This is a genomic window from Fulvimarina manganoxydans (genome assembly GCF_900176465.1).
GTDB classification, from domain to species: domain Bacteria; phylum Pseudomonadota; class Alphaproteobacteria; order Rhizobiales; family Rhizobiaceae; genus Fulvimarina; species Fulvimarina manganoxydans.
Map to the genome: position 1 here is coordinate 1 of NZ_FWXR01000011.1, position 111,044 is coordinate 111,044.

Here is a 111,044-nt window from a genome sequence, read left to right on the forward strand (position 1 = left end):
TCCGGCGTCCGCGTCGCCCGCGAACTGGATCGGCTGATAGTCGAGCATGGGAAGCCCAAGATGATCGTCAGCGACAACGGAAGCGAGTTTACCTCGAACGCCATCCTGGGTTGGGCCGACCGGGCCAGGGTCGAGTGGCATTACATCGCACCGGGCAAGCCCATGCAGAACGGTTTCATCGAGAGCTTCAACGGTCGTCTGCGCGATGAGCTTCTCAACGAGACACTGTTCTCGTCTCTCACCCATGCACGGGCAGCACTGGCGCTCTGGCGCGCCGACTACAACACGGCGCGTCCACACTCGCAGCTCGGCTGGAGCACTCCGGCAGAGTTCGCCGCAACCCTCAAACCGCGACGGGCTCTGGCGCTGCGCTCAGCCGACTGCTCCGCGCCGCCGCCCGTCGCTCACCCCGCCCAGCCAAGCAACCCAACCGCCGGAAACGAACTTTCGGCTGGATAAAACTTGGGGGCAACGTCAAAATCGACGGCGCGCGTCCCGCGCGGCGTGGACGCTGTGCGGCAAGTTCGCCCGGGGAACAAGCGCCGACCTGCGCTGACACGCGTTTCCGAGAAGCAATCCTCATTTCTCCCCAGACCAATTGCCTCATTTTCAGTCCTGCGCTGAAATGCGCCATGACACGCGTCGGCTGTTAAGCTTTCATTAACGGTCCGGGCGCAGCATCGTGAGATCGGCTCGTGAGGCCGCGACAAACGAAGACGCCGGGAGCGCCATCGAAGTCATTGGTATTGATGTGGAATTGCTGGAAGAGGATGAAAGCGATGCAGAAGACCCATGCCGATCCGTCCTTCATCAAGATGCTTCAAGGCTACAGCCTGACATCCGCCGAAGTGCTTTATCGCATGCCCGATCATCCGGCGCTTTTGCAGACCTTCTTCTGGCAATTTGAGGACATGGCGCCGGATTATCCGCGCCTTCGGCGTTTCCTGGAGCATTGGGAGCGGGAGATCGAGGCGATCATTCATTCGGTGCGCGTCATGCATCGCGGGCTTGTTGCGCCCCAGGAGGTTCGCCTCGTGCGCGATGGCGGCCAGTTGCACTGATCAAACCGTCAGGGGGAGCAGCTTCGTCGCGCCTGCCGAGCTTATCCAACGCGCCGGCCTTTGTGGCCGACAATGACGGCCTCACCCCGGCGCAAGCTTGATCGTTCAGAACCGTTAACAGGGCGTTAATCGCCCGGAATGTGCCGGGCGAATTCGCCCCGACATCCACGAACGGACTGGACGATCGAGGCAGCTTATGGCGACCGACATCATGAAGAGCGCGCCGGTCGGCGCGATCGGCAAGGACGCGAAATCCAAAGGCGGGCGCGAGATCGGCTTTGCCGTCGGCGTCATCTTCGTCCTCACCGTTCTTTTCGTGCCGATCCCGCCGACGCTGATCGATATGGGCCTTGCTTTGTCGGTGGCCTTATCGGTGCTCATCCTCATGGTCGCGCTCTGGATCGAGAAGCCGCTCGAATTTTCCGCCTTTCCGACCGTGCTCCTGCTTGCCACCATGCTGCGCCTGTCGCTGAACATCGCAACAACGCGTGTTATCCTGTCCAATGGTCATGAAGGCGTGAACGCCGCCGGTCACGTCATTGGCGGCTTCTCCCAATTCGTCATGGGCGGCGACTTCTTCATCGGTATCGTGGTCTTCGCGATCCTGATCATCGTCAACTTCATGGTCATCACGAAGGGCGCGACGCGTATCGCGGAAGTCGGTGCGCGCTTCACCCTGGATGCCATTCCCGGCAAGCAAATGGCGATCGACGCCGATCTCTCGGCCGGTCTCATCAACGACAAAGAGGCCCAGGCCCGCCGCAAGGAGCTGGAAGAGGAATCCTCCTTCTTCGGCGCCATGGACGGTGCCTCGAAATTCGTGCGCGGCGACGCGATCGCCGGCCTCATCATCACGGCGGTCAACATCTTCGGCGGCATGGTGATCGGCATCATGCGCTATGACATGGATCCGGGCAGCGCGGCCGACGTCTTCACCAAGCTCTCGGTCGGCGATGGTCTCGTCTCCCAGATCCCGGCGCTGATCGTCTCGCTCGCCGCCGGCCTGCTCGTCTCCAAGGGCGGGACGCGCGGCGCCGCTCAGCTCGCTGTCTTCGGCCAGCTCGGCCATTATCCCCGCGCGCTGTCGGTTTCGGCCGGTCTGATGCTGGTCCTGGCGCTCCTGCCGGGCCTTCCCTTCATGCCCTTCACGGCGCTCGCCGGCGTTCTCGCCTTCATCGGCTGGGCGATCCCCAGGCGCCGGCAGGAGGAGGAGCAGAAGGCCGCCGCCGTCCTCGCCGACGAACAGAAGAAGGTCGTCGACAGCGAGAAGAATTCGGTCAAGGAGAGCCTGAAGATCGTCGAGATCGAGCTCGTTCTCGGCAAGCAGATGGCTGCCCAACTGATGATGCAGCGCGACGAGCTCGCCCATCGCGTCCAGAAGATGCGCCGGCGCTTTGCCTCGCGCTACGGCTTCGTCGTTCCCGAGATCAAGCTGTCCGACGATCTGGCGGTCGGCTCGAAATCCTACGAGATCAAGATCCACGGCACGACGGTCGCGACCCAGGAGCTCCGCCTCGGCGAAATGCTGGTCGTGCTTGGCGAAATGCCGGCCCCGGAAGTGCCCCACGACATCACACGCGAGCCGGCTTTCGGCATGCGCGCGGCCTGGATCTCGGAGAGCTTTGCGACGGAAGTGCGCCGCCAGGGCCACGAGCCGATCGACACGCTCACAATCATCCTCACCCATATGTCGGAAATGCTGCGCAACAACCTCGCCCAGCTTCTCTCCTATAAGGACATGCGGGCGCTGCTCGACCGGCTGGAGCCTGAATATAAGCGGCTCATCGAGGAGATCATCCCGACCCACATGTCCTATTCGGGCCTGCAGGCGGTGTTGAAGCTGCTTCTCGCCGAGCGTGTCTCGGTCCGCAATCTCAACCTCATCCTGGAGGCGATCGCCGAGATCGCGCCCCATGTGCGCCGCTCGGAGCAGATCGTGGAACATGTGCGCATGCGCATGTCCCAGCAGATCTGCGGCGACCTTCTCCACAATGGCAAGCTCTCGGTTCTGCGCCTCGGCAATCAGTGGGACCTCGCCTTTCATCAAGCGCTCAAGCGCGATGCCAAGGGCGACGTGGTCGAATTCGACATCGATCCGCGCATCGTCGAACAATTCGCGACCGAGGCAACCAAGGTCATCCGCGAGAAGATGGATACGGGCGAGGTCTTCGTTCTCGTCGCAGCCCCTGATGCGCGCCCCTATGTGCGCATGATGATCGAGCGGATCTTCGTCAATCTGCCGGTGCTCAGCCATGTGGAGATCGCGAGAGGCGTCGAGATCAAGCCGATCGGTTCGATCTCGTGAGCGAGGCCGCCTCCGCCCTCGTCTTCGCGCTGTTCCTGATCTTTTGCCGGATCGGGACCTGCATGATGCTGATGCCGGGCTTTTCCTCGAGCCGGATCCCGGCGCAGGTGCGGCTGTTTTTATCCTTCGCCATCACCCTGGCGCTCTCGCCGATCATCCTGCCCCAGCTTGAGCCGCTCTTGAGCGGGGCGAGCGACGCGGACCGGCTGCACCTCATCGCCTCGGAGCTTCTCAACGGCTTCTTCATCGGGCTCTTGGGCCGCGTCTTCCTGATCGCTCTGTCTTTTGCCGGCCATGTCATCGCCAATGCGATCGGCATGGGCCAGGCGATGGGCCCGGTCTTCGAGGATGGGCCCGATCCGACGATCTCGACCCTCGTCACTTTCACCGCGACGACCCTGATCTTCGTTCTCAATCTCCATGCCGAGATCGCTCGGGCGCTCGTCGCCTCCTATTCGGCGATGCCGGCGGCAAACGGCTTTTCGGTCCAGGCGAGCCTCATCAACATCGCCGACAATCTCGACGAAGCCTTCATGCTGTGCCTGCGCATATCGAGCCCCTTCGTGCTCTATGCCGTGATCGTCAATTTCGCGATCGGCCTTGCCAACAAATTGACGCCGACCATCCCGATCTACTTCATCTCGCTGCCCTTCGTTCTGGCCGGCGGGCTCGTCCTGTTCGGCTATGTGATCGGCGATTTTCTCATCCTCTTCATGCAGGAATTCCAGCAATGGGTGCTCAACGGGTGAGGGAACGGCCATGAACGACGCCGACAAACGCGCCAAGCGCATGGAGCGGGTTCTGAAAGTTCAGGTGCAGAAGCGCCAGATCGAGGAATGGACGCTGACCCATCTGAAGCAGAGACATGCCGAGATCGATCAGGCGGATCGCGAGATTCTGCAGAGCCTCGATCCGTCGTCGGAGCTTCATGGCCTGTTCGTGGATGCCAAGGTGAAGTCGCTTCGACGCAACGATCTCGCCCGCCGCGACAATTTGAAGGCGCAGGCCGAGACGGAAGGGCGCCTGCGCGAGGCGCGCCGGGGCGAAAAGGGCGTCGAAAAGCGCCGGGACGAGGCCCGCCGCGAAGCCGGCAGCGCCAGCGAGGCCAAGACGCTGGCCAGCAATGTGGACGCGTTTCTGGCGCGGGTGCCGGCGCCCGGGGGCCGGCGTTGAAGGGGCAGTCGACTTGGCCAGGGCGGGCGTTGATCGCGCCTCGCTCAAGGATTTGAACGAATTCGCCGTATCAGACGACCGGACCGACCCGCGCCCTGGTCGCGCTGCGCAATTGCAGCGGCACCACCTCGAAGACGTCATGGGGCGTTCCGGCTGCGGCCCAGACGGTCGAGAAGCGGAACAGGCTTTCGTCCATGAAGACCTCGATCTCGCCGGTCGAGCCGAGGGGCGAGACGCCGCCAATGGCAAAGCCCGTCGCCTGGCGCACGAAGTCGGCATCTGGACGACGCAACGCTTCGCCGAAGGCCTCCGCCATCTTCGCTTCGTCGACGCGGTTATCGCCCGCGACGAGAAGGAGATAGGCCTTGTCCGTCTCGGCGCCGGCAAAGACCAGCGACTTGACGATCTCGCCGACCGAGACCGACAAGGCTTCGGCCGCCTCCTTCGCCGAACGGGCGGTCTTCTCGGTATGGACGATACGGATCTTGATGCCCTTGGCCTCGGCGTCGGCGACGACGCGGGCAACGGCCGGATGCAATGTCTCGCTCACGGGTTTTCGCGGCTCTCTTCTGACATAGTGTTAGAACGGCCATAACACGGATTGGTCGCAGCGCCAGGTCGGGAGCACGGAAGAATGGCTTCCTCACTTCATGGCGTAATCCGAAGGCCTTCATAAGGTTGGACCCGTCGCTGGCGCGGACCTTTGCCAAGACGTGCGTCGGCAAGAGCTGTGCTTTGGAGCGAAGGGCGGCGCGATCTCGTCGCCGTCTTGACCGTTGGGCCGGGGAGGGGATAGCCGTTCGGCCAGTCCGCGCGACCGGGGATCGCGCTTGGTCCGTATAGCCGATCGACCCATCGGCGATAGTCTTGAAACGAGTGATGCCATGCGCCTTGGAGGCCGGCTGTCCGCAGCCATCGAGATTCTGGCCGATATCGAGGCGCGTCGACGGCCCGTCGCTGATGCTTTGAAGGATTGGGGCCTGTCCCATCGCTTCGCCGGCTCGAAGGACCGGGCGGCGATCGGCAATCTCGTCTATGACGCCCTGCGGCGCAAACGCTCCTATGGTGCGCGCATGGAAGAGGAGACCCCACGGGCCTTAGTCTCGGCGGCCGCGCTGGAGACGCTGGTCTCCGGCCCTCAGGCGCTGTATGCGGCTCTCGAGGGCGATCGCTTCGCACCCGAGCTTCCCGGAGCCGAGGCCCTCTCGCGCTTTCTGGACGATGATGCTCATCAGGCCCCGGCAGCGGTGAAGGCCGATATTCCCGACTGGCTGGCGCCTCATTTCGAGGCGGCCTTCGGCGAGGACTGGGTGGCGGAAGCGGCCGCGCTCAGCGACCGGCCACCTCTCGATCTGCGCGTCAACACGCTGAAATCCGATCGCGAGACCGTGCTCGCGGCCCTCAAACCCTTTTCGCCGGAGCCTTGTGCTCTCTCGCCGGTCGGTGTGCGCATCGCTCCGATCGAGGGCGACGGACGCCATCCGAATGTCCAGGTGGAGGCCGGCTTCCAGAAGGGCTGGTTCGAAATCCAGGACGAGGGATCGCAGCTCGCCGCGCTCCTCTCGGGCGCGATGCCGGGCGGGCAGGTGCTCGACTTCTGCGCCGGTGCCGGCGGCAAGACCCTGGCCCTCTCCGGGGCCATGGAGAATTCGGGCCAGATCCACGCCCATGACGCCGACCGCCAGCGCCTGGCGCCGATCTATGATCGGTTGAAGCGGGCCGGGGTCCGCAATGCCCAGGTCCATGACCCGCGCGACGATCTCTCAAGCCTTGAAGGGGCGATGGATATCGTCCTCATCGACGCGCCCTGCACCGGCACGGGCACCTGGCGCCGTCGGCCGGACGCCAAATGGCGCTTGAGCGAGGCGGCGCTCGCCAAGCGCACGGCCGAACAGGATGCGGTGCTCGCGGCGGCAAGCGCCTTCGTCAAGCCGGGCGGCACTCTCGTCTATGTCACCTGTTCGGTGCTCGGCGTCGAGAATGCGGACCGTGTCGAAGCGTTCCTGGACCGCAATGCGGGGGGCTTCTTGCCGATCGACATGGCGGCGCGCTGGGCCGAGATACTGCCCGATGTGTCGCCGGCCTATCGAGCGGTGCCGATCGCCGGGGTGGCGGCCGGAGGGCTGATGCTCTCGCCGCGCATCAGCGGGACCGACGGCTTCTTCATCGCAGCGCTTCAGGCCGCATCGTGAGCCCGCGTTTCGCGCTCTTCGCCTTCGTTCTTTTGAGTCTCGGCGGCGGCGGGCTGATCGGCCTCCTCGTCGAGACCGGCGATTGGTATCAAAGCCTTGCCAAACCGGCCTTCAATCCGCCGGGCTTCGTCTTCGGACCGGTCTGGACCGTCCTTTATATCCTGATCGGCTTTGCCGGCTTCCGGGTCTGGCGGGCGGGTCTCAGGCGGCTTCAGCAGCTCTGGTGGGCCCAGCTTGCGCTGAATTTCGCATGGCCGGTCCTCTTCTTTTCCGCCCATGCCCTGACGGGTGCGCTCGCCGTCATCGCGCTTCTCGTCCTCGTCATCCTCGCCTTCGTCGCGATCGCCTGGACAAGGGAGCGCTTGTCGGCGCTTCTCTTTCTGCCCTACGCTCTCTGGACCCTGTTTGCCGCCCTTCTCAACGCCTCGATCGTCTGGATGAATTGATGAGCTTTTCGCCTGATGTTTCGCTGACGGATCTCGCCGGACGCCGTGTCCTCTTCGTCATGGCGGCCCATGCGGAATATGGGCCGGCGCTCAAGGCGCGCATCCGGCCGCTGATGACCGGCGTCGGGCCGATCGAATCGGCGCTGGCAATGGGAATGGCCCTTCAGTCCCTTGCGGCGGAAACGAGGCTGCCCGATCTCGTCGTCTCGCTCGGCTCGGCCGGCTCGCGACGTCTCGAACAAGGTGCGATCTATCAGGTCGCTTCGGTCTCCTGGCGCGATATCGACGCCTCGCCGCTCGGCTTCACCAAAGGGGTCACGCCCTTTCTCGACCATCCCGTCGAAACGGCGCTGCCGACCCCGATCGAAGCCCTTCCGACGGCGCGGCTTTCCACCGGCTCCGACATCGTCACGGGCGCGGCCTATGACGGGATCGACGCCGATATGGTTGATATGGAGACCTTCGCGGCCTTACGTGCCTGCCAGCGCTTTTCCCTGCCGCTGATCGGCCTCCGCGGCATTTCGGACGGCGCCGCCGATCTCCATCATTACGACGACTGGACAGAGCTTCTCCACGTCATCGACGAGAAGCTCGCCGAGGCGGTGGACGGGCTGGAGACGGCGATCGAGGCCGGCAAGCTTTAGAGCGAAATGCGATCAATCGGGATCGCCATTTCGCTCTAAGCATTTGTTTTGCCGCATGATGTGATCGGAAAAGTCATGCAACTTCTCCGCATCATGCTGTAGGCGCGGGCCTCGATCGCCGACGTCAATAGACGGTCGAGCTGATTCCACCCGGCGGCGTCGGGCCGCCGGAGAAGACGCCCGGCGCCTGCTGACCGGCCGGACCGTTGCCGTATTCAGACGCCATGTTGGACAACGGCGCGATCCCGTCCCCTTGGCCGTATGCGCCTTGCGGCGCCATGGGCGCAAAGCTCGACGCCTCGCAGGTGATGATCGCGCTCCACTTCTCGACGCGCTCGTTCAGATAGACGTCGTGGCCGTATTGCTGTTGGAATTGCGGCTGGGTGCCGGGCTGGCAGACCCGCTCATTGGCGACCTCGACGACCACCGCCCGCGCGACCGCCTCGTGCTGCGGGCTGCCGATGCGAATCTTCGGCGCTGAGACGCGGACATAGGAGCGCGGCGCTCCGCCACCCGTCGAAGGCTGACTCCAAATGTCGACCGTGAACGGATTATAGGTGATCTGGCTTGGCGAGGTGTAGGTGAATTGCTGCGGAGCGCCCATGGGCTGAACGGACAGCACATCCTCGACGGGCTTCTCGCCGCTTCCCCCGCTCTGGCAGGCGGTCAGCGTCGACAGGACGAGGGCCAGGGGCCATAGGGCGCGAAACGTCAAGGCGATGGGTCCTTCCGCAAAATTCAAGTTCCCGATATCGGGCGTCCGACCGCCTTAGCAACTGCGGCGGCAAAAGGCATCAATCCGGATGCTCGGCTCCTCGGGATTTCTCGTCCCACACACTGCAACTGCGGCATCGGCATGGCGGCAGGCGTCACGAGTGCTAAAAGCTATGCGGTTCCATGTTGCGCGGCAACAGGAGTTTGACTAAGGCATCGCCATGACAGCGCACCCTGAATCCGTTCTCATCGTCGATTTCGGCTCCCAGGTCACCCAGCTGATCGCGCGCCGTGTGCGCGAGGCGGGCGTCTATTCCGAAATCGTGCCCTTCCAGTCTGCCGAAGACGGCTTTCATCGTCTGAAGCCGAAAGCCGTGATCCTGTCCGGGTCGCCCGCCTCCGTCACTGACGAGAACGCGCCGAGTATCCCCTCCGTGATCCTTAAGGCGGGTCTACCCGTCTTCGGCATCTGCTATGGTCAGCAGACCATGTGCGAACAGCTGGGGGGCAAGATCGAAGGCGGGCTCCATCGTGAGTTCGGCCGCTCCTTCCTCGAGGTCAGGAAGGCCTCGCCGCTCTTCGAGGGCATTTGGGCGGAAGGCACGCGCCACCAGGTCTGGATGAGCCACGGGGACCGGGTCACCGCGCTGCCCGACGGCTTCGAGGTGATCGCGACTTCGCCCGGCGCGCCTTTCGCCGCGATCGCCGACGAGGGCCGGCGCCTCTACGGCGTCCAGTTCCATCCCGAGGTGGTCCACACGCCGGATGGCGCCAAGCTCCTGTCCAATTTCGTCCACAAGATCGCCGGCCTCAAGGGCGACTGGACCATGGCCGCCTTCCGCGATCAGGCGATCGAGGAGATTCGCAAGAAGGTCGGCGACGGCCGGGTGATCTGCGGCCTGTCGGGCGGCGTCGACTCCTCTGTCGCGGCGGTCCTCATCCATGAGGCGATCGGCGACCAGCTGACTTGCATCTTCGTCGACCATGGCCTCATGCGGATGAACGAGGCCGAGGAAGTGGTCTCCATGTTCCGCGACCACTACAATATCCCGCTCGTCCATGTTCAGGCCCAGGACCTTTTCCTCGACGCGCTCGAAGGCGAGATGGACCCGGAGGTCAAACGCAAGACCATCGGCCGCCTCTTCATCGAGACCTTCGAGGATGAAGCCAAGAAGCTCGGCGGCGCCGATTTCCTCGCGCAAGGGACGCTCTATCCCGATGTGATCGAAAGCGTCTCCTTCACCGGCGGCCCCTCGGTGACCATCAAGTCCCATCACAATGTCGGCGGCCTGCCCGAGCGCATGAATATGAAGCTCGTCGAGCCCTTGCGGGAACTCTTCAAGGACGAGGTGCGGCTCTTGGGGCGCGAACTCGGCCTTCCCGAGCGTTTCGTCGGCCGCCAGCCCTTTCCGGGGCCGGGCCTCGCCATTCGCTGCCCCGGCGGCGTCACCCGCGACAAGCTCGACATTCTGCGCCAGGCCGACGCGATCTATCTCGACGAGATCCGCAAGGCCGGCCTCTATGACGCGATCTGGCAGGCCTTCGCCGTGCTCCTGCCCGTCCAGACCGTGGGTGTCATGGGCGACGGACGCACCTATGAATTCGTCTGCGCGCTCCGCGCCGTCACCTCCGTCGACGGCATGACCGCCGATTTCTACCCCTTCGACATGGACTTCCTCGGCAACGCCGCGACCCGCATCATCAACGAGGTCCGAGGCATCAACCGCGTCGTCTACGACGTCACCTCGAAGCCGCCGGGCACGATCGAGTGGGAGTGAGCGTCAGAGGCGCCTGACGCCGTTGATTCAGCGATCCGTCCAGGAGTTCGGGAGCGCCTTTGCATGGCGCGACCCGGATCAATGGGCGGAAGGCGCTTGGGCGCTTGGCCCATTCGATCTTGCACGACATCCGTTCGATCGCTTCGCGATACGGATTTTTAAGGCCGGTCAAGCGCCGCGCGGGCTTTGATGCACAGGCCGGCTGAATCATCCGGACGCCGTATCAGCAGCCGATGATCGGGCGCGAATCGCGTCCGGCCCAGGACAGGCCGGCTGAGGCAAGGGGGCCTTGCTGGTCGGCTTCGTCGATCATCGCCGTCAGGATCCCCAAGAGAAGTTTCTGGTCGCGAAGCGAAAGCTCGTCGACCCGGCGCTTGATCTCTTCTGCGACCGAGACGCTTTCCCAGTCATCATCACTCGTGGCCAAAAAATGGGACGGGGTGCGGCGATAGAGCCGGGCGAAAGCCGATAAATCGGCGAGGTGGATCGAAACGGTGCCGGCTTCGATGGCTTGGATTGTTTTAGGCGGAAGACCGATCTGCGTCGAAACTGCTTCGACGCTCAGCCCCACCATTCGTCGAGCCGCCTGAAGGCGGACACCTACATCCTGCGCTAAACTCTGAGAGGCCTGGTCGCACATAAGCAGTACCTTGAACGGATGAAACTCTTGGGCATGTCAGACACTGTTCTTACACGAAAGTCTTATGTCCGAAGTGAGCTCGGCCGAAAGTCGGTTTGCGGATTCGCGACAGTCTGATTCGCGAAAACCACCCACTTGCACGTTAGGAGAGTTATTTTTGCTGCCAGAAATCGACCTAAGATGGAATAATTGAGGAAATCACGCTCTAAGACGTAAGTCAGATGAAGCCAATTGCGCCTAGAAATGGGCTCTCTTTTTCAGCGCTTCAGGCTGCTAAAGCGCGAGTAAGAACTGGTCGTCTCAAAACCAACAGCTCGGAAACCGGCAACGTATGCTATTGTCGAAAAGTATTAAAATTTTACTGAAATGTATCACCCGTTCTCGGAACGGCACCCGAGGAATAAAATATTTTATGTTACCATTCACTCCACCAGAATTAGAATAGCACTAAGGCCTTATGGGTCTATTATTTTCGGAATATTTTTGATATCCGTAGACTTGGTGAGCCAGACAGCAGATGGTCGGCCAAGCCGATCTCGAACAGGAGATGTTCGGGGCCGAAATGGTGGCTCGCTTAAAAAGCGAGCGCGCGACGCGCTCTGTCACGGGCATGGATTGATATGGCGATCGCGAAAAAGGAGGCGATTTATTCGGGCCCCTATGCCGAGCGGCCTTATTATCGTCATTGGCTGAATGGGATGGCGGATGCCGAGGCCTTCAACGCCTCACTCCTGACGCCGCTCGTTTATCGAAATCGGGCAGGATCTGACCTCGACATGACATTCGAGGGTGGACGAGGCAGTGATCTCAATCTTTGGAAGACCACTTCACCGACTGGATTTCGGACATCGACAATCTACGAGGTGGATGTCGTCACGGTCCGCTTCGTGTTGCAGGGGCAGATCTTTCGTCACGATCCTCGTGGAGAGATCGTAGCAAAAGCCGGTTTCGGGATGCTTCTGCCCTTCGCCAGCCAGCGTCTGGAAGAGGCCTCAGCACGCTTCGAAGCGATCGCCGCCGTCATTGATCGCAGCACGATTATCTCGCATCTCTACGCGCTCGAGGGTTGCGAGCGGGTGACCCTGCCGGATTTCGCCCTGATGGCCGATACGCGCAAGCCTGGAATGATGGCGCTTCTCTACAGCCTTGTCGGCACACAGCAGCGTATCGCAAACGGCGTGCCGGCGAGCAATATCATCACGCCCCTGTTGCAGGAGGTGTTGATCTACCAATTTCTCGGTGCATGGCCGCGACTGAACGGCCAGCCACCAAGCCCTGAGACCTACGCCCAGCCGCGCAAGCTGAGAACGGCGATGGAGTATATTGAGGGCAATCTCAGCTCAAAACTGCGCGTGTCGGACGTGGCTGCGGCCTGCGGCATGAGCGTTCGAAATCTGCAGCTCCTGTTCAAGCGCGAGACTGGCAAGTCGATCGTCCAGACGATCAGCGACCTTAGGCTCGACCGGGTTAAACGCGATCTTCGCACCGATCCGACCCTGTTGATCAGCCAAGTCGCCTATCGCTGGGGCTTTCACCATATGGGCGATTTCAGCCAGCGCTATCGCGAGCGCTTCGGTCGTCTCCCGTCTGAGACACGGGCAGGCCGAATCAGTGAGGTGAACAGCGTCGACAGCACGCTTCTGCGCATTGATCATATGGCCTAGACCCACACCGTCGGGCAATCGACCGGCTTTGCGCGTCGTTGTCGTTCGTCGATCACGACTTGGTCCGCACATAGCTTCCCGGCGCATCCTCGATCGGGGCGAGCTTGCCGCCGCCGGGCTCGCGCGCCGGCACGCGCTCATCCCTGTTGTGGCTTTCCGTCCAGGCCTGCCAATGGGGCCACCAGGAGCCGGGTGTCTCTTCGGCTGACAAGAGCCAGTCCTCGAAGGTCGAGGATCCCTCCGGCTGCGGCCCCGTCCAATATTGATACTTCTTCTTCTCCGGCGGATTGACGACGCCGGCGATATGGCCCGAGCCCGACATCACATAGGTGACCTCGCCGCCAAAGGCCTTGGAGCCGACATAGACGCTGCGCGCTGGGGCGATATGGTCTTCCTTAGTGGCGAGATTGTAGATCGGCATCGTGACGTCCGACAGGTTCAGCCGGATCCCGCCGATCTCCATCTGGCCGCGCGAGAGGCGGTTTTCGAGATAGCAATTGCGCAAGTAAAACATGTGGTTCGCCTTCGGCATGCGCGTCGCGTCGGCGTTCCAGTAGAGAAGGTCGAAGGGCAGGGGCTCCTTTCCCTTCAGATAGTTGTTGACGAAATAGGGCCAGATCAGATCGGAGGAGCGCAGCATGTTGAAGGCGGTCGCCATTTGCGATCCGTCGAGATAGCCCTTCGCGCCCATGGTCTTTTCTAAAAGGGCGAGCTGGCGCTCGTCGACGAAGACCTTCAGGTCCCCGGCATGTTTGAAATCGACCTGGGTGGTCAGGAAGGTGGCGGACGCGATCCGGTCGTCCCCCTTGGCCTTCAGATAGGCCAAGCCCGCCGCGAGCAGCGTGCCGCCGACGCAATAGCCGATGACATTGACCGATCGCTCGCCCGTCGCCTGTTCGACCGTGTCGAGGCCATAGACGACGCCCTCCTCGATGTAGTCCTGCCAGGTCTTTTCCGCGTGGCGCGCATCGGGATTGACCCAGGAGATGACGAAGACCGTATGGCCCTGGTCGACCAGCCAGCCGATGAAGGATTTCTGCGGGTTGAGGTCGAGAATGTAGAATTTGTTGATCCAGGGCGGCGAGATGAGGATCGGGCGCTTCCAGACCGTCTCGGTGCGCGGCGCATATTGGATGATCTGGCAGATCTCGTTCTGGGCAATCACCTTGCCGGGTGTCACCGCCATGTCCCGCCCAACTTCGAAGGCGTTGTAGTCGGCCTGGCGAAGGCGCAGATTGCCACGGCCCGCCGCCATGTCCTCGGCGAACATTTTCATGCCTTTGACGAGATTCTCGCCATTGGAGGCGATGGTCTCGCGATAGAGTTCGGGATTGGTTGCCACGAAATTGGTGGGCGACAGGGCGTTCGAGACCTGACGCATATAGAAGGCGGCCTTGTGCTTGGTGTGCTCGTCTAGCCCGTCGGCGCGGTCGACGAGGTCGTCGGCCCAGCGCGTCGTCATGATATAGGCCTGTTTCAGGAAGTCGAAGAAGAAGTTCTTCTGCCAGTCCTCGTCGGAAAAGCGCTTGTCGCCCTTTTGGGGGGTGATCGCCGAACCGTTGAGATCTTCGCCCGCCAGACGGCGGATCGAGTTGTTCCACACCGTCATATAGCCGGCGAAAAGGCTCGTCTGAGCCTCGATGGCGCGCATCGGGTCGGTCATCCAATATTCGCCGACCTTCGACAGGGTTTCGACGACCTCCGACATGGAGACCGGACCGGTCTCGATCGTCTCGCCCTTTTCGCGCGGCTCGACCCAGGCGCTCGCAGCCTTGCCGATATGTTCGAGCATCCGCGCCATGTTCATCGCGAACTGTTCGGGGTCCTGCACGGCGAACTCGCTCGGGGGCATGGTGCTCTCTGTCTCTGCCCGTCGATCGTTTGTGCCCGGCCTTTGTGCCGCCATGATCTTCGCCTCCCGTAAGACCCGTTCGGTTATGAGCGGCCACCTGTGGGCGGCGCCCATTCCGTCCAGTGTGTTTATCGCGCACCTGTCGATACATCCGATCGCGGCGCCTGCTTTGTAAAAGCTTCGTATGTAGGATATGACACGACCGCCGATTTCAAAAAGGCTTTTCGTTATGCGTGCCAGAGCTGGGCTTGCAACCTTCGGGCTGATCGCCGCCGCTTCGTCTCTTTCCGCCTGTCAGGCTTTTGGCCCGGAGGAGGAGACGTCGGTCGGCGCCTTGCGCCTGAGCGCCGCCCAGCCGGTCGCCTCCAGCCAGCGCCTCGACGAGGATGGCTATCCGCTCCTCGGCGCCTATCCGGGCGCGGCCGCGCCGCAGCTGTCGGCCGCCGAGGTCGCTTCGGCCGACAGCCGTCTCAACCAGGTCGCCGCCTCGCGCACCGGCACGGGCGGCGCCACCGGCTATGATGCCAAGATCGCCAGTCTGAAGGCCATTCGCGACCGCCGCGTCTCCGAGGCCGAAGCCGCACTCGCCACACAGCCCCGCCCCTCGCGGACGACGGGGCGTGGGCCGCGACCGGAAGACGTCCTGCGCGAGATCGAAAGCTCCCAATAAGCGCGGCAACCACCGGCAACGGGCTTCGATCGACAATTGGTGAAGAGATCGCGGCCCCTTTTTGCGCCGCAAGGACCCAAGCTTATGGAAGAATATTACAAGATTCGCCGCCTGCCGCCTTACGTCTTCGAAGAGGTGAACCGGCTGAAGGCCAGCGCCCGGGCGCGCGGCGCCGACATCATCGATCTCGGCATGGGCAATCCCGACCTGCCGACGCCGAGCTTCATCGTCGACAAATTGTGCGAGGTCGTGCGCGATCCGCGCTCCCATCGCTATTCGGCCTCGCGCGGCATTAACGGTCTGCGCAAGGCGCAAGCGGCCTTCTACGAGCGCCGTTTCGGGGTCAAGCTGGATCCGAACAGCGAGGTTGTGGCGACGCTCGGCTCGAAGGAGGGCTTCGCCAATATGGCCCAGGCGATCACCGCGCCGGGCGACGTGGTGCTCTGCCCCAACCCGACCTATCCGATCCACGCCTTCGGCTTCATCATGTCGGGCGGAACGATCCGCTCGATCCCGGCCAAGCCCGACGAGGAGTATCTGCGGGCGATCGAGCGGGCCGTGGTCCATTCGATCCCCAAGCCCATTGCCGTGATTCTCAACTTCCCCGGCAATCCGACCGCCTATACGGCCGATCTCGACTTCTACCGGGACGTCGTCGCCTTCGCCAAGAAGCACGAAATCATCGTCCTGTCGGATCTCGCTTATTCCGAAATCTATTTCGACGACGTGCCGCCGCCTTCCATCCTTCAGGTCGAAGGGGCACGGGACGTTGCGGTCGAATTCACCTCCATGTCGAAATCCTATTCGATGCCGGGTTGGCGCATCGGCTTTGCGGTCGGCAACAAGCGGCTTTGCGCGGCGCTCGGCCGGGTGAAGTCCTATCTCGACTATGGCGCCTTCACGCCGGTCCAGGTGGCGGCCGCGACCGCCATCAATCAGGGCGACGAGGCGGTCGCCGAGATTCGCCAGACCTATAAGAAACGCCGCGATGTGCTCGTCGACGCCTTCGGCCGCGCGGGCTGGGACGTGCCGGCGCCGTCCTCGACCATGTTCGCCTGGGTTCCTCTGCCCGAGGCCTATCGCAAGATGGGCTCCTTGGAATTCTCCAAGCTCTTGGTCGAAAAGGCGGATGTCGCCGTCGCGCCGGGCGTCGGATTTGGCGAGCATGGCGACGATCATGTGCGCATCGCGCTGGTCGAGAACGAGCATCGCATCCGGCAGGCCGCCCGCAATATTCGCCGCTTCCTTGCAACCGAGGACGAAGAGCGTCAAAAGGTCGTGCCGATGAGGGCGCGGGCCTGACGGTCCAGCCCTCGAAGGCATGACATATTGACGCCGGCTCGTGCGGGAGACCTTCCGCGCGGGCCTTGTTCCACGGACCTTGCGCCTGGGACCGGTCGCCATCGATTTCCCGGTGCCGCGACGGGCCTCGGGCCCATCGAATGACGACTGACTGGACCCCATGACCAAGCCCCTGCGCATCGGCATTGCCGGCCTCGGAACCGTTGGCGCGAGCCTCGCTCGCCTTCTCATTACCAAATCCGAGACCATCACCCGTCGCGCAGGTCGGCCGATCGAGATCGGCGCGGTTTCCGCGAGAGACAAGACGCGCGATCGCGGCGTCGACTTGAGCGCGCTCGCCTGGTTCGACGATCCGGTCAAGCTCGCTCAGGACGGCGAGATTGACGCGCTGGTCGAACTGATCGGCGGGTCGGAAGGCGCTGCACTCGATTGTGTCCGGGCGGCGCTGTCGCGGGGCCTGCCGGTGGTCACGGCCAACAAGGCGCTGCTCGCCCATCACGGCGTCGCGCTCGCGCGGCTCGCGGCCGAGAACGGCACCGAACTTCTCTACGAGGCGGCGGTCGCCGGCGGCATCCCGATCATCAAGGCGATGCGCGAGAGCCTGTCGGGCAACGAGGTCAGCCGCGTGACCGGTATCCTCAACGGCACCTGCAACTACATGCTAACGCGCATGGAGCGCGAGAACCTCTCCTTCGAGGCCTGTCTGAGGGATGCCCAGGCGCTCGGCTATGCCGAGGCCGATCCGACCTTCGACATTGGAGGCTTCGACGCCGCCCACAAGCTCGCCATTCTCACCTCGCTCGCCTTTGGCACCGAGATCGACATCGATTCGGTCTATGTGGAAGGCATTCAATCGATCACCGCCGAGGACATCGCGGCGGCGACCGAGCTCGGCTATACGATCAAGCTTCTCGCCGTCGCCCAGAAGACCGATACCGGCATCGAGCAGCGCGTTCATCCGACCATGATCCCGGCGGAAGCGGCGATGGCGCAGATTTCCGGCGTCACCAACGCCGTCACCGTCGACACCGATCTTCTCGGCTCGATCATGCTGGCCGGCCCCGGCGCCGGCGGCAATGCGACCGCCTCGGCGGTGCTCTCCGACGTCATGGATCTTGCGACCGGCGTCGTGCCGCCGACCTTCGCGGTGCCGCCGGATCGTCTCGTGCCTTACGAGCGCGCTCGGATGCGGACCCATGAGGGCGGCTACTATATCCGCCTGTCGGTCCGCGACCGGGTCGGGGCCTTCGCCTCGATCGCGACGCGCATGGCGGAAAACGGCATTTCGCTGGAATCCATCGTCCAGCGCAAGGCGGCGGGCGTCGCCGATGTGGCGAGCGCCATGGTCGTGCTCGTCACCCATGAGACGACCGAGGAGGCGATCCGCTTGGCGCTCAAGGCGATCTCGGAGGATGGCCATCTCTCGGGCGATCCCCAGATGATCCGGATCGAACATCTCTGATCGAGAGCTCAGGCGCAAAGGTGCGGTGCCGGCCGGCGACGTTTGGCCCGAAGGACCGACATCGGGCTTTCATGCATTGCGCCCATAGAGCATGATGGCGGGACGTTGCATGGCTCCTGCGATGGTATCATGCGGCAGAACAAAGACTTATAGCGCCGGACGAATGACTTGACCCGTCGGGTCGATCCGCGTCCGGTGCAAGGCTGGAAACGCCGCCAGTTAAGGCAGCGCCATCGAACGATCCGGATCGTTACATGGCGCATGAGGGCGATCACTTGTGCTCGCAAGGGAGGGGAAAGACGATGGGCAAGGAAGCGCGAGCGCTGGATCGCACCTTCACGCTTGAGCTGGCGCGCGTGACCGAACATGCGGCGATCGCGGCGGCCAGGCTGCGCGGGCGCGGCGACGAAAAGGCCGCCGATCAGGCTGCGGTCGATGCCATGCGCCGCGAACTCGACACGCTTTCGATCGACGGCACCATCGTCATCGGCGAGGGCGAGAAAGGTGAGGCACCGGCGCTCTTCATCGGCGAAAGCGTCGGATCGGCCGAGGGGCCAGCGGTCGATGTCGCGCTCGACCCGCTCGAGGGCAAGACGGTCTGCGCCAAGAATCTGCCGAACTCCATCGCGGTGCTCGCCATGGCGCCGAAAGGCAGCCTCCTGAAGGTGCCGGATGTCTATATGGAAAAGCTCGCCATCGGGCCGGGCTATCCGGCCGGCATCGTCTCCTTGACGAGAAGCGCGGAGGAGAACCTCACCGCGCTCGCCAAGGCCAAGGGCGTCGACGTCACGGAGATCACCGCCTGCATTCTCGATCGCCCCCGCCATGGCCGGCTCATCGAGGAGGTGCGCGCAGTGGGCGCCGCAATCCGCCTGATCGGCGATGGTGACGTGGCCGGCGTAATCCATGCCGCCAATCCGGCCGAGACCGGCATCGACATCTATATGGGAATCGGCGGCGCGCCCGAGGGCGTCCTGGCTGCGGCCGCGCTTCGCTGCACCGGCGGGCAGATGGAAGGCCGGCTGCAACTGACGACGCCGGAAAAGCGCGCCCGCGCCGATGCGCTCGGCATCACCGAGCCGAACCGCATCTATTCGGTGGAGGAAATGGCCTCCGGTGACGTGGTCTTCGCCGCGACCGGCGTCACGGACGGCAATCTTCTCGACGGCGTGCGCTTCCAGCGCGACCGCATCACGACCCATACGCTGATGATGCGCTCGGCCACCCGCACGATCCGGGAAATGCACGCCCAGCACTATATCTGAGCTGGGAGTCGGCCGGACGCCATCTCCTCGCGACGCAAGGGTCTCGTCGCGGCCGGGCCGCGCGAACCAAACGGTCAGCGGATTGGTTCGTGAACCGTCACCAGCTTGGTGCCGTCCGGAAAGGTCGCTTCGACCTGGACGTCGTGGATCATTGCGGCAATGCCCTCCATCACCTGATCGCGCGTAATGACCTTGGCGCCGGCTTCCATCAGATCGGCGACGGAGCGTCCGTCGCGGGCGCCTTCGACCACGAAATCGGTGATCAGCGCGATCGCCTCCGGGTGGTTGAGCTTCACCCCACGGGCGAGGCGCTTGCGCGCGACCTCCGCCGCCATGGCGATGAGCAGCTTGTCCTTTTCGCGCGGCGTGAGTTGCATGCGTCTTTTTCCCTCGTCGGCTCATGCCCTCGATGATTGGGCGATTTCATAGCGACCATATCCGCGGCAAGGGCGCGATGGCCAGTCGGTTCAAAAGTGGGACCAGCGTCTTTCTGAGAGCGAAGCCGCCCTCGGCGACGAGCCGGATCACAAGACAGCCTTCGACGAGGCTCGCCCCGCCGCGATCGCTGATGATCTCGCGGACCTCGCCGATCAGCGCCTCTGCGCGCGGTGAGACGAGAAGGAGGCTTGCAAAGGCTCTTGCCCCGCCAAGCCCGGCCGCCGCAGCGGTGATGCGCGCGATGTCGGGCCCGAGCCGCAGGGCGTCGGCATAGACGAGACGCCCCGCGATCCGCACCCGCCAGCGATCGGCGAGAAAAGCCTTGCAAAGCGTCTCGCCCATCGCCTCACGGCCAAGAATCACCGGCTCGCATAAAAGCGCTTCGGCGCCTTCGGCAAGATCGACATCAAGGCGGCGGGAGAGGACGCCGCCTTCGAAGAGGATCGTCTCCTGGGGCAGATAGGCCAGATGCGCGCCGCTCTCGGCCGACAGCCGTGTCGCAACTTCAGCCTGTCCGCCGCTTGCGCGATAGACCCGCTCGCAGGCCTGGGTGGTGACGGTGAGGGCCGCGCCGGCGTCGAGGTGAAAGACCTGGGTCAGACGGTCGCCGCCTGTCAGCCCGCCTGACGTGTTGATGAGGACCGCCTCGATCGAGGGCTGGGGAAGCCGGGGAAAGCGCAGCTTGAGGCAGCCTTCCTGGCGCAGATCGGCAAGTTTCGTCCGCTCACCGAGACGGCGGACCCTCGCCTCTGCTGATCCCCGTGCCCGCTGAAGCGCGGCGGTCTCAGCGCCGTCGTCGCAGCGGGCGAGAAGGGAAGGGGGCATCGGTCTGCCTTAAGGTTCAAAGGGTCGGAATGGGGTTCACACCGTCAGATGCCGGCGAACTTCCTCCCTGTCCAGGCTTTCGGCCGGGCCTTCGTGAACGATCTCGCCGCGATCCATGATATAGACCTTGTCGGCGAGCTCCCGGCAGAAGTCGAGATATTGTTCGACCAGGAGGACCGCGAGGCCGGCCTCTTCTTTCAGGAAACGGATCGCCCGGCCGATATCCTTAATGATCGAAGGCTGGATGCCTTCGGTGGGCTCGTCGAGGACGAGGAGCTTCGGCCGCGTCACCAGCGCCCGGCCGATGGCGAGCTGCTGCTGCTGGCCGCCCGAGAGATCGCCGCCGCGCCGACCGAGCATGTCTTTGAGCACCGGAAACAGCTCATAGACGTGGTCGGGGATCGTCTTGTCGGATTTCAGCGGCGCAAAGCCTGTCTGAAGATTTTCCTTCACCGTCAGAAGCGGAAAGATCTCGCGGCCCTGGGGCACGAAGCCGATGCCCTTTCGCGCCCTCGCATAGGGTGCCGAGCGGCCGAGGGCTTCGTCGCCGAGGCGGATTTCGCCCTTGCGGATCGCCTGCTGACCGACGATGGCGCGCAGGAGCGAGGTCTTGCCGACACCGTTGCGGCCAAGGACGCAGGTGATCTCGCCCTGTTTCGCGTCGAGCGAGACATTCTTCAGCGCCTGGGCGGCGCCGTAATAGAGATCGACATTGGAGACTGTCAGCATTGTCTGTTTCCCATCAGGGCCTGTCGCGACGCTTCGCTCATCGCCCAAGATACACCTCGATTACCCGTGGATCGCTCGACACATGGTCGAGCGTGCCTTCCGAGAGCACCGTTCCCTCGTGAAGGCAGGTGACCTTGACGCCGAGAGCGCGGACGAAATGCATGTCGTGTTCGACGACGACGACGGAATGCTTCTCGGCGATCTCGCGCAGGAGCCGCGCCGTCTCTTCCGTTTCGGCGTCGGTCATGCCGGCCACCGGTTCGTCGACGAGGAGGAGTTCGGGGTCCTGGGCGAGCAGCATGCCGATCTCCAGCCATTGCTTCTGGCCGTGGGAGAGGTCGGCGGCGAGGCGGTGGCGCTTGTCCACCATGCGGGTGGTGTGAAGGATCTCCTCCACCCGGTCGTTCTCTTCGCCCGAACGCTTGTGAAGCAGTGCCTCGAAGACCGAGCGCGAGCCGGCGAGCGAGAGGCGGAGATTCTTTTCCACCGTCAGCCCTTCGAAGACCGTCGGCTTCTGAAACTTGCGACCGATCCCCATAGAGGCAATCGACGCCTCGTCATGCTTGGTGAGATCGACGTCGCCGGCAAAGAAGACGTCGCCGGAATCGGGCCGGGTCTTGCCGGTGATGATATCCATCATCGTCGTCTTGCCGGCCCCGTTCGGGCCGATGATGGCGCGCATTTCGCCGCGCTGGACGACGAGGGAGAGATTGTTGATGGCCTTGAAGCCGTCGAAGGTCTTGTTGACCCCGTCGAGATAGAGAAGCGTCTCGCGGCGGGCGCCAAGCCGGGCTTCCTTCTTCGCCTGTTCGACGGCGCGTTCGGTCGCGTAAGGATGCGGCGAGACGCGGGGGACCGTGATTGGCTCCGATGCCGGTTCGGGCGCGGGCTTTGGCGCGGCGGCGTGCGATGGCGCCAGGCCGTCTGCCGGCGCCGTCTCCGCTCCTTGCGGCTCTTGAAGAATGCGCGCCTGTTCGGCCGCCTCGTCCCTTCCATCGCCGGCGGGAAGAGGATCGCGGGTCGTGTTCATCTCGTCCATCCTCGTCATTCCGCCGGGCTCGCGGCAAGGTTGGGATCGTTGCCGGTGCCTTCCGACTCGCCTTTTTCGCGGTTTTTCGCGCGGCGCCGGGCTTTCAGCGCGTCCCAGCCATGATCGATCGTGCCGACGATGCCGCGCGGCAGGAAGATCGTGACGACGACGAAGAGGCCGCCGAGGACGAAGAGCCAGTATTCCGGCGCGAGCCCCGTGAAGACGCTCTTGCCGTAATTGACCAGAAGCGCGCCGATGACCGGGCCGAGCAGGGTGCCGCGTCCGCCGACGGCAGCCCAGACGACGATCTCGATCGAATTGACCGGGGCGAACTCGCCCGGATTGATGATCCCGACCTGGGGCACGTAAAGCGCGCCGGCGATGCCGGCCATGACGGCGGAGAGGGTGAAGGCGAAGAGCTTCACATATTCCGGCCGCCAGCCGATGAAGCGCGTGCGGCTTTCGGCGTCACGGACGGCGATCATCAGATCGCCGAGCTTGGAGCGAATGATCGCGCCGACGCAGAGGACGGCGAGGGCGAGCGCGATGCAGCTGGCGGCAAAGAGCGCGGCGCGGGTCGTATCGGCCTGGATCGGATAGCCGAGAATGTCCTTGAAGTCGGTGAGGCCATTATTGCCACCAAAGCCCATATCGTTTCGGAAGAAGGCAAGCAGCAGCGCATAGGTCATCGCCTGGGTGATGATCGAGAGATAGACCCCGGTCACGCGGCTTCGGAAGGCGAAATAACCGAAGACGAAGCCGAGCAGGCCGGGCACGACCATGACCATCAGCGCGGCGAACCAGAACTGATCGAAGCCATACCAATACCAGGGCAGCTCCTGCCAGTTGAGGAAGACCATGAAGTCGGGAAGCTCGGGATTGCCATAGACCCCGCGCGCCCCGATCTGGCGCATCAGATACATGCCCATCGCATAGCCGCCGAGGGCGAAGAAGGCGCCGTGACCGAGCGACAGGATGCCGAGATGGCCCCAGACGAGATCGAGGGCGAGCGCCAGCATCGCATAGCAGACATATTTGCCGATCAGCGGAACCAGATAGGACGGCACGTGCAGCGGATGGTTCGCCGGCAAAGCGAGATTGGCGAGGGGCACGAGAATGGCGGCGGCGACAAGCGCCGCGACGAGGATCCAGACCCGGGCGCCGAGATATCGGATGATCATGCGTCGACGAAGCGTCCCTTCTGGGCGAAGAGGCCCCGCGGCCGCTTCTGGATGAACAGGATGATGAGGACGAGGACGACGATCTTGCCGAGGACCGCGCCGGCGAAGGGTTCGAGGAACTTGTTGACGACGCCGAGCGTCATGGCGCCGACGAGGGTTCCCCACAGATTGCCGACGCCGCCGAAGACGACGACCATGAAGCTGTCGATGATGTAGCCCTGGCCGAGATTGGGCGAGACATTGTCGATCTGGCTGAGGGCGACGCCGGCGATCCCTGCAATGCCAGAGCCGAGCGCGAAGGTCATGGCGTCGACCCAGGGGGTGCGGATGCCCATGGCCGAGGCCATGCGCCGGTTCTGGGTCACGGCCCGCATCTGGAGGCCGAGCGAGGTCTTGTTGAGGACGGCCAGCAGCGCGACGAAGACGATGATCGCGAAGACGATGATCCAGAGGCGGTTCCAGGTGACCTGCATCAAGCCGACTTCGAAGGCCCCCGACATCCAGTCGGGATTGCCGACCTCGCGGTTGGTGGGCCCGAAAATGGTGCGCACGGCCTGTTGCAGGATCAGCGAGACGCCGAAGGTGGCGAGCAGGGTCTCCAACGGCCGTCCATAAAGGAAGCGGATCAGCCCGCGCTCCATGACGAGGCCGACGAGACCCGAGACCAGAAAGGCGAGCGGCAGGGCGATGGCGAGCGACCACTCGAACAGGCCCGGCACATTGGTGCGGATGAACTCCTGAACCACGAAGGTCGTGTAGGCGCCGAGCATGACCATCTCGCCATGGGCCATGTTGATCACCCCCATGACGCCAAAGGTGATGGCAAGGCCGATCGCGGCGAGCAAGAGAACCGAGCCGAGCGAGAGCCCGTACCACACATTCTGGGCCTGGTTCCAAAAGGCGATGTTGTTCTCCACCTGGGCGATCGCCGAAAGCGCGGCGGAGCGGGCCTCCGGCGTCTGCGCGCTGTCGGCGAAGCGGGAGAGCATGGCGAGGGCTTCGCGGTCGCCGCGCGCGGCGAGGATGCGCGCTTCCTCCGCCTTTTCCGCTTCCGGCGCATCGGAGGCGAGAATGGCGCTGGCGCGCGCCTCTGCCATCGCGGTCTTGACGGCCGGGTCCTCCTCGGCGGCGATCGCTTCGGTGAGGGGGGCGATCATCTCGGGATCGGCTTCGGAAAAGAGGGTCTGGGCGGCCCGCAGGCGCTGGGCCGGATTGTCCGAGCGCAAGGTGAGGGAGCCGAGGGCCAGCGTCACCGCATTGCGGATGGAATTCTTGACGCGGACCTTTTCCATCTCGCCGCGGGGCGCGGTGCCGGCCGTTTCGCCGGTCATGGGGTCGAGAAGATCGTATTCGTCGCCGTCGCGCGTTGCGATGAAGACCGCCTGATCGCCTTCGCGCCAGTAAAGATCGCCGTCTCTGAGGGCACGCAAGGGCCGAGCGACCGCCGGATCGCCGGTTCCGGCGAGTTCGGAAATGACCGCCTCGGTCTCGTCATAGCTCTGCTTGCCGCCGAACTTCTGGACGATGGCCGCCGGATCGCCGCTCGCGGTCGTGGCAGGTTCCTGGGCCGTGGCAGGCGCTGAGAGGAGCGAGCCGAAGAGAAGGGCGAGGAGGGCAAGAAGCCAAGGCATCGGACGGATCATGAAGGCAAGGCCCCGGTCGGTCGGTTTGTCCGGCGGTCCCGCGAGGGATGTCGGGCGTTTGAAAAGGGCGGAGCGGCCGATCACCAGCCGCTCCGCCGGCACCCCTTGGGAGGACAGGGTGCGGGAGACGCAAAGACGGAAGCCTTACTGGGCTGCGGCGGTCTCACCCAGGCACTTGCCGGCCTCGGTGTCGTAATTGCCGCATTTCAGCTCGACCCAGTCGGCCTTCAGCTTCTTAGATTCCGGCAGGAAGTCCGACCAGGCATCGCCCGGCACGAGGTCGTCGGTCTCGGAGACGACGTCGAACTGGCCTTCGTCGTTGATCTCGCCAATGAGGACCGGCTTGGTGATGTGGTGGTTCGGCAGCATGACCGAGGTGCCGCCGGTCAGATTCGCCTGCTCAATGCCCGGCAAGGCGTCGATGACGGCGTCTGCGTCGGTGGTGCCAGCCTTCTCGACCGCCTTCACCCACATGTTGAAGCCGATATAGTGGGCTTCCATGGGGTCGTTGGTGACGCGCTCGTCATTGCCCGTGAACTCATGCCACTTGGCGATGAAGTCCTCGTTCTCGGGCGTGTCGACGGACTGGAAGTAGTTCCAGGCAGCAAGATGGCCGACCAGCGGTCCGGTGTCGATGCCGGCCAGCTCTTCCTCGCCCACAGAGAAGGCGACGACCGGGATGTCGGTCGCTTCGATGCCCTGATTGGCGAGTTCCTTATAAAAGGGAACGTTCGCGTCGCCATTGATGGTCGAGACGACGGCGGTCTTCTTGCCGGTCGAGCCGAATTCCTTGATCTTGGCGACTTCCGTCTGCCAGTCGGAGAAGCCGAAGGGCGTGTAGTTGACGATGATGTCCTCGGCGGCGACGCCCTTGTCCTTCAGATACTGCTCGAGAATCTTGTTGGTCGTGCGCGGATAGACATAGTCGGTGCCTTCCAGCACCCAGCGCTCGACGCCCTCGTCCATCAGATAGTCGACGGCAGGTATCGCCTGCTGGTTCGGCGCGGCACCCGTATAGAAGACGTTGCGCTCTGATTCCTCGCCCTCATACTGGACGGGATAGAACAGGATCGAATTCAGCTCCTTGAAGACCGGCAGGACGGACTTGCGGGAGACCGACGTCCAACAGCCGAAGACCGCCGCGACCTCGTCCTGGCTGATCAGTTCGCGCGCCTTTTCGGCAAAGAGCGGCCAGTCGGATGCGGGATCGACGACCACTGCCTCAAGGGGTCGGCCAAGAACGCCGCCCTTCTTGTTCTGCTCTTCGATGAGCATCAGCATGGCGTCTTTGAGGGTCGTCTCCGAGATCGCCATGGTGCCCGATAGCGAATGGAGAATACCGACCTTGATCGGCTCGCCGCTCGGCGTCTGGGCCATGGCGCTTGTGGCCATGGTGGACCCGATCGTTGCCGCCGCGGCGAGATTGCGCAGCCATGTCAGGGATGACGTCATCCAGCTCTCCTGTCGTTCCGTCCCGCCTTTTTGTCGGCGGGCTCCCGGACGGAGATTGCAAAGGCCGTGCCAATCACTCGAATCGGGGCAGGTTTTGGCATGGAAGCCTTAGGCTACTGCCTTTGAGGAAAGCAGCGCCAGGGCGCTTGTCGAGAGGCCATTGATCAAGAGCTGAGGTCGATATGCTCCTTCATTAAGCACAAATCTCCCAGGGCGCACAAAAAATAATCAGCCTATTCTTCGTGCATCGGCGGTGCATACCCCGCCTTAGCAGTTCACCCGTCACAGCAGATCGAAAGGCCGAGAAGTTGCAGAGATGAAGACGCTCAGACGCCGCGCTCGGCGCTTTCATGGGCGGTCATGATTGCCTGCAAAGTCGCCTCAATCGCGGCGAGGAGCGGATCGGGGCCTTCCTCGGCTGCATGAGCGAGGTAATCGAGCACTTCGATGTCGGAGAGGGCTGCGCGCAGGGCGGGGGCGACCAGCGGGTCCCCCATGCGACCGCTGGCCTCAAGGCGAGTTTCGGCGACCCGAAGGGCGCCGAGGACAGGGCGCAATTCGGCGAGAGCTCGTTCCGTCTCGGTCCTGTTCGCGCTTGCCGGCGAAGCGAGAAAGCCGCGAGCTTCGGCTCGACCGAGAAGGGCTGCGATGGCGGTCAGGCGCTCGCCTTCGGATGCAAGGGCGACGACGTCACGGGACTTCGGCGGCAGATCGGGGTCGATAGCGGGCCCATAGGGAGCCTTGGCGAGGCCCTGGGTCGTCATCGGATCGAGACCGTCGCGGCGCTCTCCGACCGTGAGGCTCGGGCGAAGATCGAGCGCGATCGGCACGCTTTGGACATCGGCGGGACGAACGGAAGGCGCGAAATGCGGCAGCGGCACGGGGCGCATGGCGGCATAGGCCTCGGCAAGGCTGCGGCGGGTGCGCGTCGTCTGCGCATCGGTAAGGGCTGTGAGCGTCTCGGACGAACCGGAGCCGATGCGATCGAGATAGCTGCGCATGGTCGATACGTAGTTTTCGGTGCCGGCGCAGAGATAAGGTGCCGGCGCCTGGCCGAGAAAGTCGGAGAGGTCTGTCACGATCCGATCGGCGATCCAGCGGCTGTCGGAATCACCGGCCCAGCTCGCTCGTCCCCGGGCGCGCGCAAGACCCGTAGCGATCCGCAGGGATTTTGCCTCCTCGCCGCTCCGCCGGCCCGAGGCGGGCGTGAGGACAAGGCGGCCGGGAAGGCGTTCGTCGCCGCGTCGGGCGAGGGCCCTGGCCTCCGCGATTTTTGCGAAAGGGCCCGATCGGACATCGGCTAGCTTCTCATGGAAGCGTGCCGCACATTCGCTCGCCGATCGGCTGCCGGCGAGCGCGGGTGGGACCAGCGCAAAAGCAAAGCACAGAAAGACGAGCGGGAAGCGCGGCATGGCAGAGATCCGGTGGCTGTCGCCGGCAGCGATCGCCGAACCGCCGGCGGAAGCTCGATAGAGTGAAACGCGACCGAGTTGGGTCGCATGCTCGCTCTAAAGCCTTGTCTTTCGTAAGCCGTTATCCAAAAAGTCGATCAACTTTTGGGCGTCTTACTCGAGGCATCCCGGCGGACCGATGACATGCTGCGCGGCCCATTCGCCCGCCATGCTCGCATGGAGCCCTTTCTCTCAGGTGAACGAACCATTTCCTAAGCGAGGGGATGGACTGGGAACCGATGAAGTGAAGGCGCCGGTCGCGACGGATCAGAGGCTGGACAACACTTCGTCGGTAGAGCCCTGGGCCCTGTCCTTCAGTGCCCGGAACTCTTCCTGGAAGGTCTCGTCACGACCCTCGGATTGGGCCATAGGCCTTCCAGGCTAAAATTCACCGGTTGCGAGGCGGTGAATTCCTCGGGCGTTCCGGCCGAGGCCGTCAGAGAAAATTCCTCATAGCTACCCAAGAGTTGGAGCCAACGATCCGTGAGGGATACCCGGCCATGAGCCGTTAGGACGCCGCTTTGATCTTTGATTTCCAACGCATCCACCGCCACCCGTGGACCGTGGCCGGACAACTCGACTTCCATCCGCGTAAAGGGCATGGAGCCTTCCACGAGGCCGGCCATGAGGGGCTGCGTTCCCGCTTTCGAAAACACTTTGGGGTCGAAGCCGGACACGATGCCGTTGTGAACGGTGAGATCGGCTTTCAGCTCGGCGCTGGACAGGATGGTCTCCCAATCCCGCGCGTCGGCGGTGAGCTCTGCATCGAACTGGCCCTGGCCGGTCAGCTGCACATTGGTGTCGCCAAGCCGGGATACCAGACGTCCCATGTCGATGCCCGAGCCTGTCCAGTGGCCGGCAAGCCCCGGCACCTTGCCATTGATCAGCGCGATGCGGCCATAGGTGCGCCCGCCGAACAGGGATGCGTCGCCCACATCCAGCGTCGCCTTGCCGTCCGAGACGCCGATGACCGCCGCCACGTCCTGCAATGGCAGCGAGCCGATTAACGCCTCGCCCGCCGACAGGCGGATATTGAGATCGATCGCGTCGGAGAAAGCGACGTCGATCGGCCGGCGCAGATTGAAGGGGCCGGTCGGCGGCGGCACGACCGCCCGGGCGATCGGGCCGAAATCGAAACTCGGATAGGCGAGGGTGCCGCTCAGCCGGCGACGATCGAGATCGAATTCCATCGCCCCCTGGCCGGTCGAGCCGGCGATGGAAAGCGCCGCATTGCCGAAAGCGAGGGTCGAGCCGGCCAGCGCCATGTCGCCATTGAGCGCGACAGAGCCAAGTTCGGGAACCATCATCTGCGGCGAGGCGAGCCATCCGACCATGCGAGAGAAGGAATCGCCCGCGATGGAAAACCGGCCGTCCAGGCGCCGCAGCGAGCCGAAATCGAGCGTGCCGTCGAAATTGGCCGAAAGCGGAGGTGTCGCCAGGCTGAAGGACACCGCACTGGCGCCGGCCTCTTCGAGATTGGCGGTCGAGGCGATCGACATGTCGAGATCGGCCGGCTGGCCGTTCCAGATGAAGCTGCCATCGACGCGAACGGCGCTGCGATCGGAAGTGCGCGCCACCGTGAAATTGGCGTTGCTGAAGCCGTTGGGGCTGATCCCGGTCTGTGTCGGACGCCAGACCCCATCGCGGACTTCGAGCACCTGAAGCTTGTCGAGGCGGGTGATGGCGGCGCGGGTGAGACGCTCGAATTCGTTGAAGGCCTCGATCGAAGGCGAGACCGGACCGGCAGGCCTTAGGCCCGTCTCGATCGGGTTAGATGCGTCTCTCTGGGCCTCGGCGGGCCGATATTCCGGCCGGATCAGCACGATCCGCGCAATGGTCGCCTTGCCGAACAAGGCATCGACGGGATCGAGATCGGCGACGATCCGATCGACGGAAAAGCCGATCGCCGGTCCGATCTCCACATGGTCGGCGATGAGGCGCGTGCGCGGCATCACCGAGAAGCGAACCGGCCCGCCGATCGCGACCTCCGCACCTGTCAGGGCGCGAATGCGCTGGGCAAGTTCCCGCTCCGCATCGCCGGACGCCAGGACAAAGCGCGGCGCGAGCATCGCCACCGCCACGATGACGGCTGCGAAAAGCCCGATCCCCAGCCACCGGCCTTTGCGGCGCTTCGACAGCATCCCCTACTCCAGTTCTGCGGGGGCAGCCGACCATCGGCCATCCTCCCGCACGGTGGATCTGACGCTCCCATCGTCCTTCGCGATGTCCGCTCGAACGAAGGCCAAATCCAAAACCGTTTCATTCGCGCGCTCCTGCCAAGAGCTCTCGGACCCCGGACAGGACATCGTCGCACCGAACATGGACCTTGCGGTCCTCCGGCGAGCCCACGCCAATTCCATGACGGTGAGCAAAAGGATCCAATCTCCGAATCGGGCCCTTATTTCCAAACGGCCCCTTCCAAAGCGGTGGAGATGGTCCGTCCGATCCCGAGGCGATTGGACGCCTTCGTCATTCCACCTCTTCAACCCGAAACCGATTGCGCACTGCAATAGGCTTCAATCCCATGTCGGGTTTGGAGACGGGACTGGCAAGATGGCCACGCTGTTGCAATGCGAAACTTCGTACCAGATAGCCGCATAGTCCACGCATCCTAGGTCATGGCTCCTGCCCCAAACCTGTGGCATCAACATGACCGCGATGTCAGAAAGAGGTTTGGAATGACCGGGAAGCTGCTCTGGACCCCGTCTCAAGAGACCATCGACAACCATCCGATGTCGGCCTTTGCCAGAAAGGCGGAAGAGGAAACAGGCCAAGCCTTTGGCGACTATTGGGCTCTGCATGGCTGGTCCATCGAGGATCGTGGAGCCTTCTGGGATCTCGTCTGGCGCTTTTCCAAGATCAAGGGGGACAAGTGCGGGACGGCGCTCGCGGCCGGCGCGACGATGCGCGAGGATCTCTTCTTTCCCGAGGCGCGGCTGAATTTTGCCGAGAACCTTCTCGCCAAGACCGGCTATGAGGATGCCATCGTCTTTCGCGGCGAGGACAAGGTGGAGCGCCGGCTGTCCTGGGACGAACTTCATTCGCTGGTCTCGCGCCTCGCTGAGGCGATGCGGGCCGAGGGCGTCGGGGCTGGCGACCGGGTCGCGGCGATGTTGCCCAATATGCCGGAGACGGTCGCGGTGATGCTGGCGGCGTCCTCGATCGGCGCCGTCTTCTCTTCCTGCTCGCCCGATTTCGGCGAGCGAGGCGTTCTCGACCGTTTCGGCCAGATCGAACCGAAGCTCTTCTTTGCCTGTGACGGCTATTATTATGCCGGCAAGACGATCCATGTGGCGGACAAATTGCAGCCGATCGCCAAGGCGCTTGGCGTGAAGACGGTCATCGTCCCCTATCTCGGCAAGGCCGAAGATGTCGCGGCCGCGCTGGACAAGGGCGTTTCCCTGCCGGCCTTTATCGAGCCTTATGAGGCCGGGCCGATCGCCTTCGAGCCGATGCCCTTCTCGGCGCCGCTCTATATCATGTTCTCGTCGGGCACGACCGGCGTTCCCAAATGCATCGTCCATTCGGTCGGCGGCACGCTTCTCCAGCACGCCAAGGAGCATCGGCTCCATTGCGGTATCGAAGAAGGCGACCGGGTCTTCTACTTCACCACCTGCGGCTGGATGATGTGGAACTGGCTGGTCTCGGCGCTGAGCACCGGGGCGACGCTGCTTCTTTATGACGGCTCCCCCTTCCACCCCAATGGCAACGTCGTCTTCGACTATCTGGCGGCCGAAAAGGCGACCTTCTTCGGCACCTCGGCCAAATATATCGACGCCGTGCGCAAGGCAGGTCTCAAACCGGTCGAGACCCATGATCTGTCGAGCATCAGAATGCTCACCTCGACCGGCTCGCCGCTGTCGCCCGAAGGCTTCGACTTCGTCTATGAGGGCATCAAGCCCGACGTTCATCTCGCCTCGATCTCCGGCGGCACGGACATCGTCTCCTGTTTCGTGCTCGGCATTCCCTGGCTCCCTGTCTATGAGGGCGAAATTCAGGGCCCGGGCCTCGGCATGGCCGTCGATGTCTGGAACGAGGCGGGCGAGAGCGTGACCGGTGAGAAGGGCGATCTCGTCTGCACCAAAGGTTTCCCGTCCATGCCGATCTATTTCTTCGGCGACGAGACGGGCGAGCGCTACACCAACGCCTATTTCTCGCAATTTCCGGGCATTTGGGCCCATGGCGACTTTGCCGAATGGACCGAGCATCGCGGCCTCATCATCCATGGCCGCTCGGATGCGACGCTCAACCCGCAAGGGGTGCGGATCGGTACGGCCGAAATCTACAACATCGTCGAACAGTTCGAGGAGATCGGCGAAGCGATCTGCATCGGCCAATCCTGGGACGACGATGTTCGCGTCGTTCTCTTCGTGAAAATGGTGGCAGGTGTCGAGCTCGACGACGATCTCGTCAAGCGCATCAAGACGGCAATCCGTACCGGCGCTTCGCCGCGCCATGTGCCGGCCAAGATCGTCGCGGTCGAGGACATTCCGCGCACCAAGTCCGGCAAGATCGTCGAACTCGCCGTGCGCGAAGTCGTCGAGGGACGGGATGTCAAGAATATCGAGGCTCTGGCCAATCCCGGCGCCCTCGACTTCTACCGCGACCGCAGCGAACTGACGGACTGATCCTTCTTATTGTGGATTGGCGGGCGAGGCCATCGTCCGCCGGTCTCGATCGCCATATCCTCGCCTTCAGTCATCGCGCATTGGCGGTGACGGGCAAGAGAGCGAGAAGCGACAATGGACAGACCCGGCGTTGGCTGCGGCGTCGTCATCTTGAACGATGCCGGCGAACTTCTCCTGATCCAGCGGCGAAAGGCGCCGCAGGCCGGCCATTGGGGCCTGCCGGGCGGCAAGGTCGATTTCTTTGAAGAGACACGAATGACAGCGGCCCGCGAGGCGCAAGAGGAACTCGGCATCAAGGTGGCAATCGGCGAATTGATTTGCCTCACCGAAGAGCATCACGCTGAAGAGGCCGAGCGATATCACTGGGTCTCGCCGGTCTATCGGGCCGCCTCTTTTGAAGGCGAAGCCGTTCTCAAGGAGCCGGACAAGCATTCCGGCCTCGGCTGGTTCGCGCTCGATGCGCTTCCGAAGCCCTTGACCGAACCCACCCGTCAGGTCCTGCCGCATCTTCGGACGAAAACGGGCGATGCCGGCTGATTTGGCATGAAGCCGAGACGGGTGTTCAGTTCTTCATCACGATGCAGGAGCCGCCCGCTTTGCGCAGACGACCGCAGAGACCATCGGCCTCCGAGCGGGAATCAGCGCCGATCCGCACCGCATAAATGCGCTGACGGCTCGCATTGCGCGAACGAATGACCAGCGGGTCCTTGCCACCGATGACGGAACCATAGGCGGAACGGACGCGCGAGAACATTTTGACCGCGACGGACCGATTGGCGTGGCCGGCGACCTGAACGCCCCAGGGCTTCATCGGCACGCTCTCGCTGCCGTCCAGCGAGGCGAAAACGGCCCTGGTCTTCATGATCGGCAGCCGAGCGCAGGACTGATCGAAGGAAAGGTCCTTATCGAGCGGGCGCGGCTCGACCTCCCGCCCCGTCTCGGTGAACCATTCGACCGGGCGAAAGGTAATCGCATTCACATATTCGACGGTCTCATAGGGCAGGCCGCGCGTCGAAGTCTCCGCCATCCAGCCTTTCACCCGGTTGATGCCGCCATTATAGGCCGCCGCCGCAAGGCCCCAATTGCCGAGCTCGGCCTTCAGGTCGCGGAGGTAGAGCGCCGAGTGGCGGATCGCTTCCTCGTAATCATATGGGTTGGCAAGCCCGCGTTCCTTGGCAGTATAGGGCATGAATTGCGCAATGCCGCGCGCCCCCACCGGCGAGACCGCTTTGACGTCGAAACGGCTCTCCTTCCAGATGAGGCGGGCGAAGAAATCCCTGTCCATCTTCACCCGGTCGGCTGAATCCCGGATTACCGAACAGATTTCGGCGGCCGTCGGCGGCTTTGTCGCTTCGTCCTGACCATTGGCGGCTTCGGCGGCACTCGGCGGAGGGTCCTTTTGAGTGCTGGACGCTTCGGTCGTCGTTTCGCTTGCCTTGTCCTCGGGCGCTTCGTCCTCGCGCGCTTCGCTCTTGTCGGCCGAGACGGCGCTCTCCGCCGGCGCCCGCGCGGCCGCTGCCTTGTCTTGTGCCGCTGCTCCTGTCGCCAGGGTTTGAGCGAGCGCAAGAAGGACGGCGATGGTGATCGTCCTCGGCGAAACGGCCATGATCGCTCCCTGGAAGCTGGTTTGAAGCGGCGACGGTCGATCCGCCGCCCTTCGTCTTATTCGGCCGCCGCTCGTCCGTTGCCCGAGCCGAAGCGCTTTTCGATGTAATCGGCGACCATCGCCTGAAAGTCCTCGGCGATCTTCGGTCCGCGCAGCGTCGTCACCTTCTTGCCGTCGACGAAGACCGGCGCGGACGGGCTCTCGCCCGTGCCGGGCAGCGAAATGCCGATATCGGCATGTTTGGATTCGCCCGGACCGTTCACGATGCAGCCCATGACAGCCACATTGAGGGCCTCGACGCCGGGATATTTCTCCCGCCAGACCGGCATATTGGTGCGAATGTCAGACTGGATCGCCTCGGCGAGTTCCTGGAACACCGTCGAGGTGGTGCGCCCGCAGCCCGGACAGGCCGCGACGACGGGCAGGAACTGGCGGAAGCCCATGGTCTGGAGAAGCTCCTGAGCCACCTGCACCTCGCGGGTCCGGTCGCCGCCGGGCTCCGGCGTCAGGGAGACGCGGATCGTGTCGCCGATGCCTTCCTGAAGGAGGATGCCCATGGCGGCCGAAGAGGCGACGATGCCCTTGGTGCCCATGCCAGCTTCGGTCAGGCCGAGATGGAGCGCATAGTCGCAGCGCCGGGCGAGATCGCGATAGACGGCGATCAGATCCTGAACCTGGCTGACCTTGGCCGAGAGAATGATGCGGCTTCGCGGAAGGCCGATCTCCTCGGCGAGTTCGCCCGACAACAGCGCCGATTGCGCCATCGCCTCGCGGGTGACGGCCCGGGCCGAGCGCGGTTCGGAGAGGTCGTTGTTCTCGTCCATCAGCCGGGTCAGAAGCTCCTGATCGAGCGAGCCCCAATTGACGCCGATGCGCACCGGCTTGTCGTAGCGGATGGCGGTCTCGATGATCGCGCCGAACTGCCGGTCGCGCTTGTCCTTGAAGCCCACATTGCCGGGATTGATGCGGTATTTGGCGAGCGCCTCGGCGCAGGCCGGATGATCGGCGAGAAGCTTGTGACCGATATAATGAAAGTCGCCGACGAGCGGCACGCTGACGCCCAAGCGATCCAGCCGCTCGCGCACCTTCGGAACGGCGGCCGCGGATTCGTCGCGATCGACGGTGATGCGCACGATCTCGGAGCCGGCGCGCGCGAGCGCTGCGACCTGGGCGACCGTTGCATCCACATCCGCCGTGTCGGTGTTGGTCATCGATTGGACCACCACCGGGGCGCTTCCGCCGACCAGGACGCCACCCACATCGACCCCGACCGTGCGCTTGCGGGGCAGGGGATCGGCGATGATGTCGTCTTCCATGGTCATGTCCTTCATCGCTTGAAGCTCCGCGCCGGCGCTCAGGCGCCTCGGTCGATCGGCGTTGCCCGAGGCTTTCGAACCCTTTGGTCACACGCCGGATGATCGAAGACCAGTCTTTCCCGGCTCGCCCGACGCGCTAAACGCCTTCGAGGTGGCGCCATCGGGCGGCCTTGTCAATTGACCCCGTGCCAATGGCACGCATGTGACGCATATGAAACGCGCCGATCACGAAGCTGTCGGTTGGCGCAAATGGCTCAAAGGAGATGAATGAGATGGAAGTGGGTTACGGGCCGATCATCGTGGTTCTGGCCTTTCTCGTGCTGATCGCGGCGATCCCGACATGGCCGTGGTCGCGTCAATGGGGTTTTCGGCCAACCATCTCACTCGGCATCATTTTCACGATGATCGCCGTCTTCGTGGCGATCGGCGGGTTCGGACCGGGCTGAGACAAGCCCGCTTGAACGGCCCTGCCGTCTTTCGATTCCGCACAGGACTTCGCATTCAGTATGGGTTCATGACCGGATTGTCATTCTGGTGAACCTTGGAAAAGCCGAATTTCGCATGATCTTCGACCTGAGATGGTTTCGGTTTCGCGTGCCCCACGCGGCGGCTTCGCGCCATTTTTGAGATGTAGAATGGCCAGGATGAAACCGAACCGACACGAACCAGACACCGCTTCGACGATGAGACCGATGGCCCATACCTCACTTCTCGCTCGCCTCCGCTCCAGCCTTGCCCGTTTTGGCCTCGCCGCTGCCCTTTCCATGACGGTCGCTCTTCCGATCGCGGCCTTGGCCCCGTCAGCCGCCTATGCCCAGAGCGCGGCCCAGCGCATCGCCGACCATTTTTCGAGCGTGCCCTCCATGCATGGCAATTTCGTCCAGTTCGATCCGAACGGACGTCAGAGCGAGGGCAAATTCTATATCGAGCGGCCCGGCAAGGTGCGCTTCGACTACACCAACACGCCGCTGCGCGTGATCGCCGACGGCTCCAATGTGGCGATCAACAACAAGAAGCTGAACACCTGGGACACCTATCCCCTGTCCGAGACCCCGCTGAAGCTGCTTCTCGACCGGCGCATCGATCTCTCGGAGGCCAATATCCAGAGCGTGAAGGAAGAGCCTGACCTGACCACCATTGTGATGGGCGACCGCTCCGTCTTCGGCAATTCGCGCATCACCATGATGTTCGATCCGAAGACCAGCGATCTGAAGCAATGGACCATCCGCGACAAGCAGGGCCGCGATACGACGGTCATGATCTTCGACGTTCAGGAAGGCGGCAACATCCAGGATTCGGCCTTCAAGATCCCCTATACGGCGATCAGCCAGGGCCAGACCGGCAACTGACCGGTTGCAGACAGGGGCTGAGGCCGATCAGCAACAGCCCCGCCGTCTTCGACCTGATCCGGGTAAGTCATTGAACGAAAGGCGCCGAATGGCGCCTTTTGCTTTCCGTCGAACTTCTAAGCCGCCCGTAGGGTCAACGAAACATTAACCATTGGAATTTACCGTCTTCGTTAAGGCTAACAGGTCGTCATCCGGGCGGCCGATGCGCCGTTGACGCGGAGACACCACCATGAAGACTTATCTGCTGACAACCGCCGCGGCTCTCGGGGCCCTGTCGGCAATGACCCTTGCGGCTCCGGCCGCCGATCTTATCGAACCGCCGGTCTATATCGAGCCGCAGCCGCTCCCCGTCCCGGTCGAGGAGGTTTCCACGGCCGGCTGGTATATCCGCGGCGACGTGGGCTACGCTTTCTCATCGAAGACGGACGGTTACTACAAGTATCAGCGCGGTTATGCGACGGCGCATGGCTACGACATCTTTCTTGACCAGGCTCATTATGAGAGCATCGAGACGGACGACAGCTTCCTGATCAGTGGCGGTCTCGGCTATCGCTTCAATCAGTTCGCCCGCGTTGATCTGACGGCCGACTATCTCTCGACCGATCTTCGCGGCTCGACCAACTGCGCCGGCTATCCGGGTAACGTCTGCAGCTATGACGACTCCTCCGATGCCGACATCTGGACGGTCATGGCGAATGCCTATGTCGATCTCGGCACATACGGCCGCATCACGCCCTATGTCGGCGCCGGCCTCGGCTTCGCCAATGTCTCCTACGGTTCGATGAACAACAAATTCGTCTGCGATCAGGCTGTTATCGGCCATGGCGGACCGATCTGCGGCTCCAGCGGCAAGCATGAGGGTCAGTCGAGCTGGCGCTTCGCCTACGGCCTCGCGGCCGGTGCTTCGGTGGATATCACCTCGAGCCTCAAATTCGACGCCGGCTACAAGTGGACCCATATTCGCGGCGGCGAGGCCTATGGCTTCGATGACGAGGATCGGGCGGCCGGCTTCACCGGGGTTCAGTCCTGGGATCATGGCTTCGACATCCATACGATCCGCGCCGGTCTGCGCTACGAGTTCGGTGGCGGCGGTTTCGGCAAGGGCAAGGGCCCGATGCCGGTCGAGCCGATGCCGGTCTATGATCCGGTCCCGGTCCAAGAGGACGTCGTCTGGAAATAATCGGGAGCGGCTTTTGCCGAAAAGGCAGGCCCCATCCGTCAAGTCTGACACGAAGGCCGCGTTTCCCGTTCGGGAGCGCGGCCTTCGTGCTTTGTAACGACGTGTTTGCACCGAGCCATAGGCGTCTCGATCAGCCGTCCTATCCAGGATGGAGACGGGCCGGGATCGGTTGCGCATGATCGGCGCTGAACCCGCCGGGCGGCATGGAAAATGACCTGTTAAAAAACACGGTTAATGGCTCGTTAATCATTCGCTGGCATCGTCCAGGCCAAGTCCCCGCAAGGGGAAATGGCAATCGACCCAAAGGCCTCGTCCAAGCGGCCGGAGTTGAGATGACGATGACCCACTTTTCGATCCGTGCCGGTTCCGCGCTTGTCGCGCTTTCGGCTTCGCTCTTGAGCCTGACGGCCACCCATGCGGCCGATCTGCCGCCGATCTACGAGACGCCGCTCTTCGAGACCGCGCCCGAACTGCAGCCCGTGGAGATCGGCACCGGCTGGTATCTGCGCGGCGACGTCGGCTATGCCTTCAAGGGCGAGAACACGGTGACCATCAACCGGCGCGCGCCGTTTTCGAGCGGATCGGAGTACGGCACGCTCGACGAGAACGTCGAAAACCAGTGGAGCGCTGGGATCGGCGCCGGCTATCGCTTCAATGACTGGTTGCGCGCCGACGCGACCGCCGAATGGCTCGCCAATGCCGATGCGAGCCTGAACGGCCGCACGCCTTGCACGACCTATCGTTCGGTCGACTTGGGCGCCGGCCCGTTCGATCGCGCCTATGACGACGAATGCGATATCGCCGGCTCCGCCGATCTCGACGTCTACAACTATATGGCCAATGCCTATGTGGACCTCGGCACCTATGTGGGTTTCACCCCTTATGTCGGCGCAGGCCTTGGCGTCGCCAACTTCCAGACGACGGCGAAGGCCAACGAGACCTGTAACGGATCGGCCGATCCCGATGTCGGCTGCCTCGCCTCGGTCGCCAATATCAATTACGGCTCACCCACAGGGGAGACCACGGTCAATTTCGACGATTCGACCTGGCAGCTGTCCTATTCGCTGATGGCGGGCCTAGGCTACAATGTCAGCAAGAATCTCACCCTCGATGTGGGCTATCGCTATCTGTCGGTGCCCGAATACAAGGCCTTCGGCATCAAGAACGACGATGGCTTCGACATCCATCAGATCCGGGCGGGTGTACGCTATTCCCTCTGGTAGGCCCCGGGCGCGCTTATCCATTTTAGCTTTCCTTCGAACGGCGGGCCATCGGTCCGCCGTTTTCGCGTTTGGCAATGAGGCCCGCTTGGCTTTGAAACATCGGCGTAAGGATAAAGCGCGCTGTCATCGAAAGGTCGCTTGACGGACCTCGCGCAAAGGCATATCGCCATCCGTGGGACACGCCTCCCCAACGAGGCGCGCCTATCTGAAAGGGTAGTTACAAGATGACCACTGCTGCGAAGCCGGATCTGCGTCCGGCCAATCCCCGCTTTTCGTCTGGACCGTGCGCCAAGCGCCCCGGCTGGAGCCTCGAAGCGCTTCAGGACGCCGCTCTCGGCCGGTCCCATCGCGCGAAGATCGGCAAGTCCAAGCTTGCCCGGGCGATCGACGAAACCCGCGACATTCTCAATGTTCCCGCCGATTATCGGATCGGCATCGTGCCCGCCTCTGACACCGGAGCCGTCGAGATGGCCATGTGGTCGCTGCTCGGCGCGCGCGGCGTCGACATGGTGGCCTGGGAGAGCTTCGGCGCCGGCTGGGTGACCGATGCGATCAAGCAACTGAAGCTCGACGACGCCCGCACCTTCGAAGCCCCCTATGGCGAGATCGTCGACTTCTCCACGCTCAATTTCGATCGCGACGTGGTCTTCACCTGGAACGGCACAACCTCCGGTGTGCGCCTGCCCAATGGCGACAAGATCCCAGCAAACCGCCAGGGCCTGACCATCTGTGACGCGACCTCCGCCGCCTTCGCCCAGGACCTTCCCTGGGACAAGCTCGATGTCGTCACCTTCTCCTGGCAGAAGGTGATGGGCGGGGAAGCGGCCCATGGCATGCTGATCTTGTCCCCGCGCGCCGTCGAGCGCCTGGAGAGCTACAAGCCGGCCTGGCCGCTGCCGAAGATCTTCCGCATGACCAAGGGCGGCAAGCTGATCGAGGGCATTTTCAAGGGCGAGACCATCAACACGCCCTCCATGCTCTGCGTCGAGGATTATCTGGACGCGCTGGCCTGGGGCAAGGAGATCGGCGGTCTGACGGCTTTGAAGGCCCGCGCCGACGCCAATCTCGCCGTCATCGAGCGCTTCGTCGAAAGCCATGACTGGCTCGGCTTCCTGGCCAAGACCAAGGATATCCGCTCCAACACCTCCGTCTGCCTGACCTTCACCGATCCGGCGCTGACCGAGAAGTCTGAGGACGAGCAGAACGCCTTTGCCAAGGGTGTTGCGTCGCTGCTCGAGAAGGAGGGCGTCGCCCTCGATATCGGCGCCTATCGCGACGCCCCAGCCGGCCTTCGCATCTGGTGCGGCGCGACCGTCGAAGCCTCCGATCTCGAAGCGCTGATGCCCTGGCTCGCCTGGGCTTACGAGACCCAGAAGGGCGAGCTGAAAAAGGCTGCCTGACCGCATGGCTTGAATGACAGGAATCCTCATCCTCGGGATCGTCCCGAGGATCTGAACTCGCCTGTCCTGTTACGGCATTCGACAGATTTGAAATGTCATGCGCCGGCCGTTCTCTTCAAAGATCGGCAGATCCTTAGGGGCGAGCCCGAGGATGACGGCCGACACGCATGATGCCCATGACGCCGCGCTTGAGTTGCCTCGCGCGCCTCCAAAAGACATCAAAGGATATCCCATGGCACCCCGCGTTCTCGTTTCCGACAAGCTCTCCGAAACTGCCGTCCAGATCTTTCGCGATCGCGGCGTCGAGGTCGATTTCCAGCCCGATCTCGGCAAGGACAAGGACAAGCTCCTCGAAGTCATCGGCCAATATGACGGCCTTGCCATCCGCTCGGCCACCAAGGTGACCGAGAAGATCATCGAGGCGGCGACCAATCTGAAAGTCATCGGCCGCGCCGGCATCGGCGTCGACAATGTCGACATTCCGGCAGCCTCCAAGAAGGGCATCATCGTGATGAACACGCCCTTCGGCAATTCCATCACGACGGCCGAACACGCCATCGCGCTGATGTTCGCCGTGGCTCGCCAGCTGCCCGCCGCCGACGCCTCGACCCAGGCCGGCAAGTGGGAGAAGAACCGCTTCATGGGCGTCGAGATCACCGGCAAGACGCTCGGCGTCATCGGCTGCGGCAATATCGGCTCGATCGTGGCGACCCGAGGTGTCGGACTGAAGATGCGCGTCGTCGCCTTCGATCCGTTCCTGTCGGCGGAGCGGGCGGCCGAACTCGGCATCGAGAAGGTGGAACTCGACGATCTCTTCAAGCGCGCCGACTTCATCACGCTGCACACGCCGATGACCGACAAGACGCGCGGCATCATCAATGCCGAGGCGATCGCCAAGATGAAGGACGGCGTGCGCATCATCAATTGCGCGCGCGGCGGCCTCGTCGTCGAGGCCGATCTTGCGGAAGGCATCAAGTCGGGCAAGGTAGCGGGCGCCGGCGTCGACGTCTTCGAAACCGAGCCGGCCAAGGACTCCGTTCTGTTCGGCCTGGACAATGTCGTCTGCACGCCGCATCTCGGCGCTTCGACGACCGAGGCGCAGGAGAATGTCGCGCTTCAGGTCGCCGAGCAGATGTCGGATTATCTGATCCGGGGCGCCGTCACCAACGCCATCAACATGCCCTCGATCACCGCCGAGGAAGCGCCGAAGCTGACGCCCTTCGTCAAGCTCGCCGATATTCTCGGCTCCTTCGCCGGCCAGGCGACGGAGAATGCGATCAAGAAGGTCGAGATCACTTATGACGGCCATGTGGCGGGGATGAACACCCGCGCGCTGACCTCGGCCGTGCTCGCCGGGCTCATCCGCAGCCAAGTCGCCGACGTCAACATGGTCTCGGCGCCGATCATGGTGAAGGAACGCGGCATCCAGCTGACCGAATCGCGGCGCGACAAGTCCGGCATCTTCGACGGCTACATCATGCTGTCGGTGACGACGGAGAAGCAGACGCGGTCGGTGGCCGGCACCTGCTTCTCGGACGGCAAGCCGCGCTTCATCCAGATCAAGGGTATCGGCCTGGAGGCCGAAGTCGGCGAGAACATGATCTACTGCACCAATGACGACACGCCCGGCGTCATCGGCTTCCTCGGCAACACGCTGGGCGAGGCGGGCGTCAACATCGCCAACTTCCAGCTCGGCCGCTCGGCCAAGGGGGGCGATGCCATCGCGCTGCTTTATGTGGACGGGCCGGTCTCGGACGAAATCCTCGCCAAGGTCCAGGCCTCCGACAAGATCAACACCGCGAAATATCTAAAATTCGCCGTTGCGGCCGAATAAGGCCTTTTTAGACCCAGAGCCTCCCAAGGCCAATCGAAACGCCGGTGTGGACCAAGGTCCGCGCCGGCGTTTTTTGTATGGTTGTCCAAGTGACTGTTCGCGGAAACCGCCGGGAATGGTCTCGATCTTAGAAAAACGCTGGCGACGTGTTGGCTCGGAGAACTCGACGTCCGGTCAGCTCGGATAGGGGACGTTCCAGATTGGCTCCTTCGGCCTTTTCCAGCCAGGGAACCATCATGACGCCCCGACCGGTTAACCCAGAGATGCGCCATCAACCGAGAGGAGGCCGCCCCATTGTCCGTCGAACCGATCCGCCTGCCTGCGACCGCAACGATCCCGAATAGCGACTGGCCGCTTCTCCTCGTAAAGGGGGCGATCACCCAAGAGGCGGCTCGTTCGGCGGCTGTCGAGCAGCGGTTTCAGGATCACGGCTGGCAGGGAACCTGGACCTATACGGTCTACGACTATTGGCACTACCATGTGGAAGGCCATGAAGTGTTGGCCTGCGTCAGCGGGACCGGGAAGGTCGGCTTCGGCGGGGAGCCGGAAGAAGGTGGGCGCGTTCTCGATCTCGAAGTGGGCGATGTGGTCATTCTCCCCGCAGGGGTCGGCCATAAGCGCTTCGAGGCGAGCTCGGATTTCGCGGTGGCCGGCGCCTATCCGCCGGGCCAGACCGGTGCGATCACCCGGGCCGGTTCGATGGATCTGGACGAGGCGCGCCGTCGGATCGCTGCGCTGTCGCGCCCGGCGAGCGATCCCATCGACGGGGCCGAGCCAGGCGTCCTCGCCCATTGGGCGGACGAGCACCCTGAGCGTGCGTGAGTTTCGGCATCTAGCGCTACCGTTGAAGGTATATCTGTTATCAGAACAGGTGATTTTAGGACGAGACCTTACGAGGCGCCGTTATCTCGGCGCCTTTCGTTTCCAATTCTTGGAAGGAGCCATAGGCGCGCCGAGCGATGGTGACACTTATTCTTGCGGCATATCCCATTTGGGGTATGCAAATTTGGTTGACGTATGATGAAAATCGTCTTGCAGGGCTGCCGGTCAGGAACCGGGATCGCAGCTCTTCGACGGTCGCCTTTGCGCTGCTCCCAACGGCGCAGAGGCGCCCGTCGACTGGGGCGCTCGCCGAATAATTGGGTCCGAGACTATCCCAACGCTCTTTGCCTGCGCGCTGGCGCATCATGCACCGGGTCGCTGATGCTCTTGAGCCTCTGACCCTCGGCATGGTCGCTGTTGGGAGGCCTTGGGACTCGCCCGGCGCGAGTTCTGGCCGGCAAGGCGGAGGCGGAAACGAAAGGAATGCGAGCCGATGGAAGGCGGATGGTGGTCTTCCGCCCGTTTCGGCTCCTGTTCAAAGACTGTTGAGATGGGGAATGGCAGGATGCAGGACGACACGGAGCCCGACAGCAAGATTTTCATACTGACCTGGATGGCCATCGCGGTGCTTCTGGCTCTGTTCTGGTATGGCGCTGGACGCACGCTCTATTCGGCGATCGAGCCTGCTTTTTACTGACGCTGTTGCCTTCGGCCGCTCACGAGCGTCCGACAAAGCGCCCTCGCTCGATCGAAGGCAAAGCCACCTGGTCAGACACCGAGCATGGCCAGAAGGCGCTCCACGAGCCTTCGATAGCCGCTCCCGAAGAGCCGCAGATGAACGAGGGCGGGCCAGAGCGTATAGATCGTCTGCCGTTCCTCGAAGCCGGGCGCCAGCGACCCATAGGCCTCGGTGAAGGCGGGGCCGGGCGAGGCGAAGAGATGGAGCATGGCGAGATCGACTTCTCTATCGCCGTAATAGGATGCCGGGTCGATCAGCCCCGTGACGCAGCCCTTCGAAACGAGAATATTGCCCGACCAGCAATCCCCGTGAAGGAGCGAGGCATATGGGGTCTTCGGCAGTCTGTCCGTAAGATCTGAGCAGAGCCCTTCGATGCGCCGCGCGAGATCTTCGGGGATATGGGCCGCATGGACCATGAGCCTGCGCTCGGCAAAGAAGCTCGGCCAGTCGGCCGCCGGTCGGTTGTCGATGGCAACGGGACCAAAGGCATAGGGCTCCGGCCAGCCATAGTCCGGTCCCTCATCAGCATGGAGCGTCTTCAGCGCGGTGCCGAGGCTGCCCCAGGCCCTCTGCAGGCTGTCGTCTGAGGCGATCCATTCGATGGCGAGAGCATCGTCGTCGACCGCGAGAACCGCTGGGGCCGGAGCGCCGGTCTTGGCGATCACCTCCAGCATCGAGGCCTCCGTGCGAGGCGCCGGGCCGCCTTTGAGAACCGCCTTGCGGCCATCCTCCATCGTGACCAGCAAAAGGGCCGATAGATCGCCGCCGGAAAGGGATTTTGACGCAGTAATCCGTCCGCCGAGAAGCCGCTCGCCTGCGGCTGCGAGCTTGGTCAATCGGCTGGCTCCCTCGTATTGCTTGCGATCAGCCGCACCATAAGGGCCTTCGCCCCGGCGCTGACGTCGCTCCAGGTCGTCTCGAACCCGTCGGCATTGCCATAATAGGGATCGGCAACGGGCTCGCCGACGCGCCCCGTCACATGGTCGAGCAGCAGCGAGAGGCTCGCCGTCGCATCGTCTGGCCGCAGTCGCTTAAGAATGTGCAGATTTTCGTGGTCGAGGGCGATGACATGATCGAAGCGGCGAAAATCGGCCTCGCTCACCTGCCGCGCCTTCAAATGGGAAATGTCGGCGCCATGACGCAAGGCGACCGCCTGGGCCCGCCGGTCGGGCGCCGCGCCGATATGATAGTCGCCCGTTCCCGCCGAATCGATCTCGACCTTGACGCTCAGCCGCTCGGCTTCGAGACGTAGCGCGGCTTCCGCAAGCGGCGAGCGGCAGATATTGCCGAGGCAGACGAACAGCACCGCCGGCGGTCGGGACATGGCTCTCTCCATCGCTGGCCCCATCGGATGGCGTTTCATCCTTTCACGCCTTCCCATCCAGAGCAAAAGGCGGCGGGGCGATCGCAACCCTCGCAGCGCCCCGCCCAAGCCACCATGCGACCTTTTGCGCCTTCATCTCGCCGGCCTGGAGCCGTATCCGGCGGCGGATTTGAAAAGGAGGACCCATGCCGTCGACCCGTTTCCCGATCCGCAGTCTCGTTGCCCTGTCCATTATGTCGGCGCTTGCCGGTTGCGCGTCCGAGCCGACCTTCGGCGAGAGGCTTGTGGCCGAAGGTCAATCACGTGCCGAGATGGGCGCGCAGGCGGTTCAGGCGGAGAAGGACATCGAACGCGGTCGCCGGCTGATCGAGGAGGGCCGGTCGCAAGAACGCGATGCCCGCGCCAAGCTCGACGAAGGCCAGCGCCTCGTCGATCGGGGCAATGATCGGTTGAACGAGATCAGGAACGCCGTCTCGCAGCGGCGCTGAGCTCGCCGGTCGGCGCGTGCCGCATCCGAGTCTTTCCCGCGGGGAGCATGATCAAAAGCTCACAGCGTCCGATCGATGGTCCCGTCGAACGGACGCAAAATGTGTCGTCCCTGACAATTCTTGGGCTGTCCGGGGGACCGCACCCATTGCTCGCCGGACTGCAAGCTCTATCCTTGCCCCTATGGGACACCTTACGGAGAGGACCGTGACAATGAAAAAGCTGTTCATGCTCACCGCCTTGACAATGACCGTCGCGGCTGCCGGCTGCACCACCGAAGACCGCTACACCGCTGGCGGTGCCGCCCTCGGCGGCCTTGGCGGCGCGGCCATCGGTGCCGGCGTCAGCGGCAATGCCGAGGGCGCGCTGATCGGCGGTGCGCTCGGCGCAGGCGCTGGCGCGGTCGCCGGCAATGTCGTCGGCCGCAGCCAGGAGCGCGAGGGCTATTGCCGCTATTCGGACGGCAATATCTATCGCTGCCCGGCTGGCTATTGACCGGTTCGTCGCTTTGACGACTATGGGCCGCCGGGCGACCGGCGGCCTTTTCTTTTATGAGCGGGGGACCTTAGTCGCCGCCTCTTTGCTCGTCTCGCACGCAATAGAAGACGGGGAAAGCGGTTCGGGCGACCGAGATCGAGGGCGCGAGGCGCTAGGCGATGACAGGACCGAGGGAGGGACGAGACATGCCTTTTGCGAAGTCGGTGAGACGATTGTCGGTCGAATGCTCTGGGTCGGACCGGCGGGCTGCACGCTCGGCTGTGCTGCGTCGTCGGAGCATGACGGCGGTTCTGCTCGGCGGTCTCGCCTTCGTCGCCGGCGGCTGCACCGGGCCGGAGGGCTCTCCCGTCCTCGGCGCTGTCTTCGGCCTTGAGGACGCGTCGACGAAATCCTTTCGCATGGGCCGTATTCCTGTGCCCACCGTGCGCCCGGGCGACGATCTCATCGGCCAGGCTGCCAATTCCCCTGGCGAATGTATCTGGCGCAGAGCCGGCTCCTCCCGCCGCTTCCAGGCCGCATGCCCGGATGGCTACGAGCCGTGATGGGCACATCTCGGTGCGCAAGGATTTCGTGAGCGGTCACAAACGCCGCCCATCACGTCAATGCGCGCCGTCCGAGACCAGATCGACAAAGGCTTTACGATAGCCGCCGTCTCCTGCCGGATCGCGCCGAAACGCGATTCGGGCGAGGCGATCGGATCGGGCGATCTCGAAGCCGCGTCGGTCGACGGTCGCGATGCGCCAGCCGTCACCCGCCTGTCCATTGGCGGCGGCGATCGCATCGATCGCGTCGCCATGATCCTCGTTCATATGAAGCCGGGCGCGTTCCCCGGCTGCTTCGAGATCGGTGTCGATCGCTTCGTCGAGAAGGTCCCCGGCTTCGAGCTCATAGGCACGGGCAAAGCCGCCATTCAGCGAGGCCGAGAGGGAATCGAGCCGAACGAAACGAAAATCCGGGAAATCCACATAGAGCTCGGCTTTGGGATGGCGGGCGAGGAAGCGATGACGCAGGTTTGCCCGTTCGGGGGCGTCCGGCGCGATGATGTCGGCGGTGGCGAAGAGAGACAGGCGTGGATGAGCGAGCGGATCGCCCTTGCCGGGCTCGCCGAGAAGCAGCGAACAGCGCCTGTCGTGTTGCAGCGCCTTGGCATGCAGCGAGAGGCCGGAGACAAGGAGGAGCGGGCGACCGAGAAAGTCCGTCGCCACGAGCACGCGACTGGCTGCCGGAAATCCATCGTCAGGCCGTAGCACCGCGAGCGAGCCATAGCGACTGCTGCGCGTCAGTTGCCGGGCAAGGGCGCGTGCATCCTCGTCGACATCCTGGGTCAAAGCCGGTTTTGCCGCCTCCGTCATCGCCGTCTTGCCTCCCTCGCGGCTGCGTCTTCCTACCAAAGGACGTCCCTCATGGCGCCTTCTGCCTGTCTTCGCCCTTTGCGTCGGCGCTCATCCGTCATATCTGCCCCATCAAGCTGACAGAGACGAGCGGAAAGGCAAGCAAGCCGTGGCGGAAGACATCAAGGGCCAGATCCACGATATCCTCAGAGCGATGGAAGCTCCCGACAAAGCCGGTGACGTGGTCTCGCGCGGGCTTCTGTCGGACGTCTTCATCGCCGACGGCAAGGCGTTCTTCTCCCTGACGGTCCCCGCCGACAAGGCGCAGATCTTCGAGCCTTTCCGCCAGGAGGCCGAGCGCCGGGTGGAGGCGATCCAGGGGGTGACGAAGGCGATGGTCGCGCTCACCGCCGAAAAACAGGCCGGAACGCCCTCGCGGGCACCGCAGCCGGCGCCTGCCCAGCCTGCGGCTCGCCCCGCCCCGCCGCAGGGCGGCGGTCGCCCGCAGACTTCCAAGCCCGGCATTCCTGGTATTGATCGCATCGTCGCGGTCGCTTCCGGCAAAGGCGGCGTCGGCAAGTCGACGACGGCGGTCAATCTCGCCCTTGGTCTGCGCGATCTCGGGCTGAAGGTCGGCATTCTCGACGCCGACATCTATGGCCCCTCAATTCCTCGGCTTCTCGCGCTGAAGGACAAGCCGCAATCGGCCGGCGGGCGGATGATCAAATCGCTCGACGCCTATGGTCTGAAGGCCATGTCGATCGGCCTTCTCGTCGAAGAGGAGACGGCGATGATCTGGCGCGGGCCGATGGTGGTTTCCGCGCTGACCCAGATGATGCGCGAGGTCGAATGGGGACCGCTCGACATTCTCGTCGTCGACATGCCGCCGGGCACGGGCGACGCGCAACTGACCATGGCCCAGCAGGTGCCGCTCGCCGGCTCGGTCATCGTCTCGACCCCGCAGGATCTCTCGCTGATCGACGCCCGGCGTGGCATCGCCATGTTCCGAAAGGTGGATGTGCCCGTTCTCGGCATCGTCGAGAATATGAGCTATTTCATCGCCCCCGACACGGGCGCGCGCTACGACATCTTCGGTCATGGGGGCGCGGAGGCGGAAGCCAGACGTCTCTCCGTCCCGTTTCTGGGCGCCGTTCCCCTCGACATGAATATCCGCGTGCGCTCTGACGAAGGCGTGCCGATCGTCCAGGCCGAACCGGACGGACCGCATGCCGAAATTTATCGCGATATGGCGGCCAGAACCCTGTCGGGCCTGGAGACCGGACCCGTCGCTTCCTCGGGGCCGTCTATCGTTTTTGAGTGACTGGTCAAAAAATTGGGTTGCGAAGGAGCGACAAAAGCTGTCGGATGGCGCGATCGGCGGACGACAAGAATCCGCCGGACCGTTCTGACAGGAGATCGTCCTTCATGAGACTCATTTCCCGGCTACTCGCCGCGACCGCGCTGACGCTTGCTTTCGGCACGGCGGCAGCGTCGGCCAAGACGCTCGTCTATTGTTCGGAAGGCTCGCCCGAGGGCTTCGATCCGGCGCTCTATACCGCCGGCACGACCTTCGATGCCTCGTCCCGCGCCGTCTACAACCGTCTGGTCGAGTTCAAGCATGGCTCGACGGAGATCGAGCCGGGTCTGGCCGAATCCTGGGAGGTCTCGGAGGACGGCACGGAATATACGTTTAAGCTGCGCCCCGACGTGAAGTTCCAGACCACGGACTTCTTCACGCCGACCCGCGCGCTGAACGCCGACGACGTGATCTATTCCTTCGAGCGTCAACTCTCCGGCGACAATGCCTGGAATCAGTATGTTCCCGGCGCGAGCTGGGAATATTTCAACGGCATGGGCTTTCCCGATCTGATCAAATCGATCGAGAAGGTCGACGATCTGACGGTGAAGTTCACGCTGAACCGGCCCGAAGCGCCGTTCCTAGCCGATCTCGCCATGGATTTCGCTTCGATCATGTCGAAGGAATATGCGGACCAGCTGGAAGCCAATGGCAATATGGAGCAGCTGAACCAGCAGCCGCTTGGCACCGGCCCGTTCCAGTTCGTCGCTTACCAGCCCGACGCGGTCATCCGCTACAAGGCCCATCCCGACTATTGGGCTGGCAAGCAGCCGATCGACGATCTGGTCTTTGCCATCACCTCCGACGCCTCGGTGCGCGCCCAGAAGCTGCTCGCCAACGAATGCCAGATCATGCCCTATCCGAATGCGGCCGATGTTGCTTCGATGAAGGACAATGATGCCCTCAATGTTCTGGAGCAGGAGGGTCTGAACGTTGCCTATATGGCCTACAACACGACCCAGGCGCCCTTCGATAAGGTCGAGGTTCGCAAGGCGCTGAACATGGCGATCAACAAGGAAGCGATCATCGACGCCGTGTTCCAGGGTGCGGCCGTGCCGGCCAAGAACCCGATCCCGCCGACGATGTGGTCCTATAACGACGCCATCAAGGACGATCCTTACGATCCGGAGGCCGCCAAGAAGATGCTGGAAGAGGCGGGCGTCACCGATCTCTCCATGAAGATCTGGGCCATGCCGGTTTCGCGGCCCTATATGCTGAACGCCCGGCGTGCGGCCGAGCTGATGCAGGCCGATCTTCAGAAGATCGGCGTCAACTCCGAGGTCGTCTCCTATGAATGGGGCGAGTATCTCGACAAGTCCAAGGCCAAGGACCGCGACGGCGCGGTGATGCTTGGCTGGACCGGCGACAATGGCGATCCGGACAACTTCCTCGACACGCTGCTCGGCTGCGACGCGGTTGGCGGCAACAACCGCGCCCAATGGTGCAATGAGGAATTTGACGCACTCGTCTCGAAGGCGAAGGAAATATCCGACCAGGGCGAGCGCGCCAAGCTCTACGAACAGGCCCAGGAGGTCTTCAAGCGTGAGGCGCCCTGGCTGACGATCGACCATTCCACCGTGGTTATGCCGATGCAGAAGTCGGTTCAGAACTTCGTTCAGGATCCGCTCGGTTATCACCGCTTCGATGGTGTCGATTTGGCCGAGTAAGGGCTTTTGACCGCTGAAAAGCCTATTTCGGCTTTGCGGCGGATTTGACGATCAAGGTCGAGGACGGGTGGCCCGAAGGCTTACCCGTCCTCGACCTGTTTCCTGACAATCCTGCGGGTTCGAAGCGCTGCGGCCGTAGTAGCGATCGATCCGGGCCTTTCGTAGACGCCCGTCTATTCCATCCGGCGACGATGGGCTTGGCGAGAAGGCTCTGGATCTGCGCGGCAAGAATGGCGTGAACCCCCGAATCGGAGAGCGGACAGCCCATGCTGCGCTTCTTCCTATCGCGCGTCCTCGTGCTCATCCCGACATTCATCGGCGTGTCGATCGTCGCCTTCGCCTTCATTCGGCTGCTGCCGGGCGATCCGGTGGCGCTGATGGCCGGCGAACGGGTGATGGACCCGGAGCGTCATGCGCAGATCATGGCGCAGCTCGGCTATGACCGACCGCTGATCGTGCAATATCTCGATTATCTCTTCGGCCTCTTCACCGGCGATTTCGGCACCTCAATTGTGACGAAGCGCGGTGTCGCAGGCGAATTCTTCACCCTGTTTCCCGCAACGCTTGAACTGTCCTTCTGCGCCATCGTCATCGCGGTGGCGATCGGCGTGCCGGCGGGTGTCTTCGCAGCGGTCAAGCGCGGCTCCTGGTTCGACCAGATCACCATGGGCGCGGCTCTTGTCGGCTATTCCATGCCGATCTTCTGGTGGGGTCTTCTTCTCATCATCCTGTTTTCGGGAACGCTCGGCTGGACGCCGGTCTCGGGTCGCATCTCGCTGCTCTACTATTTCCCGCAGGTCACCGGCTTCATGCTGATCGACAGCCTCCTATCCGGTCAGGAGGGGGCCTTCACCTCGGCGCTGTCGCATCTGATCCTGCCCTCGGTGGTGCTCGCGACGATCCCGCTCGCCGTCATCGCCCGCCAGACGCGCTCGGCCATGCTCGAGGTGCTGGGCGAGGACTATGTGCGCACCGCGCGCGCCAAGGGCCTCAGCCGCTTCCGCGTCGTCGGCGTTCACGCCTTGCGCAACGCCATGATCCCGGTGATCACCACGATCGGCCTGCAGGTCGGCGTCTTGATGGCGGGTGCCATCCTGACGGAGACGATCTTCTCCTGGCCGGGCATCGGCAAATGGATGGTCGATAGTGTCTTCCGCCGGGACTATCCGGTGGTCCAGGGCGGGCTGCTGCTCATCGCCCTCGTCATCATGATCGTCAATCTCGTCGTCGACGTCCTTTACGGCGTCATCAATCCGCGCGTGCGCGCCCGCTAAATTTGAGGAGGCGACGATGAGCCATATCGAAGCACAGGAAGCAGGCGAGGGGGTCGGAGCCGACGTGCCGGACCGCGAGCCCGCGAAGAGCATGCGGCGGCAGATGCTCGCCGAGTTCTGGTATTACTTTTCCGAGAACAAGGGCGCGGTGGTCGGCCTTGTCGTTTTCATCGCCATCGTTTTGATCGCATTGGCCGCGCCGCTGATCGCGCCCCATTCGCCTGTTCTGCAGAACCGCAACGCGCTGCTCATCCCGCCCTTCTGGCAGGAGGGCGGCTCGACCGCCTATCTTCTCGGCACGGACGCGGTCGGGCGCGACATCCTTTCGCGCCTGATCTTCGGGGCGCAATATTCGCTCTTCATCGGCGTCGTCGTGGTGGTCATCGCTGTCACCGTCGGCATCGCCGTTGGTCTCATCGCCGGCTATGTGGGCGGCTGGGTCGATACGGTGATCATGCGGGTGATGGACATCATCCTCGCCTTTCCCTCGCTGCTTCTCGCCCTCGTTCTCGTCGCCGTGCTCGGCCCTGGCCTCGTCAATGCGATGATCGCGATCTCGCTGGTGCTTCAGCCCCATTTCGTGCGGCTGACGAGGGCTTCGGTGATGGCGGAGAAGAACCGGGAATATGTCACCGCCGCGCGGGTCGTCGGGGCTTCGCCTCTCCGCCTCATGGTGGTGACGATCCTGCCGAACTGCCTTGGGCCGCTCATCGTTCAAGCGACGCTATCCTTCTCGAACGCGATCCTCGATGCGGCCGCCCTCGGCTTTCTCGGCATGGGAGCCCAGCCGCCGACGCCCGAATGGGGCACCATGCTTGCCGAAGCGCGCGAATTCATCCTGCGCGCCTGGTGGGTGGTGACCTTTCCAGGCCTTGCCATCCTGGTGACGGTGCTCGCCATCAATCTCGTCGGCGACGGACTTCGCGACGCGCTCGATCCGAAGATGAAGCGGAGTTGATTCATAGGGGTGCGGCGAGTGAATGCGCTGTGTCAGAGTTTATTCTCGTTCCCGCTAGGAGCATTCAATGCTGAATGATGCTTTTTCAGCTTATTGGGACGTATTGACAGCTCGTCCGACTGCGCCTGTCGAGCCTCTTTCCTTCGTGCAGACCGTCTTCAGCAAAGACAGCCTCCTGGGAGCGGCCATCGTGGGAGCGGGTGCATGGCTCGGCAAAAAAGGTATCGAAGCTCTCACGGATTCGTGGCGGCAGGAAAAACGCGAGCGCGAGGCGATGGTCTGGGTCATGACCGAGACAGCATCGCGGATCTCAAGTGTGGAAGAGCATTTTCCGAAGGCGGCGCTGCCGACGCTGATCGAACGACTATCGAGGACAAGCCGGAAAAAGCCGTTCCGATTCTACCTCGTGTCGTCCTACGATACACGGTCCTATGAGGCTTTCAGGCAAACCGCCTATCGCTACGGTCCAAGGGTGATTGCGGCATTCCACCGCTATGTCACTCTGGATCAGTTTTGGGTTGCCCAATATGAAAAGCTTGGGTCGGATGACTTCGCCGATTTGCCGTTTGAGCGAAAAAAGCTCGCGGTGACGTCGCTTTTTCAGACGACGGAAGAACTTGTCGCTGCCGGCAAGGACTTTCTGTACCAGCTTTCGCTCGATCGACGAGCGGCATCGCGCGGTGCTGGAATGGTACCATTTGATAAAGAGGCGGCAGAGGCACGCAACGCACTAAAAAGCCTGTCGCGTATCATCGACGACAGGGCATGCAGCAAACTAAAACAAAAACTTGAGGCGATTGATAATGAGTTGAAGCCTTTGCTTCACCCCTTCGAACATTCAGATAAGCGGGAGTACGGGGCCAGTCATGGCGATGCTCCGGTTCAAACGCGATCGGACGAAAGATAATGCCCCTTCTCTCTATCCGCAACCTGTCGGTCACCTTCGCCACAGCCTCCGGCCCGTTCAAGGCCGTCGATGGCGTCGATCTCGCCGTCGAGCCGGGCGAAGTGCTCGGCATTGTCGGGGAGTCGGGCTCCGGCAAGTCGGTCGCCATGCTTGGTCTGATGGGCCTTTTGCCGCCATCTGCAACCGTGACCGCCGACGAGATCGCCTTTGAAGGCCGCGACATGCGGGCGCTCGGTGCCCGTCAACGGCGCAAGATCATCGGCAAGGACGTCGCCATGATCTTTCAGGAGCCGATGAGTTCGCTCAATCCCTGCTTCACGGTCGGCCATCAGATCAAGGAATCTCTGAAGGTTCATCTCGGTCTCGACAGAAGCGCGCGCAAGACGCGGGCCGTCGAGCTCTTGTCGCAGGTCGGGATCCCCGAGCCCGAGCGCCGCCTGTCGGCCTTTCCGCATCAGCTGTCGGGTGGCATGAGCCAGCGCGTGATGATCGCCATGGCCATGGCCTGCAATCCAAAGCTCCTCATCGCCGACGAGCCGACGACCGCCCTCGACGTCACCATCCAGGCGCAAATCCTCGATCTTCTGGTCGATCTGCAGAAAAGCCAGGGCATGGCGATGATCCTCATCACCCACGATATGGGCGTCGTCGCCGAGACCGCCCAGCGTGTCGTGGTTCAATATGCCGGTCAGCAGGTCGAGCGCCAAAAGGTCTCGACGCTGTTCGATCATCCCCACCATCCCTATACGGCCGCGCTCCTTTCGGCGATCCCCGAGCGAGCGACGGGCAAGCGCCTGCCGACCATTCCGGGCGTTGTGCCGGGGCAGGGCGACCGGCCAAACGGCTGCCTGTTTAACCCCCGCTGCCCGCGCGCCGACGATCGCTGCCGCACCATCGTGCCGCCTCGCCAGCCCGCCAGCCTCGGCGAAGCGCTCTGCCATTATCCCCTTGAAGCCGTCGGAGAAGCCGCGTGAACGCGATCGTCACCGCCAAGGATCTCAGCCAGATCTACGAAGTCAAACGTGGGGTCTTCGCCAAGCCGCTGGAGCTCAAGGCCGTCAAGGAGGCGAGTTTCACCGTTCAGGAGGGCGAGACCCTCGCCATTGTCGGGGAATCGGGCTGCGGCAAGTCGACCCTCGCCCGCATCCTGACGATGATCGAATCCCCCAGCGAAGGCGAACTCGTCATCGATGGCGTGACGATCGCGGCAAGCGGCGCCGGAAGCGATGCCAAGCGCCTGCGCTCCATCGTCCAGATCGTCTTCCAGAATCCCTATGGCGCGCTCAATCCGCGCCAGAAGGTCGGCGCGATCCTGGAAGAGCCGCTGAAGATCAACACCAAGCTGTCCGCCGGCGAGCGGCGGAAAAAGGCCGAGGCGATGCTCGCCGAGGTCGGCCTGCGCCCTGAGCATTACGGCCGCTATCCGCATATGTTCTCCGGCGGCCAGCGTCAGCGCATCGCGATCGCCCGCGCGCTCATGCTGGAGCCGAAGATCCTCGTTCTCGACGAGCCGGTCTCGGCCCTCGACGTCTCGATCCAAGCGCAGATTCTCAATCTTCTCGCCGATCTCCAGGAGCGGCTGAACCTCACCTATATCTTCATCAGCCACGACCTCTCAGTCGTGAAGCATGTGGCGAACAGGGTGATGGTCATGTATCTCGGCCGGCCTGTGGAGATCGCGCCCAAGGACGTGCTCTATGCCGAGCCGAAGCACCCTTATACACGGGCGCTCCTCTCGGCGACGCCCGCTACACGGCCCGAAGATCGCGGCGAGCGTATCCGGCTGACAGGCGAACTGCCGTCGCCCTTCAATCCACCGCCTGGCTGTTCCTTCAATCCGCGCTGCCCTTATGCGAATGATCGCTGCCGATCCGAGCGACCGCTGCTCAAGCGCCATGGGGCGAGCGATGTCGCCTGTTTCGCCGTGGATGAAGGACGCCTACCCGGCCTTGAAAAGGACGCTGCGTAACATTCGTCCACCCTTTGCCGACCGCACGCTGATATTCGTTCCACGTCGATCGCGGTGAGGCGAGACACTGAGCCGTGGCCGGGGCGGGAGCTTCGGCTCCGGGTCACGAATTGGCATTTGAATGGGCATCCGTTCGCTTTGCTTAAGGGCAAAGCAAAGCCTTGCCCTTGCCGTCCGAGCGTTGCACACTCTCTTCAGACGAGAAGGAGCGAGTTCTGCCGCGTGATTCCTTTCGAGGGCTTGCGCCGGCATGACGGCGACGGCAATTCGGAGGCAGACGTTTTGGTGAAACGCAATTTCCACGCATTCGGAACGGCACTCGGCGCGATCGCCGCGCTGTCGGCCATAATCGGCCTATCAAGCCCCGCAAGCGCGCAGGAACGTGTCGTCAACGTCTATAATTGGTCCGACTATATCGACGAATCGATTCTGTCCGACTTCACCAAGGAGACCGGGATCAAGGTCGTCTACGACGTCTTTGATTCGAACGAAATCCTGGAGACGAAGCTGCTCGCCGGTGGCACGGGCTACGACGTGGTTGTGCCGACCGGGACCTTCCTGGCCCGCCAGATCAATGCCGGCGTGTTTCAGGAACTCGACAAGTCGAAACTGTCCAATTGGGACAATCTCGATCCCGACATCCTTGAGCGCCTCGCCATGTATGATCCCGGAAATGAGCATGCCGTGAACTATATGTGGGGCACGACCGGGCTTGGCATCAATTCGAAAATGGTGAAGGAGCGGCTCGGCGAGGACCAGCCGCTCAATAGCTGGGATCTTCTCTTCAAGCCCGAGCTTGCCGAGAAGCTGTCCGACTGCGGCATCTATATGCTGAACACGCCCGAAGAGGTGGTGCCCGCAGCACTCAACTATCTCGGTCTCGATCCCAATTCCGATAATCCGGACGACCTGCAGAAGGCTGAGGATCTGCTTCTGTCGATCCGGCCCTATGTTCGCAAATTCCATTCCTCCGAATATATCGAGGCACTGGCCAACGGCGACATCTGCATGGCCCATGGCTGGTCCGGCGACATTCTGCAGTCGCGCGACCGGGCTGCGGAAGCCGGACAGGGCGTCGAGATCCAATATGTGATCCCCAAGGAGGGTGCGGTCATCTGGGTCGACAATATGGCGATCCCGGCCGATGCGCCGCACACGGAGGAAGCCTACGAGTTCATCAATTACATGATGAGGCCCGAGGTCATCGCCAAGGCGACGAACTTCGTGAACTACGCCAATGGCAATGCGGCGGCTGACGAATTCGTCGAGCCGGCCATCCTCAACGACCCCAGCGTCTATCCCGACAAGGAGACGCGTCAGCGCCTGTTCGCGGTTCAGCCCAAGGGCCCGCGCGAGCAGCGCCTGCAGACGCGGCTCTGGACCCGCGTCGTGACCGGCCAATAGGCCCGGTTCCTTCGCGCTCCGCCCATGAAGACCCAGTCCCTCGGCTCGATCCGAAAGAGCTTCGCCCCCTGGGCGGACCCGTCCGAGAAGCCGCTGATCCGCTTCGAGAACGTGACCAAGACCTTCGACGGCTTCACCGCCGTCGATGACCTTTCCCTCGATATCTATACGCGGGAATTCTTCGCGCTTCTTGGCGCCTCGGGCTGCGGGAAATCGACGCTTCTGCGCATGCTCGCCGGCTTCGAAAGGCCGACCAAGGGACGCATCGTTCTCGATGGAGAAGATTTGACCGGCATTCCGCCCTATCGGCGGCCGGTCAATATGATGTTCCAATCCTATGCGCTGTTTCCGCATATGAGTGTCGCCAAGAACATCGCCTTCGGCCTCAAACAGGACGGCATGGCCAAATCCGAGCGTGAGGACCGGATCGCCGAGGTTCTGAAGCTCGTGAAGATGGAGCGCTTCGCCAATCGCAAGCCAGACCAGCTCTCCGGCGGCCAGCAGCAGCGCGTGGCGCTCGCCCGCTCGCTCGCCAAGCGGCCGAAGGTGCTTCTGCTCGACGAGCCTCTCGGCGCCTTGGACAAGAAGCTGCGCGAAGAGACCCAATTCGAGCTGACCGATCTGCAATATGATCTCGGAATGACCTTCATCATGGTCACCCATGATCAGGAGGAGGCGATGACCATGGCCGACCGCATCGCGGTCATGGATCAGGGCCATATCCGCCAGATCGGTACGCCGCCGGAGATCTACGAGGCGCCAAGCTCGCGTTTCGTGGCCGATTTCGTCGGCTCGGTGAACATCTTCGAGGGCAAGGTCGCCAAGAAGACCGGCGAGCGCGTCACGCTCGAAACGCCTTCCGGCGGGGTGATCGAGGCCGACAATGGCGGCGCGGCCGAGGCGGGCTCCACCGCCTGGTATGCGGTGCGACCTGAAAAACTGATCATCTCGGCCGAGCCTCTGGATGGCCCGAACGTCTTCAGCGGCGAGGTGTGGGAGATCGCCTATATCGGCGACATGACCCTCTTCCATCTCAAGCTCGACGATGGCTCGATCTTGCGGGTCTCGATGGTCAACCGGGCGCGGTCGAGCCCGCTTCAGCTCACCTGGCACGAGCGCGCCTGGGCCTCCTTCGCGCCCGACGCCGGTCTGGTTCTGGTGAGGTAGAGGTCCATGGCGGCAAGCGGCATGGGCAAGGGAGTCTTCCGGCGGGTCGCCATCGGCCTGCCCTATCTCTGGCTCCTCGCGCTCTTCCTCATTCCCTTTCTAATCGTCCTGAAGATTTCCGTCTCGACGATCGCAACGGCGATCCCGCCCTATACGCCGACCTTCGGCGATATCTCGACCTGGCTCGACGGCATCCGGCAGTTCACCTTCGAGAACTATCTCTGGATCGCGAGCGACTCGCTCTACATCACTTCCTATCTGGAAAGCCTGAAGATCGCGGCGATCTCGACCGTTCTGACGCTCGCGATCGGCTATCCGCTGGCCTATGGCATGGCGCGGGCGCCGCAGCGGATGAAGCCGCTGCTTCTCATGCTCGTCATCCTGCCGTTCTGGACGAGCTTTCTCATTCGCGTCTATGCTTGGATCGGCATTTTGAAGCCAGAAGGTCTTCTGAACCAGTTTTTGTTCTTCCTGGGCGTCATTGATGCGCCCTTGATCATCACCAACACGCCCGTCGCGATCTATATCGGCATCGTCTATTCCTATTTGCCCTTCATGGTGCTGCCGATCTTCGCCAATCTCGACAAGATGGACGGCCGTCTGTTGGAGGCGGCGGCCGATCTCGGCTCGACGCCGCTGCGTGCCTTTTGGACGATCACCTTTCCGCTCTCCCTACGCGGCGTTCTCGCCGGTGCGTTCCTCGTCTTCATCCCGGCGGTGGGTGAGTTCGTCATTCCCGATCTTCTCGGCGGCTCGCGCACGCTGATGATCGGCAAGACGCTCTGGATGGAGTTCTTCAACAATCGCGACTGGCCGGTCTCTTCGGCCGTGGCGATCATCCTTCTGCTCATCCTCGTTGTTCCGATCGTGATCTTCCAGCGCATTCAGGACCGGCAGGAGGCGAGCCGATGAACAAGGGCTGGACCGGCTTCAACATCGCCTCGGTGGTGATCGGCTTCGCCTTTCTCTATCTGCCGATCGTCATTCTGGTGATCTATTCCTTCAACGCCTCCCAGCTCGTGACCGTTTGGGGCGGCTTCTCGACCCGCTGGTATGGGCAGCTCTTCTCCAATCGCGGGCTTCTCGACGCGGCCTGGGTGACCTTGCGGGTGGGGCTCTTATCGGCCACCGTCGCCACGATCCTCGGCACGCTCGCCGCCGTCGCCTTGACGCGTTACACGCGCTTTCGCGGGCGCGTGCTCTTCACCGGCATGGTCTATGCGCCCCTCGTCATGCCCGAGGTGATCACCGGCCTGTCGCTCCTGCTTCTCTTCGTCGCCATCGATTTCGATCGCGGTTTTTGGACCGTGACCCTCGCCCATGTCACCTTTTCCATGTGCTTCGTGGCGGTGGTCGTGCAATCGCGCCTCCTGTCCTTCGATCGCTCTTTGGAAGAGGCGGCGATGGATCTTGGCGCAACGCCTGCGCGAACCTTTCTCTTTGTGACGTTGCCCGTCGTCTGGCCAGCGGTCATCGCTGGCTGGATGCTCGCCTTCACCCTGTCCCTCGACGATCTGGTGATTGCGAGCTTCACCTCCGGCCCAGGCGCGACGACCTTGCCCATGAAGATCTACAGCCAGGTGCGGCTTGGCGTCACGCCGGAGATCAATGCCGTCTGCACAATCCTGGTGGGCCTCGTGACGCTCGGCGTGATTACCGCGACGCTCGTCAACAAGCGGCGCGAGGTGAAGAAATCGCGCGAGGGCGAACTGGCGATGGCCTGAGCCGGGCGGCCATCGAATAGATGGCTTCCGAAGGCCCAGCGCCGTATTGCGCGCGTTTTCGATGAAAGGATAATCCCCCCGAGGGCCGACGCCGTCTCAAAAGAGGCGTCGTGTGACGCGCCTGAGCGCCGAATTTGGGGCAGCTTGGCGGTGGGCGCATCGCCGCCCTCGGAGGTGAGCCTATCGGCTGATCTACATTCGCGCCATGCGAGTGCCACGTCATCCTCCATTTGGGGGATGCCTTAGGGAATTTCTGCCATAGCTTTTTTAGAGTATTTATATCGAGCTTTTTGAAACAGACCGATTGATGACACTGTTCGCAGGTGACCAAGACCTTTTGGGGCGCATCTACGAGGCGGCCTTCGTTCCGGACCTTTGGCCCTCGGTTCTGGAAGAGCTTTGTCAGGTTTCGGGCGGTATCGGCGCAGGGCTCTTTACCGCCGATCCCAATGGCATGCGCTGGGTCGCCACGGACTTCATGAACCAGCTCTTGGCCGATTTCGCCGAGCTCGGACAGCCGGACATCGATGTGCGAACCCTGATCGGCGGGCGCCTGGACTATCCGGGCTTCATGCGCGAACAGGACTTTCTCGGCGATATCGATTTCAGCGAGTTGCCGCTCTATCGCGACTTTCTGTGGCCGCGAGGCGTGGGCTTCTGTGTCGGGACGCCCATCCGCGTCCCGAGCGGCGATCATCTGGTCTATTCGATCGAAGGGCGGCGCGAGGATGGTCCGTTTTCGCAAGCGGTCGTCGCAAGGCTCGATGCTCTGAGACCGCATCTTGCGCGCGCGGCCGTTCTGTCGGGACGTTTTGCCGTCGAACAGGCGCAGGTCGCGACCGAAACCTTGTCGTTGATCGGACTGCCGGCGGCCGTCCTGTCCTTTGGCAATCGGCTGATGGCGGTCAACGCCCTGTTCGAACCGCTCATTCCGCGCATCGTCGAGGATCGACAGACGCGGCTCACCTTCCGTGATGCGGGGGCGGATGCGCTGCTCGACATCGCGCTATCCTCGCAAAATGCGAGCACTGTGCGCTCGATCGCTCTGCGGCCCGGGCCGGAGGAGGCGCCGATGATCGCCCATCTGGTCCCCGTCTGCCGGGAGGCTCGGCACCTGTTCGCCTTCGCCAGCTGGATCATGATCATGACCCGCGCGACCAACGCCAAGATCCCGAGCGCCGACCTCATTCAGGGGCTTTTCGACCTGACGCCCGCCGAAGCAAGGGTCGCTAGGGGCGTTGCCGAAGGGCGCACGCCCCAGGATCTGGCCACCGGCGCCGGTCTATCGCCGGCGACGGTGCGCACCCAGCTGAAAGCGGTCTTTGCAAAGACGGGCGCCTCGCGCCAGGCTGAACTGGTGCGGCTGTTAAGCGGCCTGTCGATCTGACGACGGCTTTGCGCGTTCCGTCTCCGTAAGCCTTCAAGCGGGAAGGTCGGCGCGCTCCACGATTTCGTCCAAACGCCGATCGCGCAAGGCCGCGACATTGCCCATTTCTTCCGCTTCGATATGCGCGAGGAGCCCGCGAAGAATCGCGGCCGGCAGGCCCGGTCCGCCATAGACGAGGCCTGAATAGATCTGGACGAGGTCGGCGCCGGCCTCGATCTTGCCGATCGCATCCGTCGCATCGAAGACCCCGCCGACACCGATGAGCGGCATGTCCCCTCCGAGCGCCTTGCGGAAGAGGGCGAGCACCATGGTCGATTGGTCATAGAGCGGACGACCGGACAGGCCGCCGGTCTCCTGTCCATGATCATGGGCCTCGACGCCTTCGCGAGAGAGCGTCGTATTGCTGACGATAAGCCCGTCGATTTTGCGGCGCTTGGCGACCTCCGCGATCTCGCCGATCGCCGATCGGGTGAGATCCGGCGCCACTTTCAGGAAAACCGGGACCTTGGCCGATGCCGAAACGGCGGCTTCGCCGTTCCTTGCCGCGACCACATGATTGAGCAGCCGGTCGAGCTCGTCCGCTGCCTGCAGGCCGCGCAGGCCCGGCGTATTGGGCGAAGAGACATTGACGGTGAGATAGCGGGCAAGGGGGGCAAAACGCGTCACCCCTTCCACATAGTCGGCGACCCGATCGGCCGCGTCCTTGTTCGCGCCGATATTGACGCCGACGATACCGGGCTTGCGCTGGCGCAAGGCGAGGCGCTCCACCGCGTCGGCATGGCCGCAATTGTTGAAGCCGAAGCGGTTGATTACTGCCTGATATTCGGGAAGCCGGAACAGGCGAGGCTTCGGATTGCCGTCCTGGGGGCGGGGCGTCAGCGTACCCACTTCGACAAAGCCGAAGCCGAGCCGCAACAACGCGTCCGGCACCATCGCATCCTTGTCGTAACCGGCCGCAAGGCCGATCGGATTGGGAAAGGCGATCCCGGCGACTTTCGTGCGGAGCCTGTCGTCGACCGGCACCTTGCCGCCTTTGACGAGACCTTTTCGGAGTGCGGCAAGGGACAGGTCGTGCGCGCGTTCGGGATCGAGCCGGAAGAGGGCCGGCCGCGCCAGGCGATAGAGTGCGCTCATCGCACGCTGGCCGGGAAGGTGTGATGGCCGTCGGGCGCGAGCGGCAGGTCCTCGGCCCAAAGAACCCTATCGAGGGGCAGCGGTCCGTAAAGATGCGGAAACAGCTGGCCGCCGCGCGAGCGTTCCCACTTCAACGCATCGCCCAGCGCGTCCGCGTCGATCGCAAGGAGGAGAAGATCGTCCTCGCCCGAAAAATGCCGCTCGGCCGTCTCGCGCACCTGCGCCCCGGTCGAGAAATGGATGTAGCCATCCTTCAGATCGACGGGTGCTCCCTCGAAGCGGCCCTTTGCCTCGGCCTCCCGCCAAAGCGGGCGCGGAACGATTTTATAGATCGGCGTATCCATGGGCGAAGAGATGCGGCAGCGGTGTGGGAAAATCAATTGGACGGCGCTGCTTCAACCTCTGACGCGAAAGGACTGCCGACGGAAGCCGTTCGAATAAAATTCCGCTTGAATAGCGATATGAGTATCATTGATTGAGATCGATCGGGAATGGAGTTAGGAGCAATAACGAACTTGTAACGAAAAAGGGTCTACCAACGTGTATCACCATGATATATGTTCCTCTCGAAGCCGAGCTGGCGTGGCAGGACAGACGTCGTGACGCAGGCAAAGGCATGGACACCGACGGAGGCGACCAATGGCATTCGGCGTTTTGCAAAAGCGAAGACTCTCGCGCTGACCTACAAGCTCCATGCGCGTGAGCGCATGGCGGAGCGCGGGCTGATCGTCGGTGACGTTCTCTACGTTCTCAAGAACGGCTTTGTTCATGAGGCGGCGGTGCCGGCCACGCGCGTTGGTTATTACAAATACTGCATCGAGAGTCGGACGCCGAACAGCGGTGGCCGACAGGTTCGGCTTGTCGTCATTCCCGACGAACGGGGCCCCCTCATCAAGATCGTCACCATCATGTGGGTCGATGAGGACGCCACCCGAGCCGGCTCGATCCTAGGAGATTGACATGGTGCATCATTACACTGAGAGCGGATTGGACAACGTCTTCATCGATGGGATCCGGATCGAGCGCGACGACGATGGCGACGATGTCGTCACCGTTCCGGCGATCAACGAGCTCCATCGCGTGATCGCTGAAGGCATCGTCCTGCATGGGAAGGGGATGAGCGGCGCCGAGCTGCGATTCTTAAGGACCGAGCTCGGTCTCACCCAAGCCGAACTCGCCCAGCTCGTTCATCGCGACAAGCAGTCGATCGGGCGTTGGGAGCGCGGCGAGATCGAGTTCGATCCGACCGCTGAAACCTTGATCCGACAATTGGCGATCGAAAAGCTCGAGCTTGATGTCGAGGTCGGGATCGGCGAGCTGTCCCAGCGCAGTGTGCCGACGGCCGAGACCCAGCCGATCTCGATCGTCGCCCGAAACGGCGGTAAGGATGGATACGCGCTGGCAGCGTGACTGCGATCGTCACGAACGAAGCCGGGCGTGGACGCTCGGCTTCGACGTCGCCTGATCAAAGCGGATGCGCATCCGCCGTTTTCGCCTTGCGGGCGGCCTTTTCCTCGCCGACCGTGCCGCGGGAGCGCAGCTCGGCCGAGAGCTTATCCACCGGCGGGGCGTAGAGGAAGCCGAAGGAGACGCAGCCATCCTTGCCCTCGACCGCGTGATGGAGGCGGTGGGCCTGGACGAGGCGCTTGGCATAGCCCTTGTGCGGAATGTGCCGGAACGGCCAGCGCTGATGCACCAGCCCGTCGTGAACGATGAAATAGAACAGGCCATAAAGTGTGATGCCGACGGCGATCGCGCCGACGATCGGATGGCCGAAGGCCGCAATCACGAAAAGCGAGATGGCGAGGATCGAAAAGACGACCGCATAGAGATCGTTCTTCTCGAAAAGCTCGTCATGCTCCTCGTGATGGGATTTGTGCCAACCCCAGCCAAAGCCGTGCATGATGTATTTGTGGGCCGCCCAGGCGACCCATTCCATCACGAAGAAGACGCCGATCGCGATGGCGATCAGAACGGGCCAGCTGGTCGGGTCCATGGTCAGTCTCCTTACTGCATTCCGGCCGGGGCATCGCGCCGCCCTTCGTCCTCGGCGGACGCTTCGCCGGAGGGCGCCGGCCGCATTTCCTGACGGGCAGCCTGGCCGATCATGGCCAGAAGATGGGCGAGACGGCTGCCGGGTCCAAGGGCCGCGTCGACATGACCGAGGGCCTTTTCCATATGCCGCTCGATCTCCTGTCCGGTGGAGCTGCGCCCGATCATCGAGACGATGGTCGACTTGCCCTTGTCCTTGCCGATGTCCTTGCCGATGGCGCTCGCGCTGGTGCCGCCGTCGAGAAGATCGTCGAGAAGCTGGAAGGCGAGACCGAGCTCGCGGGCAAAAGCTTCGAGTTCGGCCCTGATCTCCGGTGCCGCGCCGCTTCCGATCGCCCCGATTTCCACGGCCGCATGAAACAGCGAGCCTGTCTTCAGCGCATTGACGCGGGCAACGTCGGCTTCCGAGCGAGGTCCGCGACCGCCGCGCAGGTCCGCGAACTGTCCGCCAACAAGGCCCAGCGAACCGGTCGCCTTTGTCAGGGCCCGCACCGAGCGCAGGCGCTGCTCGGGGTTGAGGCTCTCTGTCTCCGTCACCAGCTCGAAGGCGCGCGAGAGCACCGCCACGACCGCGAGCAATGCGACATCCTCGCCATAGGAGACATGGGTCGACGGGCGGCCACGGCGCATATGCGCGTCGTCCATCGACGGCATGTCGTCCAGGATCAGCGAGGCGGCGTGAATCATCTCGATGGCGCAGCCGCCATCGATCGCCGCGGCAACGTCGCCGCCGAGGTCGAGCGCCGTCGCGACCGCAAGCAGCGGGCGCAGCCGCTTGCCCGGCGCCGTCACGCTGTGCGCGACCGCCTCGCTCAGCATGGTCTGCCCCTCGATGCATTCGGGCAAGAGCTCCGCCAGGCGGCGTTCGATCCGCTGGCGCAGGCTCGTAATTTCGTCAGATGCCGACGCGCTCATGCGAGAGCATCCCTGTTCGTGCAACGCAACTTGATCTCGACCCCCCAAGCCGGCCATGAGTTGGTCTCGAAAGCTAACACGAATGGGCCAGATTTCGACCGGCAATCGCCGAGAACCGCGAAACATGGCGCCAACGATAGGGCAAACCTGGTGGAAAAAGGCAGCGGCAGAGCGCCGCAGAGCGACATCGACACCCGAAAGAGCGACCATTTGGACATCGTGCTGGAGCCGCGCCTTGCCGGCCGGCGCGCCGCCTCCGGTCTAGACGACATCCGATTCGAGCATTGCGCCCTGCCGGAAATCGCTCTGTCGGAGATCGATCTGTCGGTCTCCTTTCTCGGTCGGCGTCTCGACGCCCCGCTGCTCATCTCCTCCATGACCGGCGGGCCGGAGCGCGCGGCGCGGATCAACGCCCATCTCGCCGAAGCGGCCGAAAAGCTCAAAATCGCGCTCGCGATCGGCTCCCAGCGCATTGCCATCGAAGGCCGGGCGTCGGGCGGTCTCGATCGCTCCTTGCGTGAGCGCGCGCCTTCCGTGCCTCTATTAGCCAATATCGGCGGTGCTCAGCTCGTCCTCGGCTATGGCGAGGCGGAGGCCATGCGCGCCGTCGAGATGATCGGCGCCGACGCGCTCATCGTCCATCTCAATCCGCTTCAGGAAGCGGTGCAGACGGGCGGCGACACGGACTGGCGCGGGGTTCTGGCCGCCATCGAGCATCTCGCTTCCACCCTGCCGGTCCCGATCGTCGCCAAGGAGGTGGGGGCGGGGCTTTCGGGGTCCGTCGCGCGCCGCCTCGTCGAGGCAGGCGTCAGCATCATCGACGTCGCCGGCGCCGGCGGGACGAGCTGGGCGGCGGTCGAGGCGGAGCGGACGGACAATCCAAGCGCCCAGGCAACGGCGATGCTCTTCTCCGACTGGGGCATTCCGACGGCACGCGCGCTCGCCGATGTGCGGCGTGCCTGCCCTCAGGCGACGATCGTCGGCTCGGGCGGCATCCGCACGGGCCTCGACGCGGCCCGGGCGATCCGCTGCGGCGCCGATCTCGTCGGCCAGGCGGCAGCCTCTCTGGCCGCCGCCGACCGATCGAGCGAGGCGGTGGTCGCCCATTTCTCCGATGTCGTGTCGGCGCTCAAGATCGCCTGTTTCTGCACCGGTTCGCCATCGCTGAAGGCCTTGCGGACGGCGCCGCTGATCGAGGCGCCGAGTTTTCTTTGACGAGGCCCGCGGCTCTCTCGCGCCTTCGCCTATTTCGCCTATAGAGAATGCAATTTACGCCCGTCCCGGCTCTGCCCTATCCTTGTCGGCATCGACGAAGGGGCGGCCAGCCCCCGAGGTCCAGAGGAGGACATCCATGACAGCGTCCCTCGACGCCTTTCTCGGCTCCCAATGCGGGTCCGACGCGCAAGGTCAAAGACTCGCCGATACGATCCGGCATCTCTCTGCGGCGGCCGTTAAAGTGCGGAACACGATCATCGAAGGGGGCACGGGCACCGATCTCGGCGGCAAGCGCGAGGCGACCAATGCCGGCGGCGATGTGCAGAAGGAACTCGACGTCCTCGCCGATCGGGTCTTCGAAGAGGCAGCCCGCGCCTCCGGCATTGCCTTTTTCGGCTCGGAAGAACAGGACGCGCCGATCCCGATGGCTGCCGAGGGCGATCTCGCCATCGCCATCGATCCGCTCGACGGCTCCTCCAATATCGACACCAATGTCTCGATCGGCACGATCTTCTCCATTCTGCCCGTGGAGGACGCCCATCGAGCCGAGCCGAAAAGCGTGTTTATGCAGCCGGGCCATCGCCAAAAGGCGGCTGGCTTCTTCATCTATGGGCCCCAGCTTCTTCTGGTGCTGACCGTCGGCAACGGCACCCATGTCTTCCTGTTCTCGCCGAAATTCGGCGGCTTCGTCGAGATGACGGCCTCGGTCGCCATCGCGGAGAAAACCCAGGAATTTGCCATCAACGCGTCGAACTACCGGCACTGGGATCGCCAGATGCGCAGCTATATCGACGATTGTCTGGCAGGCGAGGAAGGCCCGCGCGAGAAGAACTTCAACATGCGCTGGATCGGGTCCCTGGTGGCCGACTGCTATCGCATCCTGACGCGCGGCGGAGTGTTTCTCTATCCGGGCGATCAGCGAAAGGGCTATGCCAAGGGCCGCCTGCGCCTCGTCTACGAGGCCAATCCGGTGGCCATGGTCGTGGAGCAGGCCGGAGGATCGGCGACCGACGGCGTGACCCGTATTCTCGACCTCGTTCCCGACGATCTCCATGCGCGCACGGGTCTCGTCTTCGGCTCCAAGCGTGAAGTGGAGCGTGTCGGCCGCTATATGGTCGATCCCTCCGCCATCGCCGAGCGCTCGCCGCTCTTCAGCAAGCGAAGCCTGTTCCGGGCCTGATCCGATCCGACAGTTGGCATGAGCGGGCGACCGATTGGGTTCGCCCGCTCACTTCACGCCGCCCGATATTCGTAAGCCGTGATCCCAAGCGTTGAAAGCCGTCTGGGCGTCGCCTCTCAGAGCGAAATGCGATAAATCGGGATCGTGATTTCGCTCTAAGTGTTTGTCTTGACGCATGATGTGATCCGAAAAGTCATGCAACTTTTCGGCATCATGCTCTAGCGTCGACCCGTGCAAAATCCCATGAAACCCCCTATGGGAGGCTTCGATGGCGGAGAGGGCCATCGAGGGAGGGGACGAAGGGGAGGGCGTCATGTCCGCCAGACATCCGATCATCGCCATCACCGGCTCGTCCGGTGCTGGCACCACGTCGGTCAAGAACATCTTCGACCAGATCTTTCGCCGCGAAAGCGTCAAGGCGGCTTTCATCGAAGGGGATGCCTTCCATCGCTACGACCGTGCCGCGATGCGGGCGAAGATGGCCGAGGAAGAGGCGAAGGGCAATCGCGACTTCTCGCACTTCTCCCCGGAGGCCAATCTCCTCGATGATCTGCAGGAAGTCTTTCAAGACTATGGGCGAAAGGGGCGCGGGCGCACGCGCCACTATATTCACGACGCGGACCAGGCGGAGGTCTATGGCGCAGCCCCTGGCAGCTTCTCGGACTGGGCGCCGCTGACCGACAGCGATCTCCTCTTCTATGAGGGGCTGCATGGCTGCGTGAAGACCGACACGGTCGATCTCGCCCCTTTGGTCGATCTGAAGATCGGCGTCGTTCCGGTGATTAATCTCGAATGGATCCAGAAGATTCACCGGGACAAGGCGACCCGCGGCTATTCCACTGAAGCGGTGATGGACACGATCTTGCGACGCATGCCCGATTACGTGAAATATATCTGCCCGCAATTTGCGCGCACCGACATCAACTTCCAGCGTGTGCCGATCGTCGATACCTCCGACCCCTTCATCGCGCGCTGGATTCCGACGGCCGACGAGTCGATGATCGTCATTCGCTTCGCCAATCCGCGCGGCATCGATTTTCCTTATCTCCTGTCGATGATACACGGCAGCTTCATGTCGCGTGCCAATTCCATTGTCGCGCCCGGCAACAAGCTCGATATCGCGATGCAGCTGATCCTGACGCCCCTGATCCTGCAGCTCATGGAAAAGAAGCGTCGCGCGTCCTGACAGGTTGAAATCGAAGAAAGCGAGAATTCATGTCCGACACTGCCGATCGTCCATCGCCTGAGAGCACCGACCGCAATCCGCGCGACATGGCGAATGCCATCCGTGCGCTGGCCATGGACGCGGTCCAGAAGGCCAATTCCGGCCATCCGGGCATGCCGATGGGCATGGCCGACGTGGCGACCGTGCTTTTCCAGAAATTCATGCGGGTCGACCCGCAAAATCCGAATTGGCCGGATCGTGACCGCTTCGTCCTGTCGGCCGGCCACGGCTCGATGCTGCTTTATGCCCTGCATCACCTGATCGGTTATGCCGACATGGATATCGACCAGCTGAAGGCGTTCCGTCAGATGGGTAGCCGCACCGCCGGCCATCCCGAATATGGCCATGCGCTCGGCATCGAGACGACCACCGGCCCGCTCGGCCAGGGCATTTCAACCGCCGTCGGCATGGCGATCGGCGAGCGGCTGATGAATGCCCGCTTCGGTGACGATCTGGTCGATCACTACACCTATGTGATCGCCGGCGATGGCTGCCTGATGGAGGGTATCAGCCACGAGGCCATCGATCTCGCCGGCAATCTGAATCTGTCGAAGCTGATCGTTCTTTGGGACGACAATGGCATCTCGATCGACGGCAAGGTGGAACTCGCCACCAAAATGGACCAGATCGCCCGCTTCAAGGCGGCCGGCTGGAACACCTGGAGCGTCGACGGCCATGATGCGGACGCCATCGAGGCGGCGATCGCCGAGGCGCGCAAGTCCGACAAGCCGGCCTTCATCGCCTGCAAGACGATCATCGGCTATGGCGCGCCCAACAAGGCCGGCACCCACAAGGTCCATGGCGAGGCGCTGGGCGACGACGAGATCGCCGCGACCCGCAAGGCGCTGGTCTGGGAGTCCGAGCCGTTCGAGCTGCCCGAGGCCGTCGTGAAAGGCTGGCGCGAAGTTGCGACCAAGGGCGCCAAGGCCCGTAAGGCTTGGGAAGAACGTCTTGCCGCAAGCGACAAGCGCGATCGCTTCGAAACGGCGGTGAACTGCACGCTGCCGGCGGCCTTCGCCGAGGAGATGCAGAGCTATCGCCAGGCTCTCGCCAAGGACAAGCCAAAGGTCGCGACGCGCAAATCCTCCGAAATGGCGCTCGAAGTGGTCAATCGCCTCACCGAGCTGACGATCGGCGGCTCGGCGGACCTCACCGGTTCCAACAACACCAAGACCAAGGATATGGTCTCTGTGACGGCCGACGACTTCTCCGGCCGCTACATTCATTACGGCGTGCGCGAGCACGGCATGTCGGCTGCGATGAATGGCATCGCGCTCCATGGGGGGGCGATCCCCTATGGCGGCACCTTCCTGGTCTTTTCCGACTATGCGCGCGGCGCGATGCGCCTCTCGGCGCTGATGGGCATCCGGGTGATCTATGTTCTCACCCATGATTCCATCGGTCTCGGCGAGGATGGCCCGACCCATCAGCCGGTCGAGCATCTGACCATGCTGCGGGCGACACCCAATATGCTGGTCTTCCGCCCGGCCGATGCGGTCGAAACGGCCGAGATCTGGGAGATCGCGCTGACCGAGACGAAACGTCCCTCCGTGCTCGCCCTGACCCGTCAAGGCCTGCCGACGGTGCGCGAGGATGTCTCTGAGAACCTTTCGGCCAAGGGCGGTTACGTCCTGAAGGAGGCCGAGGGGTCGCGCGACGTGACGATCATGGCGTCCGGCTCGGAAGTCGAGATCGCTCTGAAAGCCGCCGAGACGCTGGCCGGCGAAGGCCTGAAGGCCGCCGTCGTCTCCATGCCGTCGATGGAACTCTTCGCCGAGCAGGACGCGGCCTATCGGGCCGAGGTCTTGGGCCAGGCGCCGCGCATCGCCGTCGAAGCGGCGATCGGCATGAGCTGGGACCGCTGGCTCGGCGACAATGGCCGCTTCATCGGCATGACCGGCTTCGGCGCCTCGGCGCCCGCCCCGAAACTCTACGAGCATTTCGGCATCACCCCGGCCGCGGTCGTCGCCGCTGCCAAGGATCTTGCCGCCAAGGCGTAAGATCGAAAACGCCCTATGCGGATCGGCCGGCTCGGCCGGTCCGCGTCTTCCAAGCAAGACCGGATTTGGCTATGCGATCGCAACGCTCTCATGCTCCCTCGATCCGAGCCAAGGTTGAACCCCATGAAACCGGTCCTCATCGCCCCCTCGATCCTGTCAGCCGATTTCTCCCGGCTGGGTGAAGAGATCGCCGCCGTCGACAAGGCGGGAGCCGACTGGATTCATCTCGATGTGATGGATGGTCATTTCGTGCCCAACATCACTTTTGGGCCGCCGATCGTCAAAGCGGTGCGAAAGGCCAGCGCGAAGGTTTTCGACTGTCATCTGATGATCGAGCCCTGCGATCCTTATCTCGAAGCCTTCGCCGAGGCCGGTTGCGACATCATCACGGTGCATGCCGAAGCGACGAAGCATCTCGACCGCTCGCTCCAGGCGATCCGGGCGCTCGGCAAGAAGGCCGGCGTCTCGCTCAATCCCTCGACGCCGGAAAATGTCCTCGAATATGTCCTCGACCGCCTCGATCTGATCCTCGTCATGACCGTCAATCCGGGCTTTGGCGGCCAGGCCTTTATCCCGGCCATGATCGAGAAGGTGCGCCGGATCAAGAAGATGATCGGCGATCGGGACATTCATATCGAGATCGATGGCGGCATAACGCCCGAGACGGCCCCGCTCGTGGTCGAGGCGGGCGCGGACGTTCTGGTTGCCGGTTCGGCGGTCTTCAAGGGCGGGACGCCGGACCATTACGAAGCGAATATGAAGGCGATCCGGACGTCTTGCGAAGGGCTTCGCGCTCAAGCGGCTTGAGTTTGGCAATTGTCGACGCGGAAGGACCGTGTCAGTACGCCAGGAAGCTTATTTCGAAGGTCTCTCAGCTTCTGCCTTCGCGGATGGCGCGGCGGAGGGCTTCGTTGACCGCGTGGTGCCAATGGCTCCCGTCCTGACGGACTTGGGATCGAAAATAGGCGGCGATCTCTGGATCGAGGGCAACGAGATCCTCGCCGCGAAGAATGGCTCGCTCGCCAATCTTCATGGTCGCGCTTTCGAACCAGGTTTCGTCCAATTCCGGGGCGTCGTCCTCATCCACCCAATCGTGCCGCATAGCGCCTTTGTTCCCGCTCATTGGCCTTCCTCATAGAAATCACGTGACGAACATCGTTTCGTTCTGTCCAGACGAGGACGACCATTCGGCCACCGATCATTCCGATCGAGATGATCCGAACTTCTCCATAATCCTTGCGATCGTCCACTTGGTCAAAGTGCAGACCGGCCCACACAGAAACGGCGTCCTCGAAATCGAGGCCCCGTTCCTCCAGCGTTCTCTGGCGCTTGATGGGATCGTAGCTCACTTGCATGGATCGACAAATAGCTCGTGGATGTTACCTACTCTGTAAAACGTCTATCGCAAGTGGTCTCGAGAGTTTTGACAGAAAACGTCCATATCCGCATCGAAGGCCGGGCCGGCCGCATCACGCTGAACAAGCCCAAGGCGCTCAACGCGCTCGACCATGACATGGTCATCGCCATCAAGGCCGCGCTCGACGCTTGGGCGGACGATACGGCCGTCGCGCTCGTCATCGTCGACGGGGCAGGCGACCGCGCCTTTTGCGCCGGCGCCGATCTGAAGCGCATGCACGCCTCGGCGGCCGAAGGCGACTATTCCGCCGGTCATGCCTTCTTCCGCGACGAATATGCGATGAACCAGGCGATTGCGGATTTCCCGAAGCCGTATGTGGCAATCATGGACGGGATCGTCATGGGCGGCGGGGCAGGGCTGTCGGTGCATGGAAGCCATCGCATCGTCACGGAGCGCACGCTTTTCACCATGCCCGAATGTGGTATCGGCCTCGTCCCCGATGTCGGCGTCTCGCGGTTTCTGGCGACCGCGCCAGGCTTCATCGGCGAATATGTGGGGCTCACGGGTCTGCGGCTGACTGGTGGCGAGGCGATCCAGGCCGGCTTTGCAGGCCTTTACGTGCCCTCCAGCAAATTGTCCGATCTCATCCAGACGCTTTGCAGCACCGGTGAGGTCGCAAGCGTCTATGATTTCGAAAGCGAGCCCGATGTGACGCTCTTCTCGGTTCATCAGACGGCGATCGATCGCTGCTTCTCGAAGGAGAGCGTTGCGGCGATCGTCGCGGCGTTGGAGGCCGAAGACAGCGATTTCGGCCGGGACACCGCCGCGCTCATCCGCAAGGGCTCTCCGCTCTCGCTTTCCGCGACGCTCGATATCCTGCGAACCGTGCGCAAGGAGCCAAGTGTCGAAAGGGCGCTCGCCGAGGAACTGAAATTCACCCATCGCGCCCAGGAATTCGGTGATTTCCAGGAGGGCATTCGGGCCGTCGTCATCGACAAAGACCGAAATCCCCGCTGGCCCGATACGATCGAGAGCCTCGATCCTGAGCGTGTCGCCCGGATGCGCGCCGAGCTTGGCTGAGAGGCGCTGGCCCGAAGCCTGACATCCGCCTCGATGGCCGCGATCAGAAGTAAAGCATAGTTTTTATCTTGGGGTGCATATACGATACCTAAAGAGTTGGGTGATTTCGTCATGCGGCCCGTCGGTTGTATCGGGTTGTGGGAGCATGGCCTGATGCGAAAGGCGTCCTCGACTACCAAACCGTTATCGTCGTTCCACGGAACGCTACGGCCCATTCTCTTTGGTCTCGCCATGGTCGGTGCATTGGGAGACGAAGCGCAGGCCGGCGCCTGGACTCAAGAGGCGGGCCATGGCCAAGCGATCGTCACCGGCCTCTACTCGGCCTCCGAGGACGGGTTCGATACGGCAAAGACTGGCCTTGAGACCGATTATACCAAGGGCACGGTCTCGCTGTTTCTCGATTACGGCCTGCTGGATGGTCTGACGCTGACTGCCGCAGCGGAGATGGGCGCGGAGCAGTTCGGCGCTTTGCCTCTCGCCCGGCCTGGTCTGACGAAAACGCAAGCGGGTGCGCGAATGCGGCTTCATCGCTCGGATCGGCTCGCCATGACGGCTGGAATTGCGGTGATCGCCGAGGACGCCCATGGTGCGGCCGATCGCCTCGTCGATACCTTCGGCTGGGACGCACCCATGCTGGAGGCGCGCTGGTCCGGCGGCGTGAATTTCGCCGTTCTGAATCGTTCGGCCTTTGCCGAGGTCTCACTTGGCTATCGATATCGGATCGGGGAGGGACCGGACGAAGTCGTCGCCGATGCCACGATCGGGGCCCATCTCGCCGAGCGCTGGATGCTCATCGCCCAGAGCTTCTCGACGATCTCGACCGGCTTCGAGCGGCCTGAGGCCGACTATGCTTTTCATAAGGCGCAGGGCTCTGTGGTCTATCGACTGAACAAGAGATGGTCGGTTCAGGCCGGTGCCTTTGCCACCGTCGCCGGCCACAATGCGCTGAAGGAGCGGGGCGTGATCACGGCGTTGTGGTACGACTTCTGACGGGCATGCCTTCGGCCGCGAGCAAGGAGCCGCCGAAGGTCAGTGACGGGCCGCGCGATCCGTGCCAGAGGAATGGCATGAGACCATCGTCCCGTTGCTTCCATCCTCAGACTGTATTGTCGGCCGGTCCGAACGCCAGTGCGGGCGCGTTGCGCCCATGAGCGATGGCCTTCAACATCTTCGATCGGCAACGCGCGCCTGGAAAGGCGTTGCTCGCAGCCTCCTCATCTATCACGCCCGCCCGGCCCATATTCGTGGTCTGAAGCGCCTCTATGGCCGCTTCGTTTCCCCAGGAGAACTCGCTTTCGACGTCGGGGCCCATGTGGGCGACCGGACGCGAGCGCTTGCGGGTCTCGGCGCGCGGGTGGTGGCCGTCGAGCCGCAGCCACGGCTCATGGCCTGTTTGCGCCTTCTCTTCGGCCGGCGATCGGATGTGGTGCTCGTCGAGGCCGCGCTCGGTGAATCCGAAGGCGAGATCGAGCTTCATCTCAACACGGCCAATCCGACCGTCTCCAGCGCCTCGATCGATCTTCGCAAAGCCGCGCTTCAGGACGCGCGCTGGCAGGGGCAGATCTGGGACGAGGTGGCGCTCGTGCGAATGACGACGCTCGACGCCCTGATCGCGGCTCATGGGGAGCCGGTCTTCGTCAAGATCGATGTGGAAGGGCTCGAGGATCAGGTCTTGAAAGGCCTGTCGAGACGCGTCGGAACGCTGTCATTCGAATTCACGACCCTGCAGCGCGATGTCGGTCTGAAGGCGCTCGAACGCTGTGCGACACTTGGCTATAGGCGCTTCAATCTCTCGCTCGGCGAAAGTCACGCGATGGAATTTGCCGATCCGATCGATCGCGAGACTCTGGCCCAAGCCATCGCCGCCTTGCCCGACGAGGCCAATAGCGGCGATGTCTATTGTTTCGAGACGGCATAAGCCAGCAGGGCCGACCTATTTCATCCCGGCCATCAGCCGGTCGACATCCATCATATGGCCGGCGCGCTTGGCCTTGGTGCGCAGATAGCCTTCGTTCTGGGGCGTGACCGTGCCAAGGACCGGCGAGCGGCCCGCGACCTCGACGCCGCAGGCGCGCAGATAGGCGATCTTGAGCGGGTTGTTGGTGAGAAGCTCCACACGGCGGATACCGAGCTTGGAGAGCATCGCCGCCGCCGTCTCGTAGCGCCTCTCATCGGCTCCGAAACCCAGAACGGCATCGGCATCGACCGTGTCGAAGCCGTCGGCCTGCATGTGATAAGCGCGCATCTTGGCCCCGATGCCCGTGCCGCGCCCTTCCTGATCGAGATAGATCATCACGCCGCCGCCGCGCTTTTCGAGCGTCTTCAGGCCGTTCCGCAGCTGGTCCCCGCAATCGCATTTGAGCGAACCGAACAGGTCGCCGGTGATGCAGGAGGAATGGACCCTGATCGGCACGGGGCGCGACATGTCCAGTTCGCCGACGACGATGGCAAGCTGATCGCGCTGATTGAGCCCGCCGCGAAAGACGACGAAGCGCGAAGCTTCGATGCCGGCAAGCGGCACTTTTGTATCGGCGATGATCTCGAAATGCCCCAGACCGAAGCGATTGGCCGTCGCCACATCTCCGAGTTCGATGGACAGGGCGTCGTTGAAGCTTTTGTCGTCCGGGTCGATCTCGGCGACGACCGCGACGGGCAGAAGAAGGGCGAGGCGGGCAAGCTGCGCCGCTTCCGCCGCCAGCGGATAGCCGGCCTCGAACACCGTCGGCGCCTCGGCGCCGCGCAGATAGCCTAGATGGGAGGCATCCGCGAAATCGAGCCCCGCAAGCGGCACGAGAGCGCCATTGGGGGCCGCAAGGCCCATGACGTCGGCGCGCTGGGCGGTCAGGAACAGGGAATGGCGGTCGTCGACGGCCAATCGGAAGGCTTCGTATTGGGCCGGGCTGGTCGCATCGAAGGCAAGCGCGACCAGACAGCCGCCATTCCGCTTGTCGAGGATACGGACCGGGCGGCCATAGCGAAGCTCGGCTGCCGCGCGCTCGCAGCGCACAAGGGCCCGGCTGTCGTCTTTCAAGCGCAGTTCCCGATGCAGGTCGTTCGGCATGTCGTTCACGCGAGACACCTTCCTATTCACTCGAAGCTTGTCGCCAATGACGGGCACAAGGTCCGTCTCCGTCCATATCGATCTACGCAGAGCGTCCGCCCCTGAGAGGATCGGCCCTGACAGCTTTCACTCTGCCGTTGACCGAACGAGGGTCCGATCCATCTTGCCGCGACGGGTTCGCCACCCGACGCCGCTCCGGCTCGACCGCTTGAAGATGCAGGGCTTACCGTCTGTCATGAAACTCCGAGTATTCAGATTCAAACTCGATCTCGGCGATTTGGTTCGCATTCGGGTTCCGGCAACGGAAAAAGTAAGATGAGGACAGTTTGCCGCGCATTCTGGCTTTCGGGTCCGGGCGAGCCCGCCATCGTCGAAACGCCGCTCGGCGAACCGGGTGACGGCGAAGTCGTGGTGGAGGCCCGCTTCGGCGCCGTCAGCCGGGGCACCGAGACGGTTGTCGCCAAGGGCCGTGTGCCCGAGAGCGAATATGAGCGCATGCGGGCGCCCCTTCAGGAGGGCGATTTTCCCTTTCCGGTGAAATATGGCTATGCGACGGTCGGCCGGATCGTCGGTGGAGCCCCTTCGCGTGACGGCGAAGAGGTTTTTGTGCTGCATCCCCATCAGGATGTGTTCATCGCGCCCGAAGCCATGGCGATCCCTTTGCCCAAAGGCGTTGCGCCGGAGCGCGCGGTGCTTGGCGCCAATATGGAGACGGCCCTCAACGCGGTCTGGGACGCGGGCATTCAGCCGGGGGACCGGGTGGCGGTGATCGGCGGCGGCGTCGTCGGTCTCCTGACCGCCTATCTCGCGGCGCTGATCCCGGCGAGCGACGTCACGCTTGTCGACATCAACGAGGTGCGGCGGGGTGTTGCCGAACGGCTGGGCCTCCACTTTGCCGGGCCGGACAGCCTGCCTGAGGATTGCGACGTGGTGATCCATGCCTCGGCTTCGCAGGACGGGCTCGCCAGCGCCATTCTCGCCGCCGGCTTCGAGGCGCGGGTCGTTGAACTCTCCTGGTATGGGGAGCGCCCGGTGACCATCTCGCTCGGCGGCGCCTTCCACTCGCGGCGCTTGACCCTCGTCTCCAGCCAGGTGGGCGAAGTGCCGCAGTCCCGCCGCGCCCGCTGGCCCCATGCGCGCCGGCTCGCAGCCGCGCTTGCACTCCTTGCCGACGACCGGCTGGAAGCGATCATCTCGGGCGAGACCGCTTTCAGCGCGCTGCCCGAGGCCTACATGGGTCTTCTCGCCGACCCGGACACGCTCTGTCATCGCATCCGTTACGACTGAGCCGTCCCATAAACCGCCATCCAGCCGGAAGGATCGCTGCCGAATGTTCGCCGTCGAAGTTCGCGACCACATCATGATCGCCCACAGCCTGCCGCGCGAGGTCTTTGGCCCGGCCCAGAAGATGCACGGGGCGACCTTCGTGGTCGATGCCGCCTTCTTCACCGAGGATGTGGACGAGAACGGCCTCGGCGTCGATATCGGCCTTGCGACAGAGGTTCTGTCGAATACCTTGAAGCCGCTGAATTATCAAAATCTCGACGAGATGGATGTCTTCGCCGGCAAGGTCACGACCACCGAGGTTCTGGCCAAACATATCTTCGATGCGTTGAAGGCCGGCGTTGCAGGTGGCGATCTCGGACCCGGCGGCGCACGCATCAAGCGCATCCGTGTGAGCCTTCATGAAAGCCATGTGGCGCGGGCCTGGTACGAGGCGGAGCTTTGACGAGCCCAGCGATGGATGACCCGCTTTCGGATCGTCTCGTCTTTGCCATTCCCGGCGATCTGTCAACGCCGAGCGGCGGCTATGGCTATGACCGCCGGCTGATCGAGGAATTGCGCGAGGCCGGTTGGCAGGTCGATCATCTCGCGCTCCCCGCCGATTTTCCTTTCCCGGACGAGAGGGCGCTCGAGGAGACCCGCGCGGCTTTCGCCGAGCTTCCCGACAATGCGCTTGTCCTTATCGATGGTCTCGCTTTCGGCGCCATGCCCGATATTGCGCTGGCCGAATGTGAGCGGCTGCGACTGGTCGCGCTGATCCATCATCCGCTCGGTTTCGAGGCGGGTCTCGATGCCGTCTCCCGCGATCGACTGCTGGCCTCCGAGCGCCGGGCTCTGACGGCGCCCCTTGCGATCGTCGTCACCAGCCCTGCCACCAAGCGCACCCTCGTCGAAGAATTCGGCGTCAGCGAGACAGACGTCACGGTCGCCCTGCCGGGAACCCGCAAGCCTGCCGCAGACAGCGATGGGAGACGAGAGCGTGAGGTCGCCGACCCGCATATCCTCGCCATCGGCACGATCATCGAGCGCAAGGACCATGCGACACTCGTCAAAGCTCTGGCGCAAATCGCGGACAGAGCCTGGTGTTGCACGATCGTCGGCAACGATCAGGCCGAGCCGGAAACCGCGAACGCGCTGCGGGACCTTGTCGACACGCTGGGCCTTGCCGACCGGATCCTCATTCATGGCGCGGCGGTCGATGTCGAAAGCTTCTATCGCCAGGCGGATATCTTTGCCCTGGCGAGCCGCTATGAAGGCTACGGCATGGTCTTTGCCGAAGCCCTCGTCCATGGCCTGCCGATCGTCGCCTGTCGGGGCGGCGCCATCCCGGACGTGGTGCCCGAAAGCGCCGGGATTCTCGTCGAGCCAGGCGATGTGGACGCTTTTGCCGATGCGCTTCGCTCGCTTCTCGACGAACCGGAGCGCCGGGCGCAGCTTTCGGCGAGCGGACGCGCGGAAGGCATGCGTTTGCCCGATTGGTCAGACACGGCGCGGATCGTCGCCGATCTCTTGAAGGAGTTTCGCCGATGAGCGGCTTCGAAGCCCGCTGGCTCGATTTGCGCGAGCCGGCCGATCATGCGGCGCGTGCTCCGAGCCTCCTGCGTCGAGCCGCCCACCATATGGACGCTGGGGAGGAACCTCGGCCGCTGGTCGTCGATCTCGGCTGCGGAACCGGCTCGACCCTTAGAGCTTTCGGCCAAACGGGCCATGGTTGGCGCTGGCGGCTTGTCGACAATGACGAGGCGCTTTTGGCGGAGGCCAGCCAGAGACGCCCGGACGGCGCTAGGGTCGAGACGGTCACCGCCGATCTCGCCCATCTCGACCGAGAAATTCTCTCCGGCGCCCGTTTGGTCACGGCCTCGGCCCTGTTCGATCTCTGTTCGGACGGCTTCGTGGCGAACCTCATCGAAGCGCTTAAGAGCATCGGCGCCGGCCTCTATGCCGCGCTGAATTACGACGGGACCACCACATGGTCCGAGCCGCATCCGATGGACGAGGCGATCGTTGCCGCCTTCAACCATCACCAACGGGGCGACAAGGGTTTCGGCCCCGCCCTGGGGCCCGATTCCGGCCCCGCGATCGCGCGCTTAGCGCGACAAGCTGGCTTCATGGTCGAAACGGCGCAGACCCCTTGGGATCTCGGCCCCGATCAGGCCGGTCTGCAGGAGCGCTTTCTGGAAGGCCTCGCCCAAGCGGCTCGGGAGACGGGCCGCGTTTCCGGCGAGGCGGCGCAGGACTGGCTGGGCGTGCGAACCGAGCGGATCGCGACGAGCCGATGCGTCGTCGGCCATCTCGATTGCCTTGCCCTGCCGGCCGCCTGATCTCCTTCAGATCATTCGGTAAAGCATCGCGTCGCGCTTCAACAGGTGATGGTGGAGAACGCCGCCGAGATGCAAGACGAACAGGACCAGGATCGCATAGCCGAGCGCCACATGGACCCCCATGAAGATCGGGGCCCATGTCTCGGACTTGCCGACCGGACTCCAGACGGTGACGATCCCGAACCAGTCGAGCGGAAAGCCGAAGGCATTGGTGGCGAGGAAACCGAAGATCGGCTGCAGGAACAAGGCCACATAGAGAAGCCCATGGACGCTCTCGGCGGTGATCTTCTGCCAGCGCGGCATGGGCGGCTGCGGCGGCGTGCCGCGGATCATACGCACCACGACCCTGACCAGCATCAGCCAGAGGATCAGAAAGCCGAAGGACTCATGCAGGAAGTAGAAAGGCGTCTTGGAGTCGTTCTGGACGAATTCGATGACGAAGCCGAGCGGCCAAACGACAAGGACGAGCGCGGCGACCGCCCAATGGATCAGCCGCGACGTCGGCGCATAGCGCGCGTTCTGGGACAGGCCTTCGGCCGGCCGAACGGCCGCCATCGTATCGCCGGCTGACGTCTCGGCGGATGCCGTCGTTTCGGGGGACATGGTCACCGGCCGATCCTCTTCGAGCTTCGTGTGTTTCGAACGCACGGGTTCAACCAAGCCCATTCGGCCCGACCAATCAAGCGCCCGGCGCTCATCCGTCTGCGGCGCCAGCCAAGGCCGCGTCGATCTCGGCGCGCTTCGGCATGGCGCTCTGGGCTCCGACTTTGCGGCAGGCGAGCGAGGCGGCCGCTGCCGCGCGGCTGAGCGCGTCTTTGACCTCCAGCCCTTCGGCGAGGGCGGTGCTGAAGACCCCGCAAAAGGTGTCGCCCGCCCCGGTCGTGTCTTCGGCTTGGACGCGAAGGGCGGGAACGGTGACGACCTCTCCGGCAAGCGGGATCGCAACGACACCGCGCGGGCCGAGCGTTGCCACGATGCCGACGCTGAGCGCGCTCGAAAGCCGCCGAGCCAAAGCGGCCGTCTCTTCCGGCGTTTGAATGTCATGGGGGGCGTCGATCGAGCCCTCCAGGCATCGGGCCGCCGCGGCAAGCTCGCTCTCATTGACGATCAGCCAGTCGATCGATTCGCACAGGGCCCGCAGCCGCTTGTCGTCGAGATCGGGCGGAACCGGCGCCAGATTGAGGACCGTCCGCCCACCGGCCTGTCTCACCAGGCGCGCCACGTCTCGCGAGGCCGCTTCCGGCACCTCCATCTGCAAGGCAAGGACCGTGCGCGCATTCAGGGCAAAGGCCGGGACGGAGGCTGCGGACGGAGCGCGATTGGCCCCGCTCGCCACCGTGATCGCGTTTTCGCCATGCTTGTCGATCGAAATGAAGGCCGCGCCTGTTGGTTCGACGGAACGCAAGATGCCGGCCGTGTCGATGCCGTTTTCGGCCAGATTGGCGATCACCGCCTCGCCGAGATCGTCCTCGCCGACGGCGCCGACCATCGCGACTGCGACCATGTCCTCGCCGGCCCTCGCCGCCGCGACGGCCTGGTTCGCGCCCTTGCCGCCGAAGAGCTGGGTATAGGTCGGGCTCAATACGGTCTCGCCTGGCGGTGCGATCCGCTCGACCCGGCAGACCCAGTCCACATTGAGGGATCCGAACACCAGAACCGACGGCTTGTCACCGCGCATCTCAACCATGGTTTCTCCCCTCGCGTCGCGCCGCTCCCGCCTGATGGCGGAGCTGGGCGCCTCTCTGTCTTCTTAGACTATCGATCGAAGCAGATGCGTCACAGGTCAAGAGCCGGTCGGTCTTTTGGCTTAGCGGCATCGCCTTTGTGAGACGCTTGCGGCGTCTCACTAAGAATTGTTTAGGACACGGGCCTTATGGTCGCCCCTTACGAGACGGCCATGCTGAAGCGGCCGCTATGGGGCCGATGTGATGGCATGGCATGACCTCCTCATTCTGGGAACACTGATCGCGGCGAGCGCGGCCCTTTACTTTGGGGTATCGCTTCTCATGCGATCGGTCATCGTCGCGGCGGAGGCGTTGTTCGGTGCCGGGCAGGGGGGAAAGGGCGTGCAAGGCGATGCTCATCCCTTTCTGTCGCTCGCCATGCGTCGACGCCAGGTCGGGACCCGTCATACCGTGAGTCCGGCTTCTGTTTTTTCGCGTAAGATCAATCCTTCACGGAAAATCAACCAACCGGCGTCTTTAATAAAGCCAAGCGCGGCTTTGGGCGGTGGCAAGTCCTGGAACCGGACGGTCGGGGACGTCGCGCCGGGGGTGTCCGAAGGCAAGGCTCGAAGCCGCATGCCGTTTGAAGCCTCGCGCTCAGCGCCTGATCGATAAAATCCGTCGGACGCGTCTCTCTGCCTCGACCGACAGTTGGGAAACCGTTTGAATGTCTGAATTCATGTTGAACGAACCCATCACCGTGGCGCTTCCCGCGGTCATGGATCTGAAGGCCGCCGGCCCGCTAGCCGAAAACCTGTCCGGCTTTCGCGGGATGCCGCTCAATCTCGATGCCTCGGGTGTCGAGAAGGTGGGCGCGCAATGCGTGCAAATCCTGATGTCCGTCGCCGCGACCTGGAAAGACGATATGGCACCAATCGCCCTCGTCGACCCGTCCCCTCAATTTCGTACCGGTTTGGCGCTCCTGGGTCTGACCCCCGAGGCCGTTATGGAGAAGGAAATCACACGATGAGCCGCACCATCCTGACAATCGACGATTCCCGTACGATGCGGGAGATGCTCCGGGCGACGTTGGTCGCGCAGGGGTTCAACGTGATCCAGGCCGAGGACGGCCAGCATGGCGTCGAAGTCCTCGAAGGTCTCGACCAGGATCCCGACGTCATCATCACCGACATCAACATGCCCCGCATGGACGGTTTCCAGTTCATCGAGTCGGTGCGTGGCAATGACGAATATCGGGCGATCCCGATTCTCGTTCTGACGACCGAGAGCGATGGCGAGAAGAAGCAGCGTGCGCGCCTCGCCGGTGCGACTGGCTGGATCGTCAAGCCCTTCGATCCGACCAAGCTCGTCGACGCCATCAACCGCGTCGCTGCGTAACCTTGCTCAGGATCGGGCAAGGCCCCGTCGCTAGTAGCTAAGAGCCCGCGCCCCGTAGGGCCGACCGTTTGCTGAGGGTGGACAAGACGATGGATGCGATGGAGGAAATCCGGCAGACCTTTTTCGAGGAATGCGCGGAGCAGCTCGCCGAATTGGAGGCCGGGCTACTCGCAATCGAGAATGGTGAAGCCGATTCCGACACGGTGAATGCGGTCTTCCGTGCCGTTCACTCGATCAAGGGCGGCGCTGGCGCCTTCTCCCTCGACGAGCTCGTGGCCTTCGCTCACATCTTCGAGACCACGCTCGACGAGCTTCGCTCGAACCGTCTCGATGCGTCCGAGACGGTTCTGAAGGTGATGCTGCGCTCGGCCGACGCCCTGGCGGACCTCGTCTCGGCGGCGCGCGACGGCGGCAACACCGACAAGGAGAAGAACGAGGCGCTCGCCGGCGAATTGCGGGCGCTCGTGGCTCTGGCCAAGGGCGAGGAGCCCCCGGCCGCCGGCGCGCCTGCCGCCTCATCCTCGTCGGTGGAATATGACGACGGCATGGGCGATTTCGACTTCACCCCCGTCGCCGTTGACCTCTCCGAGCTGATGGGCGACATGCCGGGCAACCGGTTCCGCATCCTGTTCCGTCCCCATGACCGGCTCTATGCCAAGGCCAACGAGGCGAGCCGCGTCATTCGCGACCTTCTCGAACTCGGCGTCGGCACTGTCCATTGCGACTCTTCCGAGGTGCCGCTCCTGCCGCATCTCGATCCCGAGGGGGCCTATCTCAATTTCACCATCGAGCTCGAAACCGAGCATTCGGAGGAGAAGATCCGCGAGGTCTTCGAATTCGTCGAGTTCGATTGCGAGCTGATGATCGAGCCGATGGAAGGTCCGATCGTCCGCCAGGAAATAGACCTCGAAGGCATCGATCCCGAGATCGCAGCGCTTCTGTCACGGGTCTCCGGCGGCGAAGACTTCAATTTCGGCTCCGATGCCTTCGGTGCGCTCGAGGGAAACGACGAGAGCGGTGAGGCCGAAGACGGCTCCGAGGAGCCCAATGAGGATCTTGCCGCGCTTCTAAAGACTGCTTCAGAGGCCGAGAGCGTCAGCGACATCATGGCCGCGGTCGCCGAGCGCGAGCCAAAGGAGGAGGCGAGCGCCGAAGCTCCGGCTCCCAAGGCCGAAGCCGCCCCGGACAAGAGCGCCGAAACGGTAAAGGCCCCGAAGGCGGAGACCGAGAAGGCCAGTGCCAGCGCGCCCAGCCCCGGCCAGACGATCCGAGTCGATCTGGAACGCGTCGACCGGCTGATCGATCTCGTCGGCGAATTGGTCATCCATCAGGTGATGCTGTCTCAGCGCGCCTATCAGGCCGGTCTCGCCAGGGCCTCGGAGGTCGCCGTCGGCTTCGACGAGTTGGAACAGCTGACCCGCGAGATCCAGGACAGCGTCATGGCCATCCGGGCGCAGCCCGTGAAGTCCGTGTTCCAGCGCCTGCCGCGTCTCGTTCGCGAGGTCGCCGACATTTCCGGCAAATCGGTCAAGCTGGTCACCGAAGGTGAATGGACCGAGGTCGACAAAACTGTCATCGAGCGCCTCGCCGATCCGCTGACCCACATGATCCGGAATGCGATCGACCACGGGCTTGAAAAACCCGAGGATCGCCTCGCCGCCGGCAAGGCCGAGGAAGGCACGGTCAAGGTCGCGGCGATGCATCGCTCGGGCCGTATCGTCATCGAGATCAGCGATGACGGCGCCGGCATCAATCGCAAGAAGGTCAAGGAGATCGCGGGAAATAAGGGGTTGATCCCGCCCGACGCCAATCTCTCCGACGACGAGATCGACAATCTCATCTTCCTGCCCGGCTTCTCCACCGCCAGCCAGATTTCCCAGCTTTCGGGGCGCGGCGTCGGCATGGATGTGGTGAAGCGCTCGATCCAGGCGCTCGGCGGCCGTGTCTCGATCACCTCCAAGCCCGGCAAGGGCTCGACCTTCACCATGAGCCTGCCCCTGACGCTCGCCGTTCTGGACGGCATGATCGTCTCGGTCGGCGAGCAGACGGTGGTCGTTCCGCTGACGGCGATCATCGAGACGCTGCAGCCCAAGAAGGACGAAGTGAAGGGCTTTGGTGGCGACTCGCGCCTCATCCAGGTTCGCGACGCCTTCCTGCCGCTCGTCGATGTGGGCCGCGAGCTCGGCTATTCCTGGGAGCCGGCCAGCGCGACCGAGGGGGTCGCAATCCTGGTCGAGGCCGAAAACGGAAGCCGCTCGGCGCTTCTCGTCGACGCCATCCAGGGTCAGCGCCAAGTCGTGATCAAGTCCCTCGAAGCCAATTACGGACGCGTGCCCGGCATCGCCGCGGCGACGATCCTGGGCGATGGCCGTGTGGCCCTCATCCTCGATGTCGACGCCGTCGTCGCCACCTCGCGCGTCGATCAGTCATCCTTCTTCACCGGCATGCAACAGGCAGCGGAGTAGGCGCCATGAGCAACACCAACACGCCCGTCGCGGCAAACGGCCGCGAAGGCCGCATCGACCACAAGTTCGCCCGCGAGCTCATCGCGTTTCGCATCGGCGAGCAAGAGTTCTGCGTCGACATCATGTCCGTCCGCGAAATCCGCGGTTGGACCCCGGCGACCCCGCTGCCACACGCGCCGTCCTATGTGAACGGTGTCATCAATCTGCGCGGCGCGGTCCTGCCGATCGTCGATCTGGCAGCGCGGCTGGGCTTCCAGCGCACCGATCCGACCGCTCGCTCGGTCATCATCGTGGTGCGTGTCGACCAGCAGCTGTTCGGCCTTCTCGTCGACGCCGTGTCCGACATCCTGACGGTCACCGACGACGCGCTTCAGCCGACGCCGGATCTGGCGTCCGATCTCGCCAAGACCTTTGTGCGCGGCGTGATGGCGATGGAAGGCCGGATGATCTCGCTGATCGCGACTGAGGCCGTTCTGCCGCAGCTGCAGATGGCGGCCTGATCGAGGTCGATCCGGTTCGGGCAGGTCCACGAGACGGCTCGGCTTATCGCACGATCTTTGCATCGGATCTTCGAAGAAGCCCGATGCTGAAACTTCGATCCGACATGGTCGGGATATGCGCGGTATCGCCTTCGAACGGGCTGACCGCGCCTCTAAGATGAGGACGACAGACGGTGGGGGCGTTGAAGCTGGACGGCGGCTTGGCCACGAAGGCGGCCGATAACAAGAAGGTCGGCACGCCGAATGGCGAGTTCGCCATGACCGAGGCGGACTTCAAGGCGATCGCCCGTATGCTCTACGAGGATGCCGGTATCTTCCTCGCCGAAACCAAGTCGACCTTCGTCTACTCCCGCCTGTCCAAGCGCTTGCGTGTTCATGGTCTGAACAGCTTCGCCGAATATTGCGAGCTTGTCGGAAACAAGAACAATACTGAAGAGCGCATGGCGATGCTCGCCGCGCTGACGACGAACGTCACCCACTTCTTTCGCGAAAACCATCATTTCGAGCATTTGAAATCGACATTCCTGCCGCCGTTGCTGGATGCGGCCAAGCGGGGCGGCCGGGTCCGCATCTGGTCGGCGGGCTGTTCGATCGGGCACGAGCCCTATTCGATCGCCATGACGATCCTCTCCATGTTGCCCGATGCTGGGCGCTACGACGTGCGCATCCTGGCCAGCGACATCGATCCCAATGTCGTGGCCACCGGCCGGGCCGGCGTCTATGGCGAAAGCGCCCTGGCTTCCATCCCGGCCGAGATGCGGCGCAAATTCTTCCGGTCCGCCGGCGGTCGCAGCCGCGACGGCGAGGCCGAGTTCGAGGTGGTGGACGCGATGCGCTCCATCGTCGCCTTCCGTGAACTGAACCTCAATGGTTCGTGGCCTATGAAGGGGCAATTCGATGCCATCTTCTGCCGCAACGTAACGATCTATTTCGATCAGAAGACGCGTGAGAAGGTCTGGGAGCGCTTCTGCGAGAAGCTTCGTGCAGGCGGTTATCTCTATGTGGGGCATTCCGAGCGCCTGTCGGGGCCTGCCCTTTCGGCGATGGCCTACGACGCGAACACTTCCTACCGGAAAAAGGGATGACGGACCGCCCTCGAGGCTCCGTTGCGAATGAGGAGAACTGGAGAATGCCTTCCGCGAGCGTCCTCGTCGTCGATGATTCGGCGACCATGCGTGCCCTGATCCGTCACGCCCTCAGTCAGGATCCAGAGATTCGCGTCGTCGGCGAGGCCTCCAATCCTTTCGAAGCCAGAGAGAAGATGAAGGCGCTCGATCCCGACGTCGTCACGCTCGATGTGGAGATGCCGAATATGAACGGCATCGACTTCCTTCAGAAGATCATGCAGCTGCGTCCAACGCCGGTGATCATGGTGTCGAACCTGACCGCGCCCGGTGCCGCCGTCACGCTCGCCGCGCTCGAGATCGGTGCTTTCGACTGTGTGGCCAAGCCAAGCGCCCGCGACACGATGTTTCAGGCGCTGCCGGGGCTCGTCAAGGAAGCGGCCCGCGCTCGTCCGGCTCTCGAGCGTCGCCGCCGCGCCTTGAGGGCACAAGCTGCGCCTGCCGCCGCCCCGGTCCAGGTCCGCGCCCCGGCAATGGCTGGGGCCGCTCCGATCGTCGTCGATCGTCCGGCCGCGGTCGCCAGATCTGGCGCTAACTATCAGATGGACGTCATCGGCATCGGTTCGTCGACCGGCGGCGTCGAAGCCCTTCTTCAAGTTCTGGCGGATTTTCCCGCGGATTGCCCGCCGACCGTCATCGTGCAGCATCTGCCCGCCGCCTTTACGGGCTCGTTCTCCCAGCGGCTCGACCGGGTTTGCCCCGCGGCGGTGACCGAGGCGCGGGACGGCGAACCACTGCGGCGCGGCCATGTCTATCTCGCCCCGGGCGGCGAGCGGCATCTGCGCGTGAAGCAAGGGAGCCAGCCCTTCATCTCGCTGGCGGCCGAAGAGGCGGTTTCAGGCCATCGACCCTCCGTCGACGTGATGATGGCGTCGCTCGCCAAGGCTTTCGGCCGGCGCGCGGTGGGTTGCATCCTCACCGGGATGGGCCGGGACGGCGCCCAAGGCCTCTTGGAAATGCGTCAAGCCGGCGCAAAGACCCTTGCCCAGGATGAGGAGACCTCGCTCGTCTACGGCATGCCGCGTGTCGCATTCGAAATCGGAGCCGCCGAAAAGCGGCTGCCGCTCGGCAGGATCGCTCGTCAGATCTTTGCTTGAGCGCTGCGGCCTGAGGGTCGCGCCATAAACCACGTCCTCCCGATGAGGACTTTCTTCACGATTTCCGCGTTAACTGCGGCGAAAAGGATCGGATCATGAGCATCAAAGACCAACTCAAAGTGTTGATCGTCGATGACCACCGCACAAGCCGCATGTTGATTCGCGATGCGTTGGAGCAACTCGGCATCAAGCAGATCGTCTTCGCCGTTGACGGCGAGGAAGCTCTGAAGGCGATGATGGCGACGCCGTGCCACATCATCATCTCCGACTTCAACATGCCGAAGATCGACGGCATCCAGCTTCTCAAGGCGATCCGGTCCTATCCGGCGACGAAGAAGGTGCCCTTCATCATCCTGACCTCGAAGGGCGATCGCGAACTCGTCCAGAAGGCGGCTCAGCTCGGCGTCAACAACTTCCTGGCCAAGCCGATCACGGTCCCGGTTTTGAAAAAGACCATCGAAGCCGTCGTCGGCCGGCTCCAGTAAGAAGGAGAGGCGCGGTGAGTCGAATCCACGTCATGCAAGGGGAGGCTCGCGTCGAAGGCGGCGACGAGACGGTCCTCACCACCCTTCTGGGCTCCTGCGTCTCGGCCTGTATGCGCGATCCGGGAGCCGGGATCGGCGGGATGAACCATTTCCTCCTGCCGGGAGCCTCGGATAGCCAGGGTTCGCGCGCGGAAAGCTTCGGGCTCTATCTGATGGAGCTCCTTGTCAACGAGCTCTTGAAGCGCGGAGCCCGTCGCGGCCATCTGGAAGCCAAGCTTTTCGGCGGAGCGCGCACGGTGGACGGCCTGTCCGACATCGGCGCCAAGAACATCGAATTCGCCGAGCGCTTTCTGAAGATGGAAGGTATCGCGAATGTCGGCGGCAGCGTCGGCGGCGATCGCGGTCGGCGTATCGAATATTGGCCGGCGAGTGGTCGTGCGCGCCAGCTGTTCTTCGAACGCGCGACCATGCCGAAGATCCCGGTGGCAAAGCCCACACGTCCGACCGCAAGCGTCGGCGCCGTGGAGCTCTTTTAAGCCGTCACATGCTCGCCATTCCTGGGAGAGGTCCGATGTCGTCCGTCAATGTTTCCGAGCTCATGCGAATTCTGTCTGCGGAACTGCGCCAGCTCGCGGAGGCGACGGAAAATCTTCACGATGTCGTCTTCGCCGAGGGAGAGATCAAAGGGGAAGGGATACGCGTCGTTCAAAGCATCGACCGCACCCAACAGACGCTAGAAAACCTCGCGGATTTCATGTCCGTGCTTGGCGAGGACATGTCTGAAAACCTCGCCGTCGCCATGGAAAATGCCCTGGCTCAGGTCCGGCTCGCGGATCTGAAACGGCGCCTCAACATGGACGGCTCGTCGCCCCTCAATGACAACGCTGGGTCGGACGCAGGCGACCTCGAACTCTTCGGATAAGCGCTTCAGGTCTTTATGAGAAAAGGCAGGTCTCGGGGAGAGGCGGGAGACCTCATGTCAATCCGCAACCTCGGAGCCTCATCGTGTTCAGCGAAGCCAACTTTTGAAAGGGCGGCGCGAGCGCGCGTCACGACCCCTCACGCATCTTTCAAAATATATTTCGACGACGCTCTACGGGCCCTCAAAATATCTTTTCGGCCCGCTTCCCTGGTTGCTGCGGCGTTGGGTGGGAGCTCAGAGCTCGCTTGCCAAGCACTGTTAAGCGCGGTCGCGGTTCAGCGCGAAGCGATCTGCCGGGCGTCGTCCGCAACAATTTCGATGCCAAGACGGCCATCTCGGGTAACCGACCATTCGAGGGACGCTGATTGTTCGAACATTTCTGGTTCGATCGCCTTACAAGCGCCGTAAACTTTCGGCATGGCAGAATCCGAAAGCCTCACCTGCAGAGGCAGCTCGCGTTCGCAATCTGCCAGTGTCTCATAAGCAGGCACGGGCACGGGAATTTCGTTGCACGAATTCAAGTCAGAAGAGCAGCCGACGAGCAGCATCAAAGCAGCGATGTGTTCCATGAAACCTCTCCATGTCGAATACCAAACACAATAGAAAAGAATTTGTTCCGTTGCGCCTGGGTCACAGGCTCAAATTTGCGTGACGATGCGTCATATCGCGTGAGCCATACTATCTTGCTGACATAACGCGCTGATCGCGCAGTGGTTTCCTCATTGCCGCGTTTCATTCGCCTGATTCGGCCCGTTCACGATTTTTTTCAGAGCGCGAGTCCCAGTAAACCTTTAACTGAGAAGGCCGTGGCCGTGCATTGGTTCGCTGTCAGCGACAGGCGTCTCAAGACAGAGAAGCCTCATTGGCCAAGAACCGTCCAGCGTCGCACCTTACGACATTTACACATCTCTCAATCGAACATATCGAGCCGTCTCGTAGGCCCGGAGCCTTGCCAAGGCGAGCGCGACGAAGGCGAAAGCCTGACTCGGGAGTACGGAGTATCCGCCATACCCCGTTCGATGAGACTGGTGCATAGGCTGGACATGGTTCGCAGATCGATCAGACGCAGTCATTCGGCCGCGAGCCGGTTTTGGCCGTGACGGAATGGCCGGTGTCTTCGCATTCCGCAAAGATCCGCGTTTTTCACCGGCCAGTAATGGCTCCTGGAATGCGGGATGTGCGTGGTCTTCGACGGATAAGGGTCGAAGAGAGCAAGACCGAGCGCTGGGCTCACGCCTTTTGGGCGGCAGGCGCGTCGATGATCTCGAACTGGCTGTCAGGAATCCGCAACACATAATGGACGCCATCGGGTTCATGGGTCAGCTTGGCGCTGCCACCGACGGCATTGGGCACGATGCGCTCTAGGGTCGACGTGCCGAAGCGTGGGTCGCGGTCCGAGCGCACCCGCGGCCCTTCGCTTTCCTTCCAGTGGATCACGAGGTCCTGTCCGCCCTCGACCTCTTCGAAATCGGCATTGATCGAGATCTTGCCACCGGGCACGGACAGCGATCCGTAGGAGGCTGCATTCACCGCCAATTCGTGAAGGGCGAGGCCCACATGCAGGGATGCAGTTGGCGATAGATAGACACGTGCGACATCGGCCGCGATCTGCTGCATGCCATCCGGCGCATAGCGTTCGACCTGGAGGGCGATGAGATGGGCGAGATCGGCCCCGCGCCAGTCGGTGTCGGTCACGATGTCCTGGGAATAGGAGAGCGACTGAATGCGGCCCCGGAAACGGACCAGGAATTCGGGAACGGTGAGGGAATGGCGAGCGGTCTGACTGGCAAGACTTTGAATGATCGCAAGCAAATTTTTCGAACGATGGGACAATTCCCGAAGGAGCGTCTTCAGTGTCTCTTCGCGCCGCTTCTGCTCGGTGATTTCGACGGAGGTGCCGAGAATGCCGTCGACGACACCCTCTTCGCTCCGGTCCACGTCGAGACGAATGTCGTACCAGCGCACGGACCGCGCATTCTCGATCAGAAGTTCGAAGCGGACCGGCCGCTCGGTCTCCAGAACCTGACGTTTCATGGCAAGGCAGCGCGCCGCGGCCTGTCCTTCGAGAATGTCGGCGTCGATCGTGCCGTCGCCTGCGTTTGCCAGAAAGGACCCACCCGGATTGCAGACCCAGGAATAACGCAGGTCACGATCCTGCCGGAACACGGCCATATCCGTGTTCGCGACCGCTCTCATGACCTTCGTCGATACCATCAGACCACGCTTGAACTCATTGGCTCCGTTCGGACGCATACGCGCCGCCACCGGGGAGGTGGCGGCATGCGACGTGCCCGCGGGCTCCATTGCCTCAGGCCGCAACCTTGCGGTCGCTCTCGAAGAACAAGGCCTGGCTGATCAAGGCCTTGACCATGTCCGGATTGAACGGCTTGGTGACCAGGAAGGTCGGCTCGGGCCGCTCGCCCGTCAAAAGCCGCTCCGGGAAGGCGGTAATGAAGATCACCGGCACCGAGACGTGGCTCAAAATGTCGTTGACCGCGTCGATACCGGAGCTGCCATCGGCGAGCTGGATATCTGCGAGCACCATGCCGGGCTGCTGCTTTTCGAAGAGGCTGATCGCCTCCTTATGAGTGCGGGCGACCCCCGTGACCGTATGGCCGAGACCCTCGACCATCTGCTCGATGTCCATCGCGATCAGCGGTTCGTCCTCGATGATCATGATCTCGGTCGAGACCTGGCGACCGATATCGGCGCTAGCCTGACTGATCAGTTCGGAGAACTCGGTGTCGCTCTTGCCGAGGATCAGACTGGCTTCCTCGGTGGTGAAACCTTCCACCGCCACGAGAAGGAAGGCCTGACGCGGCAGGGGCGCGATCGCCTTCAGATTGCGCGAGGCCTTTTCTTCCCAGGCGCTCGTCGGAGCCTCTTCGTGAATGTTGACGTCCAGCGACTGCCAAAGCGACGAGAAGAGCTTATAGAGCGAGATACGCGGCGACTGGTCCTCGGGGAACAGTGACGGATCGGCGATCAGCGCTTCCAACACCGCCGCGACATAGGCGTCACCGCTCGCCTGAGAACCGGTAAGGGCCCGTGAATAGCGCCGAAGATAGGGAATATGCGGCGCTATGCGGGATGACATCGACATGAATACTCCCCTCGTGTCGATTTGTTGAAACCTAGGTCGGCGAACAATGCGCGCCGGCCCGCTGAGTTCCCTCGAAACTGACTTCATGGGAACACAGTGCGATGTCGCTTGTTATGGGGATGAAAAGCCCGAAGTGAAGTGCCTCGGTCGGTTTCGTGAACGGTGCGTCAGGACTTCGGCCCCCGCGAAATCGGTCCAGTCTCAAGACATGCCAGACTTGAGACACGGCCCGGGTCGCTTAAGTACTCCGACCGACGAGGCTCGCACGATGCCGGTCGGGACCTGGATGTCGTGAGCGAGATGACGTGGCGAGCCGAGATCGGAACACAATGAAGTCTTCGACGAGACCCAATGACATGAAAGACGCGCCGGGACTGACCATGGACGATCGCGAAAAGGCGGGAAGCGAGCCTTCCTCCGGGCATCCGGAACAGAGCGATAAGGGCGACGAAATGACATTCGCACTGCCGAGCGCGATCGGCGATCGCCTTAAGGCCTATTACAACGATGTGGCGGCCGAGCCGGTCCCCGATCGGTTCCTGTCCCTTCTCGAGCGCCTGGATCAGGCCGAGAGCCGCAACGCAGACGTTCAGGACAAGGATGGCGAATGACCACCGACAACGACTTCCGAAAGGAGCTGCTTGAGGTCATTCCGAACCTGCGTGCCTTCGCGGCCTCGCTTGCCGGCTCTTTCGACAGAGCCGACGATCTGGTTCAGGAGACGCTGGTCAAGGCCTGGGACAAGCAGCACACATTCCAGCCCGGCACCAATCTGAAGGCTTGGCTGTTCACGATCCTGCGCAACGAGTTCTATACCCAGATGCGCAAGAAGGGCCGAGAGGTTCAGGACGTCGACGGTGTCCATGCCATGCAGCTCGCCGGCCACCCGGAGCAGCAGGGCCATCTCGACCTGCAGGATTTTCGCAAGGCGCTCGACCGCCTTCCGGACGATCAGCGCGAGGCGTTGATCCTGATTGGAGCCTCTGGCTTTTCCTATGAGGAAGCAGCGGAAATCTGCCACTGCGCCGTCGGTACCATCAAGAGTCGCGTGTCGCGCGCCAGAACCCGGCTTGCCGAGCTTCTGCAGATTGACGGCGATGGCGAATATGGGCCGGACGCGATCTCCTCACAGATCATCGGCGTCGCGCCGGCTGCCTAAGCTGACAAAGGGGGTGCCTCAAGCGCGTTCCCCTTTGATCCATTTGCCTTCGAACTGTGAAAAAGCCTCGCTGACGCGGGGCTTTTTTGCGTGGTCGGGTACTTGTCCGCCCTTGTCTCGGCGGCGGTTCGAACGAACTCGTTCTTCGGCGAGCGAATAGGCGGCCGGCGGCTGGAACATTCCGTCCTTTAGATGGTTTCGTTCGCAAGCGCCGCACGTGCTTCGAGCGGCGATGAAGATCACACGAGAATCGAAAGGTTGCGATATGGCATCGGACACGACCCCGCACCCCCAGGGCACGTCGACCACCGGCGGGACGATGGGCGCCGGACCCGGCACGCATGCGGGACAGAGCGATCGCGAACAGCTGGAAGCGCAGATCGCCAAGCTTCGTGAGGATGTGTCGGGCATCACCGACTCGCTCAAGCAGATGGCGACGCATCGTGCCGAAGGCGCCCGCGGCCAGGCCTATGCCCTGCGCGACGACGTGAAGGCCCAGGGCGAGCGCTATCTGCGCCAAGCCCAGGATGCTGCTTCCGACCTGGAAGAGCAGATGAGCGATCGCATTCGCGACGAGCCGATCAAGAGCGTGCTGATCGCGGCTGCGGTCGGATATCTCTACGCTCGCCTGTTCCGCTGATCGCCCATGTGGTTCCTTGTAACCAAGCTGATCCAGGGCGAGCTCGGGATTTATCTCGCCCGCATGAAGCGCCTGGCGATCCTTTACGCGGTGATGGTGGTCTTCGCGCTCCTACTGGTGGCTTTCCTGATCACGGCGCTTTTCGTCGTGGTGTCGGCCGAGATGGGCGCTTTGGCAGCGGCGTTGACGATGGCGGGCGTGTGCTTGGGTGTCATTGTCCTGATTTGGATCGCGACCATCGTCGTGCGCCGCAAACCGGCCAAACGGGCTGAAGATCGGATGAAACGCGATATCGCCTCCATCGCCGGCGTTTCGGCTCTGTCGAACGCACCGCAGCTGTTGCGGGCGGTCAAGCGGCGCAGGTCGCTGATGCTGATCCCGCTTCTTGCCGGCCTCGGTTATGGCGCATGGGTCGCTATCAAAGGCGACGACGAGTTCTGAGGCATTCGGGGCGGGCCGCCTCAAACATGTGGCGTCTGATTCTAGGCCTTTCACGGGCTGGCCTTTCGAGGTCCGCCCGAAGCCTCAGGGCATTCAAACACAACAAAATGTCGGAGGACACGTCATGAGCGATGTCAAAGTCGACTATGAGACCTGGATGCTGATCGCCGATGGCGAGAAGGCCTTGTTTTTGAAGAATCTCGGCGATGCCGAACTGCCCAATTTCGAGGTGCAGCGCGTCGAGGAGCACGACAATCCGAGCGACCGTGAGCAGAGCGCGAACCGACCCGGCCGCCTCTCCGATGGTGGGGTGAACCATCGATCGGCTGTGGAAGATACCGATTTCCACCAGCTGGAAAAGGAGCGTTTCGCCGCCGAACTCTCCGACATCCTCTATAAGATGGCCCATAAGAAGCGCTTCGAACGGATCGTGCTCGTCGCCCCGGCCAAGACGCTGGGCGAGTTGCGCGACCAACTCCACAAGGAGGTCAAGGACCGCGTGGTCGGCGAGATTTCCAAGGATCTGACCAATCATCCGATCGATCAGATCGAGAAGGCGATGGTTGCCTGAAACTCGGCGCCGCATCGCGCACCCACTGGTTCTCCGCCATTCGCGTTAGGATGGCGATCCGGGCGCTCGGTCTTTGATTGTATTGTGCCGATTTTTTGCAAGGGGCGTGCCGACGGGCGCGCCCCGGTCGTTTGTTTTTGAAAGAGACGGGAAAGGTCACTCGCCTCCATGTCCGATTTCGATCCGAAAGAGACTCGTCAGGGCAGCAAGGGGACGCCAATCCTTCTGATCCTGATCGTCGCCTTGGCGCTCTGTGCCGTCGTCTTTATCGGTCTTGGCATCTATGGCTGGCTATCGCCCGATCCCGAGAGCGCACTCGATATGTCGTCGCCGGCCCCTGCGATCGAGGCGTCCGGTGAACCGGATGGCCCGGTCGAGCCCGGTGAGCCCGCGACAGCTCAATAATTGGCTTTGAGCAGCGGCGTTCGTCCTCCTCAACGAGGCAACTCTTCTGCGCTGACGCCGTTGTGCTCTGCAAGAGAACTAAGGAGTCCGTCATGTCCGACCGCCCGACCCCTCATCAGGCCGATATCCTTCCCGTCGATCAGGCGGTGGGTGGCGATGCCGACAGCCCCGGCATCGCGCAGCCGGTGACCCAGGACGAGATCGACGATATTTTGAACGATCAGACGATGCCGATCGAGGAGCGTCAGATGCGCCTCGAAGACATCCGCAACCGGCTGGGTGTTCGTGACAGCGCCGATCGAGGCTCCGATATGTCGGCGCTCGAATATCAGATCGACGAAGCGCTCAATCTCCTGGCGGACGGTGGCCATGTCTATGGAACGCTGGAAGGGGCGGGCATCGACCCGTCGGAGCGAGCCGATACACGCTCACCCGACGATGACGAGAGCCTAGGCGCCCCCGATGCCGTCGGCGGGCGCGAGCCGCGTTGAGGTGTCCGCCCGGACGATCTGGCAAAAGGAGCGATCCGATGGCCCGCAAAGACAATGAAGACAATCCAAGCCTGAAGAATCCTGACCTCTACGAGGATTTACGCGATCAGGGTTATTCGAAGTCGAAATCGGCGGCGATTTCGAACGCGCAGGCTAATGAGAATATGCACCCGTCCAAGAAAGGTGGGAAGAGTCCAACCTATGAGAAATGGACGAAGGACGAACTCTACGACCGCGCCCAGGAGTTGGACATCGAGGGCCGGTCGGGCATGACGAAAGACGAACTGATCGGGGCTCTTCGCAAAGGTCAGTGATCGTGAGATGGCGGGTGCGATAGGTGCTCGCCATTTTTGCGTCCACCAAACGGTTGATCTTCCATTGTCCGAATCGCCGAGATGAGGCGCGATGACCGGTGGGTGCCGCGCCGGTTTCGAGGCTGCCTTCATGCGCCCGGCGATTAAACTGATCAGCTCTCGATAATGCTGAACGCATAGCGGCCAGCGCGTCATGCTTGGATAGATCATGTGCGCAAAATACCGCACTGATAGGATTTTGGTTGTAATTTTTTCAATTCCGACTGCAATCTGTCTTGCATCTTGGACGGATTCCGATCTCCTATAGCTCGATTTCATCGATCGCTTCATTTCAGATCGATCGAAATTCTCTATGGGAGGATGAGCATGTCTACGGCAACAACGGCCGGCAGCGGGTCGTCGGGCTGGCTTTCACGCGAGCGCACGATCGCCAAGCCGGGATTCAATCGGTGGATGGTCCCGCCTGCAGCCCTCTGCGTGCATCTGTGCATCGGCCAGGTCTACGCCTTTTCGGTCTTCAACAAGCCGATGTCGCTTCTGATCGGCGGCGACCAGCCGGCCCCGGCCGATTGGTCGATCCCGGCGCTCGGCTGGATCTTCTCGATCGCCATCGTCTTTCTCGGCCTCGCCGCGGCCTTTGGCGGAGCATGGGTGGAAAAGGTCGGTCCGCGCAAGACCATGGCGACGGCGGCACTGCTCTTCGGCGGTGGCTTTATCGTCGCTGGCTTCGGAATTGCGACGCACCAGCTTTGGCTCGTCTATCTCGGCTATGGCGTTCTGGGCGGCTGCGGCCTCGGCCTTGGCTATATCTCGCCGGTGAAGACGCTGATGACCTGGTTTCCCGACCGTCCCGGCATGGCGACGGGCATGGCGATCATGGGCTTTGGCGGCGGCGCCTTCATCGCATCGCCGCTGTCGGTCTTCCTGATGAATCAGGTGGGTGTCGCTGGCGCCTTCTTCGTCCTCGGCGTCATCTATTTCATCTATATGATGGTCGGCGCGACGATCGTTCGCACGCCGGCCAAGGGCTGGGCGCCGAAGGGCTATGTCGCCCCGACCAAGTCGAAAGGCCTTGTCACTAGCGCCAATGTCCATGTGGACGAGGCCTTGAAGACCAAGCAGTTCTGGCTGCTCTGGGGCGTTCTCTGCCTCAATGTGACCGCCGGCATCGGCGTTCTCGGACAGGCCTCGCTGATGAGCCAGGAGATGTTTCCGGGCGTCATCACGGCGGCGGCGGCGGCCGGTTTCGTCGGGCTTTTGAGTCTCTTCAATATGCTCGGCCGCTTCTTCTGGGCCTCGACCTCCGACTATATCGGGCGCAAGACGACCTATATGATCTTCTTTGCCCTCGGCATCGCGCTCTATGCCGCTGTTCCCTTCGCCGGTCAGATCGGCTCGGTCGCGCTCTTCGTTCTCTTCTATGCCGTGATCCTGTCCATGTATGGCGGCGGCTTTGCCACCATTCCGGCCTATCTGAAGGATGTCTTCGGCACGCGCTATGTGGGCGCCATCCACGGCCGCCTTCTCACCGCCTGGTCGGTCGCGGGCGTCCTCGGACCGGTGCTCGTCAATTATATCCGCGAATATCAGATCGCCTCGGGCGTGCCGAAGGCCGAGGCCTATACCGTCACCATGTATATCATGGCCGGACTGCTCGCGGTTGGTCTCGTCCTCAATCTGATGATGACGCCGGTCGATGAGAAGCATCATCTGGCCGCCGAACCGGCGACGGCCTAAGCGAAAAGAGGAGGAAGAACTCGATGGCTCAGAACGAATCCACGACCACCACCGGTTCGGCCAAGCTCTATCTTGCTTGGGCCTTTGTGGGGGTTCCCCTGGCTTGGGGCGTCGTCATGACGCTGATCAAGGCGATGGATCTCTTTGCCGGATGACGAGATGATCGGCGAGCATGGCTCGGTCTATGCTTGCCCGCAGCTTCGGTTCTTGAAGCGATGACACGGCCCGCATGGTTTTCATCCATGCGGGCTTCTTGTTCTATGGTTGTTCGGTATCGCGTCTCATGAAAGGCCGTCTCATGCAGGATCGGCTCGAAATGTTCATCACCCTCGTGCGCGAGCGCCATTTCGGCCGCGCCGCCGAGGTCCTCGGCGTGACCCAGCCGACTCTCTCCTTCGGCATTCGGGCGCTGGAAGAGCAGCTCGGCGCTCCGCTGGTGCGGCGCGGCTCGCGCTATCAGGGGCTGACCCCGGAAGGCGAGCGGATCTACGAACGGGCGCTGAGGATCGTGGCCGAGACCCGCGCGCTGAAGGAGGACGTCCACGGAGCCTCGGGGGAGGTAAGCGGGCAGATCCGGCTCGGCGCCGTGCCAACGGCCTTGACGCTCGCCGCCGAACTCGTCTCGGCCGCCCAGAAGGCGCATCCCAAGCTCCGCTTTCGCATTCTCTCCCAGACTGCTGGCGAGATTGCTGATGGGCTGGGGCGGCTCGATCTGGAAGCGGGCTTGAGCTATGCGCGGCCGGGCGATAGCGAGCTGTTCGACCATGTGCCCTTGGTCGAGGAGCGCTCCAGTCTCCTCGTCCATCAAAGCCATCCGATGGCCAAGCGGCGCTCGGTCGACTGGGGCGAGGCGGCCTCCCTGCAGCCCTGTCTTCTGACGCCGGGCATGACCAATCGCGCGATCGTCGAGACACGGTTTGCCGCCGTTGGCGTCACCATTTCGCCGGCCGTCGACAGCAATTCGATCCTGGCGCTGACCGCTCTCGTCAAGCTCGGCGATCATGCGATCATTCTGCCCGAACGCCTTGCGCGCTCACTGGCCTCCGGCGCCCCGCTTACGGTCGTGATGATCGAGGACGAGGCCGGTGATGTCGGCGAGCCCGGCCGGGTGGGCCTGCTTCTGCCCCGGCGCAGCGCCCCGCCGCCCTCGCTCGTCGCTTTCAAAGAGGTGGCGCTACGTCTGGCCAAAGGGTGAGGGCTGCGCAGCTTGGCGCGTCTTCGCTCGGTCGCGCTCAAAGATCGCTGAGGCTTAAGATGTTAATGTCGATGGGGCATTGGGCACCCCCGGCTCGCAAGAACAGAGCCGGGGATGCCAAGGCATAAAGCCTTCCGACCTCAAACCACCGGCGAGATCAGCGGGTCGCCCTTCAGATGGGCGCGCAGATTCTTGACGACGAGATCGCCCATGGCCCGGCGCGTCTTGTGGGTCGCGCTGCCCTGGTGGGGGGCGAGGACCACATTGTCGAGGGCAAAAAGCTCTTCCGGCACTTTCGGCTCTTCCAGGAAGACGTCGAGCGCTGCGCCGCCGAGCTTGCCGGATTTGAGAAGCTCCACCATGGCCGGCTCGTCGATCAACGTGCCGCGCGCCATGTTGACGAGGCAGCCATCGGGGCCGAGCGCTTCCATGACGTCGCGCGAGACGATCCCCTTGGTCGAGGCCGAGCCCGGCGCGATGACCACCAGCCAGTCGACGGCGCGGGCCATTTCGGTGAGGTCGGCATAGAAGGGATAGGGCTCGTCCGCCTGATGGGTGCGGCCGTGATAGACGACTTCCATCTTGAAGACCTGCGCCCGGCGGGCAATCTCCTTGCCGATGCGGCCGAGGCCGAGAATGCCGACCCGCTTACCCGTGAGTTCGGCGGTCAGGGGATAATTGCCTTTCGACACCCAATCGCCGGCTCGCACATAGGCATCGGCCTGAGGAATGCGGCGGCAAAGCGCCAGCATCATGCCGAGGGTCAGTTCGGCGACGGCATCGTTGAGGACGTCGGGCGTGTTGGTGACGCGCACATTGTGTTCGCGCGCCGCCTTCACATCGACCGCATCGTACCCGACGCCGAAGGAGGAGATGACCTCCAGCTTCGGCAGCGCGGCGATGACATCGGCCGAACAGCCATGATGGCCGCCGGTCGCCACGAAGCGGACGCTGTCCTTCAGCTTGTCGAGCATCGCGGCCTTGTCGTCCGCCTCGAAATAGCGGTGGATGGTGAAGTCCTGTTCGAGGGCTTCCACCATATGGGGCGGGAAGGGCGAGATCTGCAGAAGGTCCGGCTTGTCGGTCATGGCGCGTCCTCGATGGGAAAATGAGGGAAGGGGCGTGAAGACGTGAAGGACGTCAGGCGGTCTTTTCGGGTTCTTGAGTGGGGCCGGAGCCGAGGCGCTTGCCCTCGTTGATGGACTCCAGCCAGAGAAGATAGGCGGAGTGGTCGTGGCGCCCCATCTTCATGTCGCGGGCGAGCGCGTGGAAGGCGTCGCGCGTCTTCTCGGTCAGCGGCAAGGTCAGGCCCGCAACCTTGGCGACCTCGAGGGCGTTCTCGATGTCCTTCAATTGCAGATGAAGCGGCCCGCCGGGCACGAAATTGCGCTCCACCATGCGCTCGCCGTGAAGCTCCAGAATACGCGAGGTGGCAAAGCCGCCCATCAGCGCCTGGCGCAGGGCGGCCGGATCGCAGCCGCCTTCCTGGGCGAGCAGCATCGCTTCGGACACCGCGCCAATGGTCACGGCGACGATCACCTGATTGGCGAGCTTGGCGGTCTGGCCCGCCCCGTGAATGCCCACATGGGTCGGCCGGCCCATGGCGCAGAGAAGTGCCTCGGCGGTTTGGAAGTCGTCGGCATTGCCACCGGCCATGATGGCGAGATTGCCGTCGATGGCGCCGCGCTCGCCGCCCGAAACCGGTGCATCGAGATGGCGCCGACCGCGGCTTTCGAGTTCATTGGCATGATCGCGGGCGACGGAGGGCTGGATCGACGACATGTCGATGAAGAGCGCACCCTCCTTGGAGGCCTCCGCGACGCCTCTCTCGCCGAAATAGATCTCGGTCACGATCGGCGAATTATCGACCATGGTGATGATCGCATCGGCATTCTTGACCGCGTCGCGTGGATCGTCCGCGACGGTCGCGACATCGGCGAGCTTCTCGGCCTTGTCCCGCGTGCGGTTCCACACGGTGACCTCGAAGCCCGCTTTGGCGATGTTGCGGGCCATCGGCGCGCCCATGATGCCCGTTCCGATCAGGGTGACGGTCTTGATTTCCATGGGCGAGCCCTCCTCTTGCCTGCCGCTTATTCTTGCGTGTGTCGAACCGGCCTTAGGCCGGAACGACCACCTGGCTCTGCTCGCCGAGACCCTGGATCGACAGGGTCATCCGGTCGCCCTCCTTCAGATAGACCGGCGGCTTCATGCCCATGCCGACGCCCGGAGGCGTGCCCGTCGAGATGACGTCGCCCGGCATCAGGGTCATGAACTGGGAAAGGTAGGAGACGACGGTCGGCACGTCGAAGATCAGCGTGTTGGAATTGCCGGTCTGACGACGTTCGCCATTCACGTCGAGCCACATTTCCAGATTGTGCGGATCGCCGACCTCGTCCCGGGTCACCAGCCAAGGGCCGAGCGGACCGAAGGTGTCGTGGCTCTTGCCCTTGGTCCACTGGCCGGAGCGCTTGGTCTGGAAGTCGCGCTCGGAAATATCGTTCATGACGGCAAAGCCCGCCACATGGTCCATGGCCTCGTCCTTGGAGACATATTTGGTGCGGCTGCCGATGATGACGGCGAGCTCGACTTCCCAATCCAGCGCCTTGGACCCGCGCGGCAGTTCCACATCGTCATTCGGGCCGCACAGGGCGTTCAGCGCCTTGGCGAAGACGATCGGCTCCTCCGGCGGCTCCGCGCCGGTTTCGGCGGCGTGATCCGAATAGTTGAGGCCGATGCACAGGATCTTCTGGAGACCGGAGACGCAGGGACCGAGGCGCGGATTGCCCTCGACGGCCGGCAGCGTGGACGGATCGATCTCGGAGAGACGCTTGAGGCCCGCCGGCGAGATGGTGTCGCCGCCGATATCGGGCACGAGGGCTGACAGATCGCGGATCTGGCCATTCGCGTCGAGAAGGCCGGGCTTTTCACGCCCGCTCGGTCCATAGCGCAAGAGTTTCATGAGACATGCCTCCGTCAAGAATCAGGTCGAAGCGCCGCTGGAGCGCTTGCAGCGGTCACCGCCATACCGCCTGTCGGTCTTAATGTATACATTGGTTGGCTGCAAAGGCGATCTCTGGGCGAGAAGGCTGGCGGAGATGGGCGAAGGAGGCTCTACGCCGAACGCTTTTCCATCCGCCAGAGGCGGCAGTTCCATCGATCGAAGCTTGCGGAGATCGAACGGGCAGCCGATAGATCGTCATCCGTTCTGATCGTTGGAGATCATCCGATGCGCCTTGCCGCCGCCCTGTCCGCTCTTTCTGCTCTTCTGTTCGTGTCCGCCTGCGCCAGCCCCTCGCCGGAGGTCCGCAGCGCGAAATGGGAGGACAATGCCGCGCTGATCACCGGACCCGCGACGGAATACTGAGGTTGCGCCGGGCGATCGGTCCGACCGCTCCCTTGCTCCTCAATGCCCGGCCTTGGCCGTGCCGCCGGTGAGGGCGTTCCAGAGCGGCGCGATCACCTTGCCGACGATCGGGATGAGGATCAGACCGGCCACGAGGCCGACGACACCTGAACCGGCGGCAAAGACCAGCCAATGGATGAAGCCTGACAGGGCCTCGACGGCGTGGGCGACGCTCTCGGCCACGGCCTCGATGGCGTGTTCGGGGGCGGCAAAGCCATATTCGGCCATGCCATGGACAAGGATGCCGCCGCCGACCCAGATCATCGCGGCGGTGCCGACGATCGCCAGGATTTTCAGGAAGTAGGGCATGCCGACCACGAGGCCGCGCCCGATCGCCTGGATGACGGCACCGCCGCCGGATTTCGCCATCGCAAGACCCACATCGTCGGCCTTCACGATCAGTGCGACGCCGCCATAGACCACCACCGTAATGCCGATCGCGACCACGGCGAGGATCACTGCCTTCATCCAGATCGAATCCTCGACCGGAATGGTGGAGAGGGTGATCGCCATGATCTCGGCGGAGAGAATGAAGTCGGTCTTGATGGCGCTGGAAACCTTCTGGGCCTCCAGGGCGGCCGGATCGGCAGGCTTGGCGCCGGTCTTGGCCTCATGGGCATGGGCCTTGTGCGGAAACAGCGCCTCGAAGACCTTTTCGGCACCCTCATAGCAGAGATAGAGGCCGCCCAGCATGAGGAGCGGGGTGATCGCCCAGGGCGCGAAGGCGCCGAGGAGGAGGGCGATCGGCAAAAGGAAGACCAGCTTGTTCTTCAAAGAGCCGAGCGTGATCTTCCAAATGATGGGAAGTTCGCGCTCGGGCTTGAAGCCGGTGACATAGCGCGGGGTGACAGCGGCATCGTCGATGACGACGCCGGCCGCCTTGGTGCCGGCCCGCGCCGCCTGGCCGGCGATATCGTCGAGGGAGGCGGCCGCCACCTTGGCGAGCGACGCCACATCGTCGAGAAGCGCGATCAGTCCGACACTCACCTTGGCCACCTCGTTCTTCGAGCAAAGAGGGAGGGCCGAGTCGATTCAGCCGCCCGGAACGGGTTATAGTCCGCCAATCGCGGGCGTCGAAGAGCGGGCGTCCGGCCGACGATCGGGTAAGCGTAAACGAAGCGGGAACAAATGTCGCTTATCGGTGGACGAGCCCCTTCGGCCGCTCCGCCGCTCTTGCCTCGGGCGGTGCGAACGGGGTTCAAGACACGGCAGGATCAGGCAAGACAGGCAGAAGGTGGCGGATATGCGCGAGATCGTCTTCGACACCGAGACCACCGGGCTCGACAACAGCCTCGACCGGGTGATCGAGATCGGCGGCGTCGAACTCTGGAATCACATTCCGACCGGCAAGACCTTCCATGTCTTCGTCAATCCGGACGGCAAGAAGGTCGATCCGGCCGCCTTCGACGTCCATGGCATCTCCAACGAATTTCTCACCGACAAGCCGCGCTTTGCCGAGATCGTCGACGACTTCGTCGCTTTCTTCGCCGATGCCAAGCTGATTGCGCATAACGCCTTCTTCGACGTCGGCTTTCTGAACGCCGAGTTGAAGCGGGTCGGCCAACCGCCGATCGAGCCCTCGGTGGTCATCGATACGCTGTCCATGGCACGGCGCAAGTTTCCCATGGCTCCGGCCACGCTCGACGCGCTCTGCTCGCGCTTCTCGATCGATACGAGCCGGCGCGAGAAGCATGGCGCGCTTCTCGATTCAGAGCTTCTCGCCGACGTCTATATCGAGCTGATCGGCGGTCGCCAGTCGAGCCTCGGCCTGGTCTCGGCCGCCGATGCCTTGGAGAGCGAAGGCGGCGGGCAGGGGGCGATTTCCGTCGGCCCACGAAAGGTCCCGCTCGCACCGCGCCTCTCCGATGCCGAAAAGGAGCGCCACCGCGCCTTCATCGCCTCCCTCGGCGACGAAGCCCTGTGGTGGCGCTATCTGCCGCGCGAGGTGGCGGAGGACGAGGTGCCGGCGCTTGCCGCGAATGGCTGAGCGCGGGGGCGTCTCGGGCATGTCCTTCCCGGATTGATCGGCCAAACCGCTAGACTTTGAAAGCGCGGATGCGTCCCGCGACGTTTCGGCTTCTCTCTCTTGGGGAGAAGTGCCGGGAGGCGATGAGGGATAGCCGGGGCCTTGATCAGAGTTATGCCGATCGGCGCAAACCCCCATATTGCTTGAGCTTATTCCCTCATCCGCCGTTCGCGCATCTTCCCCCCTGGGGAGAAGTCGTGGGTGCTTGCCGCCGACTGTCGACATCAATCGCCAAAACCTCCAGGGGAGCCGCGGCCGGTCGCAGTCACGACGTTTTTGTCAGATCCCCGGAACCCCCTGAAAACACGTCAGCCCGGCGCATGCCTCGATCCTTAACGTCTTATCAACCCGAACCTGCCTTCATGACGCGATCAACGAACCGTTAAGCAATATGACCGAGACCTTGACCGATACGCGACCAATCCGGCTGAAGGGACGCTCCTTCCTGGCGATCCAGCTGTCGCCGGAACTGCCCTTCGACAACTGGCTGGCGCGTCTCGACGACCTGGCGCGTCGCTCGACGGGCTTCTTTCTCGGACGCCCGATCGTGCTCGATGTGGAGGGGCTGGATCTCGACCAGGATCAGCTGAAGGATCTCATCGCGGAGCTCGGCGAGCGGGGCGTTCGGATCATGGGTATCGAGGGCGCCCGGCCATCGATCCTCGGCCTCGGCATGCCCCCGGCCATGCGGGGCGGGCGTCCGGCCGCCGACTTCGACCCGCCCGCCGAGACGACGCCCGAACCTGTCGCGGCAACCGGCAAAGCAGAGCCGGGCGAGGCGAGCGTCATGGAGCGCCCGGCCGAGGCAAAGCCCGCCGCTACGCGCTCCGAGCCCGTCCGGGCAATGCCATCCCTCATCGTCGATCGGCCGGTCCGCTCGGGCCAGTCGATCATCTTCCCGGAAGGGGACGTCACCGTCCTCGGCGCCGTGTCGTCAGGCGCCGAGATCGTCGCGGGCGGCTCCATCCACGTCTATGGCGCCCTGAGGGGACGAGCCATGGCCGGCTCGGTCGGGCACTCGGAGGCGCGGATCTTCTGTTCCAAGCTCGAAGCCGAGCTCGTTGCGATCGACGGGCTCTACAAGATGGCCGAGGACATCGACCGGCGTCTCGTCGGTCAGCCCGTCTGCGTCTCGCTCGATGGCGAGACCATCAAGGCGGACCTCATCTAAAGATCAATCTCCCGGCGATGAACGCCGTGGAAGCAGGAGAACGACATGGCAAAGACGATCGTGGTGACCTCGGGCAAGGGAGGCGTCGGCAAGACCACCTCGACAGCGGCACTTGGCGCAGCCCTCGCCCAGCGAGGCGATAAGGTCGCCGTGGTGGATTTTGACGTCGGCCTTCGCAATCTCGATCTGGTGATGGGTGCCGAGCGGCGGGTGGTCTTCGACCTCATCAACGTGCTTCAGGGCGACGCCAAGCTCACCCAGGCGCTGATCCGCGACAAGCGCGTCGAGACGCTGTTTCTTCTGCCCGCTTCCCAGACCCGCGACAAGGACAACCTCACCGCCGAGGGCGTCGAGCGGGTCATGGAGGAACTGCGCGCCGATTTCGACTGGATCATCTGCGATTCGCCGGCCGGCATCGAGCGGGGCGCGACGCTCGCCATGCGCCATGCCGACATCGCGGTCGTGGTGACCAATCCGGAAGTCTCCTCGGTTCGCGATTCGGACCGCATCATCGGTCTTCTCGACGCCAAGACGGCCAAGGCCGAACGCGGCGAGCGCATCGAGAAGCATCTTCTCCTGACCCGCTACGACCCGATCCGGGCCGAGCGCGGCGATATGCTGAAGGTGGACGACGTCATCGAGATTCTGTCGATCCCGCTGCTCGGCATCATCCCCGAATCCATGGACGTGTTGCGCGCGTCCAATCTCGGCGCACCGGTCACCGTCTGCGATACGCATACGGCGCCCGCCATCGCCTACACCAATGCCGCACGTCGCCTCGCCGGCGAAGAGGTCCCCATGACCATTCCTGGCGAAAAGCGCGGCTTGTTCGGCAAGTTCTTCGGCCGGAGGGCTGCATGAACCTCTTCAGCTTCTTCCAGAAGCGGTCGAGCGCGCCGGCGGCGCGCGAACGGCTGCAAATCCTTCTCGCCCATGAACGCGCGACCGTCGGTCATTCCGACCTCGTCGCCATCCTCCGCGAGGAGATCATCCAGGTTATCGCCAAGCACATTCAGGTGGATGGCGAAAAGGTCTGCGTGAAGATGGACAAGGGCGACAACGTCTCGACGCTCGAAGTGGATATCGAAATCCCGGCGAGCGCGAGCCTGCGCGCGGCCTGACGGCCTTCTCTCGCGGAAGGGCGTCGGTCACGCCTGCGATCCACCGCCCGGCGACCGGATCGGCCGCCGGCGGTTCCTGCCAAGACATGGAGAACCGGACATGAGCAGAGCCACACTCCTGCAGCGCCTGGACGAGCTTCAGGCCCATCCGAAATTCGCCAAGCGGGACATCAAGACCGTCAGCGCCATTCTCTCGCTCGAAGCCCTCGCCCAGCACGTGAAGGTCTGCGAGGAGAGCGCCGCCCGCTGAAGGTCAGCGCTCCCGGCGAAGCAATTCCATCCGATATGACGAGAGCCCGGCGATCACCCATCGCCGGGCTCTCGTCGTTTTGGGGCATTCGACGTGGCTGTGCGATTTCTGTTGCCGCTCGGCCTGCCGCGTTCCATGTTCCCGCCACGCAAAACCAGGAGGGGACCGACTATGGACAGTTTGAAGGGCAAGACCCTATTCATTTCCGGTGGATCGCGGGGCATCGGACTGGCGATCGCCTTGCGGGCCGCCAAGGACGGCGCCAATATCGTCATCGCCGCCAAGACCGACAAGCCGAATCCGAAGCTGCCGGGCACGATCCATACGGCGGTCGAGGAGATCGAGAAGGCCGGTGGCCAGGGGCTCGCCGTCACCTGCGACATTCGCGAGGAGGCCGAGGTCGAGGCCGCCGTGGCAAAGGCTGTCGAGCGCTTCGGCGGGATCGACATCGTCGTCAACAATGCCTCCGCGATCCAGCTGACCGGCACGCTTCAAACCGAGATGAAGCGCTACGACCTGATGCAGGGGGTGAATGCGCGCGGCACTTTCCTCGTCTCCAAGACCTGCATTCCGCATCTGAAGGCGGCCGACAACCCGCATATCCTGACGCTTTCGCCGCCTCTCGACATGAAGGCGAAGTGGTTCGCGCCCCATGTCGCCTATTCCATGGCGAAATTCGGCATGTCGCTCGTCACGCTCGGCCTCGCCGCCGAGTTCGAGAAGGACGGGATCGCCGCCAATTCGCTTTGGCCCCTGACCGCCATCGACACGGCGGCTGTCCGCAACGTGCTCGGCGGCGACCAGATGGCGCAAATGAGCCGGAGCCCGGAGATCGTTGCGGATGCCGCGCATCATATCCTGACCCGGCCCTCCCGCCAGATGACGGGCCGTTTCCTCATCGACGAGGTGGTGCTGCGCGAGGCCGGCGTCACCGACTTCTCGGCCTATGGGCCGAGCGGTGGCGGCGAGCCGGTGGCCGATTTCTTCGTGCCCGACGAGGTGGTGGCGAGCGTTCCGACCAAGCTGAGGCATCTCTCCTTCGGCCATGGCTGAGGGGGGCGATCATCCGAACGCTCTGATTGTCGATCGAACAGATGAGCCGGCTGTCGATCCTGCTTGACGCCGCGTGAAGCACGCCGCATGAGGCTCTTCGGGGATTTTCGACTTCGAGGGGGATCGACGTCATGTTCGCGCGCATCACGGGCCTTGCGGCCATCATCGCCGCGGTCGCTTTGGCCGGTTGCACCACCACGCAGGAAGCCAATGAGGCGCTGCAAAGCCGCTGGGTCGGCCAGCCGAGCGACGCCTTCTTCAGCCAATTCGGGCCGCCGGCCACCGCCTTTCCGCTCAATGACGGTGGCCAAGTCTATACCTGGCGCGGCGGCGATACCGATCGCCGGATCCCGGCCCAGTATCGGATGATGACCGAACAGGAAAAGAAGAACCAGGCCAGTTCGCCGTCGACGATCATCAACATCGCCATGGGTGGCATGTCGACCGGCCCGTCGACCTATGTCCCGCCGGGCCAGGTGCTCGTCTCGCCGGAGCGCACCGAGCGTCTCGGTTGCGAGGCGCAGATCGGCGTCAACGCCTCCGGCATTATCACCTCGATCCGCACGACGCGCGACACCGATGGCGCTGGTTTCAGCTTCAGCCGCTGCGCCGAGGTCTTCGGCGTCACCAGCTGATCGGAGGCGAGCGATCAGGTGGCAAGGGGCAGGCGGACCGTCTGCCTCAACCCGCCCTGCTGGCGGTTTTCGATGGTGATCGAGCCGCCCATCTTTTCCACGATTTCCTTGGCGATCGCCATGCCGAGACCGGCGCCGGGCTTTGAATGCCGGCGGCCGGGATCGACGCGGAAGAAGGGCTCGAAGGCTCGGTCCAAGAGCTCAGGGGGAATGCCGGGACCCTCGTCCTCGATCACGACGATCGCGGCGCCCGTTTCTCGCTCGAGATGGGCGCAGGCCGCCCCGCCATGCATGGCGGCGTTCTCCATCAGATTGCGCAGCGCGCGCTTCAAGGCCAAGGGGCGCCCCGCAACGACGAGATCCGGCGGGCCGGCTTCCTCGAACGCCGCATCATGGCCGATCTCGGCCAGTTCGTCCGCGATCTCGCTCATCAGCGCGCGAAGGGCCACCTTTTCGCTCCGTTCGGGATCGACCTCCTCGCGGACCAGACGAATGGCGCTGTCGGCGATGCGGTCGATCTCGGCGAGATCGGCAAACCAGGTCTCGCGCTCGTCTTCCGGCAGGAATTCGGCCCGGAGGCGCATGCGTGTCATCGGCGTTCGCAGATCGTGGCCGGCGGCGGCCACCAGCCGCATCCGGCTTTCGACACCGGCCTTGACCCGGGCGGTCAGACGGTTGAGCGCCATCGCGGTCTGACGCACCTCCAACGGCCCGGTTTCGGGAAGCGGCGCGGGCAGGCCGTCCGGCCCGACCGTCGCGATCGCCCGTTCCAGGAGCCGGAAGGGCCGCGTCATCATGCCGGCGACGAAGAGGGCGATGGCGGCCGAGCCGAGAACGACAAGCGCAAGATAGGCCACGAAGACCGGCCAGTTGCGCGGCGGCAAGCCGATATAGGGAAGATAGGCCCAGCGGCCGGGGGCAAATTCGAAGGCGAGTTGGCGGGCGCGGCCTTCGACATCGATGACCATGCGCAAGGGGATGTCGAGACCCTCGCGGGCCAAGTGGCGCGAAATGCGCCGGCGCTCTTCCACTAGAAGGCCGGGCGCTTCGCGCGGCTCCGGGCCGACCTTGATGCCGAGCCGGCGTGCGGCGTCTGGATCTTCGCCCAGCAGCGTCGCGACGATGCGCACCTCCTCCGCGAAAGTCTCGTGGAAGCTCGACCGATCCGGTCGCTCCAGCATCTGGATCGAGACGAGGGCGGCAAGAACCACCACCGCGAGGATCGCGCCGACGAGGAGGAGGGCGATGCGCGCCCGCAAGGACCGCATGAAGCGCGGCAGTCTCACGGCTCAGCCCCCGCGCTTTTCGACCGGCACGGCGAACTGATAGCCGCCATTGCGGACCGTCTTGAACATCTTGAAGACGCCATTATCGGAGAATTTG

General features: G+C 63.2%; 119 protein-coding genes (1 of these 119 running past the window's edge). 82 read left to right on the forward strand and 37 right to left on the reverse strand.

All coding sequences use genetic code 11. The features are described 5' to 3' along the window. From B9A15_RS12540 to B9A15_RS12560, 5 genes are all read left to right on the forward strand, one after another. A partial coding sequence (locus B9A15_RS12540) for an integrase core domain-containing protein (protein ID WP_139798365.1) occupies positions 1–459 on the forward strand: 459 nt, incomplete at its 5' end. 320 nt (positions 460–779) lie between these two features. Further along, entirely contained in the window at positions 780–1,061 is a 282-nt protein-coding gene (locus tag B9A15_RS12545) for an usg protein (protein WP_084410440.1), read from the forward strand. A 211-nt stretch (positions 1,062–1,272) separates the two neighbouring features. Next, complete coding sequence (flhA, locus tag B9A15_RS12550; protein ID WP_244556944.1) at positions 1,273–3,366, forward strand: flagellar biosynthesis protein FlhA; 2,094 nt, start codon at positions 1,273–1,275, stop codon at positions 3,364–3,366. Next, positions 3,363–4,115, forward strand: a complete 753-nt coding sequence (locus B9A15_RS12555) for a flagellar biosynthetic protein FliR (RefSeq protein ID WP_084410442.1) — start codon at positions 3,363–3,365, stop codon at positions 4,113–4,115. The genes flhA and B9A15_RS12555 overlap by 4 nt, the downstream gene beginning before the upstream one ends. A gap of 10 nt (positions 4,116–4,125) precedes the next feature. Continuing rightward, the gene (locus B9A15_RS12560; protein WP_084410443.1) at positions 4,126–4,539 is read left to right on the forward strand and encodes a hypothetical protein; all 414 of its coding nucleotides are present in this window, start codon (positions 4,126–4,128) and stop codon (positions 4,537–4,539) included. A 70-nt stretch (positions 4,540–4,609) separates the two neighbouring features. Here B9A15_RS12560 and B9A15_RS12565 read toward each other — a convergent pair whose 3' ends face one another. Then, the gene (locus B9A15_RS12565; protein ID WP_084410444.1) at positions 4,610–5,089 is read right to left on the reverse strand and encodes a YbaK/EbsC family protein; all 480 of its coding nucleotides are present in this window, start codon (positions 5,087–5,089) and stop codon (positions 4,610–4,612) included. A 334-nt stretch (positions 5,090–5,423) separates the two neighbouring features. Here B9A15_RS12565 and B9A15_RS12570 point away from each other — a divergent pair, with 334 nt between their 5' ends. The 3 genes from B9A15_RS12570 to B9A15_RS12580 are packed head-to-tail and all read left to right on the forward strand — an operon-like array spanning position 5,424 to position 7,821. Next, entirely contained in the window at positions 5,424–6,731 is a 1,308-nt protein-coding gene (locus B9A15_RS12570; RefSeq protein ID WP_084410445.1) for an RsmB/NOP family class I SAM-dependent RNA methyltransferase, read from the forward strand. Continuing rightward, a complete protein-coding gene (locus tag B9A15_RS12575; protein ID WP_084410446.1) occupies positions 6,728–7,177 on the forward strand; it encodes a TspO/MBR family protein in 450 nt (149 codons plus the stop codon). Before B9A15_RS12570 ends, B9A15_RS12575 begins: the two co-directional genes overlap by 4 nt. Further along, positions 7,177–7,821 carry a 5'-methylthioadenosine/S-adenosylhomocysteine nucleosidase gene (locus B9A15_RS12580; RefSeq protein ID WP_084410447.1) on the forward strand — a complete coding sequence of 215 codons (645 nt, stop codon included), beginning with the start codon at positions 7,177–7,179 and terminating at the stop codon, positions 7,819–7,821. The genes B9A15_RS12575 and B9A15_RS12580 overlap by 1 nt, the downstream gene beginning before the upstream one ends. Before the next feature lie 124 nt (positions 7,822–7,945). On the opposite strand, the gene B9A15_RS12585 is transcribed toward B9A15_RS12580, so the two are convergent. Next, positions 7,946–8,536, reverse strand: a complete 591-nt coding sequence (locus tag B9A15_RS12585; RefSeq protein ID WP_084410448.1) for a hypothetical protein — start codon at positions 8,534–8,536, stop codon at positions 7,946–7,948. 214 nt (positions 8,537–8,750) lie between these two features. On the opposite strand from B9A15_RS12585, the gene guaA reads away from it, so the two are divergent. Next, complete coding sequence (gene guaA / locus B9A15_RS12590; protein ID WP_139798366.1) at positions 8,751–10,313, forward strand: glutamine-hydrolyzing GMP synthase; 1,563 nt, start codon at positions 8,751–8,753, stop codon at positions 10,311–10,313. Between the two features lie 223 nt (positions 10,314–10,536). Here guaA and B9A15_RS12595 read toward each other — a convergent pair whose 3' ends face one another. Then, entirely contained in the window at positions 10,537–10,953 is a 417-nt protein-coding gene (locus B9A15_RS12595; RefSeq protein ID WP_084410450.1) for a helix-turn-helix domain-containing protein, read from the reverse strand. A 620-nt stretch (positions 10,954–11,573) separates the two neighbouring features. Between B9A15_RS12595 and B9A15_RS12600 the strand changes: the two genes are divergently transcribed. Continuing rightward, the gene (locus B9A15_RS12600; protein WP_084410451.1) at positions 11,574–12,617 is read left to right on the forward strand and encodes an AraC family transcriptional regulator; all 1,044 of its coding nucleotides are present in this window, start codon (positions 11,574–11,576) and stop codon (positions 12,615–12,617) included. 52 nt (positions 12,618–12,669) lie between these two features. Here B9A15_RS12600 and phaC read toward each other — a convergent pair whose 3' ends face one another. Next, positions 12,670–14,523: a class I poly(R)-hydroxyalkanoic acid synthase gene (gene phaC, locus B9A15_RS12605; RefSeq protein ID WP_084410569.1), complete on the reverse strand. Its 1,854-nt coding sequence runs from the start codon at positions 14,521–14,523 to the stop codon at positions 12,670–12,672. Positions 14,524–14,698: 175 nt separating this feature from the next. On the opposite strand from phaC, the gene B9A15_RS12610 reads away from it, so the two are divergent. The 4 genes from B9A15_RS12610 (at position 14,699) to glpX (ending at position 19,168) form a co-directional block, all read left to right on the forward strand. Beyond that, a complete protein-coding gene (locus B9A15_RS12610; RefSeq protein ID WP_084410452.1) occupies positions 14,699–15,139 on the forward strand; it encodes a hypothetical protein in 441 nt (146 codons plus the stop codon). Positions 15,140–15,223: 84 nt separating this feature from the next. Beyond that, complete coding sequence (locus tag B9A15_RS12615) at positions 15,224–16,441, forward strand: LL-diaminopimelate aminotransferase (protein WP_084410453.1); 1,218 nt, start codon at positions 15,224–15,226, stop codon at positions 16,439–16,441. A 160-nt stretch (positions 16,442–16,601) separates the two neighbouring features. After that, a complete protein-coding gene (locus tag B9A15_RS12620) occupies positions 16,602–17,903 on the forward strand; it encodes a homoserine dehydrogenase (RefSeq protein ID WP_084410454.1) in 1,302 nt (433 codons plus the stop codon). Between the two features lie 302 nt (positions 17,904–18,205). Next, entirely contained in the window at positions 18,206–19,168 is a 963-nt protein-coding gene (glpX, locus tag B9A15_RS12625; protein WP_084410455.1) for a class II fructose-bisphosphatase, read from the forward strand. Positions 19,169–19,242: 74 nt separating this feature from the next. Here the strand turns inward: glpX and B9A15_RS12630 are convergent, their stop codons facing one another. The 9 genes from B9A15_RS12630 to B9A15_RS12670 form a co-directional block, all read right to left on the reverse strand. Further along, complete coding sequence (locus tag B9A15_RS12630; protein WP_084410456.1) at positions 19,243–19,545, reverse strand: urease subunit gamma; 303 nt, start codon at positions 19,543–19,545, stop codon at positions 19,243–19,245. 46 nt (positions 19,546–19,591) lie between these two features. Next, positions 19,592–20,431 (reverse strand): urease accessory protein UreD, encoded by an 840-nt coding sequence (locus B9A15_RS12635; RefSeq protein WP_084410457.1) that lies wholly within the window; start codon positions 20,429–20,431, stop codon positions 19,592–19,594. Between the two features lie 36 nt (positions 20,432–20,467). Then, the gene (gene urtE / locus B9A15_RS12640; protein ID WP_084410458.1) at positions 20,468–21,160 is read right to left on the reverse strand and encodes an urea ABC transporter ATP-binding subunit UrtE; all 693 of its coding nucleotides are present in this window, start codon (positions 21,158–21,160) and stop codon (positions 20,468–20,470) included. A 37-nt stretch (positions 21,161–21,197) separates the two neighbouring features. Then, positions 21,198–22,022 (reverse strand): urea ABC transporter ATP-binding protein UrtD, encoded by an 825-nt coding sequence (gene urtD, locus B9A15_RS12645; RefSeq protein WP_084410570.1) that lies wholly within the window; start codon positions 22,020–22,022, stop codon positions 21,198–21,200. Positions 22,023–22,204: 182 nt separating this feature from the next. Then, positions 22,205–23,371 carry an urea ABC transporter permease subunit UrtC gene (gene urtC, locus B9A15_RS12650; RefSeq protein ID WP_084410459.1) on the reverse strand — a complete coding sequence of 389 codons (1,167 nt, stop codon included), beginning with the start codon at positions 23,369–23,371 and terminating at the stop codon, positions 22,205–22,207. Further along, positions 23,368–25,002: an urea ABC transporter permease subunit UrtB gene (urtB, locus tag B9A15_RS12655; protein WP_084410571.1), complete on the reverse strand. Its 1,635-nt coding sequence runs from the start codon at positions 25,000–25,002 to the stop codon at positions 23,368–23,370. The genes urtC and urtB overlap by 4 nt, the downstream gene beginning before the upstream one ends. A 156-nt stretch (positions 25,003–25,158) precedes the next feature. Further along, on the reverse strand, positions 25,159–26,466 hold the full coding sequence (gene urtA, locus B9A15_RS12660; protein ID WP_084410460.1) for an urea ABC transporter substrate-binding protein: 1,308 nt from the start codon (positions 26,464–26,466) through the stop codon (positions 25,159–25,161). A 326-nt stretch (positions 26,467–26,792) separates the two neighbouring features. Then, a complete protein-coding gene (locus B9A15_RS12665; protein WP_084410461.1) occupies positions 26,793–27,878 on the reverse strand; it encodes a hypothetical protein in 1,086 nt (361 codons plus the stop codon). Positions 27,879–28,231: 353 nt separating this feature from the next. Continuing rightward, on the reverse strand, positions 28,232–30,058 hold the full coding sequence (locus tag B9A15_RS12670; RefSeq protein WP_084410462.1) for an AsmA family protein: 1,827 nt from the start codon (positions 30,056–30,058) through the stop codon (positions 28,232–28,234). A gap of 537 nt (positions 30,059–30,595) precedes the next feature. Between B9A15_RS12670 and B9A15_RS12680 the strand changes: the two genes are divergently transcribed. Further along, positions 30,596–32,545 carry an acetoacetate--CoA ligase gene (locus B9A15_RS12680; protein ID WP_084410464.1) on the forward strand — a complete coding sequence of 650 codons (1,950 nt, stop codon included), beginning with the start codon at positions 30,596–30,598 and terminating at the stop codon, positions 32,543–32,545. 114 nt (positions 32,546–32,659) lie between these two features. After that, positions 32,660–33,082: an NUDIX domain-containing protein gene (locus B9A15_RS12685; protein WP_084410465.1), complete on the forward strand. Its 423-nt coding sequence runs from the start codon at positions 32,660–32,662 to the stop codon at positions 33,080–33,082. A 25-nt stretch (positions 33,083–33,107) separates the two neighbouring features. On the opposite strand, the gene B9A15_RS12690 is transcribed toward B9A15_RS12685, so the two are convergent. Both B9A15_RS12690 and ispG read right to left on the reverse strand, forming a co-directional pair. Beyond that, positions 33,108–34,151 (reverse strand): lytic transglycosylase domain-containing protein, encoded by a 1,044-nt coding sequence (locus tag B9A15_RS12690; protein ID WP_084410466.1) that lies wholly within the window; start codon positions 34,149–34,151, stop codon positions 33,108–33,110. 56 nt (positions 34,152–34,207) lie between these two features. Beyond that, the gene (gene ispG / locus B9A15_RS12695) at positions 34,208–35,467 is read right to left on the reverse strand and encodes a flavodoxin-dependent (E)-4-hydroxy-3-methylbut-2-enyl-diphosphate synthase (RefSeq protein WP_139798367.1); all 1,260 of its coding nucleotides are present in this window, start codon (positions 35,465–35,467) and stop codon (positions 34,208–34,210) included. 263 nt (positions 35,468–35,730) lie between these two features. On the opposite strand from ispG, the gene B9A15_RS12700 reads away from it, so the two are divergent. From B9A15_RS12700 to B9A15_RS23645, 8 genes are all read left to right on the forward strand, one after another. Then, complete coding sequence (locus B9A15_RS12700; protein ID WP_084410467.1) at positions 35,731–35,913, forward strand: DUF3309 family protein; 183 nt, start codon at positions 35,731–35,733, stop codon at positions 35,911–35,913. Positions 35,914–36,159: 246 nt separating this feature from the next. Next, positions 36,160–36,816 (forward strand): outer-membrane lipoprotein carrier protein LolA, encoded by a 657-nt coding sequence (locus tag B9A15_RS12705; RefSeq protein ID WP_139798368.1) that lies wholly within the window; start codon positions 36,160–36,162, stop codon positions 36,814–36,816. A gap of 229 nt (positions 36,817–37,045) precedes the next feature. After that, entirely contained in the window at positions 37,046–37,996 is a 951-nt protein-coding gene (locus B9A15_RS12710) for an outer membrane protein (protein WP_084410469.1), read from the forward strand. Positions 37,997–38,328: 332 nt separating this feature from the next. After that, positions 38,329–39,219, forward strand: coding sequence for an outer membrane protein (locus B9A15_RS12715; RefSeq protein ID WP_170923282.1), 891 nt, complete (start codon positions 38,329–38,331; stop codon positions 39,217–39,219). Positions 39,220–39,443: 224 nt separating this feature from the next. Continuing rightward, positions 39,444–40,619, forward strand: coding sequence for a phosphoserine transaminase (locus B9A15_RS12720; protein WP_084410471.1), 1,176 nt, complete (start codon positions 39,444–39,446; stop codon positions 40,617–40,619). 232 nt (positions 40,620–40,851) lie between these two features. Beyond that, entirely contained in the window at positions 40,852–42,453 is a 1,602-nt protein-coding gene (gene serA / locus B9A15_RS12725; protein ID WP_084410573.1) for a phosphoglycerate dehydrogenase, read from the forward strand. A 294-nt stretch (positions 42,454–42,747) separates the two neighbouring features. Then, the gene (locus tag B9A15_RS12730; RefSeq protein WP_084410472.1) at positions 42,748–43,275 is read left to right on the forward strand and encodes a hypothetical protein; all 528 of its coding nucleotides are present in this window, start codon (positions 42,748–42,750) and stop codon (positions 43,273–43,275) included. A 565-nt stretch (positions 43,276–43,840) separates the two neighbouring features. After that, on the forward strand, positions 43,841–43,972 hold the full coding sequence (locus B9A15_RS23645) for a hypothetical protein (RefSeq protein WP_273505233.1): 132 nt from the start codon (positions 43,841–43,843) through the stop codon (positions 43,970–43,972). A gap of 71 nt (positions 43,973–44,043) precedes the next feature. On the opposite strand, the gene B9A15_RS12735 is transcribed toward B9A15_RS23645, so the two are convergent. Together B9A15_RS12735 and B9A15_RS12740 are read right to left on the reverse strand one after the other, a co-directional pair. Beyond that, entirely contained in the window at positions 44,044–44,850 is an 807-nt protein-coding gene (locus B9A15_RS12735) for a fructosamine kinase family protein (RefSeq protein WP_244556937.1), read from the reverse strand. Beyond that, positions 44,847–45,338, reverse strand: a complete 492-nt coding sequence (locus B9A15_RS12740) for a low molecular weight protein-tyrosine-phosphatase (RefSeq protein WP_084410473.1) — start codon at positions 45,336–45,338, stop codon at positions 44,847–44,849. The genes B9A15_RS12735 and B9A15_RS12740 overlap by 4 nt, the downstream gene beginning before the upstream one ends. A 185-nt stretch (positions 45,339–45,523) precedes the next feature. Between B9A15_RS12740 and B9A15_RS12745 the strand changes: the two genes are divergently transcribed. From B9A15_RS12745 to B9A15_RS12755, 3 genes are all read left to right on the forward strand, one after another. Then, on the forward strand, positions 45,524–45,826 hold the full coding sequence (locus tag B9A15_RS12745) for a hypothetical protein (RefSeq protein ID WP_084410474.1): 303 nt from the start codon (positions 45,524–45,526) through the stop codon (positions 45,824–45,826). Between the two features lie 211 nt (positions 45,827–46,037). Next, complete coding sequence (locus B9A15_RS12750; RefSeq protein WP_084410475.1) at positions 46,038–46,319, forward strand: hypothetical protein; 282 nt, start codon at positions 46,038–46,040, stop codon at positions 46,317–46,319. A 188-nt stretch (positions 46,320–46,507) separates the two neighbouring features. Continuing rightward, complete coding sequence (locus B9A15_RS12755; protein ID WP_084410476.1) at positions 46,508–46,864, forward strand: hypothetical protein; 357 nt, start codon at positions 46,508–46,510, stop codon at positions 46,862–46,864. A 57-nt stretch (positions 46,865–46,921) separates the two neighbouring features. Here B9A15_RS12755 and B9A15_RS12760 read toward each other — a convergent pair whose 3' ends face one another. Further along, positions 46,922–47,674: a HugZ family pyridoxamine 5'-phosphate oxidase gene (locus tag B9A15_RS12760; RefSeq protein WP_084410477.1), complete on the reverse strand. Its 753-nt coding sequence runs from the start codon at positions 47,672–47,674 to the stop codon at positions 46,922–46,924. Positions 47,675–47,822: 148 nt separating this feature from the next. Between B9A15_RS12760 and B9A15_RS12765 the strand changes: the two genes are divergently transcribed. The 12 genes from B9A15_RS12765 to B9A15_RS12820 all read left to right on the forward strand — a co-directional run bounded on the left by B9A15_RS12765 (position 47,823) and on the right by B9A15_RS12820 (position 61,467). Further along, positions 47,823–48,974: an Mrp/NBP35 family ATP-binding protein gene (locus tag B9A15_RS12765; RefSeq protein ID WP_084410478.1), complete on the forward strand. Its 1,152-nt coding sequence runs from the start codon at positions 47,823–47,825 to the stop codon at positions 48,972–48,974. Positions 48,975–49,078: 104 nt separating this feature from the next. Next, positions 49,079–50,677 carry an ABC transporter substrate-binding protein gene (locus B9A15_RS12770; protein WP_084410575.1) on the forward strand — a complete coding sequence of 533 codons (1,599 nt, stop codon included), beginning with the start codon at positions 49,079–49,081 and terminating at the stop codon, positions 50,675–50,677. A 266-nt stretch (positions 50,678–50,943) separates the two neighbouring features. After that, positions 50,944–51,951: an ABC transporter permease subunit gene (locus B9A15_RS12775; protein WP_084410479.1), complete on the forward strand. Its 1,008-nt coding sequence runs from the start codon at positions 50,944–50,946 to the stop codon at positions 51,949–51,951. Between the two features lie 91 nt (positions 51,952–52,042). After that, positions 52,043–52,909, forward strand: a complete 867-nt coding sequence (locus B9A15_RS12780; RefSeq protein ID WP_084410576.1) for an ABC transporter permease subunit — start codon at positions 52,043–52,045, stop codon at positions 52,907–52,909. A gap of 67 nt (positions 52,910–52,976) precedes the next feature. After that, positions 52,977–53,816: a hypothetical protein gene (locus tag B9A15_RS12785; protein WP_084410480.1), complete on the forward strand. Its 840-nt coding sequence runs from the start codon at positions 52,977–52,979 to the stop codon at positions 53,814–53,816. After that, positions 53,816–54,790 carry an ABC transporter ATP-binding protein gene (locus B9A15_RS12790; protein ID WP_084410481.1) on the forward strand — a complete coding sequence of 325 codons (975 nt, stop codon included), beginning with the start codon at positions 53,816–53,818 and terminating at the stop codon, positions 54,788–54,790. Before B9A15_RS12785 ends, B9A15_RS12790 begins: the two co-directional genes overlap by 1 nt. After that, positions 54,787–55,785 (forward strand): dipeptide ABC transporter ATP-binding protein, encoded by a 999-nt coding sequence (locus B9A15_RS12795; RefSeq protein WP_084410482.1) that lies wholly within the window; start codon positions 54,787–54,789, stop codon positions 55,783–55,785. Before B9A15_RS12790 ends, B9A15_RS12795 begins: the two co-directional genes overlap by 4 nt. 327 nt (positions 55,786–56,112) lie before the next feature. Next, positions 56,113–57,189, forward strand: a complete 1,077-nt coding sequence (locus B9A15_RS12800) for a polyamine ABC transporter substrate-binding protein (RefSeq protein WP_139798377.1) — start codon at positions 56,113–56,115, stop codon at positions 57,187–57,189. Positions 57,190–57,213: 24 nt separating this feature from the next. Then, positions 57,214–58,356 carry an ABC transporter ATP-binding protein gene (locus B9A15_RS12805; protein ID WP_084410483.1) on the forward strand — a complete coding sequence of 381 codons (1,143 nt, stop codon included), beginning with the start codon at positions 57,214–57,216 and terminating at the stop codon, positions 58,354–58,356. A gap of 21 nt (positions 58,357–58,377) precedes the next feature. After that, positions 58,378–59,268, forward strand: a complete 891-nt coding sequence (locus tag B9A15_RS12810; RefSeq protein WP_084410484.1) for an ABC transporter permease subunit — start codon at positions 58,378–58,380, stop codon at positions 59,266–59,268. Continuing rightward, positions 59,265–60,080 carry an ABC transporter permease gene (locus B9A15_RS12815; RefSeq protein WP_084410485.1) on the forward strand — a complete coding sequence of 272 codons (816 nt, stop codon included), beginning with the start codon at positions 59,265–59,267 and terminating at the stop codon, positions 60,078–60,080. Before B9A15_RS12810 ends, B9A15_RS12815 begins: the two co-directional genes overlap by 4 nt. A 307-nt stretch (positions 60,081–60,387) precedes the next feature. Then, on the forward strand, positions 60,388–61,467 hold the full coding sequence (locus B9A15_RS12820) for a helix-turn-helix transcriptional regulator (protein ID WP_084410486.1): 1,080 nt from the start codon (positions 60,388–60,390) through the stop codon (positions 61,465–61,467). A 33-nt stretch (positions 61,468–61,500) separates the two neighbouring features. Here the strand turns inward: B9A15_RS12820 and B9A15_RS12825 are convergent, their stop codons facing one another. Both B9A15_RS12825 and B9A15_RS12830 read right to left on the reverse strand, forming a co-directional pair. Beyond that, entirely contained in the window at positions 61,501–62,601 is a 1,101-nt protein-coding gene (locus B9A15_RS12825) for a quinone-dependent dihydroorotate dehydrogenase (RefSeq protein WP_084410487.1), read from the reverse strand. Next, positions 62,598–62,945 carry a DUF952 domain-containing protein gene (locus tag B9A15_RS12830; protein ID WP_084410488.1) on the reverse strand — a complete coding sequence of 116 codons (348 nt, stop codon included), beginning with the start codon at positions 62,943–62,945 and terminating at the stop codon, positions 62,598–62,600. The genes B9A15_RS12825 and B9A15_RS12830 overlap by 4 nt, the downstream gene beginning before the upstream one ends. 255 nt (positions 62,946–63,200) lie before the next feature. Between B9A15_RS12830 and B9A15_RS12835 the strand changes: the two genes are divergently transcribed. After that, entirely contained in the window at positions 63,201–63,560 is a 360-nt protein-coding gene (locus tag B9A15_RS12835; protein ID WP_170923283.1) for a DUF4258 domain-containing protein, read from the forward strand. A 1-nt stretch (position 63,561) separates the two neighbouring features. Further along, positions 63,562–64,011: a helix-turn-helix domain-containing protein gene (locus B9A15_RS12840; RefSeq protein WP_244556938.1), complete on the forward strand. Its 450-nt coding sequence runs from the start codon at positions 63,562–63,564 to the stop codon at positions 64,009–64,011. 55 nt (positions 64,012–64,066) lie between these two features. On the opposite strand, the gene B9A15_RS12845 is transcribed toward B9A15_RS12840, so the two are convergent. Continuing rightward, the gene (locus tag B9A15_RS12845; RefSeq protein WP_084410491.1) at positions 64,067–64,597 is read right to left on the reverse strand and encodes a sterol desaturase family protein; all 531 of its coding nucleotides are present in this window, start codon (positions 64,595–64,597) and stop codon (positions 64,067–64,069) included. An 11-nt stretch (positions 64,598–64,608) separates the two neighbouring features. Continuing rightward, complete coding sequence (locus tag B9A15_RS12850) at positions 64,609–65,568, reverse strand: polyprenyl synthetase family protein (RefSeq protein WP_084410492.1); 960 nt, start codon at positions 65,566–65,568, stop codon at positions 64,609–64,611. A 147-nt stretch (positions 65,569–65,715) separates the two neighbouring features. Here B9A15_RS12850 and fni point away from each other — a divergent pair, with 147 nt between their 5' ends. From fni to rpe, 5 genes are all read left to right on the forward strand, one after another. Continuing rightward, entirely contained in the window at positions 65,716–66,783 is a 1,068-nt protein-coding gene (gene fni / locus B9A15_RS12855) for a type 2 isopentenyl-diphosphate Delta-isomerase (RefSeq protein ID WP_425292959.1), read from the forward strand. Positions 66,784–66,919: 136 nt separating this feature from the next. Then, positions 66,920–67,963 carry a class 1 fructose-bisphosphatase gene (locus B9A15_RS12860; protein ID WP_084410494.1) on the forward strand — a complete coding sequence of 348 codons (1,044 nt, stop codon included), beginning with the start codon at positions 66,920–66,922 and terminating at the stop codon, positions 67,961–67,963. A gap of 313 nt (positions 67,964–68,276) precedes the next feature. Beyond that, positions 68,277–69,149 carry a phosphoribulokinase gene (locus tag B9A15_RS12870; protein WP_084410496.1) on the forward strand — a complete coding sequence of 291 codons (873 nt, stop codon included), beginning with the start codon at positions 68,277–68,279 and terminating at the stop codon, positions 69,147–69,149. A gap of 29 nt (positions 69,150–69,178) precedes the next feature. Beyond that, positions 69,179–71,188: a transketolase gene (gene tkt, locus B9A15_RS12875; RefSeq protein WP_084410497.1), complete on the forward strand. Its 2,010-nt coding sequence runs from the start codon at positions 69,179–69,181 to the stop codon at positions 71,186–71,188. Positions 71,189–71,311: 123 nt separating this feature from the next. Continuing rightward, complete coding sequence (rpe, locus tag B9A15_RS12880; protein WP_084410498.1) at positions 71,312–71,995, forward strand: ribulose-phosphate 3-epimerase; 684 nt, start codon at positions 71,312–71,314, stop codon at positions 71,993–71,995. Between the two features lie 64 nt (positions 71,996–72,059). Here rpe and B9A15_RS12885 read toward each other — a convergent pair whose 3' ends face one another. Continuing rightward, entirely contained in the window at positions 72,060–72,311 is a 252-nt protein-coding gene (locus B9A15_RS12885) for a BrnA antitoxin family protein (RefSeq protein WP_139798369.1), read from the reverse strand. Beyond that, positions 72,268–72,543: a BrnT family toxin gene (locus tag B9A15_RS12890; RefSeq protein WP_084410500.1), complete on the reverse strand. Its 276-nt coding sequence runs from the start codon at positions 72,541–72,543 to the stop codon at positions 72,268–72,270. The genes B9A15_RS12885 and B9A15_RS12890 overlap by 44 nt, the downstream gene beginning before the upstream one ends. A 68-nt stretch (positions 72,544–72,611) precedes the next feature. Between B9A15_RS12890 and B9A15_RS12895 the strand changes: the two genes are divergently transcribed. The 3 genes from B9A15_RS12895 to B9A15_RS12905 all read left to right on the forward strand — a co-directional run bounded on the left by B9A15_RS12895 (position 72,612) and on the right by B9A15_RS12905 (position 75,543). Further along, the gene (locus tag B9A15_RS12895) at positions 72,612–73,625 is read left to right on the forward strand and encodes an enoyl-CoA hydratase/isomerase family protein (RefSeq protein WP_084410501.1); all 1,014 of its coding nucleotides are present in this window, start codon (positions 72,612–72,614) and stop codon (positions 73,623–73,625) included. Positions 73,626–73,778: 153 nt separating this feature from the next. Next, a complete protein-coding gene (locus tag B9A15_RS12900; RefSeq protein WP_139798370.1) occupies positions 73,779–74,615 on the forward strand; it encodes a hypothetical protein in 837 nt (278 codons plus the stop codon). Between the two features lie 157 nt (positions 74,616–74,772). Beyond that, positions 74,773–75,543 carry an FkbM family methyltransferase gene (locus B9A15_RS12905; protein ID WP_084410503.1) on the forward strand — a complete coding sequence of 257 codons (771 nt, stop codon included), beginning with the start codon at positions 74,773–74,775 and terminating at the stop codon, positions 75,541–75,543. Positions 75,544–75,558: 15 nt separating this feature from the next. Here the strand turns inward: B9A15_RS12905 and ribA are convergent, their stop codons facing one another. Beyond that, a complete protein-coding gene (ribA, locus tag B9A15_RS12910) occupies positions 75,559–76,686 on the reverse strand; it encodes a GTP cyclohydrolase II RibA (RefSeq protein WP_084410504.1) in 1,128 nt (375 codons plus the stop codon). Between the two features lie 315 nt (positions 76,687–77,001). Here ribA and B9A15_RS12915 point away from each other — a divergent pair, with 315 nt between their 5' ends. The 4 genes from B9A15_RS12915 to B9A15_RS12930 are packed head-to-tail and all read left to right on the forward strand — an operon-like array spanning position 77,002 to position 80,291. Next, the gene (locus tag B9A15_RS12915) at positions 77,002–77,973 is read left to right on the forward strand and encodes a zinc-dependent alcohol dehydrogenase (RefSeq protein WP_084410505.1); all 972 of its coding nucleotides are present in this window, start codon (positions 77,002–77,004) and stop codon (positions 77,971–77,973) included. A 43-nt stretch (positions 77,974–78,016) separates the two neighbouring features. Next, positions 78,017–78,415 carry a 6-pyruvoyl trahydropterin synthase family protein gene (locus B9A15_RS12920; RefSeq protein WP_084410506.1) on the forward strand — a complete coding sequence of 133 codons (399 nt, stop codon included), beginning with the start codon at positions 78,017–78,019 and terminating at the stop codon, positions 78,413–78,415. A gap of 11 nt (positions 78,416–78,426) precedes the next feature. After that, positions 78,427–79,500 (forward strand): glycosyltransferase family 4 protein, encoded by a 1,074-nt coding sequence (locus tag B9A15_RS12925; protein ID WP_084410507.1) that lies wholly within the window; start codon positions 78,427–78,429, stop codon positions 79,498–79,500. Next, positions 79,497–80,291 (forward strand): class I SAM-dependent methyltransferase, encoded by a 795-nt coding sequence (locus B9A15_RS12930; protein WP_084410508.1) that lies wholly within the window; start codon positions 79,497–79,499, stop codon positions 80,289–80,291. Before B9A15_RS12925 ends, B9A15_RS12930 begins: the two co-directional genes overlap by 4 nt. Positions 80,292–80,297: 6 nt before the next feature. Here B9A15_RS12930 and B9A15_RS12935 read toward each other — a convergent pair whose 3' ends face one another. Next, on the reverse strand, positions 80,298–80,894 hold the full coding sequence (locus B9A15_RS12935) for a cytochrome b (RefSeq protein WP_244556947.1): 597 nt from the start codon (positions 80,892–80,894) through the stop codon (positions 80,298–80,300). A 91-nt stretch (positions 80,895–80,985) separates the two neighbouring features. Next, entirely contained in the window at positions 80,986–81,978 is a 993-nt protein-coding gene (locus B9A15_RS12940; RefSeq protein ID WP_084410509.1) for a ribokinase, read from the reverse strand. Between the two features lie 241 nt (positions 81,979–82,219). Between B9A15_RS12940 and B9A15_RS12945 the strand changes: the two genes are divergently transcribed. The 10 genes from B9A15_RS12945 to B9A15_RS12990 all read left to right on the forward strand — a co-directional run bounded on the left by B9A15_RS12945 (position 82,220) and on the right by B9A15_RS12990 (position 89,946). Beyond that, complete coding sequence (locus B9A15_RS12945; RefSeq protein ID WP_084410510.1) at positions 82,220–82,630, forward strand: hypothetical protein; 411 nt, start codon at positions 82,220–82,222, stop codon at positions 82,628–82,630. A 52-nt stretch (positions 82,631–82,682) separates the two neighbouring features. Next, complete coding sequence (locus B9A15_RS12950; protein ID WP_084410511.1) at positions 82,683–82,985, forward strand: STAS domain-containing protein; 303 nt, start codon at positions 82,683–82,685, stop codon at positions 82,983–82,985. Then, positions 82,982–83,353, forward strand: coding sequence for a response regulator (locus B9A15_RS12955; RefSeq protein WP_084410512.1), 372 nt, complete (start codon positions 82,982–82,984; stop codon positions 83,351–83,353). The genes B9A15_RS12950 and B9A15_RS12955 overlap by 4 nt, the downstream gene beginning before the upstream one ends. A gap of 89 nt (positions 83,354–83,442) precedes the next feature. After that, the gene (locus B9A15_RS12960) at positions 83,443–85,818 is read left to right on the forward strand and encodes a chemotaxis protein CheA (RefSeq protein ID WP_084410513.1); all 2,376 of its coding nucleotides are present in this window, start codon (positions 83,443–83,445) and stop codon (positions 85,816–85,818) included. Between the two features lie 5 nt (positions 85,819–85,823). Further along, positions 85,824–86,318 carry a chemotaxis protein CheW gene (locus tag B9A15_RS12965; RefSeq protein WP_084410514.1) on the forward strand — a complete coding sequence of 165 codons (495 nt, stop codon included), beginning with the start codon at positions 85,824–85,826 and terminating at the stop codon, positions 86,316–86,318. Between the two features lie 173 nt (positions 86,319–86,491). Beyond that, positions 86,492–87,403, forward strand: coding sequence for a CheR family methyltransferase (locus B9A15_RS12970; protein ID WP_244556939.1), 912 nt, complete (start codon positions 86,492–86,494; stop codon positions 87,401–87,403). A gap of 44 nt (positions 87,404–87,447) precedes the next feature. After that, entirely contained in the window at positions 87,448–88,539 is a 1,092-nt protein-coding gene (locus B9A15_RS12975; RefSeq protein WP_084410515.1) for a protein-glutamate methylesterase/protein-glutamine glutaminase, read from the forward strand. 95 nt (positions 88,540–88,634) lie between these two features. Then, the gene (locus tag B9A15_RS12980; RefSeq protein WP_084410516.1) at positions 88,635–89,024 is read left to right on the forward strand and encodes a response regulator; all 390 of its coding nucleotides are present in this window, start codon (positions 88,635–88,637) and stop codon (positions 89,022–89,024) included. Positions 89,025–89,056: 32 nt separating this feature from the next. Next, complete coding sequence (locus B9A15_RS12985; RefSeq protein WP_084410517.1) at positions 89,057–89,560, forward strand: chemotaxis protein CheD; 504 nt, start codon at positions 89,057–89,059, stop codon at positions 89,558–89,560. A 35-nt stretch (positions 89,561–89,595) separates the two neighbouring features. Beyond that, the gene (locus B9A15_RS12990; RefSeq protein WP_084410518.1) at positions 89,596–89,946 is read left to right on the forward strand and encodes a hypothetical protein; all 351 of its coding nucleotides are present in this window, start codon (positions 89,596–89,598) and stop codon (positions 89,944–89,946) included. Between the two features lie 275 nt (positions 89,947–90,221). Here the strand turns inward: B9A15_RS12990 and B9A15_RS12995 are convergent, their stop codons facing one another. The 3 genes from B9A15_RS12995 to B9A15_RS13005 form a co-directional block, all read right to left on the reverse strand. Beyond that, positions 90,222–90,515: a hypothetical protein gene (locus B9A15_RS12995; protein ID WP_084410519.1), complete on the reverse strand. Its 294-nt coding sequence runs from the start codon at positions 90,513–90,515 to the stop codon at positions 90,222–90,224. A 661-nt stretch (positions 90,516–91,176) separates the two neighbouring features. Continuing rightward, positions 91,177–92,142, reverse strand: a complete 966-nt coding sequence (locus B9A15_RS13000) for a sensor histidine kinase (protein WP_244556940.1) — start codon at positions 92,140–92,142, stop codon at positions 91,177–91,179. 112 nt (positions 92,143–92,254) lie between these two features. Then, positions 92,255–93,049 carry a response regulator gene (locus B9A15_RS13005; RefSeq protein ID WP_084410520.1) on the reverse strand — a complete coding sequence of 265 codons (795 nt, stop codon included), beginning with the start codon at positions 93,047–93,049 and terminating at the stop codon, positions 92,255–92,257. 356 nt (positions 93,050–93,405) lie between these two features. On the opposite strand from B9A15_RS13005, the gene B9A15_RS23395 reads away from it, so the two are divergent. Then, positions 93,406–93,660, forward strand: a complete 255-nt coding sequence (locus B9A15_RS23395; RefSeq protein WP_139798371.1) for a NepR family anti-sigma factor — start codon at positions 93,406–93,408, stop codon at positions 93,658–93,660. Beyond that, on the forward strand, positions 93,657–94,208 hold the full coding sequence (locus tag B9A15_RS13015; RefSeq protein ID WP_084410522.1) for a sigma-70 family RNA polymerase sigma factor: 552 nt from the start codon (positions 93,657–93,659) through the stop codon (positions 94,206–94,208). The genes B9A15_RS23395 and B9A15_RS13015 overlap by 4 nt, the downstream gene beginning before the upstream one ends. Before the next feature lie 18 nt (positions 94,209–94,226). On the opposite strand, the gene B9A15_RS23000 is transcribed toward B9A15_RS13015, so the two are convergent. Continuing rightward, on the reverse strand, positions 94,227–94,388 hold the full coding sequence (locus tag B9A15_RS23000) for a hypothetical protein (RefSeq protein ID WP_170923284.1): 162 nt from the start codon (positions 94,386–94,388) through the stop codon (positions 94,227–94,229). 85 nt (positions 94,389–94,473) lie between these two features. On the opposite strand from B9A15_RS23000, the gene B9A15_RS13020 reads away from it, so the two are divergent. From B9A15_RS13020 to B9A15_RS13055, 9 genes are all read left to right on the forward strand, one after another. Continuing rightward, on the forward strand, positions 94,474–94,848 hold the full coding sequence (locus B9A15_RS13020) for an ElaB/YgaM/YqjD family protein (RefSeq protein WP_084410523.1): 375 nt from the start codon (positions 94,474–94,476) through the stop codon (positions 94,846–94,848). 6 nt (positions 94,849–94,854) lie between these two features. Continuing rightward, on the forward strand, positions 94,855–95,289 hold the full coding sequence (locus B9A15_RS13025) for a hypothetical protein (protein WP_084410524.1): 435 nt from the start codon (positions 94,855–94,857) through the stop codon (positions 95,287–95,289). A 124-nt stretch (positions 95,290–95,413) separates the two neighbouring features. Further along, positions 95,414–95,860 (forward strand): host attachment family protein, encoded by a 447-nt coding sequence (locus tag B9A15_RS13030; protein WP_084410525.1) that lies wholly within the window; start codon positions 95,414–95,416, stop codon positions 95,858–95,860. A gap of 168 nt (positions 95,861–96,028) precedes the next feature. Further along, positions 96,029–96,265: a hypothetical protein gene (locus B9A15_RS13035; RefSeq protein ID WP_084410526.1), complete on the forward strand. Its 237-nt coding sequence runs from the start codon at positions 96,029–96,031 to the stop codon at positions 96,263–96,265. A 92-nt stretch (positions 96,266–96,357) separates the two neighbouring features. After that, complete coding sequence (locus B9A15_RS13040) at positions 96,358–96,756, forward strand: hypothetical protein (protein ID WP_084410527.1); 399 nt, start codon at positions 96,358–96,360, stop codon at positions 96,754–96,756. Positions 96,757–96,794: 38 nt separating this feature from the next. Then, a complete protein-coding gene (locus B9A15_RS13045; protein WP_084410528.1) occupies positions 96,795–97,070 on the forward strand; it encodes a DUF7218 family protein in 276 nt (91 codons plus the stop codon). A 366-nt stretch (positions 97,071–97,436) separates the two neighbouring features. Then, entirely contained in the window at positions 97,437–98,807 is a 1,371-nt protein-coding gene (locus B9A15_RS13050) for an L-lactate MFS transporter (RefSeq protein ID WP_084410581.1), read from the forward strand. Positions 98,808–98,830: 23 nt separating this feature from the next. Next, on the forward strand, positions 98,831–98,962 hold the full coding sequence (locus tag B9A15_RS23650) for an MFS transporter small subunit (RefSeq protein ID WP_280173797.1): 132 nt from the start codon (positions 98,831–98,833) through the stop codon (positions 98,960–98,962). Between the two features lie 143 nt (positions 98,963–99,105). After that, complete coding sequence (locus tag B9A15_RS13055; protein ID WP_170923285.1) at positions 99,106–100,002, forward strand: LysR family transcriptional regulator; 897 nt, start codon at positions 99,106–99,108, stop codon at positions 100,000–100,002. 140 nt (positions 100,003–100,142) lie between these two features. On the opposite strand, the gene B9A15_RS13060 is transcribed toward B9A15_RS13055, so the two are convergent. From B9A15_RS13060 to B9A15_RS13070, 3 genes are read right to left on the reverse strand one after another with little or no spacing between them, the layout of a single operon-like run. Next, the gene (locus B9A15_RS13060) at positions 100,143–101,090 is read right to left on the reverse strand and encodes a 2-hydroxyacid dehydrogenase (RefSeq protein ID WP_084410530.1); all 948 of its coding nucleotides are present in this window, start codon (positions 101,088–101,090) and stop codon (positions 100,143–100,145) included. A 52-nt stretch (positions 101,091–101,142) separates the two neighbouring features. Continuing rightward, positions 101,143–102,096: an NAD(P)-dependent oxidoreductase gene (locus tag B9A15_RS13065; RefSeq protein WP_280173799.1), complete on the reverse strand. Its 954-nt coding sequence runs from the start codon at positions 102,094–102,096 to the stop codon at positions 101,143–101,145. A gap of 22 nt (positions 102,097–102,118) precedes the next feature. Then, complete coding sequence (locus B9A15_RS13070) at positions 102,119–102,961, reverse strand: fumarylacetoacetate hydrolase family protein (protein ID WP_084410532.1); 843 nt, start codon at positions 102,959–102,961, stop codon at positions 102,119–102,121. A gap of 267 nt (positions 102,962–103,228) precedes the next feature. Here B9A15_RS13070 and B9A15_RS23005 point away from each other — a divergent pair, with 267 nt between their 5' ends. Further along, on the forward strand, positions 103,229–103,366 hold the full coding sequence (locus B9A15_RS23005; protein ID WP_170923286.1) for a hypothetical protein: 138 nt from the start codon (positions 103,229–103,231) through the stop codon (positions 103,364–103,366). 39 nt (positions 103,367–103,405) lie between these two features. On the opposite strand, the gene B9A15_RS13075 is transcribed toward B9A15_RS23005, so the two are convergent. Next, positions 103,406–104,392, reverse strand: a complete 987-nt coding sequence (locus B9A15_RS13075) for a DUF808 domain-containing protein (RefSeq protein ID WP_084410582.1) — start codon at positions 104,390–104,392, stop codon at positions 103,406–103,408. 256 nt (positions 104,393–104,648) lie between these two features. Between B9A15_RS13075 and dnaQ the strand changes: the two genes are divergently transcribed. The 7 genes from dnaQ (at position 104,649) to B9A15_RS13105 (ending at position 109,661) form a co-directional block, all read left to right on the forward strand. Next, on the forward strand, positions 104,649–105,392 hold the full coding sequence (gene dnaQ / locus B9A15_RS13080; RefSeq protein ID WP_084410533.1) for a DNA polymerase III subunit epsilon: 744 nt from the start codon (positions 104,649–104,651) through the stop codon (positions 105,390–105,392). Positions 105,393–105,822: 430 nt separating this feature from the next. Beyond that, positions 105,823–106,602, forward strand: coding sequence for a septum site-determining protein MinC (minC, locus tag B9A15_RS13085; RefSeq protein WP_084410534.1), 780 nt, complete (start codon positions 105,823–105,825; stop codon positions 106,600–106,602). A 45-nt stretch (positions 106,603–106,647) separates the two neighbouring features. Further along, positions 106,648–107,463 (forward strand): septum site-determining protein MinD, encoded by an 816-nt coding sequence (gene minD / locus B9A15_RS13090; RefSeq protein ID WP_084410535.1) that lies wholly within the window; start codon positions 106,648–106,650, stop codon positions 107,461–107,463. Further along, positions 107,460–107,723, forward strand: a complete 264-nt coding sequence (gene minE, locus B9A15_RS13095; protein WP_084410536.1) for a cell division topological specificity factor MinE — start codon at positions 107,460–107,462, stop codon at positions 107,721–107,723. The genes minD and minE overlap by 4 nt, the downstream gene beginning before the upstream one ends. A gap of 100 nt (positions 107,724–107,823) precedes the next feature. Further along, positions 107,824–107,973 carry a hypothetical protein gene (locus B9A15_RS23010; RefSeq protein WP_170923287.1) on the forward strand — a complete coding sequence of 50 codons (150 nt, stop codon included), beginning with the start codon at positions 107,824–107,826 and terminating at the stop codon, positions 107,971–107,973. Between the two features lie 171 nt (positions 107,974–108,144). After that, on the forward strand, positions 108,145–109,026 hold the full coding sequence (locus B9A15_RS13100; RefSeq protein ID WP_084410537.1) for an SDR family oxidoreductase: 882 nt from the start codon (positions 108,145–108,147) through the stop codon (positions 109,024–109,026). 131 nt (positions 109,027–109,157) lie between these two features. Next, positions 109,158–109,661, forward strand: a complete 504-nt coding sequence (locus tag B9A15_RS13105; RefSeq protein WP_084410538.1) for a hypothetical protein — start codon at positions 109,158–109,160, stop codon at positions 109,659–109,661. A gap of 14 nt (positions 109,662–109,675) precedes the next feature. Here B9A15_RS13105 and B9A15_RS13110 read toward each other — a convergent pair whose 3' ends face one another. After that, entirely contained in the window at positions 109,676–110,947 is a 1,272-nt protein-coding gene (locus tag B9A15_RS13110; RefSeq protein WP_244556941.1) for an ATP-binding protein, read from the reverse strand. A gap of 3 nt (positions 110,948–110,950) precedes the next feature. Then, on the reverse strand, positions 110,951–111,044 hold the 3' portion of the coding sequence (locus B9A15_RS13115; protein ID WP_084410583.1) for a response regulator transcription factor. Its footprint extends 629 nt past the window's final position; 94 of the gene's 723 nt are visible here — the last part of the coding sequence; its start codon lies off the right edge, out of view; its stop codon occupies positions 110,951–110,953.

Excerpts from the sequence above, each read along its gene's own strand:
- B9A15_RS13040 (WP_084410527.1), top strand. The coding sequence starts at position 96,358 with ATGTCCGACCGCCCGACCCCTCATCAGGCCGATATCCTTCCCGTCGAT.
- B9A15_RS12845 (WP_084410491.1), bottom strand. The coding sequence starts at position 64,597 with ATGGACCCGACCAGCTGGCCCGTTCTGATCGCCATCGCGATCGGCGTC.
- B9A15_RS12790 (WP_084410481.1), top strand. The coding sequence starts at position 53,816 with ATGCCCCTTCTCTCTATCCGCAACCTGTCGGTCACCTTCGCCACAGCC.
- B9A15_RS12705 (WP_139798368.1), top strand. The coding sequence starts at position 36,160 with ATGGCCCATACCTCACTTCTCGCTCGCCTCCGCTCCAGCCTTGCCCGT.
- B9A15_RS12595 (WP_084410450.1), bottom strand. The coding sequence starts at position 10,953 with ATGTGCGACCAGGCCTCTCAGAGTTTAGCGCAGGATGTAGGTGTCCGC.
- B9A15_RS12940 (WP_084410509.1), bottom strand. The coding sequence starts at position 81,978 with ATGGTTGAGATGCGCGGTGACAAGCCGTCGGTTCTGGTGTTCGGATCC.
- B9A15_RS12715 (WP_170923282.1), top strand. The coding sequence starts at position 38,329 with ATGACGATGACCCACTTTTCGATCCGTGCCGGTTCCGCGCTTGTCGCG.
- B9A15_RS12955 (WP_084410512.1), top strand. The coding sequence starts at position 82,982 with ATGAGCCGCACCATCCTGACAATCGACGATTCCCGTACGATGCGGGAG.
- B9A15_RS12630 (WP_084410456.1), bottom strand. The coding sequence starts at position 19,545 with ATGCAACTCACGCCGCGCGAAAAGGACAAGCTGCTCATCGCCATGGCG.
- B9A15_RS12965 (WP_084410514.1), top strand. The coding sequence starts at position 85,824 with ATGAGCAACACCAACACGCCCGTCGCGGCAAACGGCCGCGAAGGCCGC.
- B9A15_RS12935 (WP_244556947.1), bottom strand. The coding sequence starts at position 80,894 with ATGTCCCCCGAAACGACGGCATCCGCCGAGACGTCAGCCGGCGATACG.
- B9A15_RS13025 (WP_084410524.1), top strand. The coding sequence starts at position 94,855 with ATGTGGTTCCTTGTAACCAAGCTGATCCAGGGCGAGCTCGGGATTTAT.
- B9A15_RS13045 (WP_084410528.1), top strand. The coding sequence starts at position 96,795 with ATGGCCCGCAAAGACAATGAAGACAATCCAAGCCTGAAGAATCCTGAC.
- urtE (WP_084410458.1), bottom strand. The coding sequence starts at position 21,160 with ATGCTGACAGTCTCCAATGTCGATCTCTATTACGGCGCCGCCCAGGCG.
- B9A15_RS12860 (WP_084410494.1), top strand. The coding sequence starts at position 66,920 with ATGACAGCGTCCCTCGACGCCTTTCTCGGCTCCCAATGCGGGTCCGAC.
- B9A15_RS12750 (WP_084410475.1), top strand. The coding sequence starts at position 46,038 with ATGAAAAAGCTGTTCATGCTCACCGCCTTGACAATGACCGTCGCGGCT.
- B9A15_RS12975 (WP_084410515.1), top strand. The coding sequence starts at position 87,448 with ATGCCTTCCGCGAGCGTCCTCGTCGTCGATGATTCGGCGACCATGCGT.
- B9A15_RS12770 (WP_084410575.1), top strand. The coding sequence starts at position 49,079 with ATGAGACTCATTTCCCGGCTACTCGCCGCGACCGCGCTGACGCTTGCT.
- minC (WP_084410534.1), top strand. The coding sequence starts at position 105,823 with ATGACCGAGACCTTGACCGATACGCGACCAATCCGGCTGAAGGGACGC.
- B9A15_RS12950 (WP_084410511.1), top strand. The coding sequence starts at position 82,683 with ATGTCTGAATTCATGTTGAACGAACCCATCACCGTGGCGCTTCCCGCG.
- B9A15_RS13070 (WP_084410532.1), bottom strand. The coding sequence starts at position 102,961 with ATGAAACTCTTGCGCTATGGACCGAGCGGGCGTGAAAAGCCCGGCCTT.
- glpX (WP_084410455.1), top strand. The coding sequence starts at position 18,206 with ATGGGCAAGGAAGCGCGAGCGCTGGATCGCACCTTCACGCTTGAGCTG.
- B9A15_RS12665 (WP_084410461.1), bottom strand. The coding sequence starts at position 27,878 with ATGCCGCGCTTCCCGCTCGTCTTTCTGTGCTTTGCTTTTGCGCTGGTC.
- B9A15_RS12775 (WP_084410479.1), top strand. The coding sequence starts at position 50,944 with ATGCTGCGCTTCTTCCTATCGCGCGTCCTCGTGCTCATCCCGACATTC.
- B9A15_RS13055 (WP_170923285.1), top strand. The coding sequence starts at position 99,106 with ATGCAGGATCGGCTCGAAATGTTCATCACCCTCGTGCGCGAGCGCCAT.
- B9A15_RS12990 (WP_084410518.1), top strand. The coding sequence starts at position 89,596 with ATGTCGTCCGTCAATGTTTCCGAGCTCATGCGAATTCTGTCTGCGGAA.
- flhA (WP_244556944.1), top strand. The coding sequence starts at position 1,273 with ATGAAGAGCGCGCCGGTCGGCGCGATCGGCAAGGACGCGAAATCCAAA.
- ispG (WP_139798367.1), bottom strand. The coding sequence starts at position 35,467 with ATGGAAGACGACATCATCGCCGATCCCCTGCCCCGCAAGCGCACGGTC.
- B9A15_RS12810 (WP_084410484.1), top strand. The coding sequence starts at position 58,378 with ATGGGCAAGGGAGTCTTCCGGCGGGTCGCCATCGGCCTGCCCTATCTC.
- B9A15_RS12690 (WP_084410466.1), bottom strand. The coding sequence starts at position 34,151 with ATGGCCGTTTCGCCGAGGACGATCACCATCGCCGTCCTTCTTGCGCTC.
- serA (WP_084410573.1), top strand. The coding sequence starts at position 40,852 with ATGGCACCCCGCGTTCTCGTTTCCGACAAGCTCTCCGAAACTGCCGTC.
- B9A15_RS13105 (WP_084410538.1), top strand. The coding sequence starts at position 109,158 with ATGTTCGCGCGCATCACGGGCCTTGCGGCCATCATCGCCGCGGTCGCT.
- ribA (WP_084410504.1), bottom strand. The coding sequence starts at position 76,686 with ATGCCGAACGACCTGCATCGGGAACTGCGCTTGAAAGACGACAGCCGG.
- B9A15_RS13005 (WP_084410520.1), bottom strand. The coding sequence starts at position 93,049 with ATGTCGATGTCATCCCGCATAGCGCCGCATATTCCCTATCTTCGGCGC.
- B9A15_RS12840 (WP_244556938.1), top strand. The coding sequence starts at position 63,562 with ATGGTGCATCATTACACTGAGAGCGGATTGGACAACGTCTTCATCGAT.
- urtB (WP_084410571.1), bottom strand. The coding sequence starts at position 25,002 with ATGCCTTGGCTTCTTGCCCTCCTCGCCCTTCTCTTCGGCTCGCTCCTC.
- B9A15_RS12620 (WP_084410454.1), top strand. The coding sequence starts at position 16,602 with ATGACCAAGCCCCTGCGCATCGGCATTGCCGGCCTCGGAACCGTTGGC.
- B9A15_RS12915 (WP_084410505.1), top strand. The coding sequence starts at position 77,002 with ATGAGGACAGTTTGCCGCGCATTCTGGCTTTCGGGTCCGGGCGAGCCC.
- B9A15_RS13000 (WP_244556940.1), bottom strand. The coding sequence starts at position 92,142 with ATGAGAGCGGTCGCGAACACGGATATGGCCGTGTTCCGGCAGGATCGT.
- B9A15_RS12960 (WP_084410513.1), top strand. The coding sequence starts at position 83,443 with ATGGATGCGATGGAGGAAATCCGGCAGACCTTTTTCGAGGAATGCGCG.
- B9A15_RS13030 (WP_084410525.1), top strand. The coding sequence starts at position 95,414 with ATGAGCGATGTCAAAGTCGACTATGAGACCTGGATGCTGATCGCCGAT.
- B9A15_RS12610 (WP_084410452.1), top strand. The coding sequence starts at position 14,699 with ATGCGTGCCAGAGCTGGGCTTGCAACCTTCGGGCTGATCGCCGCCGCT.
- B9A15_RS12700 (WP_084410467.1), top strand. The coding sequence starts at position 35,731 with ATGAATGAGATGGAAGTGGGTTACGGGCCGATCATCGTGGTTCTGGCC.
- B9A15_RS12560 (WP_084410443.1), top strand. The coding sequence starts at position 4,126 with ATGAACGACGCCGACAAACGCGCCAAGCGCATGGAGCGGGTTCTGAAA.
- B9A15_RS13035 (WP_084410526.1), top strand. The coding sequence starts at position 96,029 with ATGTCCGATTTCGATCCGAAAGAGACTCGTCAGGGCAGCAAGGGGACG.
- B9A15_RS12780 (WP_084410576.1), top strand. The coding sequence starts at position 52,043 with ATGCGGCGGCAGATGCTCGCCGAGTTCTGGTATTACTTTTCCGAGAAC.
- minD (WP_084410535.1), top strand. The coding sequence starts at position 106,648 with ATGGCAAAGACGATCGTGGTGACCTCGGGCAAGGGAGGCGTCGGCAAG.
- B9A15_RS12600 (WP_084410451.1), top strand. The coding sequence starts at position 11,574 with ATGGCGATCGCGAAAAAGGAGGCGATTTATTCGGGCCCCTATGCCGAG.
- B9A15_RS12760 (WP_084410477.1), bottom strand. The coding sequence starts at position 47,674 with ATGACGGAGGCGGCAAAACCGGCTTTGACCCAGGATGTCGACGAGGAT.
- B9A15_RS12830 (WP_084410488.1), bottom strand. The coding sequence starts at position 62,945 with ATGGATACGCCGATCTATAAAATCGTTCCGCGCCCGCTTTGGCGGGAG.
- phaC (WP_084410569.1), bottom strand. The coding sequence starts at position 14,523 with ATGGCGGCACAAAGGCCGGGCACAAACGATCGACGGGCAGAGACAGAG.
- B9A15_RS12900 (WP_139798370.1), top strand. The coding sequence starts at position 73,779 with ATGCGAAAGGCGTCCTCGACTACCAAACCGTTATCGTCGTTCCACGGA.
- B9A15_RS12815 (WP_084410485.1), top strand. The coding sequence starts at position 59,265 with ATGAACAAGGGCTGGACCGGCTTCAACATCGCCTCGGTGGTGATCGGC.
- B9A15_RS13100 (WP_084410537.1), top strand. The coding sequence starts at position 108,145 with ATGGACAGTTTGAAGGGCAAGACCCTATTCATTTCCGGTGGATCGCGG.
- B9A15_RS12945 (WP_084410510.1), top strand. The coding sequence starts at position 82,220 with ATGGCATGGCATGACCTCCTCATTCTGGGAACACTGATCGCGGCGAGC.
- B9A15_RS12745 (WP_084410474.1), top strand. The coding sequence starts at position 45,524 with ATGCCGTCGACCCGTTTCCCGATCCGCAGTCTCGTTGCCCTGTCCATT.
- B9A15_RS12740 (WP_084410473.1), bottom strand. The coding sequence starts at position 45,338 with ATGTCCCGACCGCCGGCGGTGCTGTTCGTCTGCCTCGGCAATATCTGC.
- B9A15_RS12985 (WP_084410517.1), top strand. The coding sequence starts at position 89,057 with ATGCAAGGGGAGGCTCGCGTCGAAGGCGGCGACGAGACGGTCCTCACC.
- B9A15_RS12885 (WP_139798369.1), bottom strand. The coding sequence starts at position 72,311 with ATGAGCGGGAACAAAGGCGCTATGCGGCACGATTGGGTGGATGAGGAC.
- B9A15_RS12930 (WP_084410508.1), top strand. The coding sequence starts at position 79,497 with ATGAGCGGCTTCGAAGCCCGCTGGCTCGATTTGCGCGAGCCGGCCGAT.
- B9A15_RS23650 (WP_280173797.1), top strand. The coding sequence starts at position 98,831 with ATGGCTCAGAACGAATCCACGACCACCACCGGTTCGGCCAAGCTCTAT.
- minE (WP_084410536.1), top strand. The coding sequence starts at position 107,460 with ATGAACCTCTTCAGCTTCTTCCAGAAGCGGTCGAGCGCGCCGGCGGCG.
- B9A15_RS13060 (WP_084410530.1), bottom strand. The coding sequence starts at position 101,090 with ATGACCGACAAGCCGGACCTTCTGCAGATCTCGCCCTTCCCGCCCCAT.
- B9A15_RS12825 (WP_084410487.1), bottom strand. The coding sequence starts at position 62,601 with ATGAGCGCACTCTATCGCCTGGCGCGGCCGGCCCTCTTCCGGCTCGAT.
- B9A15_RS12635 (WP_084410457.1), bottom strand. The coding sequence starts at position 20,431 with ATGCCCCCTTCCCTTCTCGCCCGCTGCGACGACGGCGCTGAGACCGCC.
- B9A15_RS12925 (WP_084410507.1), top strand. The coding sequence starts at position 78,427 with ATGGATGACCCGCTTTCGGATCGTCTCGTCTTTGCCATTCCCGGCGAT.
- B9A15_RS12870 (WP_084410496.1), top strand. The coding sequence starts at position 68,277 with ATGTCCGCCAGACATCCGATCATCGCCATCACCGGCTCGTCCGGTGCT.
- B9A15_RS12670 (WP_084410462.1), bottom strand. The coding sequence starts at position 30,058 with ATGCTGTCGAAGCGCCGCAAAGGCCGGTGGCTGGGGATCGGGCTTTTC.
- B9A15_RS23395 (WP_139798371.1), top strand. The coding sequence starts at position 93,406 with ATGAAAGACGCGCCGGGACTGACCATGGACGATCGCGAAAAGGCGGGA.
- urtA (WP_084410460.1), bottom strand. The coding sequence starts at position 26,466 with ATGACGTCATCCCTGACATGGCTGCGCAATCTCGCCGCGGCGGCAACG.
- B9A15_RS12680 (WP_084410464.1), top strand. The coding sequence starts at position 30,596 with ATGACCGGGAAGCTGCTCTGGACCCCGTCTCAAGAGACCATCGACAAC.
- B9A15_RS12890 (WP_084410500.1), bottom strand. The coding sequence starts at position 72,543 with ATGCAAGTGAGCTACGATCCCATCAAGCGCCAGAGAACGCTGGAGGAA.
- B9A15_RS12545 (WP_084410440.1), top strand. The coding sequence starts at position 780 with ATGCAGAAGACCCATGCCGATCCGTCCTTCATCAAGATGCTTCAAGGC.
- B9A15_RS12685 (WP_084410465.1), top strand. The coding sequence starts at position 32,660 with ATGGACAGACCCGGCGTTGGCTGCGGCGTCGTCATCTTGAACGATGCC.
- B9A15_RS23645 (WP_273505233.1), top strand. The coding sequence starts at position 43,841 with ATGCAGGACGACACGGAGCCCGACAGCAAGATTTTCATACTGACCTGG.
- B9A15_RS12905 (WP_084410503.1), top strand. The coding sequence starts at position 74,773 with ATGAGCGATGGCCTTCAACATCTTCGATCGGCAACGCGCGCCTGGAAA.
- B9A15_RS12980 (WP_084410516.1), top strand. The coding sequence starts at position 88,635 with ATGAGCATCAAAGACCAACTCAAAGTGTTGATCGTCGATGACCACCGC.
- B9A15_RS12820 (WP_084410486.1), top strand. The coding sequence starts at position 60,388 with ATGACACTGTTCGCAGGTGACCAAGACCTTTTGGGGCGCATCTACGAG.
- B9A15_RS23005 (WP_170923286.1), top strand. The coding sequence starts at position 103,229 with ATGCGCCTTGCCGCCGCCCTGTCCGCTCTTTCTGCTCTTCTGTTCGTG.
- rpe (WP_084410498.1), top strand. The coding sequence starts at position 71,312 with ATGAAACCGGTCCTCATCGCCCCCTCGATCCTGTCAGCCGATTTCTCC.
- B9A15_RS12850 (WP_084410492.1), bottom strand. The coding sequence starts at position 65,568 with ATGAGCGCGTCGGCATCTGACGAAATTACGAGCCTGCGCCAGCGGATC.
- B9A15_RS12580 (WP_084410447.1), top strand. The coding sequence starts at position 7,177 with ATGAGCTTTTCGCCTGATGTTTCGCTGACGGATCTCGCCGGACGCCGT.
- B9A15_RS12785 (WP_084410480.1), top strand. The coding sequence starts at position 52,977 with ATGCTGAATGATGCTTTTTCAGCTTATTGGGACGTATTGACAGCTCGT.
- B9A15_RS13015 (WP_084410522.1), top strand. The coding sequence starts at position 93,657 with ATGACCACCGACAACGACTTCCGAAAGGAGCTGCTTGAGGTCATTCCG.
- B9A15_RS23000 (WP_170923284.1), bottom strand. The coding sequence starts at position 94,388 with ATGTTCCAGCCGCCGGCCGCCTATTCGCTCGCCGAAGAACGAGTTCGT.
- B9A15_RS12710 (WP_084410469.1), top strand. The coding sequence starts at position 37,046 with ATGAAGACTTATCTGCTGACAACCGCCGCGGCTCTCGGGGCCCTGTCG.
- B9A15_RS23010 (WP_170923287.1), top strand. The coding sequence starts at position 107,824 with ATGAGCAGAGCCACACTCCTGCAGCGCCTGGACGAGCTTCAGGCCCAT.
- tkt (WP_084410497.1), top strand. The coding sequence starts at position 69,179 with ATGTCCGACACTGCCGATCGTCCATCGCCTGAGAGCACCGACCGCAAT.
- B9A15_RS12755 (WP_084410476.1), top strand. The coding sequence starts at position 46,508 with ATGCCTTTTGCGAAGTCGGTGAGACGATTGTCGGTCGAATGCTCTGGG.
- B9A15_RS12920 (WP_084410506.1), top strand. The coding sequence starts at position 78,017 with ATGTTCGCCGTCGAAGTTCGCGACCACATCATGATCGCCCACAGCCTG.
- B9A15_RS12995 (WP_084410519.1), bottom strand. The coding sequence starts at position 90,515 with ATGGAACACATCGCTGCTTTGATGCTGCTCGTCGGCTGCTCTTCTGAC.
- B9A15_RS12615 (WP_084410453.1), top strand. The coding sequence starts at position 15,224 with ATGGAAGAATATTACAAGATTCGCCGCCTGCCGCCTTACGTCTTCGAA.
- B9A15_RS13050 (WP_084410581.1), top strand. The coding sequence starts at position 97,437 with ATGTCTACGGCAACAACGGCCGGCAGCGGGTCGTCGGGCTGGCTTTCA.
- urtC (WP_084410459.1), bottom strand. The coding sequence starts at position 23,371 with ATGATCATCCGATATCTCGGCGCCCGGGTCTGGATCCTCGTCGCGGCG.
- dnaQ (WP_084410533.1), top strand. The coding sequence starts at position 104,649 with ATGCGCGAGATCGTCTTCGACACCGAGACCACCGGGCTCGACAACAGC.
- B9A15_RS12570 (WP_084410445.1), top strand. The coding sequence starts at position 5,424 with ATGCGCCTTGGAGGCCGGCTGTCCGCAGCCATCGAGATTCTGGCCGAT.
- B9A15_RS12720 (WP_084410471.1), top strand. The coding sequence starts at position 39,444 with ATGACCACTGCTGCGAAGCCGGATCTGCGTCCGGCCAATCCCCGCTTT.
- B9A15_RS12805 (WP_084410483.1), top strand. The coding sequence starts at position 57,214 with ATGAAGACCCAGTCCCTCGGCTCGATCCGAAAGAGCTTCGCCCCCTGG.
- B9A15_RS13020 (WP_084410523.1), top strand. The coding sequence starts at position 94,474 with ATGGCATCGGACACGACCCCGCACCCCCAGGGCACGTCGACCACCGGC.